The sequence below is a fragment of the Streptomyces sp. NPDC041135 genome (assembly GCF_055592085.1).
This window is the reverse complement of the sequence record NZ_JBVIYZ010000007.1, coordinates 1-115,343: the sequence shown is the minus strand read 5'-3', so window position 1 is coordinate 115,343 and position 115,343 is coordinate 1. Positions and strand designations below refer to the sequence as shown.

General features: G+C 72.5%; 88 protein-coding genes and 4 pseudogenes (1 of these 92 running past the window's edge). 46 read left to right on the top strand and 46 right to left on the bottom strand.

Translation table 11 applies throughout. From position 1 onward, the window contains the following. Together ACZ6CZ_RS18470 and ACZ6CZ_RS18465 are read right to left on the bottom strand one after the other, a co-directional pair. Window positions 1–935 carry the 5' portion of a carbohydrate ABC transporter permease gene (locus tag ACZ6CZ_RS18470; protein WP_469021912.1) on the bottom strand. Its footprint begins 19 nt before the window's first position, so the window shows 935 of its 954 coding nt (coding positions 1–935); the start codon lies at window positions 933–935; its stop codon lies beyond the left edge, outside the window. Then, entirely contained in the window at window positions 932–2,254 is a 1,323-nt protein-coding gene (locus tag ACZ6CZ_RS18465; protein ID WP_469021910.1) for an ABC transporter substrate-binding protein, read from the bottom strand. The genes ACZ6CZ_RS18470 and ACZ6CZ_RS18465 overlap by 4 nt, the downstream gene beginning before the upstream one ends. 283 nt (window positions 2,255–2,537) lie before the next feature. On the opposite strand from ACZ6CZ_RS18465, the gene yicI reads away from it, so the two are divergent. Continuing rightward, window positions 2,538–4,808: an alpha-xylosidase gene (gene yicI / locus ACZ6CZ_RS18460; protein ID WP_469021907.1), complete on the top strand. Its 2,271-nt coding sequence runs from the start codon at window positions 2,538–2,540 to the stop codon at window positions 4,806–4,808. A 69-nt stretch (window positions 4,809–4,877) separates the two neighbouring features. Here yicI and ACZ6CZ_RS18455 read toward each other — a convergent pair whose 3' ends face one another. Then, window positions 4,878–5,168, bottom strand: coding sequence for a hypothetical protein (locus ACZ6CZ_RS18455; protein ID WP_469021905.1), 291 nt, complete (start codon window positions 5,166–5,168; stop codon window positions 4,878–4,880). A gap of 250 nt (window positions 5,169–5,418) precedes the next feature. On the opposite strand from ACZ6CZ_RS18455, the gene ACZ6CZ_RS18450 reads away from it, so the two are divergent. Next, window positions 5,419–6,357: an ADP-ribosylglycohydrolase family protein gene (locus ACZ6CZ_RS18450; RefSeq protein WP_469021902.1), complete on the top strand. Its 939-nt coding sequence runs from the start codon at window positions 5,419–5,421 to the stop codon at window positions 6,355–6,357. Further along, window positions 6,354–7,043, top strand: coding sequence for a 4'-phosphopantetheinyl transferase family protein (locus tag ACZ6CZ_RS18445; RefSeq protein WP_469021900.1), 690 nt, complete (start codon window positions 6,354–6,356; stop codon window positions 7,041–7,043). The genes ACZ6CZ_RS18450 and ACZ6CZ_RS18445 overlap by 4 nt, the downstream gene beginning before the upstream one ends. On the opposite strand, the gene ACZ6CZ_RS18440 is transcribed toward ACZ6CZ_RS18445, so the two are convergent. The 9 genes from ACZ6CZ_RS18440 to fabG all read right to left on the bottom strand — a co-directional run bounded on the left by ACZ6CZ_RS18440 (window position 6,997) and on the right by fabG (window position 16,171). Continuing rightward, window positions 6,997–8,361 carry an FAD-dependent oxidoreductase gene (locus ACZ6CZ_RS18440; protein ID WP_469021897.1) on the bottom strand — a complete coding sequence of 455 codons (1,365 nt, stop codon included), beginning with the start codon at window positions 8,359–8,361 and terminating at the stop codon, window positions 6,997–6,999. The two genes, ACZ6CZ_RS18445 and ACZ6CZ_RS18440, sit on opposite strands and share 47 nt — an antisense overlap. Next, a complete protein-coding gene (locus ACZ6CZ_RS18435; RefSeq protein ID WP_469021894.1) occupies window positions 8,351–9,325 on the bottom strand; it encodes an alpha/beta hydrolase family protein in 975 nt (324 codons plus the stop codon). The genes ACZ6CZ_RS18440 and ACZ6CZ_RS18435 overlap by 11 nt, the downstream gene beginning before the upstream one ends. A 58-nt stretch (window positions 9,326–9,383) precedes the next feature. Beyond that, window positions 9,384–10,889 carry a coproporphyrinogen-III oxidase family protein gene (locus tag ACZ6CZ_RS18430; protein WP_469021891.1) on the bottom strand — a complete coding sequence of 502 codons (1,506 nt, stop codon included), beginning with the start codon at window positions 10,887–10,889 and terminating at the stop codon, window positions 9,384–9,386. Next, window positions 10,886–11,863 (bottom strand): beta-ketoacyl-ACP synthase III, encoded by a 978-nt coding sequence (locus tag ACZ6CZ_RS18425; RefSeq protein WP_469021889.1) that lies wholly within the window; start codon window positions 11,861–11,863, stop codon window positions 10,886–10,888. Before ACZ6CZ_RS18425 ends, ACZ6CZ_RS18430 begins: the two co-directional genes overlap by 4 nt. Next, entirely contained in the window at window positions 11,860–12,894 is a 1,035-nt protein-coding gene (locus tag ACZ6CZ_RS18420; RefSeq protein WP_469021886.1) for a ScbA/BarX family gamma-butyrolactone biosynthesis protein, read from the bottom strand. Before ACZ6CZ_RS18420 ends, ACZ6CZ_RS18425 begins: the two co-directional genes overlap by 4 nt. A 6-nt stretch (window positions 12,895–12,900) precedes the next feature. Then, entirely contained in the window at window positions 12,901–13,761 is an 861-nt protein-coding gene (locus ACZ6CZ_RS18415; protein WP_469021882.1) for an SDR family oxidoreductase, read from the bottom strand. Then, on the bottom strand, window positions 13,758–14,981 hold the full coding sequence (locus tag ACZ6CZ_RS18410; protein WP_469021879.1) for a beta-ketoacyl-[acyl-carrier-protein] synthase family protein: 1,224 nt from the start codon (window positions 14,979–14,981) through the stop codon (window positions 13,758–13,760). Before ACZ6CZ_RS18410 ends, ACZ6CZ_RS18415 begins: the two co-directional genes overlap by 4 nt. Beyond that, window positions 14,981–15,235, bottom strand: coding sequence for an acyl carrier protein (locus ACZ6CZ_RS18405; RefSeq protein WP_469021875.1), 255 nt, complete (start codon window positions 15,233–15,235; stop codon window positions 14,981–14,983). Before ACZ6CZ_RS18405 ends, ACZ6CZ_RS18410 begins: the two co-directional genes overlap by 1 nt. A gap of 192 nt (window positions 15,236–15,427) precedes the next feature. Then, a complete protein-coding gene (gene fabG, locus ACZ6CZ_RS18400; RefSeq protein WP_469021872.1) occupies window positions 15,428–16,171 on the bottom strand; it encodes a 3-oxoacyl-ACP reductase FabG in 744 nt (247 codons plus the stop codon). 204 nt (window positions 16,172–16,375) lie between these two features. On the opposite strand from fabG, the gene ACZ6CZ_RS18395 reads away from it, so the two are divergent. Further along, complete coding sequence (locus ACZ6CZ_RS18395; protein ID WP_469021869.1) at window positions 16,376–17,218, top strand: enoyl-CoA hydratase/isomerase family protein; 843 nt, start codon at window positions 16,376–16,378, stop codon at window positions 17,216–17,218. Between the two features lie 122 nt (window positions 17,219–17,340). Here ACZ6CZ_RS18395 and ACZ6CZ_RS18390 read toward each other — a convergent pair whose 3' ends face one another. The 4 genes from ACZ6CZ_RS18390 to ACZ6CZ_RS18375 form a co-directional block, all read right to left on the bottom strand. Beyond that, complete coding sequence (locus ACZ6CZ_RS18390) at window positions 17,341–18,513, bottom strand: spore photoproduct lyase family protein (protein WP_469021867.1); 1,173 nt, start codon at window positions 18,511–18,513, stop codon at window positions 17,341–17,343. 145 nt (window positions 18,514–18,658) lie between these two features. Then, complete coding sequence (locus ACZ6CZ_RS18385) at window positions 18,659–20,269, bottom strand: sodium:solute symporter family transporter (protein ID WP_469021864.1); 1,611 nt, start codon at window positions 20,267–20,269, stop codon at window positions 18,659–18,661. Between the two features lie 248 nt (window positions 20,270–20,517). Then, window positions 20,518–20,739, bottom strand: a complete 222-nt coding sequence (locus tag ACZ6CZ_RS18380; RefSeq protein WP_469021862.1) for a hypothetical protein — start codon at window positions 20,737–20,739, stop codon at window positions 20,518–20,520. A 191-nt stretch (window positions 20,740–20,930) separates the two neighbouring features. After that, window positions 20,931–22,460, bottom strand: a complete 1,530-nt coding sequence (locus ACZ6CZ_RS18375; RefSeq protein ID WP_469021859.1) for an alpha/beta hydrolase domain-containing protein — start codon at window positions 22,458–22,460, stop codon at window positions 20,931–20,933. Window positions 22,461–22,617: 157 nt separating this feature from the next. On the opposite strand from ACZ6CZ_RS18375, the gene ACZ6CZ_RS18370 reads away from it, so the two are divergent. After that, on the top strand, window positions 22,618–23,532 hold the full coding sequence (locus ACZ6CZ_RS18370; protein WP_469021857.1) for a GNAT family N-acetyltransferase: 915 nt from the start codon (window positions 22,618–22,620) through the stop codon (window positions 23,530–23,532). 226 nt (window positions 23,533–23,758) lie between these two features. Then, on the top strand, window positions 23,759–24,001 hold the full coding sequence (locus ACZ6CZ_RS18365) for a DUF5133 domain-containing protein (protein ID WP_469021854.1): 243 nt from the start codon (window positions 23,759–23,761) through the stop codon (window positions 23,999–24,001). 29 nt (window positions 24,002–24,030) lie between these two features. On the opposite strand, the gene ACZ6CZ_RS18360 is transcribed toward ACZ6CZ_RS18365, so the two are convergent. Next, a complete protein-coding gene (locus ACZ6CZ_RS18360) occupies window positions 24,031–25,038 on the bottom strand; it encodes a helix-turn-helix domain-containing protein (RefSeq protein ID WP_469021851.1) in 1,008 nt (335 codons plus the stop codon). A gap of 137 nt (window positions 25,039–25,175) precedes the next feature. Then, window positions 25,176–28,910, bottom strand: coding sequence for a S8 family serine peptidase (locus ACZ6CZ_RS18355; protein ID WP_469021849.1), 3,735 nt, complete (start codon window positions 28,908–28,910; stop codon window positions 25,176–25,178). Between the two features lie 621 nt (window positions 28,911–29,531). Here ACZ6CZ_RS18355 and ACZ6CZ_RS18350 point away from each other — a divergent pair. Both ACZ6CZ_RS18350 and ACZ6CZ_RS18345 read left to right on the top strand, forming a co-directional pair. Next, window positions 29,532–31,661: a cellulose binding domain-containing protein gene (locus ACZ6CZ_RS18350; RefSeq protein ID WP_469021847.1), complete on the top strand. Its 2,130-nt coding sequence runs from the start codon at window positions 29,532–29,534 to the stop codon at window positions 31,659–31,661. A gap of 216 nt (window positions 31,662–31,877) precedes the next feature. Continuing rightward, window positions 31,878–32,375 (top strand): hemerythrin domain-containing protein, encoded by a 498-nt coding sequence (locus tag ACZ6CZ_RS18345; RefSeq protein WP_469021844.1) that lies wholly within the window; start codon window positions 31,878–31,880, stop codon window positions 32,373–32,375. A 24-nt stretch (window positions 32,376–32,399) separates the two neighbouring features. Here the strand turns inward: ACZ6CZ_RS18345 and ACZ6CZ_RS18340 are convergent, their stop codons facing one another. Together ACZ6CZ_RS18340 and ACZ6CZ_RS18335 are read right to left on the bottom strand one after the other, a co-directional pair. Beyond that, complete coding sequence (locus ACZ6CZ_RS18340; protein ID WP_469021842.1) at window positions 32,400–32,600, bottom strand: type II toxin-antitoxin system VapB family antitoxin; 201 nt, start codon at window positions 32,598–32,600, stop codon at window positions 32,400–32,402. 127 nt (window positions 32,601–32,727) lie between these two features. Further along, window positions 32,728–33,417 (bottom strand): class I SAM-dependent methyltransferase, encoded by a 690-nt coding sequence (locus ACZ6CZ_RS18335; RefSeq protein ID WP_469021839.1) that lies wholly within the window; start codon window positions 33,415–33,417, stop codon window positions 32,728–32,730. A 182-nt stretch (window positions 33,418–33,599) separates the two neighbouring features. On the opposite strand from ACZ6CZ_RS18335, the gene ACZ6CZ_RS18330 reads away from it, so the two are divergent. Continuing rightward, complete coding sequence (locus ACZ6CZ_RS18330) at window positions 33,600–34,373, top strand: NAD(P)-dependent oxidoreductase (protein ID WP_469021836.1); 774 nt, start codon at window positions 33,600–33,602, stop codon at window positions 34,371–34,373. A gap of 41 nt (window positions 34,374–34,414) precedes the next feature. Here ACZ6CZ_RS18330 and sigJ read toward each other — a convergent pair whose 3' ends face one another. Continuing rightward, complete coding sequence (gene sigJ / locus ACZ6CZ_RS18325) at window positions 34,415–35,449, bottom strand: RNA polymerase sigma factor SigJ (protein ID WP_469021834.1); 1,035 nt, start codon at window positions 35,447–35,449, stop codon at window positions 34,415–34,417. Window positions 35,450–35,723: 274 nt separating this feature from the next. Here sigJ and ACZ6CZ_RS18320 point away from each other — a divergent pair, with 274 nt between their 5' ends. Next, a complete protein-coding gene (locus ACZ6CZ_RS18320) occupies window positions 35,724–37,796 on the top strand; it encodes a SpoIIE family protein phosphatase (RefSeq protein WP_469021831.1) in 2,073 nt (690 codons plus the stop codon). A gap of 97 nt (window positions 37,797–37,893) precedes the next feature. Here ACZ6CZ_RS18320 and ACZ6CZ_RS18315 read toward each other — a convergent pair whose 3' ends face one another. Then, window positions 37,894–38,097 carry a cold-shock protein gene (locus tag ACZ6CZ_RS18315; RefSeq protein ID WP_469021829.1) on the bottom strand — a complete coding sequence of 68 codons (204 nt, stop codon included), beginning with the start codon at window positions 38,095–38,097 and terminating at the stop codon, window positions 37,894–37,896. A 520-nt stretch (window positions 38,098–38,617) separates the two neighbouring features. Between ACZ6CZ_RS18315 and ACZ6CZ_RS18310 the strand changes: the two genes are divergently transcribed. The 9 genes from ACZ6CZ_RS18310 to ACZ6CZ_RS18270 all read left to right on the top strand — a co-directional run bounded on the left by ACZ6CZ_RS18310 (window position 38,618) and on the right by ACZ6CZ_RS18270 (window position 48,264). After that, the gene (locus ACZ6CZ_RS18310; protein ID WP_469022603.1) at window positions 38,618–39,313 is read left to right on the top strand and encodes a GAF and ANTAR domain-containing protein; all 696 of its coding nucleotides are present in this window, start codon (window positions 38,618–38,620) and stop codon (window positions 39,311–39,313) included. A gap of 230 nt (window positions 39,314–39,543) precedes the next feature. Then, complete coding sequence (locus tag ACZ6CZ_RS18305) at window positions 39,544–40,743, top strand: hypothetical protein (RefSeq protein ID WP_469021827.1); 1,200 nt, start codon at window positions 39,544–39,546, stop codon at window positions 40,741–40,743. Window positions 40,744–40,753: 10 nt separating this feature from the next. Then, on the top strand, window positions 40,754–41,344 hold the full coding sequence (locus ACZ6CZ_RS18300; RefSeq protein ID WP_469021824.1) for a hemerythrin domain-containing protein: 591 nt from the start codon (window positions 40,754–40,756) through the stop codon (window positions 41,342–41,344). A gap of 229 nt (window positions 41,345–41,573) precedes the next feature. After that, a complete protein-coding gene (locus ACZ6CZ_RS18295; protein ID WP_469021822.1) occupies window positions 41,574–44,066 on the top strand; it encodes a molybdopterin oxidoreductase family protein in 2,493 nt (830 codons plus the stop codon). Further along, the gene (locus tag ACZ6CZ_RS18290; protein ID WP_469021819.1) at window positions 44,063–44,554 is read left to right on the top strand and encodes a hypothetical protein; all 492 of its coding nucleotides are present in this window, start codon (window positions 44,063–44,065) and stop codon (window positions 44,552–44,554) included. The genes ACZ6CZ_RS18295 and ACZ6CZ_RS18290 overlap by 4 nt, the downstream gene beginning before the upstream one ends. Before the next feature lie 67 nt (window positions 44,555–44,621). Next, window positions 44,622–45,191, top strand: a complete 570-nt coding sequence (locus ACZ6CZ_RS18285; RefSeq protein ID WP_469021817.1) for a DUF488 domain-containing protein — start codon at window positions 44,622–44,624, stop codon at window positions 45,189–45,191. 175 nt (window positions 45,192–45,366) lie between these two features. Next, a complete protein-coding gene (locus ACZ6CZ_RS18280; RefSeq protein ID WP_469021813.1) occupies window positions 45,367–46,992 on the top strand; it encodes a COG1361 family protein in 1,626 nt (541 codons plus the stop codon). Between the two features lie 139 nt (window positions 46,993–47,131). After that, entirely contained in the window at window positions 47,132–47,377 is a 246-nt protein-coding gene (locus ACZ6CZ_RS18275; RefSeq protein ID WP_469021811.1) for a DUF5133 domain-containing protein, read from the top strand. Window positions 47,378–47,487: 110 nt separating this feature from the next. Further along, window positions 47,488–48,264, top strand: a complete 777-nt coding sequence (locus ACZ6CZ_RS18270; protein WP_469021808.1) for a LamG domain-containing protein — start codon at window positions 47,488–47,490, stop codon at window positions 48,262–48,264. Between the two features lie 45 nt (window positions 48,265–48,309). Here the strand turns inward: ACZ6CZ_RS18270 and ACZ6CZ_RS18265 are convergent, their stop codons facing one another. Together ACZ6CZ_RS18265 and galE are read right to left on the bottom strand one after the other, a co-directional pair. Then, window positions 48,310–48,663 carry a VOC family protein gene (locus tag ACZ6CZ_RS18265; RefSeq protein ID WP_469021806.1) on the bottom strand — a complete coding sequence of 118 codons (354 nt, stop codon included), beginning with the start codon at window positions 48,661–48,663 and terminating at the stop codon, window positions 48,310–48,312. Window positions 48,664–48,719: 56 nt separating this feature from the next. Further along, the gene (gene galE, locus ACZ6CZ_RS18260; RefSeq protein ID WP_469021803.1) at window positions 48,720–49,715 is read right to left on the bottom strand and encodes a UDP-glucose 4-epimerase GalE; all 996 of its coding nucleotides are present in this window, start codon (window positions 49,713–49,715) and stop codon (window positions 48,720–48,722) included. A gap of 199 nt (window positions 49,716–49,914) precedes the next feature. Between galE and ACZ6CZ_RS18255 the strand changes: the two genes are divergently transcribed. Beyond that, window positions 49,915–50,670: a hypothetical protein gene (locus tag ACZ6CZ_RS18255; protein ID WP_469021800.1), complete on the top strand. Its 756-nt coding sequence runs from the start codon at window positions 49,915–49,917 to the stop codon at window positions 50,668–50,670. A 47-nt stretch (window positions 50,671–50,717) separates the two neighbouring features. Here the strand turns inward: ACZ6CZ_RS18255 and ACZ6CZ_RS18250 are convergent, their stop codons facing one another. After that, window positions 50,718–52,043, bottom strand: a complete 1,326-nt coding sequence (locus ACZ6CZ_RS18250) for a lanthionine synthetase LanC family protein (RefSeq protein WP_469021797.1) — start codon at window positions 52,041–52,043, stop codon at window positions 50,718–50,720. 87 nt (window positions 52,044–52,130) lie between these two features. Continuing rightward, window positions 52,131–53,930: a 2-isopropylmalate synthase gene (gene leuA, locus ACZ6CZ_RS18245; protein ID WP_469021795.1), complete on the bottom strand. Its 1,800-nt coding sequence runs from the start codon at window positions 53,928–53,930 to the stop codon at window positions 52,131–52,133. 179 nt (window positions 53,931–54,109) lie between these two features. Between leuA and ACZ6CZ_RS18240 the strand changes: the two genes are divergently transcribed. Next, window positions 54,110–54,799 (top strand): FadR/GntR family transcriptional regulator, encoded by a 690-nt coding sequence (locus ACZ6CZ_RS18240; protein ID WP_469021792.1) that lies wholly within the window; start codon window positions 54,110–54,112, stop codon window positions 54,797–54,799. Between the two features lie 40 nt (window positions 54,800–54,839). On the opposite strand, the gene ACZ6CZ_RS18235 is transcribed toward ACZ6CZ_RS18240, so the two are convergent. The 6 genes from ACZ6CZ_RS18235 to ACZ6CZ_RS18210 all read right to left on the bottom strand — a co-directional run bounded on the left by ACZ6CZ_RS18235 (window position 54,840) and on the right by ACZ6CZ_RS18210 (window position 65,815). Continuing rightward, window positions 54,840–56,591 (bottom strand): PP2C family protein-serine/threonine phosphatase, encoded by a 1,752-nt coding sequence (locus tag ACZ6CZ_RS18235; RefSeq protein ID WP_469021787.1) that lies wholly within the window; start codon window positions 56,589–56,591, stop codon window positions 54,840–54,842. A gap of 460 nt (window positions 56,592–57,051) precedes the next feature. Then, a complete protein-coding gene (locus tag ACZ6CZ_RS18230; RefSeq protein ID WP_469021784.1) occupies window positions 57,052–58,896 on the bottom strand; it encodes a thiamine pyrophosphate-requiring protein in 1,845 nt (614 codons plus the stop codon). A gap of 241 nt (window positions 58,897–59,137) precedes the next feature. After that, a complete protein-coding gene (locus ACZ6CZ_RS18225; protein ID WP_469021781.1) occupies window positions 59,138–59,899 on the bottom strand; it encodes a phytanoyl-CoA dioxygenase family protein in 762 nt (253 codons plus the stop codon). A gap of 310 nt (window positions 59,900–60,209) precedes the next feature. Next, a complete protein-coding gene (locus ACZ6CZ_RS18220) occupies window positions 60,210–61,760 on the bottom strand; it encodes an FG-GAP-like repeat-containing protein (RefSeq protein ID WP_469021778.1) in 1,551 nt (516 codons plus the stop codon). Further along, the gene (locus tag ACZ6CZ_RS18215; protein WP_469021775.1) at window positions 61,757–63,193 is read right to left on the bottom strand and encodes a hypothetical protein; all 1,437 of its coding nucleotides are present in this window, start codon (window positions 63,191–63,193) and stop codon (window positions 61,757–61,759) included. Before ACZ6CZ_RS18215 ends, ACZ6CZ_RS18220 begins: the two co-directional genes overlap by 4 nt. A gap of 204 nt (window positions 63,194–63,397) precedes the next feature. Then, window positions 63,398–65,815 carry a glycoside hydrolase family 9 protein gene (locus tag ACZ6CZ_RS18210; protein WP_469021772.1) on the bottom strand — a complete coding sequence of 806 codons (2,418 nt, stop codon included), beginning with the start codon at window positions 65,813–65,815 and terminating at the stop codon, window positions 63,398–63,400. Window positions 65,816–66,343: 528 nt separating this feature from the next. Between ACZ6CZ_RS18210 and ACZ6CZ_RS18205 the strand changes: the two genes are divergently transcribed. Then, window positions 66,344–66,649 (top strand): hypothetical protein, encoded by a 306-nt coding sequence (locus ACZ6CZ_RS18205; protein WP_469021770.1) that lies wholly within the window; start codon window positions 66,344–66,346, stop codon window positions 66,647–66,649. Window positions 66,650–66,770: 121 nt separating this feature from the next. Here the strand turns inward: ACZ6CZ_RS18205 and ACZ6CZ_RS18200 are convergent. Next, window positions 66,771–66,896: pseudogene (locus ACZ6CZ_RS18200) on the bottom strand (VOC family protein); the annotation flags it as partial. A 389-nt stretch (window positions 66,897–67,285) separates the two neighbouring features. Between ACZ6CZ_RS18200 and ACZ6CZ_RS18195 the strand changes: the two are divergent. The 4 genes and pseudogenes from ACZ6CZ_RS18195 to ACZ6CZ_RS18180 all read left to right on the top strand — a co-directional run. Continuing rightward, window positions 67,286–67,975, top strand: coding sequence for a glycoside hydrolase family 11 protein (locus ACZ6CZ_RS18195; protein WP_469022601.1), 690 nt, complete (start codon window positions 67,286–67,288; stop codon window positions 67,973–67,975). Window positions 67,976–68,008: 33 nt separating this feature from the next. Further along, a pseudogene (locus ACZ6CZ_RS18190) lies at window positions 68,009–68,662 on the top strand (polysaccharide deacetylase family protein); the annotation flags it as partial. 100 nt (window positions 68,663–68,762) lie between these two features. Next, entirely contained in the window at window positions 68,763–69,128 is a 366-nt protein-coding gene (locus tag ACZ6CZ_RS18185; RefSeq protein WP_469021767.1) for a nuclear transport factor 2 family protein, read from the top strand. 15 nt (window positions 69,129–69,143) lie between these two features. Next, window positions 69,144–69,272: pseudogene (locus ACZ6CZ_RS18180) on the top strand (sensor histidine kinase); the annotation flags it as partial. 87 nt (window positions 69,273–69,359) lie between these two features. On the opposite strand, the gene ACZ6CZ_RS18175 reads toward ACZ6CZ_RS18180, so the two are convergent. Then, window positions 69,360–69,845: a hypothetical protein gene (locus ACZ6CZ_RS18175; protein WP_469022600.1), complete on the bottom strand. Its 486-nt coding sequence runs from the start codon at window positions 69,843–69,845 to the stop codon at window positions 69,360–69,362. Window positions 69,846–69,956: 111 nt separating this feature from the next. Then, window positions 69,957–71,156: a PP2C family protein-serine/threonine phosphatase gene (locus ACZ6CZ_RS18170; RefSeq protein ID WP_469021766.1), complete on the bottom strand. Its 1,200-nt coding sequence runs from the start codon at window positions 71,154–71,156 to the stop codon at window positions 69,957–69,959. A gap of 307 nt (window positions 71,157–71,463) precedes the next feature. On the opposite strand from ACZ6CZ_RS18170, the gene ACZ6CZ_RS18165 reads away from it, so the two are divergent. Together ACZ6CZ_RS18165 and ACZ6CZ_RS18160 are read left to right on the top strand one after the other, a co-directional pair. Further along, window positions 71,464–72,159, top strand: a complete 696-nt coding sequence (locus ACZ6CZ_RS18165; RefSeq protein ID WP_469021763.1) for an alpha/beta fold hydrolase — start codon at window positions 71,464–71,466, stop codon at window positions 72,157–72,159. 65 nt (window positions 72,160–72,224) lie between these two features. After that, on the top strand, window positions 72,225–72,749 hold the full coding sequence (locus tag ACZ6CZ_RS18160; protein WP_469021761.1) for a 2'-5' RNA ligase family protein: 525 nt from the start codon (window positions 72,225–72,227) through the stop codon (window positions 72,747–72,749). A 259-nt stretch (window positions 72,750–73,008) separates the two neighbouring features. Here ACZ6CZ_RS18160 and ACZ6CZ_RS18155 read toward each other — a convergent pair whose 3' ends face one another. From ACZ6CZ_RS18155 to ACZ6CZ_RS18140, 4 genes are read right to left on the bottom strand one after another with little or no spacing between them, the layout of a single operon-like run. After that, window positions 73,009–75,414 carry a beta-xylosidase/alpha-l-arabinosidase gene (locus tag ACZ6CZ_RS18155; protein WP_469021758.1) on the bottom strand — a complete coding sequence of 802 codons (2,406 nt, stop codon included), beginning with the start codon at window positions 75,412–75,414 and terminating at the stop codon, window positions 73,009–73,011. Beyond that, window positions 75,411–76,229, bottom strand: coding sequence for a carbohydrate ABC transporter permease (locus tag ACZ6CZ_RS18150; protein ID WP_469021754.1), 819 nt, complete (start codon window positions 76,227–76,229; stop codon window positions 75,411–75,413). The genes ACZ6CZ_RS18155 and ACZ6CZ_RS18150 overlap by 4 nt, the downstream gene beginning before the upstream one ends. Next, window positions 76,226–77,182: a carbohydrate ABC transporter permease gene (locus ACZ6CZ_RS18145; RefSeq protein ID WP_469021752.1), complete on the bottom strand. Its 957-nt coding sequence runs from the start codon at window positions 77,180–77,182 to the stop codon at window positions 76,226–76,228. The genes ACZ6CZ_RS18150 and ACZ6CZ_RS18145 overlap by 4 nt, the downstream gene beginning before the upstream one ends. A gap of 7 nt (window positions 77,183–77,189) precedes the next feature. After that, window positions 77,190–78,488, bottom strand: coding sequence for an ABC transporter substrate-binding protein (locus tag ACZ6CZ_RS18140; protein WP_469021750.1), 1,299 nt, complete (start codon window positions 78,486–78,488; stop codon window positions 77,190–77,192). 136 nt (window positions 78,489–78,624) lie between these two features. On the opposite strand from ACZ6CZ_RS18140, the gene ACZ6CZ_RS18135 reads away from it, so the two are divergent. After that, on the top strand, window positions 78,625–79,659 hold the full coding sequence (locus ACZ6CZ_RS18135) for a LacI family DNA-binding transcriptional regulator (protein ID WP_469021747.1): 1,035 nt from the start codon (window positions 78,625–78,627) through the stop codon (window positions 79,657–79,659). 88 nt (window positions 79,660–79,747) lie between these two features. Here the strand turns inward: ACZ6CZ_RS18135 and ACZ6CZ_RS18130 are convergent, their stop codons facing one another. Continuing rightward, window positions 79,748–80,641 (bottom strand): hypothetical protein, encoded by an 894-nt coding sequence (locus ACZ6CZ_RS18130; protein WP_469021743.1) that lies wholly within the window; start codon window positions 80,639–80,641, stop codon window positions 79,748–79,750. A 172-nt stretch (window positions 80,642–80,813) separates the two neighbouring features. Between ACZ6CZ_RS18130 and ACZ6CZ_RS18125 the strand changes: the two genes are divergently transcribed. Continuing rightward, on the top strand, window positions 80,814–82,283 hold the full coding sequence (locus tag ACZ6CZ_RS18125) for an FG-GAP-like repeat-containing protein (protein WP_469021741.1): 1,470 nt from the start codon (window positions 80,814–80,816) through the stop codon (window positions 82,281–82,283). Window positions 82,284–82,606: 323 nt separating this feature from the next. Here the strand turns inward: ACZ6CZ_RS18125 and ACZ6CZ_RS18120 are convergent, their stop codons facing one another. Then, window positions 82,607–83,455, bottom strand: coding sequence for an alpha/beta fold hydrolase (locus ACZ6CZ_RS18120; RefSeq protein ID WP_469021739.1), 849 nt, complete (start codon window positions 83,453–83,455; stop codon window positions 82,607–82,609). 170 nt (window positions 83,456–83,625) lie between these two features. On the opposite strand from ACZ6CZ_RS18120, the gene ACZ6CZ_RS18115 reads away from it, so the two are divergent. Continuing rightward, entirely contained in the window at window positions 83,626–84,225 is a 600-nt protein-coding gene (locus ACZ6CZ_RS18115) for a TetR/AcrR family transcriptional regulator (RefSeq protein WP_469021736.1), read from the top strand. Between the two features lie 365 nt (window positions 84,226–84,590). Then, entirely contained in the window at window positions 84,591–84,989 is a 399-nt protein-coding gene (locus ACZ6CZ_RS18110; RefSeq protein WP_469021732.1) for a peptidase inhibitor family I36 protein, read from the top strand. A gap of 23 nt (window positions 84,990–85,012) precedes the next feature. Here the strand turns inward: ACZ6CZ_RS18110 and ACZ6CZ_RS18105 are convergent, their stop codons facing one another. Further along, a complete protein-coding gene (locus ACZ6CZ_RS18105; RefSeq protein ID WP_469021730.1) occupies window positions 85,013–85,252 on the bottom strand; it encodes a hypothetical protein in 240 nt (79 codons plus the stop codon). Window positions 85,253–86,108: 856 nt separating this feature from the next. On the opposite strand from ACZ6CZ_RS18105, the gene ACZ6CZ_RS18100 reads away from it, so the two are divergent. From ACZ6CZ_RS18100 to ACZ6CZ_RS18085, 4 genes are all read left to right on the top strand, one after another. Continuing rightward, on the top strand, window positions 86,109–86,312 hold the full coding sequence (locus ACZ6CZ_RS18100) for a cold-shock protein (protein ID WP_121745217.1): 204 nt from the start codon (window positions 86,109–86,111) through the stop codon (window positions 86,310–86,312). A 361-nt stretch (window positions 86,313–86,673) separates the two neighbouring features. Beyond that, window positions 86,674–88,167, top strand: coding sequence for a DEAD/DEAH box helicase (locus ACZ6CZ_RS18095; RefSeq protein ID WP_469021727.1), 1,494 nt, complete (start codon window positions 86,674–86,676; stop codon window positions 88,165–88,167). 78 nt (window positions 88,168–88,245) lie between these two features. Beyond that, complete coding sequence (locus ACZ6CZ_RS18090; RefSeq protein WP_469021724.1) at window positions 88,246–88,650, top strand: CBS domain-containing protein; 405 nt, start codon at window positions 88,246–88,248, stop codon at window positions 88,648–88,650. Between the two features lie 66 nt (window positions 88,651–88,716). Further along, entirely contained in the window at window positions 88,717–89,025 is a 309-nt protein-coding gene (locus ACZ6CZ_RS18085) for an SCO5918 family protein (protein ID WP_469021722.1), read from the top strand. A gap of 91 nt (window positions 89,026–89,116) precedes the next feature. Here the strand turns inward: ACZ6CZ_RS18085 and ACZ6CZ_RS18080 are convergent. Then, window positions 89,117–89,341, bottom strand: a pseudogene (locus ACZ6CZ_RS18080) (LD-carboxypeptidase); the annotation flags it as partial. 1,373 nt (window positions 89,342–90,714) lie between these two features. Here ACZ6CZ_RS18080 and ACZ6CZ_RS18075 point away from each other — a divergent pair. The 3 genes from ACZ6CZ_RS18075 (at window position 90,715) to ACZ6CZ_RS18065 (ending at window position 95,314) form a co-directional block, all read left to right on the top strand. Further along, on the top strand, window positions 90,715–94,071 hold the full coding sequence (locus tag ACZ6CZ_RS18075; protein ID WP_469021719.1) for a glycoside hydrolase family 3 C-terminal domain-containing protein: 3,357 nt from the start codon (window positions 90,715–90,717) through the stop codon (window positions 94,069–94,071). Between the two features lie 109 nt (window positions 94,072–94,180). Next, window positions 94,181–94,435: a hypothetical protein gene (locus ACZ6CZ_RS18070; RefSeq protein ID WP_469021717.1), complete on the top strand. Its 255-nt coding sequence runs from the start codon at window positions 94,181–94,183 to the stop codon at window positions 94,433–94,435. Between the two features lie 207 nt (window positions 94,436–94,642). Continuing rightward, window positions 94,643–95,314, top strand: coding sequence for a lytic polysaccharide monooxygenase auxiliary activity family 9 protein (locus tag ACZ6CZ_RS18065; protein WP_469021714.1), 672 nt, complete (start codon window positions 94,643–94,645; stop codon window positions 95,312–95,314). Window positions 95,315–95,466: 152 nt separating this feature from the next. Here the strand turns inward: ACZ6CZ_RS18065 and ACZ6CZ_RS18060 are convergent, their stop codons facing one another. After that, complete coding sequence (locus ACZ6CZ_RS18060; RefSeq protein ID WP_469021712.1) at window positions 95,467–95,691, bottom strand: hypothetical protein; 225 nt, start codon at window positions 95,689–95,691, stop codon at window positions 95,467–95,469. Window positions 95,692–96,613: 922 nt separating this feature from the next. Here ACZ6CZ_RS18060 and ACZ6CZ_RS18055 point away from each other — a divergent pair. Further along, window positions 96,614–97,609, top strand: coding sequence for a LuxR C-terminal-related transcriptional regulator (locus ACZ6CZ_RS18055; RefSeq protein ID WP_469021709.1), 996 nt, complete (start codon window positions 96,614–96,616; stop codon window positions 97,607–97,609). 93 nt (window positions 97,610–97,702) lie between these two features. On the opposite strand, the gene ACZ6CZ_RS18050 is transcribed toward ACZ6CZ_RS18055, so the two are convergent. Beyond that, window positions 97,703–106,567, bottom strand: coding sequence for a non-ribosomal peptide synthetase (locus ACZ6CZ_RS18050; RefSeq protein ID WP_469021706.1), 8,865 nt, complete (start codon window positions 106,565–106,567; stop codon window positions 97,703–97,705). Window positions 106,568–106,982: 415 nt separating this feature from the next. Between ACZ6CZ_RS18050 and ACZ6CZ_RS18045 the strand changes: the two genes are divergently transcribed. From ACZ6CZ_RS18045 to sbnB, 6 genes are all read left to right on the top strand, one after another. Next, a complete protein-coding gene (locus tag ACZ6CZ_RS18045) occupies window positions 106,983–107,453 on the top strand; it encodes a cobalamin B12-binding domain-containing protein (RefSeq protein WP_469021701.1) in 471 nt (156 codons plus the stop codon). Next, on the top strand, window positions 107,440–108,744 hold the full coding sequence (locus tag ACZ6CZ_RS18040) for a methylaspartate mutase (RefSeq protein WP_469021698.1): 1,305 nt from the start codon (window positions 107,440–107,442) through the stop codon (window positions 108,742–108,744). The genes ACZ6CZ_RS18045 and ACZ6CZ_RS18040 overlap by 14 nt, the downstream gene beginning before the upstream one ends. A 69-nt stretch (window positions 108,745–108,813) precedes the next feature. Then, window positions 108,814–109,827, top strand: coding sequence for an asparagine synthetase A (locus ACZ6CZ_RS18035; RefSeq protein WP_469021695.1), 1,014 nt, complete (start codon window positions 108,814–108,816; stop codon window positions 109,825–109,827). Next, window positions 109,824–111,050 carry a glutamate synthase-related protein gene (locus ACZ6CZ_RS18030; protein ID WP_469021692.1) on the top strand — a complete coding sequence of 409 codons (1,227 nt, stop codon included), beginning with the start codon at window positions 109,824–109,826 and terminating at the stop codon, window positions 111,048–111,050. The genes ACZ6CZ_RS18035 and ACZ6CZ_RS18030 overlap by 4 nt, the downstream gene beginning before the upstream one ends. After that, complete coding sequence (gene sbnA / locus ACZ6CZ_RS18025) at window positions 111,047–111,994, top strand: 2,3-diaminopropionate biosynthesis protein SbnA (protein WP_469021690.1); 948 nt, start codon at window positions 111,047–111,049, stop codon at window positions 111,992–111,994. The genes ACZ6CZ_RS18030 and sbnA overlap by 4 nt, the downstream gene beginning before the upstream one ends. A gap of 38 nt (window positions 111,995–112,032) precedes the next feature. Further along, window positions 112,033–113,040, top strand: coding sequence for a 2,3-diaminopropionate biosynthesis protein SbnB (gene sbnB, locus ACZ6CZ_RS18020; RefSeq protein WP_469021687.1), 1,008 nt, complete (start codon window positions 112,033–112,035; stop codon window positions 113,038–113,040). A gap of 861 nt (window positions 113,041–113,901) precedes the next feature. On the opposite strand, the gene ACZ6CZ_RS18015 is transcribed toward sbnB, so the two are convergent. Further along, the coding region (locus ACZ6CZ_RS18015; protein WP_469021685.1) for an alpha/beta fold hydrolase at window positions 113,902–115,343 on the bottom strand (1,442 nt) is incomplete at its 5' end.

The following is a 115,343-nucleotide window of genomic DNA, read 5'->3' as shown; positions in this document are numbered from 1 at the left end:
TTGGCCCGCAGGTAGAACACCGCGAACACCGCGGAGACGAGGATGAGTACGTTGCCGACGACCGCGCCCGCGCCGAAGTCGAGCTGTACGAAGGACTTCTGGTAGGTCAGCGTGCCCAGGGTCTGGGTGGCGTCGGCCGGGCCGCCGTCGGTGAGCGCGAGGATCAGGTCGAGGATCTTCACCGTGGACATGAAGCCCAGGACCAGGACGACGGTGATCACCGGCTTGAGCACCGGCAGGACGACGGAGCGCAGGGTCCGCCACGCGGAGGCGCCGTCCAGGGCGGCGGCCTCGTACAGCTCCCCGGGGATCTCCCGCAGGCCGCCGTGGAGGATGACCATGTTGAACGGGACGCCGATCCAGATGTTGACCAGGATCACCGACAGCAGGGCCATGCCGGGGCTGGTCAGCCACGGGGTGTGACCGCCGAGACCGAGGGTGTCCAGGAACGCGTTCAGCACGCCCGTGTCCTGGTCGAGGATGCGCCGCCACACGATGCCGGACACCACCATGGGCACCAGCCAGGGCAGCAGGAGCAACGACCGCAGGACGCCGCCCAGGGGGAACCTGCGGCTGAAGAACACGGCGAGCGCGAGACCGAGGCAGAACTGGCCGAGCAGCGAGGCGGCGGTGAAGACGAGGGTGTGCCACAGCGCCTCGCCGAACAGCGGGTCGCGCAGGACGTCCGACCAGTTGGCGGCGCCGTCGAAGGGGGCCTCGCCGGTGAAGAAGGTCCTCGGCGTGTAGCGCTGGAAGCTCATCACGACGTTGCGGACCAGCGGGTAGCCGAAGAACAGCAGCATGAAGGCGACCGCGGGGGCGACGAACCCCCACTGCGCGAGGCGGCGCCGCAGGCGCGGCCGGCCCGGACCCGGGGCGTTCGGCGTTCGGGGCGCACCGGTGGGCGGCGCTGCGGTGACGGTGGACGTGGTCATGTGCCGGTACCTCGGTTCCCGCTCGTGGCCCGCTGCTGGGCGCGTCTCAGGGCGGACTCGCTGGATTCGCCGGTCAGCGCGGACTGGAAGGCGCTTTGCAGGGCGAGCGACACGCTCGGCCACCCGGCGCCCAGCTCGGCCGTGCGGGAGCGGGCCGTGGCCACCTGGTCGGCGAGGGCGTCCAGTTCGGGCACCCGCTCGCGCCACGCCGCGGCGGCCTTCTCGTCGGCCGGCACCATCCAGCTGTTGAGCGCGTAGGTCAGCTGCTCCTTCTCGCCGGCCAGGCAGGCGACGATCCGCCCGGCCGTCCTCTCCCGGGCCTCGTCCCCGGTGTCCGGGACCGTGAGCACGGCGCCGCCGAGGGGGCCGACGGACTTGTCCCCGGCCCTGGGCACCGGGATGCGCGCGATGCCCCAGTGCAGCGACTTCTTGGTGTTCAGCGTCTCCACCTGCCACGGCCCGTTGATCATCATCGCGGCGTTGCCCGCCATGAACTGGTCGTTGACGTCCGCCTGCGTCCAGCTGACCGTCGACTTCGACAGCGAGTCGTCGTCCAGCAGGGACTTCCAGAAGTCCAGGGCCTCGACGACCCGTTGCCCGTCGAGCCGCTTCTCGTCGCCGCCGTTGGACCACATGAACGGCGTGAACTGGAAGACCCCGTCCTCGGCGCCGCCCGCGCTGAGCGCCAGGCCGTACCGGTCGCCGCGGGTCAGCTCCTTCGCCGTCGCGCGCAGCTCGGCCCAGGTGGCCGGGACCTTCAGGCCCGCCCCGGCGAGGACGTCCTTGTCGTAGAACAGCGCGAGCGTGTTCACCGAGCGGGCCGCGCCGTAGTACGTCCCCCGGTAGGAGCCGAAGTCGACGATGCCCCGGGGGACGTGGGCGGTGCTCAGGCCCAGCGTCCTGAGGTCGGTCAGCCCGCCGGCCTCGGCGAACGTGGGCATCTCGGAGGCGTCGAACTGGACGATGTCGGGCAGTGACTTCGAGGACGCCATGCGCAGCGCCTTGGTCATCACCTGGGCGGCCGGGACGCTCTGCTGCTCGACGGTGACGCCCAGCCGTGCGCCGCAGCGGGCCATCGCCTGGGCGTCCCACCGGTGGTAGGACTCGTCGGTCGAGGAGTTCAGCACGGTGTAGACGCCGGCGTCGCGCTGCTGACCGCAGCCGGTCAGGGCCGCCCCGGCGACCAGGACGCAGACGGCGGCCAGCGGTGCGGCGGTCCCGCGGGGGCGTGCGCTGCCCGCGGCGGCCGGGACCCGGCCCACGGTCCGCAGGCCGGAGGTGAACGTGTCTAAGAACGACGTGTTGAAGCGCTTCGACATCCGGCGGCCCTTGCTGTCATGTCGCCCGGCGGCGATGCCGGACGGTTTGTTCGCTGGGATGACTATTACGTCAACCCCCGGCACCGCGCCAGACCCCTGCACGTTTTCGCACCAGCGCCGCCCGACGTCACACACTGTGTTCGTCCAACCATTTGTGCAGCTCAGACACGTTTTACGGAGAGCGGGAGGCGTCTCAGCCGTCGGTGCGCTGTGTACGATCCCTTCGCCGGGTGGCAGTCTCAGCAGTCTCCCGACGTACAGTCCCGCTCCCCCGAGGAAGACCATGAAGTTCACCAACGGGTTCTGGCGCATCCGCGACGGTGTCCAGGTGGCGTACGCCACCGAGACCAGCGACGTGCGTGTCCAATCGAAGCGCTTCACCGCGTTCGCGGCCGTGCAGCAGGTGACGCGCAGGGGCGACACGCTCAACGCGCCGCTGCTCACCGTCGACTGCTTCTCACCGGCCGAGGGCGTCATCGGTGTCCGGGTCACCCATCACGCCGGCCGACGCAGGCCGGGCCCCGACTTCGCGCTCGCGGCCGACCCCGGCGGTGCGGGCGAGGTCCGGCGGGACGGCGCCGTCACCGAGCTGACCAGCGGCCCGCTGACCCTGCGCCTGGACGCGGCCGCCCCTTGGTCGCTGACCTTCCACGACGCCGACGGGCGGGAGCTGACCCGGGCCGGCCGCAAGGGCACCGCCTTCGCCACCACCGCCGACGGCGCCCACCACGTCCTCGCGCAGCTGGCGCTGGGGGTCGGCGAGCAGATCTACGGCCTCGGCGAGCGCTTCACACCCTTCGTCAAGAACGGGCAGACCGTCGACATCTGGCAGGCCGACGGCGGCACCAGCAGCGAACAGGCGTACAAGAACATCCCGTTCTACCTGTCCTCACGCGGCTACGGCGTCTTCGTCAACCACCCCGGCGCGGTCTCCTTCGAGGTCGGCTCGGAATCGGTGGGGCAGGTGCAGTTCAGCGTCGAGGACCAGGCGATGGAGTACTACGTCGTCGCCGGGCCCACCCCCAAGGACGTCCTCTCCCGGTACACCGCCCTCACCGGCCGCCCGGCCCTGCCGCCCGCCTGGTCCTTCGGCCTGTGGCTGACCACGTCGTTCACCACGGACTACGACGAGGCGACGGTGATGTCCTTCGTCGACGGCATGGCCGAGCGCGGCATCCCGCTGTCCGTCTTCCACTTCGACTGCTTCTGGATGCGCGAGTACCAGTGGTGCGACTTCGAGTGGGACCCCGAGGTCTTCCCCGATCCCGACGGGATGCTCGCCCGGCTGAAGGCCAAGGGGCTGAAGGTCAGCGCCTGGATCAACCCGTACATCGCGCAGAAGTCCCCGCTGTTCGAGGAGGCCGCCGCGCTCGGGCACCTCGTGCGGCGTCCGGACGGTGACCTGTGGCAGTGGGACCTGTGGCAGGCCGGCATGGGACTGGTCGACTTCACCAGCCCCGACGCCCGCGCGTGGTTCCAGGCGAAGCTGAAGCCCCTGCTCGACCAGGGCGTGGACTGCTTCAAGACGGACTTCGGCGAGCGCGTCCCGACCGACGTCGTCTGGCACGACGGCTCCGATCCGCAGCGGATGCACAACTACTACACCCACCTGTACAACCGGACCGTCTTCGAACTGCTCGAGAAGGAGCGCGGGGCGGGGGAGGCCGTGCTCTTCGCCCGCTCGGCGACCGCGGGCGGCCAGCAGTACCCCGTGCACTGGGGCGGCGACTGCTGGGCGTCCTTCGAGGCCATGGCCGAGTCGCTGCGCGGTGGGCTGTCCCTGTCGCTGAGCGGTTTCGGGTTCTGGAGCCACGACATCGGGGGCTTCGAGGGCACGCCCGACCCGGCGGTCTTCAAGCGCTGGCTGGCGTTCGGCCTGCTGTCCTCCCACAGCCGTCTGCACGGCTCGCAGTCCTACCGGGTGCCGTGGGCGTTCGGCGAGGAAGCCGTCGACGTCGCCCGGCGCTTCACCCTGCTCAAGCACCGCCTCATGCCCTACCTCTACGGCGCCGCCGCCGAGGCCCACCGCACCGGCGTGCCGGTGATGCGGCCCATGGTCCTGGAGTTCCCGCAGGACCCGGCCTGCCGCCCGCTCGACCGGCAGTACATGCTCGGCGCCGACCTCCTGATCGCCCCGGTGTTCAGCGAGGACGGCGAGGTGGAGGTCTACCTCCCCGAGGGAACCTGGACCCACCTGCTCAGCGGCGAACGGGTCACCGGCCCGGCGTGGCGCACCGAGCGGCACGGCTACGACAGTCTCCCGCTCTACGTCCGCGAGGGCGCCGTCCTGCCACTGGCCTCGGACGACGGGCGGCCCGACGGCGACTGGCTGGACAACCCCACGCTCCTCGTCCACCCGCCGGCCTCGGCCGACTACACCCGGCGGGTCACCGTGCCCGGCCTGACCGGGGCTCCGGCGGCCGTGTTCCGGGTGCGGCGCGCGGGCGGCCTCCTGCACGTCGGCACCGACGACACCGACCGGCCCTTCACCGTACGCGTCGCCGGTGGCCCGGGCGCCGAGGGAACGGGCGAGGTGACCGTCACGCTGCGGTGACCGATCCGCGCGGGGCGCCGGTGGCGCGACCCACACCGGGTGCCGGGCGGGCGGCGCACGCCGTACGGCTCACCGGGCCGAGGAAGGCAGCGCGGCCAGCTGGTCCTTGACCCACGGGTCGTACACGGCCAGTCGCCGCTGGGCCACGGAGGGGTAGAAGGTGGCCAGCTGGTCGGCGATCCACGCGTCGGCGGGCTGCCGGGCGGCGTAGCCGGTGGTCACCGCGGTGCGGTGGACCGGGTGCTGCGCCGCAGCGCCCTGCGCGGCGGCCGCCGTCGCACTGCCGCCACCGCCGAGCACCGCACCTGCGGCCACCGCCGCACACGCGCCCGCCATGGCCGTCCGTCGCGTCAACCTCATGATCTTTCCTCCTCCTCGATCGTCCCACTCAGGTCAGGAACGGAACATTGCGTGACAAGGTCCGTATCTCGGTGCAAGAGCACCAGATCGGCGCGCCTACCCACTCACACTCCCCGCACACCCCGGCGTTCCGGGAGGGTCGGCCGCCGGGCGGGTCCAGGGGTCAGAAATCGAGGCCTCCGGAGAGCAGGGGCAGACGGCGGTCGTCCGGCGAGCCACTCCCCGTCCACGGCCCGGTAGCCTCCGCGGGATGAAGCGTGCGGAGCGTGCGGACAGGGTCGTCGCCACGGTCGTCGGCTCGGCGGTGGGTGATGCGCTGGGGGGACCGTTCGAGTTCGGTCCGGCCGGGGCGTTCTCGGCCCGGTTCCCGGCACCGGGATGTGGCGGCGAGATGTGTGGCGGCGGCGGTTGGGAGCCGGGTGAGGCCACGGACGACACCCAGATGGCCGTGCTGGTCGGCGAGTCCCTGCTGGAGCGGGGCGGGCTGGACCTGCCGGACATCTTCGCCCGTTTCCAGCAGTGGGCGGCAGGCGACCCCAAGGACATCGGCCTGCAGACCGAGGACGTGCTGACGAACGGAGAGCCGTGGGACCGGGCCGCGGCGCTGCACTTCCAGGTGAACCGGCGAGCGGCCGGCAACGGCGCGTTGATGCGGGCCTCGACATCCGCGGTCCGCTTCGCACGGGCCGGCCGGTCGGCCACGATGGAGGCCGGACGGCGCATCGCCGCCCTCACCCACGGAGACCGCGCGGCCTGGGAAGGCACCGCCGTATTCCATGAACTCGTCCGCCTGGCCCTGGCGGGCGCCGACCCTTTCGCCGCCCTTCCCGAGGTGCTGGACCTCGTCCATCCCGATCACCGCCGGCGGTATGCCACGGTCCTCGCGGCCGACTGGCATCCCGACCAGGCGACCGAGTTCAACGGTGCGGTCTGGCCCTGTCTGGGGTCGGCGGTGTGGGCCGTGCGCGGGACGACCGGTTTCGAGGACGCTCTGCGCGCCGCGGTGGACGTCGGCGGGGACACGGACACCGTCGCCGCCGTCGCCGGAGGGCTCGCGGGTGCGATTCATGGGCTGGACGCTGTTCCAGCCCGCTGGATCGAGCCCTTGCACGTTCCCCTGCCGGGGTTCGGCGGACGGGTGTTGGGGCCGGCCGAGCTGATCGGGCTTGCGCGGCGGCTGGGGGCGTGACGGTGACGGGGGACGGCAGTGGGGTGCTGGTGGAGGTGTGGGTGGGGGTTCTGGGCGCGTCACCCGGGGTGCCGCGACGCGCGGCGGAGAAGCGGGAGGTGCGGGAGCTGACCCGGGGATGGGTGCGGCGGGTGGTGGCCGGGCGGCTCGGGCTGCCGGACGCCCAGGTGCGGTGGGAGCGCGGGCGGTCGGGGAAGCCGCGCCTCGCGGACGACCCGGGGCTGGAGGTGAGTTACAGCCACTCCGGCGGTGCCGTGGCGCTCGCGCTGAGTACCGGGGCGCCGGTGGGCGTGGACGTGGAACGTGTCGTCGTACGGCCGCACGGTGACGGGCTCGCCGAGGACTGTCTGGCGCCGCTGGAGCTGGAGGAGTGGCGGCGGGCCGGCGGGGCGGAGGCGGCGGCCGGGGTGTTCACGCAAGCGTGGGCCCGCAAGGAGGCGGTGCTGAAGGCGTGGGGGCGGGGCTTTCCCGGCTCGCTGGCCGAGGTGGTCACCACGTCGGGTGCGGGCGGCCGGGTGGCCGTGCGCGCGCTGCCCGCCGCGCTGCACCCGGTCGCCCTGTGGACCGTACGTGATCTGCCCGCGCCCCCGGGCTTCCGGGCGGCGGTGGCCTGCCGCGCCCCCGGCGCCCGGGTCCGAGTCAGGCGGGTGGACGCGCGGGCCCTTGCGGAACCGAGCGGGCGGTGAGTGCGGCGAGCAGGGCGTCCGTCCGCTCGTAGGCGCCCCGGAAGCACGCCTCGATGGAGGCTCCCCGGACGTAGTCCCCGGTCACGGCCAGGCCGTCCAGCGCGGCCGCCGCCGCGTCGATGCCCGCCAGGGTCCGCGAGTGGAACCGGGAGTACGCGCACAGACCGTGCTCCCAGCGGGCGCGGACCAGGCCGGTGCGCCGCACCCTGCCGAGGTCGAGGTGGGCGCCGAGTTCCTTCTCGGCGAGAGCGATCAGGTACTCCTCGTCGTCGGGCAGGCCGCGTGCCGCACGGCCGCTGAAGGTGTACCGCACGACATGCCGGTCCGTGACCCCGTAGGCCCCGGCGTTGCTCAGCGCGCTGTCCGGCGGGAAGGTCAGCGCCCTGACCCGTTCGTCGAACACCGGCCGGTCGTAGGCGGCGATGACGACCGAGACGGGGAAGTACCGCACCGCGCGCAGTCGTTCGGCCAGCCCGGCGTGGTGCGGGGCGGCCAGGTCCGCGGCCGCCGGTGCGGGCAGCGCGAGCACCACCGCGTCGGCGCCCTCCTCGAAGCTCTCCTCGGCGTCCGTGCCCGCGCCAGTCGTGGCGAGGAGGCCCGTGACCCGGCCGTCGGAAACGGACAGGCCGGTGACACGGGTGCCGCCGTGGACCTCCACCGCGTCCGAGAAGGCGGTCAGCAGCGGGGTGTAGCCGCCGGGCAGCTGGTCGAAACTGTCCAGCAGCATCCCCAGGTTGGTGCCGAAGTTCCCCAGGTGCGCCTCGTCGGGTTCGGCCCCGTTCATCCGGACGAGGGCGGGGCGGATCAGCCGGTCGCGCAGCCCCTTGCCGAAGTAGGCGGCGAGCGACGGGTCGCCCGTGCGGGCCGCGAGCCGGTCGAAGTCGGGCCCGGCGCAGAAGGCGTTGGCGCGCGCACGCCGGACGTAGTGGGCCAGGCGCAGGATGCGCGCCAGGTCGCGGGGCGGGATGTCGCGCAGCAGGCCGTACAGGCTGGCCGCCCTGCTGGTGCTGTCCACGGTGCGTACCCGGCCGTTCTCCACCCGGGAGGAGTTGATGCCGAAGTGCTCGAAGGCCGACTCCGGTACGCCGTGCGCCGCGGCGAACTCCCGGAACAGGCCGTACTTCCGGCCGATGTTCTTGCCGCCGAGCGTCACCTCGCGGGAGCCGAGCGGCGCCGCCGCGCAGCGGCCGCCGAGTACCGGCCGCTCGTCGAACAGGACCGGCCGGGCACCGGCGCGGTACAGGTTCCAGGCGGCGGCGATGCCCGACCAGCCGCCGCCCACCACGGCCACGCGGGGCCCGGAACGCTCAGATCCCATCGGGTTCGCTCCTCCTGCCGTCGCCGGCCGGACCGCCGTGCCCCGAGGAGGAGCCCGGCGCGGCCGTCTTCAGGGCCCACTGCGCCAGATGGGCGCACAGGGCGGTGTTGTGGCGGACCCAGCGGAAGTGGTCGATGTGCTTTCCGCCCGCCGCCTCGGTGGCGTAGTGCCAGCGGTCGACGGCGCACCGGGGCACCTTGGAGAGCAGGTGTTCCCGGGAGCCGGGCGGGGCCAGGGTGTCGTTGTCGACGCCGATCGCGAGCAGCGGCAGGGCCAGGTCGCCGAGCGCCCGCTCGTAGTCGACGCCGCTGCCCTCGGGCCGGTAGTCACCGGTGCGTCCCTGTCTGGCCCAGTCCCGCATGACACCGGCGGCCTCGGTGCCGCCGAACCCCAGCCTGCGGCCGGGCCAGTACCCGAGCACCGTGGCCAGCCCGGCGAACACCTGGCTGGCCAGCAGGTTGCGCAGGGCCCGGGCCGCCCCGAACCCCCGGTACCACACCGACCCGGCGGCGACGAGGACCAGCGCGTCGACGTCCCGCGGATGCGCCGCCGCGTACAGCAGCGCCAGCTGGCCGCCGAGGCTGTGCCCGACCAGCACCAGGGGCACACCGGGGAACGCCGCCCGCACCGCCGTGAGCACCGCGGGCAGATCCTCCTCCAGCATCTCCCGGTAGCCGAACCGGACGCCGCGCACCACGGCCGGGGTGGCCTCGCCGTGCCCCCGGTGGTCGACCGTCACCACGGTCAGCCCCTCGCGGTGCAGCGCCCGGACGACCGGCAGGTAGAAGCGCGCGGCGGCGCCCATCGCGGGCAGCACCACCGCCACCGGCGCGCCCGGGTCGGCGTGGCGCAGCACGCGGGCCACCAGGGTGACGCCGGGGGCGGGTTCCACCCGGGCCAGGACGGGCAGCGGCGGTGGTGCGGGGCGCCGCCCGGCGTCGGGGGCGGGAGTCGGGCCGTTCATCGGTTCACACCTCTCGGGCGCACACGGGTGGCGGGACGGCGGGCGGTGCGGGCCGGGGCTACTTCATCAGCCTCGGGTACTCCGCGTCGTGCTCCTTGATGTAGACGGTCTCCGGTGTGACGTCGAAGCGGTTGGCGTTGTCGAAGTCCTGGCGTGTCTCGGTGAGGTGGTTCATCAGCACCTCGCCCTTGGTGTTGAGGGTGTGGCGCAGGTAGTCGGTCTGGAGGTTGCCGTGCCAGATGACGCCGAGCTTGTTGACGGTGAACCGGTCGCCCTCGTCCTCGATGACGCCCGCGGCCAGGTGCCCGTCGAGCACGGCCCGCACCCGTTCGAAGGCGGCCTCGTCGACCCGGGCGGCGTGGTCGGCCAGGAGTTCCTTGTCGAGGGACTTGTAGCGGGGGAACATCACCATGACCCGGTCGAGGATGCCCTCGTAGCCGATCGACTGGAGCGTCTCCGTGGAGGCGCCCTGTTCGTCGACGTTGCGCTGCCAGTCGTCGACCTTCTCGGGGTTGATGGACACCATGTCGCGGACGTTGCCGCGCGCCGCGCAGCCCACGCCGATGATGTCCTGCCGGGCGCAGTGCGCCGTCTGGTACTGGGAGCGCTGCGGGCTCTTCGACCAGGTCTCGGCGATGGTGTTGTGGTAGCCGGCCGCGCTGAGCGTGTCGTACAGGTGCTCGCGCATGGCCAGCAACTGCCAGGGGCTGCCCGGCTGTTCGACCCGGCCGTCCATGATCAGCTTGTGCAGCGGCCGGTACGGCAGGTAGATCGTGGTGAAGAGGTCGATCTCGCTGGGGTCGTAGCAGGAGAGCAGTTCGGACAGCTCGTCCTGGAAGCCCTCCAGGGTCTGGCCCGGCAGGTCGTACATCATGTCGACGCACGTCTCCGCGGTGTAGTTCAGGTCGCGCATGCGGTCGAAGACGGCGTCCACGTCCTCGCGGGTGTCCAGGCGGCCGATCTTGCGGTGGATCTTCTCGTTCAGGGTCTCGATGCCGAACGTGATCCGGTTCCAGCCGTGGTCCTTGAGCACGTCGAGGAGCCCGGGGCGGCGCAGGGTGCGGGGTTCGCCGGTGAAGCTCTTCTCGATCGAGTCGAAGTTCGGCACGACCTTGCGGAGGTGCTCGCTCAGCCGCTCCACGGCGGTGGTGGGCAGGGTCGAGGGGCTGCCGCCGCCGATGTAGACGCCGGTGAACTCGCGCGCCTGCACGTACGGCTGGCGCATGTACCAGTCGATCTCCTTGATGAGGTAGTCGGTGTACTTCTCCAGGCGCTCGGAGTCCTGCTTGGGGTAGTGGAACCGGTTGAAGTTGCAGTAGTGGCAGAACGACTTGCAGTACGGAACATGGATGTACATCATGATCCGGTCGTTCAGGTTGCCGCCCGGGTCCTGGAGGCTGCGGATGTTCTCGACGACCTTCTCGCGGGGCACCTGGTGCCAGTCCATCGTCGCGAAGTTCGGCATGATGTAGTGCGAGACGGTCATGACGCCGTCGAACGGCACGGGCCGCGAGGGGTTGTCCCCCAGATAGAACGGCTCTGTCGGCTTGCCCACCTGTGTCACGATTCCTCCTTGTGGTGTGCTCGGTTGCCCTGCACCGGCTTGAAGCGGACGACACCGGCGCCCCAGACGAAGCCGGCGCCGAATGCCGCCATCACGATCCGGTCCCCGGGGCCCAGCCGCCCGGCCTCCTGGGCCTGCCGCAGGGCGACGGGGATGGAGGCCGACGACGTGTTGCCGACCTTGTCCACGCTGATCTCGACGCGGTCCCCGGGCACGCCGAGTTCGGCGGCGACCGCCCGCAGGATGCGCGCGTTGGCCTGGTGCCCGATGAACAGGGCGATGTCCGCCAGTCGGAGCCCGCGGGCGCCGAGGACCTTGCGGGTCTGCTCCGCCATGTTCGCCACGGCGAACTCGTACACCTCGCGGCCGCTCATCCGCAGTACGCGCTCCTCGTTGTCGGCGTACAGCAGTTCGGTGTGGACGCCGTCGGAGCCGAGCAGGAAGCACGGCCGTTCGGCGTCCCCGGAACGGTCCGGGGTGACCACGACCGCGCCCGCCGCGTCGCCGAACAGCACCGCGGTGGAGCGGTCCGTGACGTCGGTGATCCGGGACAGGGCCTCCGCCGCGCAGACCAGGACGCAGCGCGCCCGGCCGCTCTCGATGAGCGCGCAGGCGTGGTCGAGCGCGTACAGGAATCCGGCGCACGCGGCGTTGAGGTCCACCGCGGGCGGCCCGGGCGCGCCGAGACGGGCGGCGAGCCGGGGGGCGAGGCCGGGGGTGATCCGGTCCGGGGTGATGGTGGACACCAGGACGTGGTCCACCTCGCGGGCGCCGCGTCCGCTGTCCTCCAGGGCCTGCCGGCAGGCGCGCAACGCGAGGTCAGCCAGGGATTCGCCGGGAGCCAGCCAGTGCCGGGTGCGGATGCCGGTACGTTTGACGATCCACGCGTCCGACGTGCCGAGCGGTGCGAAGTGACCGTTGGCGATTACGGTGGCGGGCAGTGCGGCGCCGACGCCGCTGATCGCCGCGCTCACGGGGCGCTCACGATTCCCCGGTCCGTCACCCGGGCGACCGCGACCTCCAGCAGCGCGACCGGCCGGCCGCACTGCTCCACCACGGCCTCGACCGTCCCGGCGGAGGTGGGCCGGGCCCTGCACCGCACCGGGTCCGTGTGCTCGGCGAACTCCTTGAACGCGGCCCGGCAGGAGGTGGCCACGAGTTCGGTCGCCGGCACGGAGCAGGCCCGGGAGCGGGCCGCGAGGGCGAGCTGGCGGCCGGCCTCCATCAGCAGCATGCCCGGCAGGTGGTCCAGCGGGTGGTCGAAGAAGACCGGGTCCCCGGGATCACAGACCAGCCGCGCCACGGTCTCGTCGCCCTCCTGGCGGATGTCCGCGAGGACGACGTTGCGCGGGTCGGTCCTGCCCACCGCGGCGGGGGCCGACCGGGCCGGAGCGCTCACCGCCGTCCGGCCGGGGCGCGCGGGCCGCGTCCGCAGTTCGGTGTAGGTCTCCGGAGCCAGGAAGCGCAGCGTCCCGGAGAACCGGGCGGCCTCCCGCTCGGCCACCCGGCACACCGCGGTGCCCCGCAGGGTGCGTACCGACCCGTCGCGCCGCCGGTGCAGTCGGTCCACGTGCAGCTCCACCCCGAGGTCCACGGGGGCGGCGCCGACGCGGAGGTGCTCCGGGGCGGTCAGCTCGATCGCGAGGTCGCTGAGGACGAACGGGGAGTCCAGCGGCACGCCGAGCAGTTCGTGCGCCATGGCCTCGACGGTCTGCCGGGCCGCCTCGCCCACCAGCAGCAGGTCGTAGTAGGGGGCACAGGTGTCGTTGAAGTACCGGTGCAGGCGTGGGAGTTGGGCCGAGCCCAGCAGCCTGCCGCCGACTTCGGCCACGCCGGTGGTGAGCACCTGTTCGACGGCGCGCTTGTGCACGAGCCGCCGGGGCACGGTCCGCTCACCGGGCAGCGCGGCACGGGCACCGGGCGGGAACTGGATGCCGCCGCGATCCGTGGGGCGGGCGCCGGGAGGAGGGGAGTGCGCGGCTCCGGGGACTGCGGGCGCGGTCATCTCGGCTCAACTCCTCTGCGCGGCGGCGGTGACGGTGGTGGCGGTGGTGGTGGTGAGGTTCGTGCGCACGGGCGCCCCGGACAGGCCCATCCCGGCATGGCGCATCCCGCCGTCCGCGTGGAGCACCTCGCCGGTGATGCCCCGCGCGAGCGTGGACAGCAGGAACAGCACGGGGCCCGCCACCACCTCGGCCGCCGCGGTGGAGCTGTCCCAGCCCAGCGGAGCCTCGCGGCGCCACCGCTCGTCGAGCGCGGCGAACGTGGACACCCCGCGGCCCGACACGGTCTCGACCGGACCGGTCGCCACCAGGTTCACCCTGATCCGCTGCGGGCCCAGGTAGAGGGCGAGGTAGCGGCAGACCGACTCCAGGGCGGCCTTGGCCACGCCCATCCAGTCGTAGCCGGGCCAGGCCAGCGTGCCGTCGAAGTCGAGGCCCACGACGCTGCCGCCGTCCGGGCCCCGCCCGAGCAGCGGGGCGAGCGCGGTGGTCAGCGCGTGCAGGGAGAGCGCGCTGGTGCGCAGGGCGCGTTCGGCGCTGTCCGGCGGAGTGGTGAGGAACGATCCGCCGATCGCGTCCGCCGGGGCGCCGGCGATGGCGTGGACGGCGCCGTCCAGGCGGGGCCACCGCCGCGCCACCGACTCGCCGAGCGCGAGGAAGTCGTCGGGCCGGCCGGCGTCCAGGGCCAGCACCTCGGCCGGCTCCGGCAGGTCGGCGGCGGCCAGCTCGGTGATCCGGCGGGTGCGGCCGTAACCGGTCAGCAGCACCTCGGCACCGGCGAGTTGCAGCGCCCTGGCGATGTGCCAGGCGAGGGAGTCACTGGTGAGCACGCCGGTCACGAGGTAGCGCCGGCCGGACAGGGTGATCATGTGGCGGCTCCGTCCGGCGCGCCGCGCAGGACCAGCGCCGCGTTGTGTCCGCCGAACCCGAACGAGGTGGACAGCGCGGCCGGCCTGCCCCGTCCGCCCCGGTCCAGGGGGCGTGCCGCGGTCAGATGGGTCAGCGGGCCGAGGGCGGGGTCGGGCGTGGTCAGCCCCACGGTCGGCGGCGCCTGCCGGTGCCGTAGCGCGAGGACCGTGGCGACCGCCTCGACCGCCCCCGCGGCGCCGAGGAGATGCCCGATCGACGACTTCGTGGAGGACAGCGGGATCCCCTCCAGCGCCGGGCCGAGACTGCGCCGCAGGGCGACGACCTCCGCCTGGTCGTTCAGTACGGTGCCCGTGCCGTGCGCGTTGATGTAGTCGAGGCCGTCCGCGGCGAGCCGGGCGTCGGCCAGCGCCAGCGACACCGCGCGGGCGGCGCTGACCCCTTCGGGGTCGGGCGCGGTGAGGTGGTAGGCGTCGCTGCTGGCCCCGTAACCGGCGAGTTCGGCGAGCACCGTCGCTCCCCGGGCGCGGGCGCCGTCCGCGCTCTCGAGCACGAGGATGCCCGCGCCCTCTCCCAGCAGGAATCCGTCGCGGTCGCGGTCGAAGGGGACCGAGGCGCCGCTGGGCGAGAGGGCGCCGGCGTTCAGGAAGGCGGCCCGCACGATCGCCGAGGTCGCGGCCTCCGCGCCGCCCGCCACCACGGCGTCCGCCTCACCGGAGCGGATCAGCCGCAGTCCCGCGCCGATGGCCTGCGCCCCGGCGGAACAGGCCGAGATCACACAGTGGCTCTCTCCGCCCAGGCCGTGCCGCAGCGCGATCTGGGCGGCGGCCGCGTTCGCCATCATCATCGGCACCATGAGCGGGGAGACGGCTTCCGGACCCTCCTTGTCCAGCACCACCTGCTGGCCCTCGAAGGTCTCCAGACCGCCCACCCCGGAACCCACGACGCAGGCCACCCGCTCCGGGGCGTAGGGCGGCCGGTCCGCCCAGCCCGCCTGGGCGAGTGCCTCGGCCGCGGCCACCAGCGCGAACTGGGAGAACCGGTCGGTCCTGCGGGCCTCCCGGCGGCTGAGGACGGCGGTGGGGTCGAAGCCGGTGCAGCGGCCCTCACCGCCGGTCAGGGCGCTCTCGCCCGCCACCGCCCGTTCGTGGAGCGGGGCGGCGCCGGCGCCCAGCGCGGTGACCGCGCCGACTCCGGTGACGACGACACCGCGGTGCGCCATCACAGCCCCGCGGTGGCGTACATGACGTCGAGGGCCTCGCCCACCGTCTTGACGTCGTCCATGTCCTTGGGGCGGACGTGGATGCCGTACGTCTTCTTCACGGCCTGACCCAGTTCCACCAGGTCGAGGGAGTCGATCTCCAGGTCCTCGAAGGTGGCGTCCGGGGTGATCGCGTCCGGTTCGGCGCCGAAGTCGGCGAGCGCCTCGGTGACGAACGCGTTGAGGGACTCACGGGTGGCTGGCGTGGTGGGCACGGTGAACTCTCCGATCATGTGGATGTCGGCGGGAATGCGGCAGGGCCGCGGCAGGAATGCGGCAGAGGCACTCGGCGAGGGGAGGAGTGGGGTGGGGGGAGGAAGGGAGGAGCGTCCGGCAGACGCACGGGGACACCGCGGCCGGGTGGCGCCCGGCGGAGGCGGACGGTCCGGACCGGTAACCCGACGGGTTCAGTCCGTGGGCAGCTGCGGAACGAACGCCGCGGCGGAGAGGCCTCCGTCGACGGTGATCGTGGTGCCGGTGAGGTAACCCGCCTCCGGTGAGGCGAGGAAGCGGACGCAGGAGGCGATCTCCCGCGGGCGGGCGGCCCGGCGGGCGGGTATGGCGGTGCGTGCCGAGCGTCTCAGGAACTCGACGTCGGCCACGAGTTCAGTCTCGACCAGGCCGGGCGCGACCGTGTTGACGGTGATGCCGCGCCGGGCGACCTCCACGGCGACCGACCGCGTGAGCCCTTCCAGCCCGGCCTTGGCGGCGGCGTAGTTGGCGACGCCGGGCAGCGATCTGCTGCCGAGCACCGATCCGATGTTGACGATCCGGCCGAAGCGCGATCGGGACATGGCGGGCAGGGCGCGGTGCGTGGTGCGGTAGACCGCGCTGAGGTTGGTGTCCAGCACCGCGTGCCAGTCGGACGGTTCCAGCGCCACGAAGACCTGGTCGGAGCGGATGCCGGCGTTGTTGACGAGGATCAGGACGCGGCCGTACGCCTCCTCCGCGGTGCGGAAGAGCGCCTCCACGTCGTCGGCGACGGTGACGTCGGCGCGGCAGGCGAGGGCCGTTCCCCCGGCCCGCTCGATCTCGGACACGGTCTGCTTCGCGGCGGTCTCGTCCTGGCGGAATCCGACGACCACGGGACGTCCGGTGGCGGCGAGTTCCAGGGCGACAGCGGCGCCGATACCACGTGAGGCGCCCGTCACCAGGGCGCAACCTTCGGGTGATAAGTGCGAGTGCTCTGTGGCAGTCTGCGACATGCCGGCCCCCGGGTGGAAGTGCGCGTTCTCGACAGTGCGTGGAGCAAGTCTCGACTCGTGCTGGCCCGATCGTAGAGTGCCCACGGTCAAAAGTCACCGGGGACCCGTCCACTTGTCAGAACCTCCGGCCCCTCCCTACCCTCGCCTGCCATGGCAGACAGCCCGGAGTGGAACGCCGCAGGCGGAGGGCCGGCCACCGCCCGGTCCGTCGAGGTGACGACGCGGGACGGGATCGCCGTACTGACCCTGAACCGACCCGACGACGGCAACGCGATGAACACCGCGCTGCTGGAGGAACTGGCCGCCGTCGCACAGGACATGGCGCGGGACACCGCGCTGCGCGGCGTCCTGCTCACCGGAGCCGGCAAGGCGTTCTCGCGCGGTGGCGACATCCGTGAGTACCATCGGGCGCTGTCGGAGGACTCCTTCGACGCCGCGGCCTACGGCGACCGGCTCACCGGCCTGCTCAAGCAGACCGTCCTGACGATCCGCGCGATTCCCTGCCCGGTGCTGGCCGCGGTCAACGGCCAGGCGGCCGGGGCGGGTTTCGCCCTCGCCCTCGCCTGCGACCTGCGACTGGCGTCCCGGCGCGCGTCGTTCCATTTCGCCTACGGAGCCATCGGCGCGTCCACCGACGCCGGCATGGCCTGGTTCCTGCCCCGCGCGGTGGGATACGCCCGCGCACTCGAACTGCTCCTGGAACAACCGGTGATACGGGCACCGCAGGCCCAGCGGGAGGGACTGGTCAGCGCGGTGGTGGAGCCGGGCGAGCTGGTGGAGGAGGGGCTGCGCCGGCTGCGCGAGCTGGCCCAGGGCGCGCCGCACGCCGTCCGCAGCGCCAAGCACCTGCTGGACCGCAGCCTGTCCATGCCGCTCGCCGAACACCTCGACCTGGAGCGCGCCGACTTCGCCGCGGCGGTCGCCTCCCGCGACATGCGCCACGGCATCACGTCGCTCCTGGCGGGGGAGTGGCCAGAGTTCCGCGGCGAGTGACCTGCCGCCCCCACCCGCGGTGGCGCGGGCGGCCTGGCATCGATCGTTGCCATGAGGCGGCTGGGGTGGCCCGCGTCCTGCCGGTCGGCCGGGAGCGGGTCTCAGATGCCGACGCGTTGCGGTCAGAAGGCGTAGCGGATCGTCAGCCAGGGTGCGTGCGCGGTGACGAGATCGCGCAGTTCCTGGACGGCCGCCGCCTTGACGCCGTTGCGGTAGCGCACGTTCAGGGCGCCGTTCTGCGAGCGTTTGGCCTGCTGCAGGTCGGGCTGCCACAGCACGTCCTCGGCGCGCGGGTGCCAGTTCAGGTTGACCTGGTGCAGTTCCTGGTTGTGCGTGAGCATGATGACCTCGGCCGCCGCCTGCTCCTTGACCCGCCGGGGCAGTACGTCGTCCAGGTGCCGCAGCAGGTCCGCCCAGGCCTGCTGCCAGCCGGGTCGCAGGACGACGGGGGAGAGGTTGAAGTGCACCTCGTACCCGGCGTCCACGAAGTCGGCGGCCGCCGCGATGCGCGCGGGCACCGGAGTGGTGCGCACGTCCAGCAGCCGGGAGTCCTCCGGCGGCATCACCGAGAAGCGGACGCGGGTCCTGCCCCGCGGCTCGAGCGAGAGCAGGTCCGGGTTGACGAACTTGGTGGCGAACGACGCCTTCGCGGACGGCCACAGGGTGAAGGCCCGCACGAGGTCGGCGGTGTTGTCGCTGATCAGCGCGTCCACCGAGCAGTCGCCGTTCTCGCCGATGTCGTAGACCCACGCGTGCGGGTCGCACTGGTTGGGCTCGGTCTTCGGGCCGAGGCGCGCGATGTGCCGCCCGAGGTGGGCGAGCAGGGCGTCGATGTTGGTGAACACCGTGATCGGGTTGGCGTAGCCCTTGCGGCGCGGGACGTAGCAGTACGCGCAGGCCATGGCGCAGCCGTTCGACGGTCCCGGAGCGATCCAGTCGGCGGACCTGCCGTTGGGCCGGGTGGTCATGGTCTTGCGTTCACCGAGGACCAGCGTCTCCGTCTTGACCCTGACCCAGCGCTCGGCGTTGCCCTCGTTCCCGTGCAGCCCCGGAATGCGCCAGTGACCGGGCACCTCGGTGATGCGGGCGTGCGGGAAGCGGGCGATGATCTCCCGGCCGCGCGGAGAGGCGGCCGCCGCGGGCTCCGCGTAGATCTCCCGCACCGCCAGCATGCGGCGGGCGGCCGCGGAGTCCCGGAACGCGGATGCGGCCGGCGCGCCGGAGGGCCCCGGGGACGAGGTCCGCGAGGGAGAGGGCTGGAGGTCGCCGAATCCGAACAGCGCTTCTTGTTCCATGGACCGTCCCGCCGTGTGCTGTGTCGCCGCCGTGCTGCCGTGCTGCCGTGCTGGCGTGCCGCCGTGCTGTGGGTGCCTGCGTGGGGGCACTTCCACAGTAACCGGACACGCGGGGCGGGGGAGGGGAGCCTCCGTACCGGGCGGCTCAGGGGCGACCTGCCGTGTCGGGGCTGCGCGCGGCACGGTACGCGGTGCCGTCCCGCGGGCGCCGGGGCCGGTTCGGGGCGCCGGGGCGGGTGCGGCCGGCGAGGCCGAGCAGGAAGCCGGCCGGGATGGTGATCAGCCCCGGGGTCTGCAGCGGGAACCAGTGGAAGTCGCGGTCGGGGAAGAGCGCGATCGGGGTGCCCGAGACGGCGGGGGAGCCCGCCAGGAGCAGCGCGATCAGCGGCAGCGTCCCGTACACCGTCCAGCGCGTCCCGGTGGCGGTGTGACCCGGCAGGAACAGCGCGTACAGCAGGACCGGGGCCAGCACCGAGGCGGCGACGGTGAACGACAGCGAGATCAGCGTCAGCCTGCCGCGGTCCTGGACGATCACCGCCAGGACGACGACGGCGGCCCCGACCAGGACGATGCCCGCCCTCGCGCGGCGGATCTCGCCGCCCGGCGAGCGGTGCGCGCTCCCGGGGACCGGCCGTCCGCCGAAGTCCCGCACCAGGCTGGAGGCGGCTGCCAGGGTGATGCCCGCGACGGCCGCGAGGGTGGTCACGAAGACGGCGCAGGCGACGACGGCGAAGACCATGCTGTGCCGGGCGCCCCCGGCGGCCGGGTCGAGCGCGCCCGTCACCATCAGCAGCGCGGTGGCTCCCCCCGGGTCGGCGGCCCGCACCGCGTCCCGGCCCACCAGGGCGCAGGCGCCGAGTCCGGCCACCACGACCCCGGCGCAGACCACCGCGACGGGCCCCACGGCCCAGCCGGCGGCGCGGCGTGCGGTCCGGGCGTCGCGCAGCGGGTGCAGCCGCATGGTGAGGTGCGGCAGGCAGGCGGCGCCGAGCAGCAGCGTCGCCTCGAAGCTGATCAGGTCCAGACGCCCGGCGACGGAGTGACCGAAGTGCAGCCCGGGCCGGGCGTAGTCGGCGCCGGCCGCGGAGTTGTCCCGGGCCGCGCGGAACAGGGCCGCGGGCGACCATCCGTACCGGTGCAGGACCAGTCCGGCCAGGAGCAGTACGGCACTGAGCACGACACCGACCTTCAGGACCTGTACGTAGCCGACGCCGCGCATCCCGCCGAACGCGGCGTAGCAGACCATGAGCGCCCCGCCGGCGACGGTGCAGCCGGTGAGCGCGCCGTCGGGCAGGCCGAACATGGCCGTCATCAGGTGGCCCGCGGTGGACAGCTGCACCAGCAGCAGCGGGGCGAGGACCACCAGGGTGGCGACGCCGAGGGCCCGGCGCACGGAGCGGTCGCCGAGCCGGTCGGCGAAGAAGTCCCCCAGGGTGAACACGCCGCCGCGGCGCAGCGGTCCGGCCAGCAGCCGCATGACCAGCCAGAGCGAGACGACGGTGGCGCAGGCGAAGAGGATGCCGTCGGTGCCGTCCAGGGCGACCGAGCCCGTGGTGCTGAGCAGGGTGGCCGCGGAGATGTAGTCGCCGGCGATGGCGAGTCCGCTGCCGACCGGGCCGAAGGCGGCGCTGCCGCCGGCGTAGAAGTGCTCGGGGTCGTCCAGGTCGGCCGCCGCGAGCCCGCACATCAGCAGGGACACCGCGACGAAGACGAGGAAGACCACGACGGCGAAGGACTGACCGTCACCGGCGCTCATGAGCGGCACCCCGGTGCCGTCCTGGCGTGCGGACCGGTCACCGCGTCCGGGACCGGCGGTGGGAAGGGAGGGGCTGCGGAAGACATGCCGGTCATGCCATCAGCCGGCCGGTGCCCCGTACAGCGGGTGGGGCGCGCGGGCGGCGGCGGCACAGCGGGCCCGGGACGGCGGTGTGCGGGGGCACAGGCCCGCCCCGGTCCGCGCCGTCCCGGGCGGGCGCCCGCCCGGCGTCCCGGGCCGGGCCCGGGTCAGAACAGCTCGTCCTGCTCCACGGGTGCGCTCCGGCGGGCGGCGCGCCGGGCCGGGTGCCGGGCGGGTGTCTCCTTGCCGAAGAGCGGGACCGTGCCGTACTCGTCGGGTTCGGCCGGCACGGTCGCCGGTCCGGTCCCCACGTTCAGCCGCAGCGGCGCCTCCCGGTCGAAGTCCGCCGGCGTCATCGCCGTCCAGTCACAGTCCTGACGTTCACTCATCGGCGCTCCTCCACCCTCGGACGTCCTCCTACCCGTGCCCCTCGCCCACCACGCCCGGGCATGATCGGAAAGGGTACGGGCCGACCCCGCCGGCAGCGCCGGGCAGGCGCCGTACCGCCGCCCCGGCGAGGAGACCCCGGGGCGGCGGCGAGTACGCGGGCCCGGCGCGGCGCGCTGCCGCCCCGGGGCGATCAGCCGCCGATGTCCGACCGCTGCGCGGCGTCGACGATCGCCGTCGCGTCCTCCGGCAGGAGGTGTCCGGCGGTCACGGACGCCTGCGCGGCCGCCCGCACCTTGCTCACGTACGCCTCGTGCGTCGGGTACAGCCTGCTGAGCACGGGTTCCGCGCGGGGCGGGAACGCCGGGTCGGACGGGTCGGCCGCGTCGTGCCGGTCCCACGGGTCGGCGTCGCCGTTCCACGGGTCCCTGGCGCCGTAGAGACCGCAGAAGACCCCGCTGCCGCTGGTGTCCCGCGCACCGGTGAGCGTCCGGGTGGGCACCGCCACGTCGGGGAGCCGGATGCCGCCGGTGGCGAGACCGGTGGCCGGGTCGCGCAGGTCGGCGTTCAGCTGCGCCCCGCTCGCGGGCCGGGGCCCGCCCCGCGCCCAGTCCGCCAGGTGGTTCAGGGCCGCGTTCATCGCGTAGTGACCAGGGCCGTCGTTGTAGGGGGCCGAGCCGGCGGCGCAGTCGGGCTGGGGCGCGGCGGCGCCCGCCGACTTGACCACCGTCGGCTGACCGAGGTCGTACGCCCACTGGTCGCCGTGGGCGGTGCCGGCCACCTCCCAGTGCACCAGGCGGTCCGTGTCCGGCTGCCGCGCCGCTGACGCCCCCGGCACGTCCGTCTCCGTGAGCACCACGAACGTGGGCACCGACAGGTCGGTACGGATCCGCGACGGGTACGGCATCAGGAGGATGTCGCCCAGGTCACCGCTGATGGGCGCGGCGACGGCGCTGTTGCTGTGCACCAGGAAGCCGTCGTAGACGCCCGCGACCGGCTGTACGGCGTCGGCGTACGTCGTCATCAGCCCCGCCGACTGCGACTCGCCGTCGGCGAGCAGCGTCCTGACGGTGAGGCCGCCGAGCGGATCGGGACCGTCGGGAGTGCGCAACGCCTGTCCCGCCTGGCTGAAGATGTCGTAGGCGAAGGCGTCACCGGGGTGGACCAGGCTGCCGTAGCGGGCCGGGTCCCAGCCCTTCAGCCCCTTGATCTCGCCGAGGCCGCCGTTGACACCGACCGCCTGGGCCGAGACGCCGACCCAGGCGTACCCCTCGCGCAGCAGCTCGTCGCGCTCGAACCAGTAGTCCGGGGAGAGCTCGATCTGCCCACTGACGTTCAGCCACTCCACGACGACCGTACCGTTGAACTTCGCCGGGTCGGCGGGCCGGCGCACCAGCAGGCGGCTCTTGTACGCGGCACGGCCGGACGCGCGGACGTTCCACCGCCCGTCCGGGCCCCACAGCCCGGACTTGGCGTACGAGGTGGCGGTGCCCGAGATGAAGTACTCGCTCTCGGTGTAACCGAACGAGCCGAGGTCCTCGGCCGCGGCGAGGAACGGGAAGCCGTGGCTGCCGGCGGGCGGGACACTGACGACGGGGTTGGCGGCCGCGGCCCTGGCGGGGGCGGCCTGGGCGGGTGACGTGCCCAGGAGCGTGGTGAGCAGGACCGCTCCCAGCGCGGTGGCGGTGACCCACCGCCGGGGTAACCGGACGGGGAAGTGCACGGGTTGCCTCCGTGAACGATGGTGTCGGACGGGTCGGGGACGCAGTCTGGTCCCCGTCCGCCGGCCGGCCACCGGTGAATCGACCGGTGGTGACGGGCGGCCCCCCCCCGCGACCGCCCGGACCGGACGCGGTCAACTCGCGCCCTAGGCTGACCCCGTGACGGACTTCATCATCTCGGGTGACACCACGCACTGGCAGCGGGACTTCGAGCGGCGGCTGTACGACTCGTACACGAGGGCCGGGCTCGGTCCGGCCGCGGTGGAGCGCAGACTCGACACCGTGCGCGCGGACATGGGCGACTGGACCGTCGCCGAGATCACGCACGCCGGGACCCGCGTGGGACACGTCGCCGTGGTCGTGGCCGGAGACGGCGATACCCGCGAGGGCCGGATCGGGGATCTCCACGTCGACGCGCGCCACGCCGGCCAGGGGCACGAACGGGCGGCCCGGGACTGGGCCGAGGAGTGGTGCGCCGCGCAGGGCGCCCGCCGCATCGGGGTACGGCTCACCGGGCCCGCCGGCGACCTGTTCGCCGACTACCGCGTCCACGGCCAGGTCAGGATGCGGTCGCTCACCTCTCCACCCGACCTCGGCGACGCCGTCACCGCACGGCCGATGACACCGCAGGAGTATCCCGGCTGGCTCGCCGCCGAGAAGGCGGGCTACGTCGCCGGCATCGTCCGCTCCGGCGCCCTCGGCCCCGAGGACGCCGTACGCAAGTCCGACCGCGACTTCGCCGAGCTGATACCCGAGGGCCTGGCGACGCCCGGCAACACGTTCCTGGTGCTGGAGGCGGACGGCGAGCGGATCGGCTCGGGCTGGCTGAAGCACGGGTACCTCCCCGGAGTCACCTACGGCTACTCGCTGCACGTCCACGAGGAGCACCGCGGCAAGGGGTACGGGCGGGCCGCGATGCCGGCCGGTGAACGGGCCGCCCTCGCGGCCGGTGACTCGGCGCTGATGTTCACCGTGTGGGGCGGCAACGAGGTGGCCATGAACCTGTACACCGGCGCCGGTTACCAGGTCCTGGAGGAGAGCCGCTCCCTTCCTCTTCCCCGCTCCGCCGCCTGAGGAACGGCACGCCGCCGCCGCGCTCGCGGACTCCGCTCCGCTCCGTTTCCCGGCCATCGGCGGGGCCGGGGCGGCGCCCGCCGGTGTAGACGCCGCGAAGCGGGGCATCCGTACGCTGCCCAGCACTGCTCGGCGTCGCACCGAGGTCCTCGAGGGCCGCGTGCGCCCTGTAGGCCCCAGCAGGCTCGGCGAGCCGCGAGCCGTGGGACCGAGGAGAGAGACCGCCATGCTGCTTCCAGCCGAGAAGGAACTGCGTGCCGCACTGGCGCGGTTCGCTCAGGTCCGCATCGAGCACGAGCTGCGCCCCACCGGTCGCACGAGCCGGGCCCTGGAGGACGTCACCCGCGAGCTGTGCGCGCTGACCGGAGCGACGTCCGCCGAGCGAGCCCTGGGCGCGGCGGACACGCTGCTGGAGCGCTACCGCGCCGCGCGGCAGGGCACGCCCGAGGAGAAGCCGCTGGCCGCGTAGGGACCGGGCCCCGCGGCCGGCCGGCGCCGTCAGGCCCGCCTGGGTACCGGGGGCTCCGCCCAGCCGTGCCGCACCGCATGGCCGCCGAGCTGCATCCGGGTGCGGACCCCGGCGAGGTCCATGAGGTGGCGCAGACGCCGGTGCAGGGTGCGCGGTGAGAGGCCGAGCTGGGTCGCGGCCGTCGGATCGGTCACGCCGGCCAGCAGCAGGGCGAGAATTTTGCGGTCGAGGTCGGTCGGGCCCTGCGCCCCCGGCTCCACGACGGGCTCGGCGTCCTCACCGGTCCCCGACAGCTCCAGCGGGTGGGCGGTGCGCCACACCGTCTCGAACAGCGCGTCCATCGCGTCCAGCAGACCACTGCGGTGCAGCAGCACCGCACCGGGCTCTCCGGCCGGTGTGGTCGCGAGGGGCACGAGGCCCAGGTCGGCGTCCGCCAGCACGAGCTTCATGGGCAGCTGGTCGGCGACCCGCAGCCGCACGCCGTTGCGCAGCGAGTCGGTCGCGTCGCGGACGATGCCCGGCTCCGCCAGCACGGCCCGGTCCAGCACCGCCCGGAAACGCACACCGCGGCCGATGGCCATGGGTTCGGCCGTGTTCTCCTCGGGCGGCAGGGCGACGAACGGCGCGGTGATGAAGGCGCGGACCTCGGCACGGGCCGCCTGCTGCACCTGGAGGTAGCGGTGGCGGATGGCGTCGGCGCCCGTGACGACCTCGATCAGATCGACGATGCTGCTCCCGGTCATGGCCGCCCGGTGTTCCTCGGCGAAGGTCACCAGGGCGTGTTCGGCGGCGCGCAACCCGTCCCTGCGCTGGCTGATGAGAGCGCCCAGCGCCATGGCCGGCGGCGCGGCGGTGAACCGCTCGCCGGCCGACCTGATCACCAGTCCCCACCCGACCAGCCGGGACAGGACGTCCGCGGTTCGCGCCTGCGACAGGCCGAGCAGCTCCGACAGCAGCGCCGTGGTGGAGTCCGGCCGTCCGAGCAACGCCCGGTAGACGCGCTCGTCCTCGGCGTCGAGGCCCAGAACATCCAACATCGGCGACCGACTCCCCTCCGCTTGCCGCAGCGGTGAGAGTATGCGCCATGGCCGCGGAGTGCGGAAAATCCCTGGTGCGGGCGGGTGCGAAGGGACGGGCCCCGGGGCGTTGCCGCCCCGGGGCCCGACGTTTCGGTTCATCGCAGGCCGTACGCCCGGACGATGTCGTTGCTGACGCCGAAGCCGCGGTCGGTCCGGGCGCTCGCGCGGATCGAGAGGAAGCCGCCCCGCTTCGTCGCCGTGCGGAACGAACCCGTCCAGGACCGCTCCCCGTGCCTGCTCAGGGGCACCTTCCGCCAGGTGGCGCCGTCGTCGTAGGAGACGTCCAGCTTCACCGCGCCGACCTTGCCCGGCACGGTCCCGCCGTCCATCGACACCGGCTCCAGCACGATCCGCTGGGTCGAGCCGGCCTTGATGTCACCATGCAGGTCGGTGGCCAGCCGGTAGTTCAGGTTGAGCACCGAGAACGGCCGGAAGTCGTCCGCGTCGACGGTGTCGGACATGAACGTCCACTCGGTGTGCGTGCGGGTCGACAGCCGGAAGACGTCACCGGGGCGCCGCACGTCCAGGACGGCGCGGTAGGGCAGGTTGCCCGCCGGCACCTCCTGCCACTGCATGTCCCCGCTCTGCGGGTTGTCGTAGATCCGCCGGTCGCCCTGGAAGACCTGGAGGTGGGACGGTGTCTCACCCCAGGGCAGGTAGCCGCCGAGCCGCATGGTGTCGCTGGCCGAGGCCCACGCCTGCACGTTCCAGGTCAGGTAGTTCTGCCAGCGGGAGTTGTACACGCCGAAGGACTCGCCCTGGCCGGGCCGCGTCGCCGGGGCGAACCAGTCCAGGCGGGTGGTGCTGCCCTTGGCGTAGGTGTTGTCACCGGAGACCATCGTCCACGGCAGGGCTCCGTCGACGCCTTGTGCGTGGAACTCCCGCCAGTCCTGGCCGGGGGTCACCCACTCCGTTCGCGTACCCGGGTGCCACTCGGCCTCGGGGAGGTTGAACGAGGGGCTGAGGGTGAAGTCGGACCGGTAGCCTTCCGCCGACGTGCCGCCCGCGGCCGCGTAGTAGCGGGCGTCGATGCGGGCGAGGTCCCGCTTGTCCGGCCGGTAGACCAGCGGCCGGTCCGGCACCTGGCCGGGGTACTCCCGGGTCAGGTCGTAGACGAACGGCGTGTACTCGGTGCGGCGCACGGTCAGCTTGAGGCGGCCGGTCCTGGCGAGCGCGATCAGGGTGCGGCCGGCGTCGCGGTGCACGGAGGCCACCGGGAGGGCGGCCTCACCGACGTACTCCAGCAGCGCGCCCGGGGCGTCGTTGACCACGATCAGCGACTTGGCGCCGGCCGCGGCGGCGGCCTCCGCGCGCTCCTGCGGCGAGACCGCGTCGGTGCGGTCGACGACGACGACCTTGCCCTTGGCCTTGATCCCGGCGTACGCCGCCGCCGAGCCGTCACCGGCGTAGACGGCGCCCAGCGTGTCCGTCCCGGTGGCCAGGTCGCCGCCGGCCTGCGTCAGCGCCTCGAAGCGCCGGCGGCCGCCCGGCGTGCTCACCTCCAGTTGCGGTTCGCCCTTGCGCCAGCGGGTGGTCAGCAGGAACTCGCCCTGGCGCATCGGCTTCGTCGGCGCCACGTAGACGTCGTCGTACGTCGGCGGCAGCACGTAGGCGCTGCGGTAGTCCGTGTACGGGTCCATGCCCTTGTAGTGGACGTTGAAGTCGACCTTGCGCTGGCGGTCCTCGGTGCGCTGCGGTGCCTCGGTGCGCAGCAGCCGCGCCCTGCTCGCGTCCAGCACCACGGTCGCGGGGCCGTCCTTGAGCACGGTCTCCGGGTCCACCAGCACGGCCAGGCCCGAGCGGTCGGGCTTCTCACCGGAGACGTCGAGGTACCCGGCGACGGTGTACAGGCCCGGCGCCATGCGCATGGTGGTCGAGCCGTCGACGTACACGGACCACGGCAGGGTGTCCCCGGCCAGGTTGACGCCGACCCAGCCGGCGGCGGGAGCGCCGTCGCGGCCGACGAGCTTGATGTTCAGGTCGTAGCGCTCCTCCTCCTTGAGCAGCGCCACGGACGTGCGGGTGACCGCCTTGCCGGTGGCCGCGTCGGTGGCCGTGACGTAGCCGGTGTGCCGGCCCGCCGAGGCGGCTTGCGGGTCACCGGTCACCGGGACGGCGGCGGTGCCGCCGGCCGGGACGGTCACCTTGGCGGCCCCCAGCGAGAACGGGCCGTCGTCGCCGCTCAGCGCGAGGTTCAGCGTGAGATCGGCGGGACCGGTGTTGGTGAGGGTCAGGTCCTTCGTGACGGCGACGTCGCCCGGGTCGTGCGGCCAGGTGTAGTTGCCGAAGAACAGGGACCCGGTGGCGCGGACCCCGGTGCGCACGGCGGCGGCCACGTCGACCCTGCCGGTGCCGACCTCGTACGGCGAGTACGCCTCGTCCAGGCCCTTCGCGGTGCTCATCAGCTGTTCCTTGAGCTGCGCGCCGGTCCAGTCCGGGTGCTGCTGGGCCAGGATCGCCGCCGCGCCGACCACGTGCGGGGTGGCCATCGACGTGCCGCTGAGGGTGCGGTAGTAACCCTCGCCGCCGTCCGTCATCTTCTGCGAACGGGCCGCCGTGATGTCCACGCCGGGCGCCGCGATGTCCGGCTTCATGCCGCCGGACGAGGCCAGCGGGCCGGTGCTGGAGAACGACGCGAGCTGGTCCTGCTTGTCCGTGGCGGCCACGGTCAGCGCCGAGGCGGCCGCGCCCGGGGCGGAGATGCTCTCCGGCCCCGCGTTGCCGGCGGCGATGACGAACAGGGTGCCGTACTGCTTGGAGAGCGCGTCGACCATCTGCGACATCGGGTCGCTGCCGTCCGTCGGGTAGGAGTCGCCGAGGCTCATGTTGACGACGTCCGCGCCCGTCTCGGCGGCCCACTGCATGCCGGCCATGACCCACGAGTCCTGGCCCGATCCCTCCGCCCCGCCGAGCACCTTGCCGACGTACAGGTCGGCGCCCGGGGCGACGCCCTTGTAGTCGCCTCCTGAGGCGGCGCCGGAACCGACGATGGTGCCGGCGACGTGCGTGCCGTGCCCGTTGACGTCGGTCACGTCCTCACCCGGCACGAAGCTCGTCGTGCCGTCGATGAGGCCCTTGAAGTCGGGGTGGTCGGCGTCGATGCCCGTGTCCAGCACCGCCACCTTGACGCCCTTGCCGGTATAGCCGGCCGCCCACGCCTCGGGCGCGCCGATCAGCGGCACGCTCTCCTTGAGGTCGGCCTTCACCCGGCCGTCGAGCCACAGCTTCGCCACGCCCTCGCCCAGCTTCGCGCTGCCCCGCGGCGCGACGGCGGACCAGAACGTGCGGGCCCGCCGCTTCTCGGTGCTGAGCACCGCGCCGTGGATGCCCGTGAGCGTGCGGGTCAGTCTGCTGCCGCGGGGCGCGGTCGGCGCGATGGCCGCACGGGACGTCGAGCGGGCGTACGTGGCGATCAGGGGCACGGTCGCGGACTTCGCGTCGTCGTAGCCCATCTCGACCAGATCCGTGACGTCGAACAGCCGCCGGTCCAGCTTGCCGGCACCGAGGAGCGGCGCCGCCTCGTCCGGTATGACGAACAGATCGCCGTTGATCTGCTGCATCTTCACCCCGCCGACGGCGCTGTCCGGCCGGTCGACGTCGGCGGTCTGCCTGCCGTCGGCCATCGTGGTCACCCGGACGACGTCACCGGTGACCAGGGTGACCGTATGAGTGGCCGAGGCCTTCGCGGGAACGGCGGGCCGGTGCGGGGTGGCATGGGCGGGCGCTTGCGAGATCGCGAGCCCCGACGCCAGCAGCGGTCCCGCGGTGAGGGCCGCGAACAACTGCCGGCGTCTGCGCCGGAAGGCGGAGGACTGAGAGGGGAAGGACATGCCCCGGGTCTACCGGCCGGTTCACGCCGCCGTGAAGAGCTGATCATGGCAAGTCCTCGCCATGGCGGTGACTTGCCATCCGCGCGGTGTGCGAATCCGGGCGAAGCGGCTCATCCGGAGAGCGGGTCCCGCCCGTCCGGGCCGGGAGGCCGGAGGCCGCCCGGCCGTCGGACAGCGGGTCCCGCCCGTCCGGGCCGGGAGGCCGGAGGCCGCCCGGCCGTCGGACAGCGGGCCGTGTGCACCGGTGATGTCCGGTGCGTTGACAGAACATCACGCCCCTCCCATCATGGGAGCGCTCCCACAGTCGAGTTCCGGCCGCCGCCCCACACGGGCACGACCGCAGACGACCCGCACGGCATCGCACCGCCGCACCGCACCCGCCGCATCACAGGGCATCGCGCACCGCACAGGCACCGCACGCACTTCGCACCGCTGCACCGCACGGCACGCCCCCGCACTTCCCGCACCCCCTGCACCGCACCGCATTGCACCGCACCCATGCTCCGTTCCCGTGCCACCGGCGTGGAACGTCCTGCTGCCGCGCCGGCACTCCGCCGCCGGCGGCACGGTCCGGCACCCGCTGCCCCCACCCGTGCCGCCGGCCCCCGAGGGAGGACCCGCATGCCCCCACTGCTCGGACCCGGCCGGCCGGCCGGCACCGGAGGGCCCCGCGCTCTTGCGCGCGGCGCCGCCGTCCTGGCCGCCGCGCTCGCGCTGCTGTCGCCGCTGGCCGCTGCCGCGCCCGCGGCGGCGCGGACGGCCGCCGCCGCGGACGCGACCGTCCAGGTCAACACCCAGGCGGCGCTGGGCCGGCTGTCCACCACCGCCCACGGCGTCAACGCCGCCATCTGGGACTCGCACATGAACGACCCCGAGGTCGCCACCCTGATGAAGGCGGCCGGCGTCGGCGCGATGCGCTACCCCGGCGGCTCGTACGCGGACATCTACCACTGGCAGACGCACTCGGCACCCGGCGGGTACGTCGCCCCCGGCACCGGCTTCGACTCCTTCATGGGCACCGTCCGGGCCACCGGCGCACAGCCCATCCTCATCGCCAACTACGGCTCCGGCACGCCCGAGGAGGCGGCCGGCTGGGTCCGGTACGCGAACGTCACCAAGAACTACGGCGCCAAGTACTGGGAGATCGGCAACGAGATCTACGGCAACGGCCACTACGGCAGTGGCTGGGAGCAGGACGACCACGCGGACAAGAGCCCGCAGGAGTACGCCCGTCAGGTCCGTGCCTACGCCACGGCCATGAAGGCGGTCGACCCGACGATCAAGATCGGCGCGGTGCTCACCACGCCGGGTCAGTGGCCGGACGGCGTGGCCGGCCAGGGCGACCCGGGCGACTGGAACCACACCGTGCTGTCCCAGGTGACCGATGTCATCGACTTCGTGAGCGTCCACTGGTACGCGGGCGGCGCGGACACCAGCGTCCAGGACGCCATGGCCAAGGTGGCCGGCCTGCCCGGTGAACTGCGGGAGGTGCGCGCCCAGCTCGACCGGTACGCGGGCGCCGACTCACCGCGCATCGGCATGGCCCTCACCGAGATCAACACCAACACCGGCGGCGCCCGCCTCACCGCCCGCCCCAACGGCCTGTTCGCCGCGGACGCGTTGATGACGGCCTCGGAGAACGGCGTGTTCACCGTCGACTGGTGGAACACCCACAACGGCGCGGGCCGGATCACCACCGTCGGCGGCGAGACCGACTACGGCGACATGGGGATGCTCTCCAGCGGCGCGTGCACCGACGACGTGTGCGAACCGGCCCCGAACACACCGTTCCACCCCTACTACGGCATGAAGATGACCAGCGAACTGGGCACCGCCGGTGACACCATGGTCGCCACCGCGTCCTCCGCGCAGGAGGTCTCGGCCCATGCCGTGCTGCGCCGCGACGGGCGACTGAGCGTCCTGCTCATCAACAAGAACCCGGACGCCGCGCGGACCGTGGACCTCGACTACGCGGGCTTCACCCCGTCCGGCACCGCACCCGAGGTCAGCCGCTACGCACCCGGCGACACCGACGTCACGAAGGTCACCGGCTCGGACGCGTCCACGTCGCAGGTCACGGTGGCGCCGTACGGGATGCTCACCGTCACCCTCGCGCCGCGAGCCGGCACCGGGCCCGGGGCCTCGGCCGCGGGGACCCCCGGCACGCCGAAGCTGGGCGCGGTGACCGACACCACGGCGCGCCTGTCCTGGCAGGGCGCGGCGGGCGCCGCCCGCTACCTGGTCCAGGAGCGCGACGGCGCCCACACCCACGTGATCGGTGAGAGCACCGGCACGACCGTGACCCTGCAGAACCTGCCCCCGGGCAGCACCCACACGGTCAACGTGCTGGCGGCCGACGCGTCGGGACGGCTCTCGGCCGCGTCCGATCCGCTGACCTTCACCACCGGCACCCCGGCGGACGCCACCTGCGCGGTCACCTACCACCTGGACACGAGCTGGGGCAACGGCTTCGTGGCCACGGTGACCGTGCGCAACCTCGCGTCCACCCCGATCACCGGCTGGACCGTGGACTGGGACTGGCCGGGCGACGGCCAGTCCGTGTCCTCGGGCTGGAACGCCACGTTCCACCAGACCGGCCGGCACGTGCGGGTGACCGCCCCCGACGGCGCGGGACCGCTGGCCCCGGACGGCGGATCGACGGCCTCCTTCGGATTCGTCGGCGCCAATGACGGACCCAACCCGCAGCCGGCGGCCGTCCGCCTCAACGGGACGGTCTGCTCGCTCGGCTGAGAACGCCCGGCGACCGGCCGGAGCCGCCGAGGGGACCCGGGGGAGCACGGCGCCCGGGTCCCCGCGCGCGCTCCGGCGCCGACGAGCCACCGGCCGGCCGCCGCGAGGCGCTCCCGCACCGAACGGGTGACGTCGGTGAAGGCGTACGTCTGGCCTGCGGGGACCGGGGTATCCGCGACACCGGAACACCGTCACCCCAGAGCCGAGGAGGCCCCCGTGCCGTCCACCGACGTCGTCGAACTGATCCTGCAGGACCACCGCCGCATGGAAGACCTCTTCCGGACCATGCGCAACGCCGAGGCCGACCGCGCCGCCGCTCTCCAGGAGTTCTCGGCCCTGCTCATCGCCCACGCCTCCGCCGAGGAGGACGAGGTCTACCCGGCGCTGCGGCGCTACAAGAACGTCGACGACGACGACGTCGACCACAGCACCCACGAGCACCAGGAGGCCAACAAGGCGCTGCTCGCCCTGCTCGAGGTGGAGGACACCGCCTCCGAGGAGTGGGACGAGAAGCTGGAGGAACTCGTCACGGCGGTCAACCACCATGCGGACGAGGAGGAGCGGACCCTGCTCAACGACGCGCGGGAGAACGTCGCCGACGACCGCCGTGCCCAGCTCGGCACCGCGTTTCGCGACGCCCGCGCCACGTACCTGGAGAAGGACTGCGGCAGCGCCGAGTACGTACGCGAACTGGTCGCCGCCCACAGCGAGTGACCGCGGCCGTTCCTGCGGCTCGGGTCAGCCCTGCGGGTCCCGCGGCGCGGCGTCGATCTCGCGCAGACCCTGGTCCCTGCGTTCCGTGCGGGTCTCGGTGCGGTGGCCACGGGCGATGTAGTCCCGCACGACCGCCTCGACGGCGTCCTGGGGCGAGCCGATACCGGCCAGCACCATCACTTCCACCACGAGATCGGCGTCGAGACTGATATTGACCTTGGCCACCACTGCCCCCCATCGCGTGACATCGGCACTGTAACCGCTCGCGATCCGCGCGGACAGCGTCCCGTTGCCCTCCGCGCACGGGGGAGTCACCGGCCGGCCCGCCGGTGCGGGCCGGCCGGGCGCGGTCTCAGCGCAGCCGGCGTGCGCGCAGCACGATGTCGTCGGTGTGGTGGGCGCCGGCGCCGCCGTCGGGCGCCACGCGTGGCCGCTGCTCGTCGACCTCCACCACCCAGTCGTCGTCGAGCAGTGCGGCGACCATCGCCGGCCAGACGTAGTCGGCCGGGTCGAAGCCGTTGTGGTCGTGGCGGGTGTCCATGCCCGCGTGGTGGACGAGCAGCAGCACACCGCCGGGCGCGACGGCCGCGAGCAGCGCCCGCTCGGCCGCGGCGTCCGGGGTGCGCAGCAGGGCCGGGTACTGCGCGGAGACCAGGTCGAAGGAGGCCGGCGGGAGTGCTGCCTCGGTCAGCGTGGCGTGCACCCAGCGGACGGCGACGCCGGCGTCCCGGGCGTGCCCGGCCGCCCGCTCCAGTGCCACGCCCGAGACCTCCAGTGCGGTCACGTCCCACCCGCCGCGCGCGAGCCAGACGGCGTCCGCGCCCTCGCCGCAGCCGACGTCGAGCACCCGTCCCGGCGTGAGCCCGGCGACCTCGGCCACGAGCGCGCCGTTGGGCCGGCCGCTCCACAACCGGTGCTGGTCGGCGTACCGGCTGTCCCACTCCGCCCGCACCGCGGGATCGCCGACATATCCGTCGGCAGGGGGAGGGGCCGGAGACGCGGTCGTCTCGGTCGTGCGATGTGCTGTGTGTTCTTCGGTCACCGGCCCACCGTCACCCGGCACGCAGGGGCAACGCCATTCTTTTTGCGGGTCCGGCAAAACGACGGCCGCACCGGCGATGTCACACCCGGCGGCGCGCGTCCCTCTTGGACGGCGACGGGCCCGGGCGGACCGGGGTGCACTCAGCGCTCGGCGCGGTGGGCCCGTGAGAGGGGAAGAGCGCTGTGAAGATCGTCGTGTTCGGGGCCAACGGCCCTACCGGTCGGCAGGTCTGTGCCCGGGCGCTGGCCGCGGGGCACCTCGTCACCGCCGTCACCCGGCGGCCCGAGGCCTTCCCGCCCGGCGGTGCCGGACTGCGCGTCGTCGGAGGGGACGTGCACGACTCCGCCGAGGTCGACGCCGCCGTGGCGGGCCAGGACGGGGTGATCTCGACCCTCGGGGTGCCGTTCGGCCGGCGGCCCGTCACCGTGTACAGCGCGGGCGCCACCCACATCACGCGGGCCATGGCGCGGCACGGGGTCACCCGTCTGGTCTGCGTCACCTCCACCACCGTCAGCGGGCAGGAGTCACCGGACGACGGCTTCTTCTTCCGGAAGGTGCTCGAACCCTCCATCGCGCGCTTCGTCGGACGGACCGTCTACGAGGACATGCGCCGCTCGGAGGACGTCGTGCGGGGCAGCGGCGCCGACTGGACGATCGTCCGGCCGGCCGGCCTCTTCGACGCCGCCGCGGTCAGTGACTACCGGATGACGGCCGGACCGCGCCTGCCCGGGCGCTTCACATCCCGTGCGGACCTGGCCGACGCGCTGCTGCGCCAGGTGGCCGACGACCGCGACGCACGGGCGGTGGTCGAGGTGCGCACCCTGGAGGGCGTTCCCCGCCTCATCGACATCCTGCGCAGGGAGGCGTTCGGCGGCCGCGGGCGGACAGACCCCGGCGCCGCGGACAGCGGCGCCGACGGGGAGCGCGCCGCGAGGGCCGACGGAGCACCGGTCTGAGCCTCTCCGAGCCTCTCGGACCGGGACAGCCGACGCGCCCGTCAGCCGGCCTCTGCCTCGGAAGCGACCTCAGCAGCCTCCGGAGTTCTCGAAGCTTCCGGAGGCTCCGGAGGTCCCGGAACTCGCGGCGCTTGCGCGGGCTCCGAAGCCTCCGCGGGCTCCGGTGGGACGTGGGCCAGCTTCTCCGGGTTGGTGACGGCGTAGATGCCCGACACCTGGTTCTCCTCGGGGCTGAGGTCGAGCACCATGACGGCGAAGGGCGCGTCGCCGGCGAAGAGCAGCGCGGAGGGATCGCCGTTGACGGTGCGGTAGCGCACGTCGATGTGGTCCGGCCGGTGCGAGGTGGACCCGGTGATCAGGCGGGCGACCTTGTCCCGGCCGCGCACCGGACGCAGGGCCGCCTGCCGCACCTTGCCGCCGCCGTCGGTCCACATGGTCACGTCCGGCGCCAGGATCTCCATGAGGTCGTCGAGGTCGCCTCCGAGCGCGGCGGCGAGGAACCGCTCGGTCACCTGCTGCCGCACCCGCGGATCGGCCCGGTAGCGGGGGCGGCGGGCCTGGACGTGCTCGCGGGCGCGCCGGGCGAGCTGCCGTACGGCGGACGGGGTGCGGTCGAGGATCTCCGCGATCTCGGTGTGCCGGTAGCCGAACACCTCGTGCAGGACGAACACCGTGCGCTCCAGCGGCGTGAGGGTCTCCAGGACGACCAGCATCGCCATCGACACCGCTTCCGCCCGCAGGACCGGCTCGGCGGCGTCCGGCGCCTCGACGGCGTCGGCCGCCTCGCCGACCAGGGGCTCGGGCAGCCACGGCCCCACGTAGGTCTCCCGCCGGCGCCTGATGGCCGCCTGCCGGGCGAGGGCGGCGTTCACGGCGATCCGTACCAGGTACGCCCGCGGATTGACGACCTCCTCCGCCTGCGTGTCCCGGCTGCGGGCCGCCCACGACAGCCAGGTGTCCTGGAGGACGTCCTCGGTGTCGGCCACGCTCCCGAGCAGGTTGTAGACGATGGAGAACAGCAGCTCACGGTGTTCGGCGAACACTGTCGTCGCGCTGTCGTGCGGACGGTCGGACATCGGCAGGACCTCTCTTCCCGGAAACTCCCACCCGAGAGGCTCGACGGCACCGGAAGTGTGACATCCGGGCATTGCGCCCGCGCCGCGCCCTCGCGCCGGGCGGGGGACAAACGGGCGGGCGCGGCCCCGCCGCGGCGCGCTGTTGTGGCCGCATGCGGCTTCGTGCCGCATCGTAGAGACGTCCGCCGACCGCGCAGGGGCCGCTCCACCTGCTGGGTCCGGCGGGCCGGATGCCGCGCCGGCGAGGTCGACAGGGCTGAAGGGGCGAGTGGTGATGAGCCAGGAGGAAGGGCGTCCGGGCGAGGCGGAGCCTCCGGAGGGCGCGATCTCCGGTCCGAGTGGGCTGATGGATCTCCTGGGTGTCGCCGCCGTCCTCCTGGAGGCCGACGGCCGGATCGACATGTGGAGTCCGCAGGCCGAGCACCTGTTCGGGTACGCCCGGGACGAGGCGGTCGGGCAGATGGCGGCGCCGCTGCTGCTGCACGAGCGGAACCGGGACGCGGCGATCAAACTGTTCGGCGAGCTGATGCAGACCGGTCGCGGCTGGGCGGGTTCGTTCCCCGTCCGGCACCGGGACGGCACCACCCGGATGATCGAATTCCGCAACATGCGGCTGACGGACAACGTCGGTGATCACTACGCCCTCGGCCTCGCCACCGACCTGTCCACCCTGCGGCAGGTGGAGCACCAGGTGGCCCTGTCCACCTGGCTGGTCGCCCAGGCGCCGATCGGGCTGTCCGTCCTGGACGCCGACCTGCGGTACCTGGCCGTCAACCCGGCCCTGGCCGCCATGCACGGCGTGCCGGAGGGCGACCACATCGGCCGGGCCTTCCGCGACATCCTGCCGGGCCAGCCGTTCCTGGACGCGGAGGTCCTGATGCGGCAGGTCCTGGCGTCCGGTGACCCCGTGGTGGAACAGCAGCTGGTGGGACGCACCGCCGCCGACCCGCAGCACGAGCACGCCTGGGCGGTGTCGTTCTACCGGCTGGAGGACCACCACGGCCACGTGCTCGGCATCGCCAACGTCGTGGTGGACGTCACCGACCGCTACCTGGCGGCCCAGAAGGCCGACCGGGCCCAGCGCCGGCTGCGCATCATGGCCACCGGGTCGGCCCGGATCGGCACCACCCTGGAGGTGGAGCGGACCGCGCAGGAACTGGCCGAGGCCCTCGTCCCCGACCTGGCGGACCTGGTCGTCGTGGACGTCCTCGACTCCGTCCTGCGCACGGGCCGCGTCGAGAGCGCCGAGGGATCGGCGCAGTTCCGCGCGCTGGCCGTGAAGAGCGCCTACCTCACCGAAGGGGTCCAGGCGATCGTCTCACCGGGCCGTCTGGTCACGTACCCGGCCGACCATCCCGCCGCGCACGGCATCCGCATGCGCCGTCCCGTCCTCCTCACCCGCGTCGAGGGCGGCGACCTCACCCGGATCGCCGCCGAACCGGAGGTGGCCCGCCTCCTCGGCCGAGCCGGGGTCCACACCGGCATGACGGTCCCGCTCGTCGCCCACGAGAAACTGATCGGCCTGATGAGCCTGGCCCGCGCCCGCAACCCGCTGCCGTTCGACGACGACGACCTCACCCTCGCCTGCGAACTGGCCTCGTCGGCGGCCCTGAGCATCGACAACGCCGTCCTGCACCAGCACATCCGCAGCGCCGCCGAGACCCTCCAGCGCAGTCTGCTCCCGCACCTGCCGGCGCACCATCCCGGCCTGGAGATTGCCGCCCGCTACCGGCCCGCCCAGGCGTTCAGCCAGGTCGGCGGTGACTGGTACGACGTCATCGCCCTGGAGCACGACCGCACCGCCCTGACGGTCGGCGACGTGATGGGCAGCGGTATCCCGGCCGCGGCCACGATGGGACGCCTGCGCACCGCCACCGCGACCCTGGCCGACCTGGGCCTGGAACCGGCCCGGATCCTCACCCACCTGGACAAGATCACGCTCGGTCTCGACCCCTACATCGCCACGCTCGTGTACGCGGTCTACGACCCGCACCACGCCCGGCTGCACCTCGCCTCGGCCGGTCATCTGCCTCCCGTGCTGATGCGGCCCGGCAGCCCGCCACGCCTCCTCGACCTGCCCACCGGCACCCCGCTGGGCGTCGGCGGCGTCCCGTTCGAGGCGACCGACGTACGCCTGGAGCCCGGCGACCAGCTGGTCCTGTACACCGACGGCCTGGTGGAAACCCGCAATGAGCCCATCGACAAACGTCTGGAGGACCTCCTGCGCCTCCTGACGCTGCCGGACGACTCACCCGAGCAGACCTGCGACCGGCTCCTGCAACAGCTGCGGCACCCCGCCGGTCACGACGACGTCGCCCTCCTCATCGCCCGCGTACATCCCCTGTGACGGCTGCCCGGCAGCCCGCGGGCCCGGGCGACGCGCGGGCAACGTGAAGAGGCGGCTGCCCGTAAGGGAGCCGCCTCGCCGGTCTCACGCCGTCCGGTCAGCCGCGGACGATGTTCTGGGCCTGCGGCCCCTTCTGGCCCTGCCCGATGTCGAAGGTCACGTGCTCTCCTTCGGTGAGCTCGCGGTAACCACTGCCCTGGATCTCGGAGTAGTGCGCGAAGACGTCCGGGCCGCCCTCGTCCTGGGAGATGAAGCCGAAGCCCTTCTCTGCGTTGAACCACTTCACGGTGCCGCTGGCCATCAGTCGATCCTTCGTTCATTGCGCGGGAACGACCCTGTCGCCGGGCCGCTCCGGCCCCTGAGCAACAGGAGCCACACACGTTCTACCCCGACAGACCGCGCTCATACCCGCACGTGAGTGAGGGTTTCGGGCCGAAGCGAACACGGTGGGTGACGGCCCGCGTGCGGTGGTGTGCACCCGGGCGGCCACGAGGCGGCCGCGCCCCGCACTGGTGGGCCCGGCGGTGTGTGAGCGGCGAGAAGCTGGCGACCCGGCGAGTGGGTTGGGACAACAGCCCTTGGTCCCTTCGCCGCCCCGGCGGCGGAGGGACCTGAGCCGCCGCCCCGCGCGCGATGCGCCCCCACCCGGCAGCGAACTCTCCGCCGCCCCCGTGGCTCCCCGGTGACCCGGCCCGCCACGCGCTGCCGGAAGGCAGAGCGAGTCCTGATCGACAGCGGGTATCCGTACGAGCGAGCCAAGCCCCGAACCGTGGGAGGTGCCAAGGGTGGACCGGCTCCATGGCGACCAGCGCACACCCGACATGATCGACTGGCTGCTGGAAACCGCCTCCGTACGCGAGTTCCTGCAACACCTGGTCGATGAGGCCGTCGGCCGTTCGCGCGCGGACGGCTGCGGCGTGACGGTGCAGCGGCACGGGCGGCCGCTGACGGTGGTCAGTACCGGCGGAGTGGCGGAGAAACTGGACGAGAAGCAGTACGGCCAGGACGACGGCCCCTGCCTCCAGGCGCTGCGAACCGGCCACATCGTGCACGTGCCGGACACCCTGCGGGAGTCCCGGTTCGGCTCCTACCCGGCCTTCGCGGCGGACCTGGGCATCCGCTCCTCGCTGTCCCTGCCGATCCCCGTCCGCACGCACACCGCCGGCGCCCTGAACTTCTACGCCCCGGACCCGGACGCCTTCTCCGAGGACGACCGGCACCGGCTGGCCTCGTTCGCCGCGCAGGCCGGCGGCGGCATCGCCCTGGCGCAGCGCCTGGCCGACACGGACGACTTCGTGAGCGACCTGCAGACCGCCCTGGCCTCCCGCAGCGTCATAGACCAGGCCATCGGCAGCGTCATGCAGCAGTACCGGTGCACCGAGCAGGAGGCCTTCGACCTGCTGCGCCGGTTGTCCCAGCAGACCAACCTCAAGCTCCGTGACGTCTGCGCGCGCCTGCTCACCGACCTCGCCGGCCGGCCCCCCGCGCCGCGGCCACCGCTGCGACCGCAGCCCTGATCCGCGGGCGGGCGGCCGGGAGCCGCGGGCGAGCGGCCGGCGCGGTCGTCCACCGTCGCGACCCGCCGTCCTGCGCTGGCCTGGACGGGTGAGATTAGGTGCCGGGTGGCAGCAGGTGGCCGGAAACGGTTCCTACGGCACCCAGCATGGCCGAGTACCTCCCGGCGCCTGGTGCTTGCCGCGCCGGGAGGGGTACTCCCACCGCCCCCAGGCCCGTCGAGGAGGAACACGTGACCTTCAACCCGCTGGAGCAACGCGGCATCCCGCTGGACCGCCAGCTGCGCAACTGGCGTGAGCTGAACGTCCAGCCGATCGACCCCGACCGCTGTGACCCCTACACCAGGTGTCGGATCATCACGATGAACGGCATCGAGGTGGAGGCGATCCTCTTCAGCCACCAGCTCGCCCGCAACACCGTCGACCCGGAGGTGAAGCGCCAGCTCGCCCGGACCCGGTACATCGAGGCGCAGCAGCAGAAGGTCGTCAACTGGCTGCTGCCCGGAGTCTCGTCGGTGCTCGAGACGACGATCGCCTACGAGCAGGTCGCGGTGGACCTGACGGCGTGGGTCGCGCGGATGGAGCCCGACCCGTACCTGACGCAGGCGTACCAGTTCGGTGTGCTGGAGGACTTCGACCACCTGTACCGGTACGCCAACCTGTACGAGATGATCGAGCACCGCAAGGCCGAGTCGATCGTGGACAACCTCACCGAGGTGATGCCGGGCCGGCCCACCAAGTACCACCACCGCAACCCGGTCGACAACGTGCGGGACCCGTACGACAAGGACACCGTCAACCCGCTCTCGCGGCTGCACGCGCTGACGATCATGTCGGCCGAGCAGCAGACGATGAACTTCTACATGAACACCGGCCCCACCTACATGGAGCCCATCGCCCGCCAGCTCTACCAGGAGATCGGGCTCATCGAGGAGGAGCACGTCACCCACTACGAGTCCCTCGTGGACCCCGGTGAGACGTGGTGGGAGCAGCTCGTCAACCACGAGTACAACGAGTGCTACCTGTACTACTCCTTCATGGAGCAGGAGAGCGACCCCCGGATCAAGTCGATCTGGGAGCTGCACCTGAACATGGAGCTGGAGCACCTGCACACCGCCTGTGACCTCATGCGCCGCCACGACGGCCGTGACCCCCAGGAGATCCTCGCGCCCGAGCTGCCCAACGTGCTCACCTTCGAGCCGAACAAGCAGTACCTGCGCGAACTGCTGGACACCCAGATGGACCTGACCACGCTGGGCGCGGGCTACGTGCGGGACCAGCACGAGCGGTTCGAGAAGATGCAGGAGCAGATCCACGGCGGCGAGGAGCCGCCGAGCGAGCGGGTCATGGCCGAGCACGACCAGATGTTCGGCCGCGAGTACCGGGTGCAGTCCGAGGGCGAGCACCCCGACCCCGCGATGCGCGAGAAGTGAGGGGGCGGACATGCCAGAGCTGAAGACCCCGCAGGCCGGCGACGACCACGCCCCGGACATCGACGTCGTCGGCCTGCTGATGCGTCAGCACGGTGACATCCGCAACCTTTTCGACGAGGTCGAGGGGTGCCAGGGCGAGCAACGCCGGGACGCCTTCCACCGGCTCGTACGGCTGCTGGCCGTGCACGAGACCGCGGAGGAGGAGATCGTCCACCCGTTCGTCCGGCGGGCGGTGTCGGGCGGCGCCCAGATCGTGGACGACCGGCTCGCCGAGGAGAAGGCCGCCAAGGAGGCCCTCGCGGCGCTGGACGACATGGACACCGACGACCCGAAGTTCCTCGCCATGCTGATGCAGCTGCGCACGGACGTGCAGGAGCACGCCCGGGCCGAGGAACGCTACGAGTTCAGCCACATCCGCCGCAGCACCGATGTGACCAGCCTCGCGACCATGGCCAAGGCCGTGAAGGCCGCCGAGGCCATGGCCCCGACCCGGCCGCACCCCGGGGTGCAGTCGGCCACGGCCAACGTGGCCCTGGGACCGGTGGCCGCGCTCATGGACCGCACCAAGGACGCCGTCCGCAAGGCCATGGGCAACAACTGAGCCGGTACGGGCCCACTGCCTGCCCGCCGGGTCACCGGCCCCCGACCGTTTCCCCGCCGCACGCGGGAACGGTGTCCGGGGCCTGGGGCTTGGGGGAGGAGTCAGGGGCTCGAACAGGCACCGCCCGCTGTCCTCCCGGCCCGGTCGGTCGCGGGCGTCGCCGCTGACCACTCCACGCATGCGTCGCCGGGTGCGACCGGGAAAAATGGGGATCGGACAGGAGGCCGACATGGACGCTTCGGTGGACCGGATCGCGCAGCCCTGGGGCAGCCGAACCCCCTACGGCCGCCACGACCCGTGGCCGACCCGTGTGGACACCTTCTTGGAGGACGGTGTCGAGGCGGACATGGTGCAGCACTGGGTGCAGGCGGCGTCGATCCTGCATTCGGACGGCGACGCCATGGACATCGCCGTACGGGACGGGCGCATAGTGGGCGTGCGGGGCCGCGCGGTCGACCGGGTCAACCATGGACGGCTCGGGCCGAAGGACCTCTTCGGCTGGCAGGCCAACGCCTCCCCGGACCGGCTGACCCGGCCGCTGGTCCGGCAGGACGGCCGGCTGGTGGAGTGCGACTGGGACACCGCTATGCGACGGGTCGTGGACCGCTCGCGGCACCTGCTCGACGAGCGCGGCCCCGGATCGATCGGCTTCTACACCTCCGGTCAGCTGTTCCTGGAGGAGTACTACACGCTCGCGGTGCTGGCCCGGGCGGGCATCGGCACCAACCACGTCGATGGCAACACCCGGCTGTGCACCGCCACCGCCGCCGAGGCACTGAAGGAGTCGTTCGGCTGCGACGGGCAGCCCGGCTGTTTCGACGACATCGACCACGCCGACGTCATCGCTCTCTTCGGACACAACCTGGCCGAGACCCAGCCCGTGCAGTGGATGCGCGTCCTCGACCGGCTGGACGGCGCCGAACCGCCGCGGCTGCTGTGCGTCGATCCCCGCCCCACGCCGGTGGCCCGCAGGTCGGCCGTGCACCTGGCCCCGCGTATCGGCACCAACGTGGCCCTGCTCAACGCGCTCCTGCACGAGATCATCCGTACCGACCGGGTCGACCACGACTACCTCGCGGCCCACACCGTCGGCTTCGAGGAACTCGCCTCCCGGGTGGAGCCCTGCACGCCGCGGTGGGCGGCGGACATCTGCGACGTACCGGCCACCCGGATCGAGGAGGCCGCCGACCTGCTCGGCGGCGCCGACCGGCTGCTGTCCACCGTGCTGCAGGGCATCTACCAGTCCCACCAGGCCACCGCGGCCGCCGTACAGATCAACAACCTGCACCTGATCCGTGGCATGCTCGGTCGGCCGGGCGCCGGCATCCTGCAGATGAACGGCCAGCCCACGGCCCAGAACACCCGGGAATGCGGCGCCAACGGTGACCTGCCGGGCTTCCGCAACTGGGAGAACGCCGCTCACATCGCCGATCTGGCGAAGGTGTGGAACGTGGAGCCGAAGACCATCCCGCACCACGGTCCGTCCACCCACGCGATGCAGATCTTCCGCTACGCCGAGCAGGGCTCCGTCCGCATGCTCTGGATCAGCGGCACCAACCCCGCCGTCTCCCTGCCCGAACTGTCCCGCATCCGCTCCATCCTCGCCCGGGACGAGCTGTTCGTCGTCGTGCAGGACCTCTTCCTCACCGAGACCGCCCGGCTCGCGGACGTCGTGCTGCCCGCCGCCACCTGGGGCGAGAAGACGGGCACGTTCACCAACGCCGACCGCACGGTGCACCTGACCCAGAAGGCCGTCGGCCCGCCCGGCGAGAGCAGGTCCGATCTGGACATCTTCCTGGACTACGCGGCCCGCATGGACTTCCGCGACAAGGACGGCGGCCCCCTGATCACCTGGCACGACCCGGAGTCCGCGTTCGAGGCGTGGAAGCGGTGCAGCGCGGGACGGCCGTGCGACTACACCGGCATCAGCTACGACAAGCTGCGCGGCGCCAGCGGCATCCAGTGGCCCTGCACCGAACAGGCCCCGGACGGCACACAACGCCTCTACACCGACGGCATCAGCTGGGCCCACCCGGACGTCTGCGAGACCTACGGCAGGGACCTGGTCACCGGTGCGTCCGAGGGCGTGGTGGAGTACCGCTCGCTCAACCCCGACGGAAAGGCCATGATCAAGGCGGCGGGCTACCTGACGCCGCACGAGGCACCCAGCGAGACGTACCCGTTCCAGCTGACCACCGGGCGTACCCTCTACCACTTCCACACCCGCACCAAGACCGCGCGGGCGCCCCAGCTGAACAAGGCCGCCCCCGACGTCTGGGTGGAGGTGTCCGCGCCCGACACCACCAGGCTCGGGCTGGGCGAGGGCGACCTGGTGGAGGTGAGCACACCGCGCGGCGCCCTGCGCGGCCGGCTGCGGGTCACCGACATCCGCCCGGGGCTGCTGTTCGTCCCCTTCCACTACGGCTACTGGGACACCGAGGGCGGACACGGTCCCGACGGCGGCACACCGGGCCGCGCCGCCAACGAGACGACCGTCACCGACTGGGACCCGGTCTCCAAACAACCGGTGTTCAAGACCTGCGCCGCGGCCCTGCGCCGGGTGGAGCCCGGCGCCGGCCGCACCGCCCCTGCCCCGACCACCACCGCGTCGGCGCCCGCCCGCCCGGACGCGGTACCGGCCACCACCGGCGGCCCCGCCGCCCTCGTCACCCAGTCGGCCGGCGCCCACGGGGGCGCCGGCGCAGAGGACGGTGCCTCGTGAACGGCGTCGACCTGGTCCTGCGCGCCCTCCACCACGGCGAACAGCACCTGGCCCAGGAACTGGTGACCGTGGGGGAGCGCCACCGCACCGACCACGAGATCCGCCACGTCACCACCGACCTCGCCCAGTGGTCACGACGGCACGTCCAGCGCCTGACCGACATCGGTGACGCCCGCGGCCTGAGCCTCGGCGGCCTCTCCGGGCAGCGGTCCCCGGGCATCCTGTCGGCACTGAGGGAGAAGGCGGCCGAGACGTTCGGGCACCGCCCCGAGTCCGGACTGCTCCTCCTGCGCGACCTCAGGGACCTGCACCTCGCCGCCACGCAGAACTCCCTGTACTGGGAGATGACCGCCCAGGCCGCGCAGGCCTCCAGGGACGACGACCTCCTTGCCCTGGCCTCGGAGTGCCACCCGCGGACACTGCGGCAGATGCGCTGGACCAACGCCATGATCAAAGTCCTCTCGCCCCAGGTCCTGACGAGCCTGTGATGCCTGGGCGACCTACCCGGATGCCGGGGCGACCTGCCGGTCCGCGGCGACGGCGGAGGAGCCGGCCATGACCGCGACGCTGATCACCTTCGGCCACGGCACCGCCGGCCGGGAACGCATCACCGAGCTGCTGCGCGGCGCCGACGTCCGCGCCGTCGTCGACGTACGCATCGCTCCGGGCAGCCGCCGCGATCCGGACCTGGCCAGACAGCGCCTCGGCGCCTGGATGCCCGAACAGGGGCTCGCCTACCGGTGGGAGCCCGCACTGGGCGGCTACCGCAAACCGCCTCCGGACAGCCCCGACGTCGTCTGGCGCAACCTGTCCTTCCGCGGCTACGCCGCCCACACCAGGACCCCCGACTTCCTCACCGCCATGGAACGGCTGCTGAGCGACGCGGCCACCGCCCTGACCACGGTGATGTGCAGCGAAGCCGTCTGGTGGCGCTGCCACCGCCGCCTGATCGCCGACTTCGCCGTGGTCGCACGCGGCGCGCGGGTGCACCACCTGATGCATGACGGACGGCTGCACCCGCACACCCCGACGCCGGGCCTGCGGCTGCGCGACGACGGCCTGCTCGTCTACGACGACCTCCCCGCCTCCGACCCGCCCGGGGAGGCGTCCACGCCGTCCCTCTGAGCCGTCCGCCCTGAGCCGTCCCCCTCGCGGTCGTGGACTGTGCCGGCACGGCAACCTTTCCCGCCGCTCGTGAGTCACACGCTGCGCACCACTCGTTGGACGACCCGTCCCGACGACGTACGCCCCGCGTGTCCCTTCACGCCCCGCGTGTCCCTTCGAACCGAGAGAGAAACCGATGTCGCACCGCCCGCGGCCTCGCGGCACGATGCTGGCCGCCACCACAGCGGCCCTCATATGCACCGCGCTCACCGCCACCCCTGCCCTGGCCGCATCACCCACGCTGCGCGTGGTCGTCGTCAGCGACGACGTCTCGCTGCCTCTGCCGGGAGACAGCGAAGACGAGGCCCAGATCAGCTGGGGCCTGGAGAAGGACGGCAGCGGCACGGCGCGCGACGTCGAGATCGTGGTCGACCTCGGCGGCGTCGCCGGCTTCGCCACCACGAGCCTCGACTGCCCCCACGACGGCGCCGTCTACACCTGCGACCGCGGGGACATCGACTCCCCGGACAACTCCGGTGGCCTGGTCCCGCTGCGCGCCGCCTCCGGGGCGAAGGCGGGCGACAGCGGCACCGTCACCATCTCCGGCCACTCCTCGACCGGGGAGGTCACCGGCACCACCGTCAAGGTGACCGCGGGCCGCCTCGAACTCCAGGTCTCCACCGCGCCCGCCGTGTCCGGCGCCGTGCCGGGCAGCACCCTGAACCAGCAGGTCACCATCGCCAACACCGGCAGCGCCACCGCGGACGGCGTCACCCTGAGCCTGCTCGCCACACCGGGCCTCGACCTCGGTGACGCCTTCACCAACTGCGCCTACGCACCCGTCGACCGCCGGTCCGACTTCTGGACCCGACAGGCCGTCTGCCACATCGACACCCCCGTCGAGCCCGGCCGCACCTACCGCCTGAACACGCCCTTCGGCGTGGTCGTCGGGCACGACGCGCTGAACGAGGTCCTCCACTACGAGGTGGCCGCCGGCGGCCGGGGCGGCCACGGCAGCGGAACGCCTGGCCAGGGCTCCCCGTTGACCCTGGTGCCGTCCGACTCCCGGCCGTCCGGCTCGGGCCCGACGGCTGATCGCAGGATCACGGCCGCCAACACCGCCGATCTCGCCGCGTTCGGTGACAGCGCGCAGGGCAAGCCCGGCGACCGGGTCACCGTGGTCGCCCAGTTGAAGGACCAGGGCCCGGCCTGGGTCGGCTATCCCAACAGCGACGACCAGATCGCGCTCATGGTGGACATCCCCAAGGGCACCGAGGCGGTCAAGGTGCCCGACGCCTGCCTGCCGTTCGGCATCGACGGTCCCACGGAACCCGCCCTGGGCAAGCCGAAGTACATCTGTGCCGTCTACCCCGATCTGGTTCTGCCCGGCGAGACGCACAACTTCCCGTTCGAGCTGAAGATCGCGGAGGACGCCGCGGACACCCACGGCACCGTGCGGGCCACCAGCATCTACGGTGACGACAAGCTCGCCTTCGACCCCGACCACGGCAATGACACCGCCGACCTCACGGTGGACGTCACCGGGTCCACCGGCCAGGACGGCGGCACCGGCGACGGGACGACCGGCACCGGGAGCACCGGCGGTACCGGCACCTCCGGCACCACCGGCAACGACCCCGCCCCCCAGTCCGTGGGCGGCAGCAGTACGGGAACGACCGGAACCACCGCGGGAGGCGGCGCGCTCGCTTCGACCGGCAGCGACGGCACCCTGTGGCTGGCCGGCACAGCGATCACCGCGCTCGTCGCCGGCGCCGCGCTCACCGTCACCGCCCGCCGCCGCACCGGCGCCCGACTCTCCTGACGTTCACGGGAACCAGGGATGCATACGGTGATCCGCCGGGGGCAGACGCCTTTCCGGAGAGAGTCGCTGTGGCACCCCTGGCGGGTGCGCGGGTGTCGCGGTCCGGGTGCCGGTCCGCCCTGTGAGAGAGGATGTCGCTGTGCTGCTGCCTGCGGAGAAGGAACTGCGTGCGGTGCTGGCCCGCTTCGCCGAAGCCCGCTTCCAGCACGACCTGCAGCCCAGTGGTCACTCCAGCCGGGAGCTGGAAGACACCTCCTACACGCTCTGTGTGATGACCGGCACCCAGTCGGTGGACCAGGCCCTCGCCGCCGCCGACCTCCTCCTGGAGCAGCTGCGGGCGGGGCGCCCTACGGCGACCAAGGCAGGCCAGATCCTGGCCGCCTGAGCCGTCGAAGGCCCGGTATGCTCATCGGCTGATTCACTCGTCCGGGTCGTCGTTGCCCTGATTTCGCCGGCAATCGCATGCCGGAGTCGTCCGCTGAGCAGCATTCGCCCATGGGAAGTGCCGCATTCGACGGGGAGCCGTCGGCAGAAGCGCGTCGGTCGCCGTCGGAGGTCGTCTTCACGGCGGACTTCGCGTCCACCCGGCAATGGGTGGCGGGCCGTTCGTGGGCGTATCCGAACGGCGGACCGGTCAACCCGGGCGACAACAAGCTGGATCACCTGACGGCGGATCCCGCCTACAGCCGCTCGGGCACCTTCCGCGCCACCCTCCGCAAGGACGGCCGGTGGGACACCGGCCTCCTCACCACGGAGGGGAGTGAGGAGGCCTTCACCGTCCGCGCGGGGGACGTGCTCGAGGCACGGGTCAGACTGCCGTACGAGGCGGGAGCCTGGCCCGCCATCTGGACCTGGCGCGACGGCGACCAGGAGATCGACGTCTTCGAGTACCACCCGGACAACCCCGACCTCCTGGAGCTGACCAACCACGTCCGCAGCGGCAACTTCTACTACCGGGACCCCGCTGTCCGCCCGGGCGCCTGGGTCGACCTGCGCGTGGAGTTCGGCGCGCGGTCGGTGGTCTGGTGGGTGAACGGCAACCGGGTGTTCGCCGACCGCCAGGGCGTGGGACGTGACTGGCACGCCTACCTCATCGTCAACCTGTCGGTCTGCGCGGGCCGTTACCACCCGCCACCCGCCCCCCGCGTCAGGGAGATGTCCTACGAGGTCCAGCACCTCGTCGTACGCCGACCGGCCCCCCTGGCGGAAGCACCGCCCGACGAGTCCGAGGCGGTGGCCGAGAGCGCGGTGCCCGAGACCGACGGGGTGTGAGCCGACACCGCCCGGCATGCACCGTTCGTCACGGACGGGGTCGGATCACGCCGGCTGCCACAGTTCGATCCGGTTGCCCTCGGGGTCGGTGACCCAGCCGAAGCGGCCCACACCCTCCATGTCCTGTGTCTCCCCGGCCACGTCGGCACCCTTGGCGCGCAGTTGCGCGAGCATCGCGTCCAGGTCGCGTACCCGGAAGTTGAGCATGGTCCGCTGGGCGGGGGACCCGAAGTAGTCGGTGCCGGACTCGAAGGTCGCGAACACCGTGGGCCCGGTCTCCTGCCGCCACAGGCCGTTGTCATCGGCGTCCAGGCCCAGGCAGTCGCGGTACCAGGCGCTCAGCGCCGCCGGGTCGGCGGCCCGCATGAAGTACCCACCGATTCCACGTACACGTTCCATCCCGCCATCCTGCCAGGACGCCGCCGTGCCGGGGCGGTGATCGGGTGGAGAGGCGGTCAGTCCTTCAGCAGCGCGTCGCGCACCGGCAGCCAGTCCAGGGCGGACCGGATGCCGTCCTCCAGGGAGAGCTTCGGCGTCCATCCCAGCAGTTCCGCCGCCCGGTCGCTCTTGGTGTAGCCGCCGGCGACGTCACCGGGGCGCGGATCGGCGTCGACGGTCACCAGGGGCGTGCCGACGACGTTGCCGAAGGCGGCGCACAGCTCCCGGACCGTGGTGCCGGAGCCGGTGCCCAGGTTGATCGCGACCGAGCGCCTCGGCGCGGCCAGGACGGTGTCGAAACGCTCGATCGCCGCGAGGTGCGCCGCGGCGAGATCCCAGACGTGCACGTAGTCCCGGATGCCCGTGCCGTCGCGGGTCGGGTAGTCCGTCCCCGTGATCGGGAACGGGCGGCCCTCCCGATGGGCGTCGATGAGCACGCCCAGGGCATGACTGGGCCGCCTGACCTGGAGCCCGGTACGCAGGCGCGGATCGGCCCCGATCGGGTTGAAGTACCGCAGCGACAGCACGCGCGGCCCCGTCACGGCGATGTCGGCGAACATCTCCTCGCACACGGCCTTGGTCCGCGCGTACGGGCTCTGCGGCGCCAGCGGCGAGTCCTCGTCGACGGGCGAGCCGTCCTCGGCCCGGTAGACGGAGGCCGAGCTGCTGAAGATGATCCTGTCGCAGCCGTTGCGGTGCAGATGGCTGACGAAGGCCAGGCTCTTGGCGACGTTCGCGTCGTAGTAGCCGATCGGGTCGGCGACCGACTCGGGCACGACGATCAGCGCCGCACAGTGCACCACGGCGGTGATGTCCGGGTGCTCCGCGAAGATCCGGTCGACCACCGCGCCATCCGCGATGTCACCTTCGTAGAACGTACGGCCCTCGGTGAATTCGCGGCGGCCCCGGACGAGGCTGTCGAGGATCACGGGGCTGACGCCCGCGTCCAGGCACGCCGAGGCGACGGTGCTGCCGATGTAACCGGCTCCTCCGGCGATGAGGACCTTCACCACGATGGTGTTCTCCTGGCTCCGTTCGCGGCCCCAGCGGGCGACCGGCGGCAAGGCTAACGGAGAACTCCGGCGGCGACGGACAGCGAACCCCGATCGAGGGACAGCGGACCCCGATCGAGGGACAGGGGCCGGGATAGGCTCGGAGCGGGTTGCGAACGTGCGGGCGCGCGAAGGTGATGGGGGCGGTGCCGTGGATGCGGTGACCTTATTGTCGGCGATGGTGGCGCTGGGGGGTGCGGCGGCGACGGCAGTGCTCGGCTACTGGACGCAGCGGCGCCTGCGGCGCATCGAGCAGCGGAACCTGATGGACTCCTACGGAGCCTCGCTGGCCTGGGCCGCGTACGACCTCCAGTCCAGGCTGTACAACATCGTGAGCGGCATCAACACCGATCTCTCGCCCGGACCCGGCCGCGGCTTCATGACCTACATGCTCCAGCACGGCTCCCGCGACGAGCAGGCGTACGTACGGCGCAGCACCGCGTTCGTGCTCGCCGAATACCTGGGATGGGTGGAGATCCTGCGGCGCGACATCCAGTTCCTGGACCTCGGGCGGTCACGGAGCAACCAGCAGGTCATGACGATCATCTCGTCCATCGGCAAAGCCCTCAACCACACGTCGTCGGGCGGCCGCGACGTGCTGCGCCTCTGGCGTGCCGAGCAACGGGCCGTCGGGGAACTCATGGTGCACCCCGGGGGAGAACCCGGTCGCCGCCGGTGCCTGGGGTACGCCGAGTTCTGCGACCGGCTCGACCATGACGACGCCTTTCGGCGCTGGTTCGCCCCCCTTCTCGACGCCGTCGACCGGCTCGCCGAGGACCCGGAGGCGGCCGTGCCCCGTCTGACGGAAGTACAGCAGGGACTGATCGAGCTGATCGACGTGCTGGACCCGCGGGCCGAGTGGTTCCCGCACTTCCGTGCGAAGGTCGACCCGACGAGTCCCGAACCGTCCGGCTGAATCCCACGTGTCGCGCTCACCGGCCCGGCGGATGGAGGACCACGACGTCACGCGAGCGTGGTGCGCAGGTGGGCCGGTACCGCCCACCACTGGTCCGGGCGGTCCACCACCGCGGCGCCGGGCCCGGTCTCGACGTACCGGGCGAGACGCAGGAGGTAGGCCGCGATGCCTGCCGCGCCCTGCATCCACGCCGTCCCCGGTGGCAGCAGTGGTGCTTCCGCACGGTGTTCGAGGAAACGCCAGCGGGCGCCCGACCCGTCTCTGATCGCCCGCTCCACCAGTGCGTCGCCCATCCTGAGCGCTCCCCGCACCAGGGTGTCCGCCCGTGCGGCGCTCCCGCAGTCCTGCGCCGCGTCCAGCAGCACGTCTCCGACGCCCGCCGTCCCGCAGCAGCGTCCGTCGTTGTCCCAGAAGCCGGGGCGGAGGCGTTGGGGCAGTCCCGAGGTGAGGATCGAGGTCAGGCAGCGCTGCCGCAGTTCGTCGACCGCGATGCCTGCCACCTGGCTGACGCCCGCGTGCGCGAGCGCGGCGAACATCAGCGAGGTGCCCGCCGGGCCGTGGCACCAGGTGTACGTCACCGGTTCCACCTCCCGGGTCGACGGCGGAATCGTGTGCGGGACGACGAAACCGCCGTCGTCCAGGGAACCCACCGACACGACGTGCCGGGCCCCCTCCACGGCGGCCTGGACGAAGTCGTCCCGGTCCAGTGCCACGCCTGCCACGGCCAGCGCCGCGGCGACTCCGGCCGTACCGTGCGAGTAGTTCGGAGCCCGCCAGGACGTGCCCGCCGCCATGCCCCAGTCCAGGCCCGCCGGCGTCCGGTCGGCCACCCGCAGCAGGGCCTCGCCGCCGGTGGTCGCGATCCGGTGGGAGACCTCGCTCTCCGCCCAGACCGCCGTCATCACCACGCCCGCGGCTCCCAGGACCACGTCGTTCAACGGGGCGTCGGAATCCGGTTCCACCTCGAGGGTGGTCTTCCAGCCCTGCGGAGTCGCCAGGTCGGCCAGGCGCCGCAGCGCGGTCAGTTCCGCACCGGGGGCGAGGAGCCTCAGTGCGGTGGCGTCGCCGGCGAGACCGTCGTACAACGACGGCTCCGTCCGCCTGCCGGCCTGGTCCGACAGCCGGCGCACGATACCCGCCGCCAGGGACTGTTCCCGCTCGTCCAGCTGCCGGTAGCGGGCGAGTTCGGCCAGCACCGGAGCCAGTCCCGCGATCCCCGCGTACAGCGAGTCGCGGTCCTTCGCGGGTACCGGCTCCGGGCCGTCCGCCACCACCGTCTCCGGCAGCCACGGGCCCTCGTCGTCACGCACCTGATCCCGTACCCACGTCCACGCGGCCTCGCCGAGGTCCCGGTACACATCGCTCCTCACCATCCGGCCCACGCTACAGCCCAGGACGCCGGTCACGGGCCCGGCCGCCTCAGCGGACGTACGGCCGGGGCGCGGGCACCGGTGGCGTGGTCAGGAGGCCGTCGGCGCGCAGCGGTTCACGGCGGCCATGACCGCGTGGACGGACGCGGTCAGGACGGAGGTGTCCCAGCCCGCGCCCCAGCGGGTCACGCCGTTCACCCGGCACCGCGCGTAGGCCACGGCGGGACTGCCCGGCCCGGCGGCGGTGGCGTGCTCGGCGTAGTCGAGGATGTCGGCGGTGATGCCCACGGTGCGCAGGGCGTCGGCGAGGGCGGACAGCGGTCCGTTGCCGGTGCCGTGGCAGGAGTGCTCCTGCCCGCCGGTACGCAGCACGCAGCCGAACCGGTGCTCGCCGGGGACGGGTTCCGTGGCGCTCCAGGCGGCCAGGGTGACGGGGCCGTCCAGCGCCGGGGCGATGTAGGTGGTGCGGAACAGCTCCCACAGCTCCTTGTGGCCCAGTTCCCGGCCGGTGGAGTCGGTGACCCGCTGCACCGCACCGGAGAAGTCCGGGCGCATCGGCCGGGGCAGGTCCAGCCCGTGGTGGGTGTGCAGCAGGTGGGCGATGCCACCCTTGCCGGACTGGGAGTTGATGCGGATGACCTCTTCGTAGGTACGGCCGATGTCCTGCGGGTCGATGGGCAGGTACGGCACCGACCACGGCGCCTCCCCGGCGGCCATGCCCTGCTCGGCGGCCTGCCTGGCGTGCTGCGCCATGCCCTTGGCGATGGCGTCCTGGTGGGTGCCGGAGAACGCGGTGTGCACGAGGTCGCCGCCGTAGGGGTGCCGGGGGTGGACCGGCAGGCGGTTGCAGTGCTCCACCACCTCGCGCACCGCGTCGATGTCGGAGAAGTCGACCATCGGGTTCACGCCCTGTGCGTACAGGTTGAGGGCCAGGGTCACCAGGTCGACGTTGCCGGTGCGCTCGCCGTTGCCGAACAGGCAGCCCTCCACGCGCTGCGCCCCGGCCAGCACGGCGAGTTCGGCGCAGGCCACCCCGGTGCCGCGGTCGTTGTGCGGGTGGACGGAGAGGATCACGCAGTCGCGGCGCGCGAGGTGGCGGTCCATGTACTCGATCTGGTCCGCGTACACGTTGGGCGTGGCGATCTCCACGGTCGCGGGCAGGTTGTGGATCACCGGCCGGTCGGGGCTCGCCTCCCACAGTTCGGTCACGCTGTCGCACACCTCCAGCACGAAGTCCGGCTCGGTGAGGTTGAAGACCTCCGGGGAGAACTCGAACCGGATGTCGGCGCCCGGCTGTCGCCCGGCGGCGCGCATCAGGTGGCCGGCGGCGTCCAGGATCAGTCGGTGCACCTCGGCGCGGGAGCGGCCCAGGACCACGGTCCGCCAGGTGGGCGCCGTCGCGGTGTAGAGGTGCACGAGGGTGCGGGGCAGGCCCTCGACGGAGGCGACGGTCCGGTCGATCAGGTCCTGGCGGGCCGCGGTGAACACCGAGACGGTCACGTCGTCGGGGACGGCGCCGCTGGTGGCCAGGTGCCGTACGAAGTCGAAGTCGGTCTGGCTGGCGGACGGGTAGCCGACCTCGATCTCCTTGAAGCCCATGGTGACCAGGAGGTCGAACATCCGGCGCTTGCGTGCGGTGTCCATCGGCTCGGCCAGCGCCTGGTTGCCGTCGCGCAGGTCGACCGGCACCCAGAGCGGGGCGCGTTCGATCCGGCGCGAGGGCCAGGTGCGGTCGGTCAGGGGCAGCTCGACCCGCTGGTGCGCGGGCCGGTAGCGGTGGTGCGGCATGGCGCTCGGACGCTGGGGGTTCCAGCGCGGTGCGCCCGCCGGGATGTCACCGGCAGGACTGCGCAGGGTGGGAAATGCCGTGCTGCGAGTGGGAGTTGCCATGGCGTGCGGGACTTCCTTCGGTCGGCCATCGGGTGACCGGCTCAGCCCGGAACCCCGCTGCGGGGTGCCGGTCGCGTCAGGCCCCGCAGCGGCAGCCGAGAAGAAGGAGCTCGTGCGCCAGCATGCCGGGTACAGTAGCGACAACTCAGCTCCTCAGACAACCTGAGAGGTTCACCGGCATGTCACTAGGCGCCCTGCGGCCGTCCCCCCTCGTCGAGCAGGCCACCGATCTGCTGCGCGAGCAGATCGCCGGCGGCGAGTGGGCCGTGGGAACGAAACTCCCCGGCGAGACCGCACTCGCCAAGTCCCTCGGCGTGGGACGCTCCACCGTCCGCGAGGCCCTGCGCGCGCTGGCCGGTGCGGGACTGGTGCAGGCGCGCCAGGGTTCCGGTGTCTTCGTCATCGCGACCACGCCCAGGGAGGACTGGTCCACCCGGCTGCGCAGGGCGGCCATCACGGACGTCTACGAGGTGCGGATGCTCATCGAGGTCGAGGCCGCGCAGCTGGCCGCGCGGCGCCGGACCGAGGAGGACGTCACCGCCCTGCGCGAAGCCCTGGCCGGACGCCGTAGCGCCGCGAACGCCGGCGACGCCGAGTTCGTCGAGGCCGACATCGACCTGCACCGGGCGGTGGTCGACGCGGCCCACAACCCGGTGCTCACCGGGCTGTTCACCGAGTTTCTGCCGGTACTGCAACGACGGCTGCTCGATCTGGTCGAGCTGCTCGGCCTGCGCGCCGACGATCCCGGCCACGGCTACGCGGGCCACGCCGACCTGGTGGACGCCGTCGTGCGGGGGGACGCCGAGGGGGCCGGAGAGGCGCTGCGCGACGAACTCCAGCGGACCCTCACCCTGCTCCACTCCCTCTGACCTCGCCATCCCCGGCGGGGCGGGCGCGGACGGGCGCGGCCTATGCCGTCGGTGCGGACGTGTCCTCGACAGCAGGCGTGCGCAGCGCGAGCACCGCCACGTCGTCGTCGTTGTCGCGGGGACGGACCCGGTCCAGCAGCAGCTCGCAGAAGGAGTCCAGCGGCCGGTGGGCCAGGGCGGCCGCGTGCCGGCGCAGCTTGTCCAGGCCGAGGTCGAGAGAGCGGCGGGGGGTCTCGATCAGGCCGTCGGTGTAGAGCAGCAGCGTGGCCCGGGGCGGCAGGGCGAGAACGGCGTCGGGGCGTGGCCCGGTGACTCCCGTGCCGAGCAGTATCCCGTGGCCGTCGGTGAGGTAGCGGGCCTGGCCTTCGTGGGTGACCAGCAGCGGAGGCGGATGGCCGGCGTTGGTCCAGCGCAGCCGCCACACCTGGTCGTCACCGAGTGCGATCCTGGCCAGGATCATGGTGGCCATGGGCACCTCGGCTATGTGCCGGATCGCCTCGTCGAGCTGCGCGACCACCGCGCTGGGGTCGGCCGTCGACCGGGACCACGCGAAGGCACGCAGCATGTTGCGGACCTGCGCCATACCGGCGGCGGCGTCCAGGTCGTGCCCGACGACGTCACCGATCGCGAGGGCGTGGGCGGAGTCGGCCAGGGCGAAGGCGTCGTACCAGTCACCGCCGACGAAGGAGGCGTGCGGCGCGGGCACGTAGCGCGCCGTCATCTCCAGCCCGGGCACGGTGGGCAGCTGGGGCAGCAGATGGCGCTGCATCGTCTCGGCGACCTTGCGCTGACGCTGGTAGAGGCGGGCGTTGTCCAATGCCAGGCCCGCGCGCCGGGTGACGTCCTCGAGCAGCGGCAGATCGGCGGGGGTGAAGGCGCCGGGGCACTGTGAACGGCCGAGGGTCAGGGCGCCCAGCACGTCCCGCAGGCCCCGGATGGGCGCGATGATCGCGGAGTGCATACCCGTCTCGGTGAACAGGCGCCGCTGCTCCACCGCGATGCCCGAGTCGGGCGGCCCCTGGTAGGTGGCGGGCCCGGCCAGGGAGGAGGCGGCACCCCGCAGCGCCCGCGACAGCGGCATCGGCGACTCCTCCGGCACGGGCGGCATGGGCCCCTGGAGGTCCTCGCGCTGGACCAGGATGCCGTCCTTGTGCTCGGTCACCAGAGCACGCCGTACCTCGTCCCGCTCGGTGAGCAGGTCGACCACCGCCCAGTCCGCGAGCCGGGGCACGGTCAGGGCCGCCAGCCGGTGCAGTGCCTCGTCGACGTCCAGGGTGGAGGTGAGCTGCGTGGTCGTCTCCGCCAGCAGGGCCAGGCGGTCCAGTTCGCTCAGCGGCTCGGGAGCGGCGCCGGGATCGTGCCCCGGCCCGTCGTGCTCCGGCTCGTACAGCAGCACCAGCGCGCCCTCCTCCGCCGCGTCGGGCGAGCAGGCGGCGACCAGCCAGGACAGCTGCACGAGCGTGCCGTCGCCGCGGGCGAACCAGCCGTCGTCGCCGCGATCGGTGTGGCCCGCCAGCAGCGCCTTCCTCAGCTGACAGCGGGTGCGCGGCATGAGGTGCCCGTGGCTGTCCCGGTGCAGGAGGTCGTGCAGGTCCTGCCCGATCAGTCCCGCGGAGTCCCTGACCAGCGACGTCCGGGCCGCGCGGTTGACCGCGACGATCCGTCCGTCGCCGTCGACCATGAGAGCGGCGGCCTTCACGTTCTCCAGCGTGCCGCTGAGCACGGCACCGGGCCGTCCCTGGCGGCGCCCGGGCACCGAGGGACTGCCCGTGCCGGTGTCGGCGGTGTTCATGTTCCTCCTCGGCGCGGAATGCAGACCGACCCGGGTACCCGGGATGGCCGCAAGCATGCCCCGGACCGGTCTGCGACACCTACAGCCCAGGGTGAATGCCCCGTATGCGCCGAACGCCCGTCTCGGTTCGTGCCCGCGGCGCCAGGGCTGCACGGTGTTCAGCTGCCGTACGCCGGTCGAGCAGGCCGGCACCGGGCGTACCCCGCTGCACCTGGCGGAGGTGCTCGCGGCCGGACTCAAGGGCCAGGCAACCGTGCCGGAGCGGCCCACGGCCCCCGGGACACGCGCCCTGTCCCCGTTGGGCGCCGCCGGCGCGGCCGTGCTGCCCGCGGGATCGAGGGTGCCGTGGAACAGAATGTCTTCGACGCGGGCGTGGTCGTGGAACCACGCGACATGCCGGGTGTCGGGCACGGCGGCGGTGGGCAGGTCGTAGCCGTACTCGTCGGCCGCGACGTCGGGGTCACCGGTTCCCTTCAGTGCTGTCGTGGGGGCCGGCGCCGGGGCGGTCGGCCCGGTGCCGGCTGCCCGGCAGCATCTCCTGGATCTTCGCCTTCAGTCCCTGCTTCACCATGGAGCCGCGGTCGCTGTCGCCGTGCAGGATCGCCGAGGCGGCGGCCTCGATCTGGTCGAGCGAGGCGTGCGGCGGGATCGGGGGTACGGCGGGGTCGGTGCGGAAGTCGATGACGAAGGGCCGGTCGGCGGCGAGCGCCCGGTCCCAGGCGGCCTCCACCTGCGCGGGCTTCTCCACCCGTACCCCGTCCAGGCCGATGCTCCGGGCGATGTCGGCGTAGGGCAGGTCCGGGATGGCCTGCGACTCCTCGAACTGCGGGGCGCCGGACATCGCCCGCATCTCCCAGGTCACCTGGTTGAGGTCGCGGTTGTTCAGGACGGCCACGATCAGCCGCGGGTCGGACCACTCGTGGTGGTACTTGGCGGCGGTGACCAGCTCCATCATGCCGTTCATCTGCATGGCGCCGTCCCCGACCAGGGCGATCGCGGGCCGGTCGGGGTGGGCGAACTTCGCGCCGATGGCGTAGGGCACGCCGGGCCCCATCGTGGCCAGGGTGCCGGACAGCGAGCCGCGCATCCGGCCGCGCAGGCGCAGGTGGCGGGCGTACCAGTTGGTGGCGGAGCCGGAGTCGGCGGTGATGATGGCGTCCTCGGGCAGCTTGCCGTCCAGGGCGTGCACCACGTACTCGGGATTCACCGGATCGGCGTCCACCGCCGCCCGGCGCTGCATGACCTCCCACCAGCGGGAGACGTTCTGCTCGATCCCTTCGCGCCACGTCCGGTCCTCCTTGCGGCGCAGGAGCGGCAGCAGCCGCCGCAACGTCTCCCGGGAATCACCGACGACATTCACCTCGAAGGGGTAACGCAGACCGATCATGTGCGGGTCGATGTCGATCTGCACCGCCCTGGCCTGGTCCAGCTCCGGCATGAACTGCGTGTACGGGAAGCTGGAGCCGATCATCAGCAGGGTGTCGCACCCCTGCATCAGCTCGTAGGAGGGCCGCGTGCCCAGCAGGCCGATGGAGCCGGTCACGTACGGCAGGTCGTCCGGCAGCACGTCCTTGCCGAGCAGCGCCTTGGCCACCCCGGCACCGAGCACGTCCGCCAGCTGCTCCACCTCGGCGCGGGCGCCCCGCGCGCCCTGCCCGATGAGCACGGCGACCTTCTCGCCGGCGTTCAGCACGTCGGCGGCCCGCTGGACGTCCTCGTCGGCCGGCACCGGCGCGGACCGTCCGAGCCCGAGGCTGGAGGGCACCATCTTGAAGGCGTGCGTGGGCGGGCTGTAGTCCAGCTCCTGCACGTCGGCGGGCAGGATGATCGCGGTGACGGTGCGCTCGGCGTACGCGGTCCGGAACGCCCGGTCGATCAGGTTCGGCAGCTGCTCGGGCACCATCGCCGTCTCGCAGAACTCCGAGGCGACGTCCTTGTACAGGCTCTGCAGATCCACTTCCTGCTGGTAGGAGCCGCCCATGGCGCTGCGGTTGGTCTGCCCGACCAGCGCCACCACCGGCACGTGGTCCAGTTTGGCGTCGTACAGCCCGTTGAGCAGGTGGATCGCCCCCGGCCCGGAGGTGGCCGCGCAGACGCCCACCTTCCCGGAGAACTTGGCGTAGCCCACCGCCTGGAAGGCGGCCATCTCCTCGTGCCGCGCCTGCACGAACTTCGGGTCGTTCTCCGCCCGTCCCCATGCCGCCAGCAGACCGTTGATGCCGTCACCCGCGTAGGCGAAGACATGGCTCACGTCCCAGTCGCGCAGCCGTTGGAGGATGTAGTCGGACACCTTCGTGCTCGCCATGGGCGCTCCGTTCCCGATCACTCACTGCCTGTCATGGGTAGCCGGTGGTGTTTCGGGGAAACCTCGCGCTGATGCGTTGGGGTGGGCGTGAAGCCGACGCCGACACCTCCGGTGGGGCCCAGCCCATGGCGTCGGTGTCGTCGAAGTGCAGCACGAGCGAACGGCGCGACGCCGGGCCCTGCTCGCCGTAGGCGCGCGACCGGTCCTGACCTCGCTGGAACCCGTCCTGGACCTGCTCCGCTCAGGGACGGCGCAGGCCGGCCAGGACGGCTCGTTCGACGGGTGACGGGGCCGGGCCGTCCAGGTCGAGCGGGCCCGTGGGCTCCAGCGGCGGCTGGGCGAGGAACCGCGGCGCGGTGCCGCGATGTCGCTGTGCGGCGTGGATGAGGAACGGGTGGCAGAGGAACACGTCCCCCGCGTCCCCGACGGCGGCCACCTCCCGGCGGTCCGCCGACGCCGGGACCGCCCGCGCGCACAGCGGGAACCACGCCTCGCCCTCCTCGCCCGCGGCGGCGAGCAGCGGCGGCACGTCCAGGTGTGAGCCCACCCGGATGCGGGTCGGCGCGTCCTGGGGGCCGACGTCGGTGAACAGGAACAGCATCAGCAGCGCACGTCCGCGCGAGCGCAGGTTCACCCGGTACTCGCCCGTCTCCGTGGTCCAGCCGGCGTCCAGGTGCCAGCCGTCGTCACCGGGGTCCCTCTCGCTCGGGAAACGGAGCGGGAACGTGCCGAGCCCGAGCGGGGCGCGCCAGCGGTCCACGCCCACCAACTGGTCGTAGGCCTCGTGCAGCACAGGTATGTTGGCCGCCTGGCGGAAGGCCTCGGTCGCGATGCCCCCGATCCGCACGACCGGCTCGGTCCAGCTCGCGGGGTCGTCGCGGGAGCAGCCGCTCGCCTCCCACACCTGCTCACGGCACTCCTCCGCCGTGCCCCTCGGGACGGCCCCCGGGACACGGACGAAACCGTCCGCGACGAACGACTCGATCTCGGCGTCGGTCAGCATCGGCAATCCCCACGAGGCTCGGTCCGGCGGTCACCCCGGGCAGCCTCGCCGAGCGGCGCGGCCGACGGCAACTCCATTACCGCGACGGCCTCCGCTGCCTGCCCTCCGACGCGACGACCGATCCGGCGGCTCACCGAGGTACAAAGGTCCGTAAAGGCTGGATCACGCCCTGCTGCCCCCGTCGGAGCTGCTGCCCGTCCGGGGCCCGATCACCGAACAGCTGAGGAACTCGCTCTGTCAGCGCCCGCCGACCGCCCCGGCCGCGTGCGCTGACGATGGGTCCGGGCAGCACACGCGGCCGGCGGGCGGATCAGGTGGTGGACCGTGCGCCGGGAAGCTCCGCGCCGAAGTCGATCTCCGAGTAGCGCCTCTTGAGGCCGGCGCCGGTTCCGCTGATCGTGGCCGATCCGCCGGTGACCGGCCCCGAGGCGGCGCCCCGGGCCGTCCACAGCAGGCCGTCCGCGTTCTCGCCGGGAACGCCGACCACCAGCTCGGCCCTGCCGTCCTTCGTGACGTCGACCAGGTGAACCGCCGAGGCGAACTGGTCGTCCCTCTCGGCGCTGCCGGGGACACCGCCGGTGTTCTGCGACCAGGCCGCCGCACCGGTCGTGGTGAGACCCCCGGCCGAACCGCGCAGCAGGGTCGCCTGCCCCGCGTTCGGGGCGGATCCGATGCCCTCCCCGGGCGCGCCGACCAGGACGTCGGCGTACTTGTCGCCGTTGGTGTCACCGACGCTGAGCGACATCCCGAACTCGTCGCCGTTCTCGCCGGTACCGGGAACACCCGCGGTGTCCTGGGTGATGACCTGCGGCTTCTGGCCGGGCGTGATGCCCTGGGCGCTGCCGTAGAGGACCTGGACCTCGCCCCCGCGGCGGGCCGGGGTGGAGCCGCCGGTCAGGGACGCGTCGTAGGGGACTCCGGTGACCAGGTCGCCGAACCCGTCGCCGTTGATGTCACCGATGCGCCCGGACAGGCCGTCGGCGAGGGGCAGTTCGGTGTACGTGCCGTTGTCCGTCTCGGCGTAGACCGGTCCGCTCACGTCTCCGTCGGTGGGGCCGGGCAGCCAGAAGCGCTCGGCCCGTCCGTCGCCGTCGACGTCTCCCATGACGACTCCGCGGTTGGTGCCGAGCGCGTTGACGAAGTCCCGGCGCACCGGGGCCCCGGTGCGGGTGAACGGCCCCGTGTAGGTGGTGGCGCCGCAGTCACCCGTGACCGCGACGTCGGCAGCTCCGTCACCGGTGACGTCTCCCACCGCGAGCCCGGCGGCGAAGCGGCAGCCCTCGTCCAGACCGGTCGGCGGTGCGACGGACGCGCCGCCCTTGAGGCCGGACGAGCCGCCCCACACCACGGTGAGCGAGCCGACGCCGTACATGGTGCCGGCGGACTCGTCCGGAGTCCCGACGATCAGGTCGGCGTAACCGTCACGGTCCAGGTCCGCGGAGGCGACCGCGGTGCCGAACCGGTCGTACTCCTCCGCCGTACCGGGGATGCCGGACGTGGCCTGGGTGATGACCGTGCGGTGGGAGGCCGACACCCCGTTCGCCGAGCCGTACAGCACGACGACCGCGCCCGCGGAGTCGACCGTGCCGTTGGCGGCTCCGGGTGCGCCGACGGCGAGGTCACGGTAGCCGTCACCGTTGAAGTCGTCCTGTACGGCGGCGGTGTTGGCACCGCGGTAGGGCGTGGCGGCCGCCGCGGGAACGGCCGGCAGGACGACGGCGGCCAATGTGGCGGCCATGCTGACGGTGATGGCGGACGCCAGGAAGCGCGGGGCGGCAGAGCTGGGGGTGCGCACACGGGTGCGGGAGGACATGACGACTCCGGTGTCGGCGGACGGCGGGACGGGGCGGGGGCTGGTCACGGGCCGGTCACCAGGTTTCCGAAGTGGGCCGCACCGGCGGGGCCGAGCCCCGCGCCGCCGGTGCTGACCGAGACGGAACCGGCCGCGGTGACGGACGAGGACGAGCCGCGCAGCGACCACAGGGCACCCGCCCCGCCGTTCTCACCGGGGGCGCCGATGACGAGGTCCGCGTAACCGTCCTTGTCGCTGTCGACGACCCGCAGGGCCGCGCCGAAGGCGTCGCCCGTCTCCGACCCGCCCGGCACTCCCGCGCTGTTCTGCGTCCAGGTACGGGCGTGCGCGGCGTCGAGCTGCCCCGTGGTGCCGCGTACGACGGTGACGGCGCCGCCGCCGTCGTTCTCGCCCGGTGCGCCGATCACCAGGTCGGCGCGGCCGTCCTTGTCGGTGTCGCCGATCGCCACGGAGGCGCCGAAGCGGTCCTTCGCCTCCCCGGAACCGGCCACGCCGGGGGTGTCCTGCGTGATGGTCTGGACGCGGCTGGGGGAGCCTGTGCTTCCGGCGTCGAAATAGATGGTGACCTGGCCGCCGAGCGAGGTGCCCGGACTCTGCGACGGGTCTTCCGGGTTGCCGATGACCAGGTCCGGGGAGCCGTTGCCGTTCAGGTCGCCCACGGCGGAGGTGGTCCCGGCCGGCAGTTCGGCGCCGTCGAAACCGGCCGGGTCGGCGAAGTACGCGCGCGGGTCGTCACCGTTCCCGTCGTAGCCCCAGCCTCCGTCCGACGCGCCCCGGCCGTGCACGATCAGGCGGTCGTCGTCGGAGTTGGGCACGTCGACCGGCGTCAGGGCGACGATGCCGTGACCGGGATTGACGTCGTAGCCGTTGCCTGAGGTGCCCGTCTGGTCGGACAGGTCGGCGGGCACGAACGTGACCTCCGCGTCGTTGGCGCCGACGCCGATCGACAGCTTGCCGTCGTTGACGGGGTTGAGGCCGTTGTAGGTCCCCACCGACAGGGTCCGCCCGTACGCGTCGTGCGAGTACGGCCACGGGTCGTCGACCGACTTCCCCTTCGTCAGGCCGGAAGCGGTGCCGTAGACCACCGTGACCGAGCCACCGCCGTCGTCCCCGTCCACGTCCTCGCCCGGGGAGCCCACGACCAGGTCGCTGTACCCGTCGCGGTTGAGGTCGTACACGGCGACCGCCGCGCCGAAGCGGTCACCGGACTCCGCCGCTCCCGGCACGCCGGGGGAGTTCTGCGTCAGCACGGTGCGTCTGGAGGGGTCGACGCCGTGCGCGGTGCCGTACAGCACGACGACGGCACCGGCCTTGGCGTGACCGGCGACCGTGGCGTCCGGAGCGGACACGACGACGTCGCGGTAACCGTCCTTGTTCACATCGCCCGGCGTGCCGACGGCGGCCTCGGCGCTCGCCATGACCCAGGGCGTGAGACCGGAGGCGAGCAGTGTTGCGGACATCAGCAGGGTGCGTTTACGCACGGGCTCCTCCAGGGAGGGGGATGCGACACGAAGGGCGGTACCGACCTGCTCGGAAGCAGCACCTGACAGAGCATGGTCAGGCTCGGCGCACGCAAGACTCCTGGAGGTGCGGGAGGGTTGTACGGGACGCGGGAGAATTTCCCGCGCCTGATTGCCGGTCCGCGCCGTCGGGCGCGGACCGGCAACAGCCTGCCCGGGCGTCGCTCAGCCGCAGCGGACGCCGTTGAGGGTGAACTCGGTGGGGGAGGCGCCGGGCGTGCCGGAGCCCTGGAATCCGAAGGACGTCGATCCGCCCGCGGCGATCGTCTTGTTGTGCCCGGCGTCGGTGGCGCTGACGGCCGCGCCGGACTGGGTGACGGTCGCGTTCCAGGCGCTGGTCACCTTCTCGGACCCGGCGAAGCTCCAGCCGAGGTGCCAGCCGTTCACCGCGGTGGTGCCGGTGTTGCGGACGGTGACGTCGGCGGTGAAGCCGTTGCTCCAGGAGGAACTGACCTTGTAGGTGATGGCGCAGGCGGTCCCCGGTGTGGGCGTCGGCGTAGGTGTCGGAGTGGGTGTGGGCGTAGGTGTCGGTTTCGGAGTGGGTGTGGGCGTAGGTGTGGGAGTGGGCGTGGGGGTGGGGTCGGTGCCGTCCGGCAGCGCGCCCCACTGCCGTGTGCCGCCGTCCAGCAGCACCAGGTTCGGTGCGTCCACCGGGGTGGCGCCCGGGGTGGTGGGCAGACCCCGCAGGGACCAGTCGTTGGAGGGGTCCCAGGCGCCCGAGGAGGCGATGCGGAACTGGACTTCCTTGCGGTAGGCCGACTGCCCGGCCGGCGCGATCACCGTGTTCGAGCAGTCGACGCTCACGTAGTACACGTCGCCCGCGTACTGCGTCGGCCCGCCGGCCGTGCCGCACTGGTTGTAGTTGGTGGTCACCTTGATGTCCGCGGGTGAGACACCCGGTTCCAGCGTGAAGTAGTACCGCAGGGACGCCTTCGTCAGGGAGCGCGCCGGCCAGGCCGACTTGTTCACCAGGTACGCCTTGATCTCGGTGAAGTTGGCGCCCGAGGCGTTCACCGAGGCCTGCGCCAGCACCTCCGGGCCGTCCGGCTTCTCGACCGGCGGGAACGAGGCGAGCGGGGCACCGCCGTACTCGGCGTAGAGGCGGGCGAGCGCGCCGCTGAACGCCGCGTTGTAGTCGGTGGCGACCTCGTTGTTGACGTAGTTCTGCCGGTCGTCGGTGTAGCTGTCGTCGGCCGCGCTGGGTCCGCCGACGAGGGCTCCGTACAGGGTGTGGCGGCTCTCGGCGGGGCTGGTGATCTGGTCGGTCCACGAACCGTGCGACGTGCGGTGGTGCGGTTTGGTGGGCGGGTTGTCGCCGAAGCCGACGACGTAACTCGCCTTGCGCGGGTTGTCACCGAGCGCGTAGTCGATCTGGCGCACCGCGAAGTCGTGGTAACGCGCCTTGCGGGTCAGGTCGCCGGTCAGCCAGTCGCTGTAGGAGAGCGCGGCGAAGGCGGTGTTGGCCGCGTACCGCAGCGAACCCCACGAGTCCAGCACGGCCTCACCGCCGGGGGAGTAGCGCACCTTGGCGCCGTTCACCCCCGAAGTCCAATAGTCCAGCCAGCGGTTGGCGTCGTCGATGTACTTCTGCTTGCCGGTGAGCTTGGCGAGCAGGACGTAGGAGCCGTAGGAGGTGTCGTCCCAGGAGAGCGTCCACCGGTAGGAGCGGGTGGTGGTCTGCGGCTCGGTGGACAGGCCGTCGTAGTACGTCTCCGCCTTGGCGAGGTAGGCGGCGTCACCGGTGGCCTTGTAGAGCCAGACGGCACCCCACACCAGCTCGTCCTGGTAGCCGCTCCAGGAGTTGTAGTAGGACTGCGCGTCGGTGATGCAGTCGCTGTACTTGCCGCGGTAGGTGTCGGCGAACGTGTACAGCTGCTTGGCGTGGGTGAGCAGCTTCGCCGCGTACGCCGGGTCGTCGTCGGTGAACAGCATCGAGGAGGCGGCCATCGCGGCGGCGGTCTGCCCGGCGAGGTCGGTGCCGGGGCAGGAGGCGTCGATCCGGTACGCGGGGCGGGCCATCGGCATCACCTCCGCCGGGCCCCACCACTTGTGGTCGTCGGCGCCGTTGCCGACCTGCCCGTAGAGCACGTTGGCGGAGGGGTGCGCCTTGACGAAGTAGTCGTTGACGAAGCGGAGGTTGTCCTTGAGGTACTTCACCTGCCCGGAGGCGCTGTACGCGGCCTTCTGCTCGATGCCGCCCCAGGCCAGCACGGTCGCGCTGTACGCCATCGGCAGGCCGAACTTCACGTGGTCGCCGGCGTCGTACCAGCCGCCGGTCAGGTCCAGGCCGACGTCCTTGCCGTCGTCCAGCCCCGAGTCACCGCGCCAGGACACCCGGTTGCCGGTGGGCAGGTGACCGGAGCGCTGGGCCTCGTAGAAGAAGAGCGACTTCTGCAGCGCCTCGCCGTAGGCGAAGGCCGGTGCGGCCTGGGCCGGGGTCGCGGTGAGCGGGGTGAGTGCGGCCGCGAGCAGCGCGGCCACCCCGGCGAGGGCGCCACCCCAGCGGGAGCGGCGGGGGCCACCGGGCGGAGAGGGGCGGGGCAGGGGCGTGCGGGACGGGCGCGTGAAGGCAGGCAGGCGCAACGGATCGTCCTTCCGTGGGGCGCGCGGCGCACGGCCTGCGGCCTGCCGGATGGGCGGGCGGCACGCCGGAGTCGGCGGGGCGGGCGGGGTACCGGTGAGGTGCTGGGGAGGTGCGCGGCTCGTGCGGGGGCGGGGCGTTGCGGTGCGGTGGTGCCGTGCGGTGGTGCCGTGCGTGGGGCGTCCGTACGCCGCCGTGGGAGCGCTTCCACGGACAGGCTTATGAAGCCAGCACCGGCCCGCCCTGTCAACGGTCGTGAAGGGAATGGCCCGGGGAGCCGGCGGTGCGAGCCGGACTCGATCCGGGGTGCCCCGGCGCGCGAGCCGCCCTCGGCACCGACACAGGAGAAGCACGCCGAGCGGCGTCCGCCGGGCCCCGTCTGCCCCGACCTCAACTTGTCGTGCCCATTCTCTGATTCGTTGTTTAACTCGGCTTGCGAGGGCACTCGTGGGAGCGCGAACGTCGATCTTGGCGTTCTTCTCACCCGCGGAGTGCAGCAGACGCTCCCATGTCCGGATAGGTGTCTTTCGATGAGCGCTGTGAACCCCGTCAGCAACACAGGCCACCACTCGGGCACCGACGCGGTGACGTCCCGGCCGCGCCGCCTCTCCACCGAGACGAAGGCCGCCTTCAAGACCACCGAATTCTTCGCCTACGTCGCCGCGGTCGTCGCGGTGCTGATCGCCTCCATGGTGGTCGGAGACGACGAGGGGCACGCCGACTACTTCCGCGCCGACAGGGCCTGGCTGTACATCGTGGTGCTCACCGTCGGTTACATGATCAGCCGCGGCCTGGCCAAGTCCGGCAGCCGCGACCCCTACGACGAGTCCCGCTGACCACTCGTCACGCAGAGCGCGTCGCGACGCGCATGCCGGTTGCCGTCGGGCGCCCGGCCGGAGGGTCTCACGACCTGCCGGCCGGGCGCCCGATCTGCGTCATGCCATCCTGCCGTCAGGCGGGGCCGAGGACACAGAACTCGTTGCCCTCCGGGTCGGCCGGAACTCGCCACGGAAAGTCACCCCGGCCTGCGTCCGCAGGCGTCATACCGAGGTTCCCCGGCCGGGCGGCCTGCGCCGCTTGATGCTCACTGTCGAGACGACGTCAAGCTCCCTACGGGCCGGTGTCTGGCGAGTCCCGAATCGTAGGCAATGCCCGGTCGGTCGAGGTGTCGAAAGTTTCGGCTTGCCGGGCGACCGACTTCGGGTTACGCAAAGGCGCGTCAGCCTCCCGCCCGACGCTTGCTTGTGCTCTGAACTGGCCTTGCGTACGCGCCTACTAGCCATCTCGAAACATTCGATGCCTGGCCTGGGAATTAGGTCACCAAGTTTCGATGAGGTTTCGGAAACATAGTCATTGACCGTTATTCGGCGGCGGGAGCATACTCGCCAGCGATCGGCCGCTTCCCCAGCGGAAGCCCTCGTCCGACCCGTCCGACCCCCCACCAGCCCTCAGCAGGAGGAAGACGCATGGACATGAACAGCCCGCTCGCCCACCCGATGAGCCGTAGGGGCTTCATCGGCCGCGCCGGTGCCCTGGCACTGGCCACGTCCGCCTCCGGTCTGCTGCTGCCCGGCACGGCCCGGGCCGCGACGACCATCACCACCAACCAGACCGGCATCAACAACGGCTTCTACTACTCCTTCTGGACCGACGGCGGCGGGTCGGTCTCCATGACCCTGGGTTCCGGCGGCAACTACAGCACCTCGTGGCGCAACTGCGGGAACTTCGTCGCGGGCAAGGGCTGGAGCAACGGCGGGCGCCGGAACGTGACGTACTCGGGCAGCTTCAGCCCGTCCGGCAACGGCTACCTGTCGTTGTACGGGTGGACGTCCAACCCGCTCGTCGAGTACTACATCGTCGACAACTGGGGCACCTACCGGCCCACCGGAACGTACAAGGGCACCGTCAGCACCGACGGCGGCACGTACGACATCTACCAGACGACGCGGTACAACGCCCCCTCCGTGGAAGGCACCAAGACCTTCAACCAGTACTGGAGCGTCCGGCAGTCCAAGCGCACGGGCGGCACCATCACCACCGGCAACCACTTCGACGCCTGGGCCCGCTACGGGATGCAACTGGGCAGCTTCAACTACTACATGATCCTCGCCACCGAGGGATACCAGAGCAGCGGCAGCTCGAACATCACGCTGAACGGCTGAACGGCCGTGCGAACGCCAACACGCCTTCTGACCATGGGACTCGCCGTCGCCGCGACGGCCGTGGCCGGGACCGTCGCGTCCACCGTCCACGCCACCCCGGCGCGCGCCGCCACCTGCAACGGGTACGTCGGACTCACCTTCGACGACGGCCCGTCCAACGGCAACACACCGGCCCTGCTCAACGCGCTCAGGCAGTACGGGCTGCGGGCCACGATGTTCAACGAGGGCCAGTACGCCGCCGCCTACCCCGCCCAGGTACGGGCCCAGGTGAACGCCGGCATGTGGGTCGGCAACCACAGTTACACCCACCCGCACCTCACCCAGCAGAGCCAGGCCACGATCGACTCCGAGATCTCCCGGACGCAGCAGGCCGTCTCCGGCGCGGGCGGCGGCACGCCGAAGCTGTTCCGCCCGCCGTACGGCGAGACCAACGCGACGGTGCGCTCCGTCGAGGCCAAGTACGGCCTGACGGAGGTCATCTGGGACGTCGACTCGCAGGACTGGAACGGCGCGAGCACCGACGCGATCGTGCAGGCCGCCGGCCGGCTCACCAACGGCCAGATCATCCTCATGCACGAGTGGCCCGCCAACACCCTCGCCGCCATCCCCCGCATCGCGCAGACACTGGCGAGCAAGGGCCTGTGCGCCGGCCGCATCTCCCCGCAGACGGGCCGCGCAGTTGCCCCCTGACGGGATTGCGACCAGGCGGAGCGGGCCGGCCTCTCCTGAACCTGGGGGTGCCGGGGCCAGAGACGGGGCCACCGCGTTCTGTCCGTAGAGTTCCCGCATGACGGATGCGAGTGAGCAGGCCGTGCGAGCGGCCATCGACGGGGAGATGCGGCTCCTCGACCCCGAGGTGCGGGCGTCGCCGGAGCGTGTCCTTGAGCTTCTCGATCCCGAGTTCACCGAGATCGGGGCTTCCGGACGCCGGTGGGACATCGGGTCGATCCTCACGGTGACGAGCGGCGGCTCGGTGTCCCCGGAGTCTCCGGTCGAGGTCAGCGAGATGTCCGGAGTCGTTCTCGCTCCGGGGATCGTTCACCTGACGTACTTCGCGGACAACCAGGGTCGTCGGGTATGGCGCAGCTCGTTGTGGCGCTTGACCGAGACGGGCTGGCGGATGTACTTCCACCAGGGCACTCCGACGGCTTGAGCAGTGCCATGCTCCCGGCCCACCGCCACGCGGTACGGCGGGCGGGGGCTGTGGCTGGTGCATCAGATGTGCGGCCTCGTCGAGATCCGTTCCGCCCCCGATGAGGGCACCACGATCCGCCTGCACACGGAACTGCCCGACTGACCCGCCATCGTCCGACTGACCGTACTGCCCGGCCGACCGCCCCCGGCCGGCCCGGCATGCGCGTGAGCGGGTGAGCACCGCGGCCGGTCACCGATCGGCCGCGGCCCGCCGCGTGACCTCGCAGTGAGCAATCTCCGCCACGTGCCCCGAACTGGCGACCGGCACCCGGACGGTCGCCTTGCCCTTGGCGGACACCGGCACCTGATCGGAGGTGTCGACCAGGGTGCGGCCGCCCGCGTCCTTGAAACTGATCTTCACGGTGAACGTGCCGTCGCGTCCGTTCGGGTTCCTGACCTCGACGGTGGCGTACGGGTCGTCCGTGCTCGCGCAGTGCACGAGCACGGCGGTGCCGTCCCTGAGCGGCTTGGCGGCAGCGCTGGAGGAGGACGCCGTGGGGGTGGAACGGCGGGTGGGCCGGGAGCGGTACGTACCGCCGCCACTTCCGCCGGTACTCGATGTCGACGAGCTGTCGTGATCCTGGCTGGAGCTGCTGCACCCGCCCCCGCCACCGCTGTGATGGCCACGGTCCCCGTGACCACGGGCCGAGAACCCGGTCAGGGCCAGCACGACCATCGCCGACACCGCTGTGAATCTGAGCCTACGCCCCCGCATGTACATGCCGCCCACCCTACGCACAGCCGTCGCACCCGCTCCCGGCAGGGCAGCCGCATGCCTCGGCGGTTTTCACCCCGCCGAGGCGTCCGGGCCGTGCCATTCGCAGAACAGGACGGTCGCGTCGTCGTGGAGCCGCCCGCGGTGGTAGTCCATGACGGCGTGCATCAGCCGGCGCAGCGTCTCGTCGACGGGCAGGTTGTCGGCGTGGTGGCGGATGATGAACTCGGTGAACCGCTCCACGCCGAACTCCCGGCCGTCGCCGTCCCGGGCCTCGGTGATGCCGTCGGTGAACAGCAGCAGCCGGTCGCCGGGCTCCAGCTGCTCGGTGGACTGCTTGATCGGCAGGTTGAACCCGCTGCCCATCGGTCCGGCCGGCGGGCAGCGCAGGGTGCTGGCCCAGCGGCCGCCGCGGATGAGTACCGGCAGCATGTGGCCGCGGTTGACCCAGCTGAACGTGCCGGTGTCCAGTTCCAGGTCCCCGAGGATGCCGGTGGCGTAGCGGCTGTGGCCGAACTGCCTGACGAGGGTGTCCTCGATGGCCTCGCTGGCATCCGGGAGGGTCGCACCGGCGCGGCGGTGGCTGCGGCAGGTGGCCATCGCCAGCGCGGCGGTCAGGCCGGCCGAGGTGTCGTGGCCCATCGCGTCGAAGACCGCCAGGTGCAGGACGTCACCGGCGAGCGCGTACTCGTAGGCGTCGCCGGCCACGTCGTAGGCCGGTTCCATGAAGGCGCTGACGGTGGCCCGCCGGTCGGAGAAGGTCCGCGGCGGCATCATGGTCCACTGCAGTTCGGCCGGGACGCCCATCGGCCGGGTGCGGGTCAGCCGGGCGTGGGAGTCGCTGTTGGCCCGCTTGGACACCAGCAGCAGACCCGCCATCGACGCCAGCGCCCGCATCACCTCCTCGTCGGGCCTGCCGCGGTCACCGGGGCCGGCCGTGACGTGCAGGACGCCCAGACGTTCGGCGCCGTCCAGCACCGGCATCCAGCACCCGCCGCCACGCGCGGGCGAGGTGGCCCCGATGACCTGGAAGGCGCGGCCCGGCAACGTGCCCTCGATCCGGTACTGCTCGCCGCCTCCGCCCGCGTCGAGACCGACCCCGGTGACCTCGCGCAGCACCTCTTCCTGGAGATCCGCCACGAACAGCCGGGCCCCGCCCGCACCCGCCGCCACCGCCGCGGCGTCGAGCAGCCGGGGCAACTGCTCGAACGGCGCCGTATGACTGGCCTCCAGCAGCCCGGTCAACGCCCGCGCCAGACCGTCCGCCGTCATCTCCACCGCCGCAGCCCGGAACTCGTGCCGCCCGCATCCGACTGTTCCGCCATGATCAATCCCCTACCAGTGCAAGACCACCCGGGACCCGCAGATCGACAGGCACACGACACCGGGGTCCCCAGGCATGAAGCCGGGCGGAACGACAGCAGCGAGACCGTTCCACCCCGAGCCGTGCACAGGGCGGTCGGGCGACGATCCCCACAAGACTCTCACCTCAGTGCGGGCCTCAACAATCCGCCCCCTCCGCACTGTGGCGAGGACCGGCGGGGCGATTACCGGATCGCCGCTTCGTTAGGGTGTGGCCATGGCGAACTACGTGCTGGTGGCGGGGGCGCGGCTCGGATCGTGGGCGTGGGACGACGTGGTGCCGCGGCTGCGCGCGGCCGGCCACGGCGTCCACCCGCTGACCCTGTCCGGCCTCGCCGAGCGGCAGGGCGTGCCGGCCGGGCAGCAGACCCACGTCCAGGACATCGTCGACGAGGTCGAGCGCCAGGATCTGCGCGACGTCATCCTGGTCGGTCACAGCTACTCGGGCATCCCGGTCGGTCAGGCCGCCGGACGGATCGGTGACCGCTTGGCGGGCGTGGTCTACGTCGACTCCAGTGTCCCCGCCGACGGCGAACCGTTCGTCTCCGCCTGGCCGGACGGCGGGGAGACGATGCGGGCATCGATCGCCGAGAACGGGGGATACTGGCCGGTCGCGGCCGCGGCCCACTTCGAGGGGCATGGTCTCACCGCGGAGCAGATCGCACGGATCGTGGGCGGCTCGACGCCCCACCCGGGCGCGACGCTGACCGAGCCCGCGATCGTGGACAAGCCGCTTCGTGACCTGCCGACGACGTACATCAAGTGCACGCTCGGCGATCCCGAGCCGAGCGACGACGTCGCCGAGCTGCTCACCAGCGAGCACTGGCGGCTGATCGAGATGGCCACCGGCCACTGGCCGATGTTCTCCCAGCCGCGCGAACTGGCACAGATCCTCCTCACCACGGCCGGCTGACCGCGGCGAGCGCGCTGCGGGTGGCGGGTGGCGGGACTGTGCACGGCCGCCAGTAGGCTACCGGGGTGCGTACGGTCGAGCTTCTGTTGGACGAGGCGGCGGAGCTGGCGGTCCGGGAGGCCTGGCGGCGACTTGCGGACGCGGGGCTGCCCAGTCAGGCGCGTCACCGCTCACCGACCAACAGCCCGCACCTCACCCTCGCCGCCTGCCCGGAGCTGACCGCCCCGATCCGCTGGGAACTCGCCGAGGTGGCAGCCGCCCTGCCGCTACCGGTGCGGTTCACCGGCCTGGTCCGCTTCGAGCGGCCCACGTCGGTGCTGGCCTGGGCGCTGGACCTGGACTCCGCGCTGGCCGACCTGCACCGCAGGGTGTGGGAGGCGGTGGCCTCGGACAGCCCGCCCGAGACCCTCAACCCGTTGCACGAACCCGGGCGCTGGAGCCCCCACATCACCCTCGGCCGCACACGGCGGGCCGGTGCCTTCACCGACCGGCGGGTGCCTGAGCTGCTGCCGGCGCCGCCGCTGTCCGTCCGGCTCACGACCCTGCGCAGTTACGACACCCGGAGTGGCGCGCTGGAGGTCCTGGAATGAGGGCAGAACGCACGTGGTGGACGACTTCGGCGGAGCGGCTGTGAATGCCCACCCGGCGAAGCCACCCGCAGGGGGCGTGGGGCTGTTCGCCGCCGTTGTTCCCGTTCGTGGCGCGGTGTCCAGGCCGTGTCCCGAGATGCAGACCTGTCGTGGCGGCGTGACGAGAGCCGCCGCGTGAGGCTGTCAACGCCGACCGGGCTCACCGACGTCGGTGAGCCCGGTCTCGCTCGCGTCCCGGGGACGCCCCCGCCGCGCGGTGTCAGGCGGCGGTCCGGGTCTCCGGTCGGGTCAGCCGGGCTGCCTCCTGGTCGAAGTGGGCGTGGAAGCGCCGGGTGTGGTCCACGGGGCGTGCCGGGCCGGTCAGGGTGACCGTCGCCGTCAGGCGGACGTCGGCGCTGGAGGCCGCCAGGCGCAGGTGCAGTTCGCCCGGTTCGACGACCCGTCGTCCGTCGCGGCCGGTGAAGGACGCGAGGTCGGCCGGCACGGTCACCCGCAGCCGCCGGGCCTCGCCCGGGGCCAGCGGGACCCGGGCGTAGCCGACGAGACGCTGCACCGGCTGGACGACGGAGGCGACCGGGTCGTGCAGATACAGCTGGACGACTTCGGTGCCGTGCCGCTCACTCGTGTTGCGCACCGTGAAGGTGAGGGAGAACTCGCCGTCGGTCTCCGCCTCCTGCCGCTCGACCACCAGGTCGTCCCAGTGGAACGACGAGTAGGACAGGCCGTGCCCGAACGCGAAGGCCGCGCTGGGATCGATGTCCGAGACGTCGCTGGCCTGGGCGAGCCGGGCGCCGAGGTACGTGTCGGACCGGGCGCCGGAGCCGCGCGGCACGCTGACGGGCAGTCGTCCGGAGGGGTTCGTCCGGCCGCTCAGCACGCCGGCGATGGCGGTGGTTCCCTCGACGCCGGGGAAGAAGGACTGCACGATCGCGGCGGCCTCGGCCGTGGCGCGCCCGAGGGCGTAGGGCCTGCCCGTGAGCAGCACCGTCACCACCGGCACTCCGGTGCCGAGCAGGGCGTCGAGCAGCTGCTGCTGGGCGCCCGGCAGGGCCAGCGACTCCGCGTCGCAGCCCTCCCCGCTGGTGCCGCGGCCGAAGAGGCCGGCCCGGTCTCCCAGCGCCGCGATCACGACGTCGGCCCCGCGTGCGGTGTGGACGGCTTCGGCGATACCGGCGGTGGCGCCGTCGTCGACACCGGTGCCGCGTACGACGGTGATCTCCGCGTCCGGGAACTCGCGCAGGAGGGCGTCGTGCAGCGTGGGCAGGTCGATCCCCGTCGGTGTCTGCGGGTGGTGCACACCGACGTGCTGGGGGAAGGAGTAGCAGCCGAGTACGGCCGTGGGCTCGGTGCCGTTGGGGCCGATGAGGGCGATGCGGCGCGGCCGGGCCAGTGGGAGGGTGCCGTCGTTGTGCAGCAGGACGACGGCTTCCTCGGCGACGGTGCGGGCCAGGTCCCGGTTGGCGGGCGAGTCCAGGTCGATCGTGCCGCGCAGGGACTCCGGGTCGTCCAGGTCGGCTCCGGCCAGCGCGGCGGGAACGAGGTCGTGATCGGCGTCGAGCAGGCCGAGCCCGACCTTCTGGGTGAGCACCCGGCGCAGGGCGCGGTCGATGAGCGACTCCGGTATCCGGCCGGCCGCGACGGCCTCGGCGAGGGGAGCGCCGAACGTCTTGACGGTGGGCAGTTCCACGTCGACGCCGGCCCGCAGGGCCGCGGCCGCGGCCTCCGTCCAGTCCGCCGCGATGCCGTGCAGGGTCTTGAGGAACGCGATGCCGAAGTAGTCGGCGACGACCGTGCCGGCGAAGCCCCAGGTGTCGCGGAGCAGTCCGGTGAGGAGGTCCTCGTCGGCCGCCGAGGGTATGCCGTCGGTGTCGGTGTAGGCGTGCATGACGGAGTCCGCTCCGCCCTCGATCACGGCCATCTCGAAGGGCGGCAGGAGCACGTCGGCCCGCTCGCGGGGACCCATGCCGACGGGCGCGAGGTTGCGGGCGGCCCGCGAGGCGGAGTAACCCGCGAAGTGCTTGAGGGTGGCCACGATGCCGGTCGACTGCAGGCCCTGCACGTAGGCGGTGCCGATGCTGCCGACGAGGTAGGGGTCTTCTCCGATGGTCTCCTCGACGCGGCCCCAGCGTGCGTCGCGTACCACGTCCAGGACGGGCGCGAGGCCCTGGTGGACGCCGACGGAACGCATGTCGCGGCCGATCGCGGCGGCCATCCGGCGGATCAGGCCGGGGTCGAAGGTGGCGCCCCAGGACAGAGGAACGGGGTAGGCGGTGGCACCCCAGGTGGCGAACCCCGCCAGGCACTCCTCGTGGGCCAGGGCCGGGATGCCGAAGCGGTTCGCCGAGGCGATCCGGACCTGGCTGCGCAGCAGGGAGAGCGCGCCGAGCGCGGGGTCGACGGGCACGGTGCCGAACGGCCGGGTCAGCTGTCCCAGACCGGCCGGCAGGAGGGCGTCGAGATCGACCGCCTCCTCCAGGTCGTGCTGGTGCGGGGCGACTTCGCCGCCCTCGTCGGACGCGCCGACCCACACGCCGTACAGCTGAGCAATCTTCTCCTCCAGGGTCATCGCGTCGATCAGCGCCGACACGCGGGTCGCGACGTCCTGGGCGGGGTCGTTCCAGATGGGGGCTTCGGGGGTGGTCTCTGCGGCCACGTTGGCGGTCACTTTCCTCCCACGCCCATCAGGCCCTGGACGAGGGCCTTGCGGGCGAACAGGTAGACGAGCAGGACGGGCACCATGGACAGCGTCACAGCGCCCAGCAGACCGGGGATGTCGACGCCGTGCTCGGTCTGGAAGTTGTACAGACCCAAGGTGATCACCTTGGTCGAGTCGGACTGGGTCAGGACGAGCGGGAACAGGAAGCCGTTCCACGCCTGGAGCGCGGAGAAGACCACGATCGTGGACAGTCCGCCGCGCGAGAGCGGCACCACGAGCTGGAGGAACATCCGCCGCGGCGTCGCCCCGTCCATCGTCATGGCCTCGAACAGCTCCGGGGAGATGTCGCGCATCGCCCCGCTGAGGATGAGCGTCGACATCGGCAGGCAGAAGGCGGCGGTGGGCAGGATGACACCGAGGAGGTTGTCGTACAGGCCCGCCTCGCTGATCAGGTAGAACATCGGGACGATGACGGCCTGGGCGGGGATCGCCAGCCCCAGCAGGAACAGCCGGAAGATCTGCGAGGCGACCCGGCCGCGGCTGCGGATGATCGCGTACGCCAGGGGCGGTACGAGCAGCAGCACCACGCCGACGACGCAGACGGTGACGATGATGGTGTTCAGGAAGTACTGGCCGAAGCCCGAGTCGAAGGCGCCGGTGTAGTTGTCCAGGGTGAAGTCGTGCGGGAAGGACAGCGGGGCGTTCCTCGTGTAGTCCTGCCGGGAGCGCAGCGTCGCCGCCAGCATCACGTACAGCGGCAGACCCACCAGGACCAGCCAGACGATCGAACCGGCGCCGGCCAGGTAGTTGGGGCGTGGCTTCACGAGACACCCTCCATGGAACTGCGCATCTTGTCGTAGCCGGAGACGCGGACGACGATCAGCGAAATGATCGTGGCCGCGACGACCAGACAGAGCGCGATGGCCGAACCGGCGCCGAAGTCGAAGCCCTTGAAGGCCTTCTGGTACATGTAGTAGGCGCTGATCGTCGTGTCGGTGCCCGGCCCGCCCTGGGTCAGGATGAGCACCGTCTCGAAGGTGGTGAGCCCACCGACGATCATCAGGATCATCGAGGTGATCACCGAGTTGCGCAGCTGCGGCAGGGTGATGTGGAAGAACTGGCGGTAGCGTCCCGCCCCGTCGATCGCGGCCGCCTGGTACAGCACGTGCGGGACGGCGCGGGCGGCGCCCTGGTAGATCAGCGTGTGGAACGGTGTGAACTGCCAGGTGCTGACGAACGCGAGCACCCCGATGGCCGAGGCCTGCTCACCGAACAGGTTGCCGTCCCCGAACAGCCAGGTCATCCGCGCGGGCAGACCGAAGTTCGGGTCCAGCAGCGCCCGCCAGAGCACCGACACGGCGGTGGAGGACAGCAGCAGCGGGACGAAGTAGATCGCCGACAGCACGGCCCGGTTGCGCTGCTCCCCGGCCGCCCACACGCCGAGCACGATGCTCAGCGGCGTCTGGATGGCCACGCCCAGGGCGGTGAGCAGCAGGGTGAGCCAGACACTCTTGAGCATCACCGGGTCGTCGATGATGCGGTTCCAGTTCTCCATCCCGACGAACCGCGGTGAGCCCAGGCCGTTCCAGCTCATGAAGGACAGCACCGCCACCATGATCAGCGGAGCGATGGCGAACAGGGCGAAGAACACGGTGGCCGGGAGCGCCCAGAGGACACTCGGGCGCGTGCCGTGGGCGATGTAGGGCCCTCCCGCCCGCGTCCGGGTCCTCTTGGAGGCCGCGGCCGCGGGTGGAGCGTCGGTCGTCTGTGTGGTCATGAGCGGCTCACTCGGTCGGCAGGGCCTGCATGGCCTTGATGAAGCCGTCCGCGTCGAGCTGCCCGTCGAGGAACTGCTGAACGGCCTGGTGGATGGGCGTGATCGCTGACGGCGGGTAGGCCTGGTCCCACGACAGCTGGAACGACTTCGCCTTGGCCACGAGGCCGTACTGGAAGCGCGAGTACGTGGGGCTGGCCGAGGTGCCGAGGAACTTCGGGGTGTTGGTGGTCGTGGGCAGGTTGCCGATGGAGAGCTGCGCCTTCACGAACTCGTCCGAGTACATGAGCTTGAGGAACTTGGCGACGGCCTCGGGGTGCTTGGTCTTCTTCAGCACCGAGTAGAAGTTGTTGGTGTTGCCGACCACGTCGGACGGGTCGCCCTTGCCGCCGCTGATGGTCGGGAAGGTGGTGTAGCCGAGGCCCTTGGCGGCGAAGTCCTTCGCGTCCTTCTGCTGCTGCGCGTAGTACCACGAGCCCATCAGCTCGAAGCCGGCCTTGCCGGAGGCCACCAGCGCCGGCGAGGCGCCGTTGGTGTACTTCACCGAGTCGTAGTTCTTACCGAAGGCCCCGGCATCGGCCAGTTCCTTGAGCTGGGCGAGCGCCTTCTTGCTGTCCGCGCTGGCCCACGCGTCCTTGTCCCCGCCGAGCGCCTTCTTGAACAGCTCCGGTCCGGCGACGCGGTCGTAGATGTACTCGAACCACATCAGCGTCGGCCACTGGTCGCCCCCGCCGAGGGCGATCGGGGTGACGCCCTTGGCCTTCAGCTGCTTGACCGCGTCCAGCAGCTGCTCCCACGTCCTGGGCGGCTGCACGCCCGCGTCGTCGAGCACCTTCTTGTTGTTGAACAGCAGCACCGGCTGGGTGCCGCGCATGGGTATGCCGTAGGGCTTGCCGTCGATGACGGCGCTGTTGAAGACGGCGGGCAGGAACTTGTCGTCCAGGCCCGGGTCCTTCTTGATCATGTCGTCCAGCGGCATCAGCAACCCTGCCTTGACGAACGGCTGGATGCTGCCGCCGCCCCAGTTGAAGAAGACGTCGGGCGCCTGCGCGGTGTTGATGATCGTCTGCAGCTTCTGCTGGTAGTCCGCACCGGGGATGGTGTCGAGGACGACCTTGACGTCCGACGTCTTGTTGAAGCTGGCGACGATCTGCTTCTCGACCTTGTTGCTCGCGTCCCCGTAGACCAGCACGTGGATCTTGCCGTCGTCCGAGCCGCCCGCGCCACTGCCGTTGCCGCAAGCCGCGAGACCCGCCGTGAGGGTGAGGCTCGTGGCGCAGACGAGCACTCGGGACATCCGTGTACGCATGCTCAACCCCTTCGAGAGGTTCGAAAGTTTCGCCGGTATCTCCGAAAGTTCTGCGGCGAGACATTAGAGGCAAGGTGAACTACGGGTCAACGGTGTTGCGCGCACGCGTCCAAACCGTTACCGCGCGCCATGACCTATGCTGCGCCCCATGCAGGTAGAGAACGAGGTGGATGGCCGAGTCACCCTGTCGACGGTGGCCAGGGAAGCCGGTGTCTCCCTTTCGACAGTTTCGAAAGTGCTCAACGGTCGTTCGGATGTCGCTCCCGCCACCCGGGCCCGGATCGAGCAGCTCCTAAAGGCCCACGGCTACCGCCGACGGTCGCAGGGGCCCTTGCCGGCCCCGCTCATCGAAATCGTCTTCCACGAACTGGAGAGCGTCTGGGCGATGGAACTCATCCGGGGCGTGGAACACGTCGCCCGGCAGAACAACGCGACCGTCGCGCTCACGGAGAGCGGGACACGGCAGGCCCCCGGACCCGAGTGGATCGAAGGGGTGCTGCGCCGCCGTCCGCTGGGGGTGCTCCTGGTCTTCTCGATCCTGCCGCCGGACGTCAAGCGACAACTGGCCTCACGGGCCATCCCGTTCGTCCTCGTGGACCCGGCCGGCGATCCCGACCCCGACGTCCCGTCCGTCGGTTCCGCCAACTGGGCGGGCGGCCTGGCCGCCACACGCCACCTCACCGACCAGGGGCACACCCGCGTCGCCGTCATCACCGGCCCCGAGGAGGTGATGTGTTCCCGGGCCCGCCTGGACGGATTCCGCTCGGCGATGGCCATGGCCGGCCTCGACGTCGAGCCGCGCATGGTGCGCTTCGGTGACTTCCACGTCCGCAGCGGCTTCGAGCACGCCATGGACCTGCTGCGGAAGCCCCACCGGCCGACGGCGATCTTCGCCGGCAGCGACCTCCAGGCGCTGGGCGTCCTGGAGGCCGCACGCGTCCTGGGCCTGAGCGTGCCCGAGGACCTGTCGGTCGTGGGGTACGACGACGTGCCGCTGGCGCAGTGGTCGAGCCCGCCGCTGACCACCGTCCACCAGCCGCTGCAGCACATGGCCGAGGAGGCGGCCCGGATGCTGCTGCGGCCCGCGGGCGCCAAGAAGACCGCCACGCGCATGGAACTGGCCACACACCTGGTGATCCGCCAGAGCACGGCGCCGCCCGCGGCGGGTTGAGAACCACCCGATCGCGCAGTGCCGGCGGGTACGGAGCACTACCGGATGTGAGCGTTACCGGGACGTGGGCGCCACCGGAATGTGAGCACTACCGGGAGGTGCCGGCGAACGCCGTTCGGGCGAACCAGGTTCGTGCCTCGTCGTGGGACAGGACGCGGGTCAGCTCTGCCGTTCCCGGGAGATGGGGGAAGAACCGGTCGGCGTTCCAACTGCGCTGGTACAGCGGCTCGTCGAGCACGAGCAGGCGGTGCCCCTCGACCAGCGGGATGTCCTCGGGCAGCCCTTCGTTCCAGATCCGCTCGCCGTCCGGGGCGAGGAGTTCGAAGGCCCCGGTCGCGACGGCCGCGGACCGTTCACGGGCGGGCTCGGGAGCCGTGGCGAGACGGACGCTCTCGGCCGAGGGAGCCGTGCCGGGCAGGTGACCGCCGCCGACGAGGACGTGGGCGAGCAGTGTGTGCAATTGGAAGTTGTCCCCGATGCCGCCGATGCGCACCTCGAACCCGCGCCCGGTGGGCCGGTGCAGCACCAGCAGGGGCTCGTCGTCCAGGACCGCCAGGGCGTGGGCCAGGCACTTGAGGTCGTGCCGCTCCAGAGCCGCCAGGTCGCGGCAGGCCGCGCGGAGCGAGGACGCGTGCCGGCGGCGCACCTCCGCGCTGCGGCACAGGACGGCCAGCGCGGGCGGCTGCCACTGCTCGGCCGAGCACCAGGCCAGCGCCAACCGCGTCGCCTCGTGCCCGGCACCGCCCAGGCGAGCCAACAGGACGCCGTCGATGATCTCCTCGTCGGGCGGGAACGCGGGGATCAGCGCCGCCAACCGGGGGCCCGCCGGGACGCGTTCGGCGTCCGTGGCCCGTTGCAGGCTGTTGAGCGCGGCGGTGAAGGCGCGTTCGGTACGAGCACCGTCGCGAGCCCCGACGGCCTGCTCCAGCTCGGATATGGCAGCGCCGAGGTCCACGGGCTTCGGCTTCCTCTTGAAGATCACCGGCACACCCTAGGCGGTGTCCGGGACGGTGGTATCCGAGGCCCCGGTGGGTCTTCCGATCGCGGTCCCGCCGGAACCGGTACCGCTCCCCGTACCTCTCCCTCCCCGTACAACCCTTCAGGCTCACCAGAGGTCGTCTCTGAGGCCGCACGCAGTCCCTGGAGAGGAATTCATGTCCCCGACCCCATCCCCGTCCTCGCACAAGCGCTCCCGGCGTCCCGTCGTCCTGGGCGCCACCGCGGTCGCGGCCGCGCTGGCCGGCGGCCTGCTCGTCACCCTTCCCGGCGGCGCGAGTGCCGCCACGTCCGGCCTCGCCGACGACTTCAACGGTGACGGCTACCGCGATCTGGCCACCGGCGCCCCGGGCGCCGTCGCGGGCGGGAAGGCGAAGGCGGGCGCCGTGGTCGTCACCTACGGTTCGCCGAGCGGGATCAGCGCCGCGCACCACAAGACCACCTCGCAGGACTCCGCCGGCGTGCCGGGCGGTTCGGAGACCGACGACCGCTTCGGCACCGAACTCGCCCACGGCGACCTCGACCACGACGGCTACGGCGACCTCGTCGTGGGTACACCGCTCGAGGACGTCGACGGCGACGTGGACGGCGGTTCGGTCACGATCCTGTGGGGCAGCTCGTCCGGCCTGTCGGGCGGTACGACGATCAGCGACCCGAACGCGTCGGGCCACGACCGGTTCGGCCAGTCCCTCGCCGTCGGCGACTTCACCGGTGACGGGAAGGCCGATCTGGCGGTCGGCTCCACCGGCAAGGACGTGTGGATCTTCAAGGGCGGCTTCACCAGGTCCGGCGGCGCGGCCGGGAAGCTGCGCTTCGACGCGCGGATCGAGTCCGGCGCCTACCCCAGGGGCGCCGTCCAACTGGCCGCCGGGAACTTCGACGACGACGGCGCGGACGACCTGGTGGTGGGGTCCTCCGCGGGCAACTTCGTCTACCGGGGCGCCCCCACCGGGCCCACCCTGCAGACCGAGGCGGGCCAGGGGTACGCGGGCGCACTCACCGTGGCCGACTTCGACCGCGACGGGCACGACGACCTGGCCGTCGGCACCGACTTCGTCGACGTCATGGACCAGACCGCGAAGGGCGGTTACGTCACCGTGTTCTACGGCGGCGCGGCGGGCGTCGACACCGCGCGCAACGCCGTCTTCAGCCAGGACACCGCCGGCGTGCCGGGAGCGGACGAGTCCGACGACTCCTTCGGCGGCGCGCTCGCCGCGGGCGACGTGAACGGTGACCGCTACCCGGACCTCGCGATCGGCGCCGACTTCGAGAGCATCGGCTCGGCGGACCAGGCGGGCAGCGTCTGGGTGCTGCGCGGCGGCGCCTCCGGCCTGACGGCGACCGGCGCCCAGTCCTTCAACCAGGACAGCACGGGCGTCCCCGGCGCCAATGAGTCGTCGGACCTGTTCGGCGGCGCCGTCCACCTCGCCGACCACAACAAGGACGGCCGCGCCGAGCTGTCGGTGGGCGCGGGCGGCGAGAACAGCGACGACGGCGCCGTGTGGGTCCTGCGCGGCTCCACCGCCGGCGTCACGACCACCGGCGCGGTGAACTTCGGCGCGTCGTCCGTGGGCATCGGCAAGTCCGGGGACGACCCCATGTTCGGCGACACCATGTCGGGCTCCTGAGGGGATAGCCAGGCGGCCGGTCAGGGCCGGGCACACGAGGCGCCGGCCGGCCGGCGCGGGCGCACGCGGCGCGGAAGCGCCACGGCGGGGGCCGCCGGCGGCCCCCGCCATGGCGCACCGGTCACCTGTGCGGCCGGTGGGTCAGCTCGGCAGGTCGCCGGTGCAGCGGTAGATGGTGCCGGCGGAGTTGACGCCCCACACGTTCGTCCTCGAGCCCACGCCGATCCGCACCAGTGCGCCGGAGGCCGGGCGGAGCGGGTGCAGGCAGACGACCGAGGCGAGGACGGCCCGCCGTAGCCACCGACTCGGTCGCGAGGTCCCGCTCAGTGCCCTCCGGGCAGCGGATGTTCCTTGACGAAACGGCGTAGCTCCGCGGTGAGGGCGGCCGGGTTGTCGAACTGGACCAGGGTGCGGGCGTCGGGTATCTCCACGTAACGCGCGTTGGGCAGCAACTCCGCGAGACGGCGCCCCGTCGCGGGCGGCATCATGCGGTCCTCGGCGCCCCAGGCGACCAGCGCCGGCCGGGTGAAGGAAGGCAGGTTCGCGGCGGCCTTCGTGTAGCAGTCCGGGTCCGCGGCCCGGCAGAACTTGGCGAGGTCACGCCGGATGGCCCGGCTGCGCAGCAGCGGGCCGTACCAGCGGGTGATCAGCTCCTTCGGGAGCCGCTTCTTCGCCATCCCGCCGAGTGACGTCTGCATGCGGGCCAGGGCCGGGAAGCGGAAGGACTGGAGAAGCAGGAAGAGGCCGCCGGGAATCCTGCTGGCTCGGTCGAGCGTCCTTCCCTGGACACCCGGGGGGTAATTGTCCAGCGCCTCGCAGGAGGTGAGGACGAGCCGGGCGATACGGTCGTCGCGTACGCCGACGAGGAGTTGCGCTGTTCCGGTGTCGTTCTGGACGAGGGTGACGTCCTTCAGATCCAGGCGGTCCATGAACTCGGCCAGCAGCGCCGCGATGCCGTGCGCGGACAGGTCCGCGTCGGGCCGCATCGGACGCCGGTGGCTGCCGATCGGCAGTACGGGGACCAGTACGCGGAAGTCGGTCCGCAGGTCGAAGACCACCTCGGCCCAGACCGACCCGTCGAAACCGAGGCCGTGGACGAGGACCATCGCGGGGCCGTCACCGCCCGTGTCCTCGTAGTCGATGGTTCCTGCGCTCAGCTCGATCTCGGGCATGGCATAGCCTCCGGCTCGGTCGCACAGCCACTTGATAGATCGTTCTAGTGAGAGGATGGACGATGACTGAAGGCGACAGACGCAGACCGCAGATTCGACAACGCACCCGGCGCAACCGACAACGCACCCGGCACCGCAACCGACAACGGCCGCCCTCCGGAGGCTCCACCGTGAGCGACAGCAGGAACACCAGCCCACGAGACACCAGGCAGCGCATCGTCACCGCCGGCACCGAGCTGTTCCGGCGCAGTGGCTACACCGGAACGGGCATGAAGCAGATCGCTGAGACCGCCGAGGCGCCGTTCGGTTCGATCTACCACTTCTTCCCAGGCGGAAAGGCGCAGTTGGGCGAGGAGGTGATCCGCACATCGGGGGCCGTCTATCTCGGCCTCGTGGCGGCGGACCTGGAACCGAACGAGGACAGGGCCGCGGCAACCGGCGACTTCTTCACCGCCGCGGCGACCACCCTGAGCGAACTCGACTTCGCCGACCCCTGCCCGATCGCCACCGTCGCACTGGAGGTGGCCAGCACCGACGAGCGGCTGCGCATCGCCACGTCAGAGGTCTTCGACAGCTGGATCGAGGGCCTCGCCGCCTACTACGCCGCAGGTGGCATCCCGCAGCCGACCGCGCGTGAGACGGCGAGTTCGGTGATCGCCCTGCTCGAAGGAGCCTTCATGCTCGGCCGAGCCGCGCGCAGCACCGCCCCCGTACTCGCGGCGGGCCGCGCGGCCGCAGCGATCGTACGGGCGGCGCTGTCCGGCGAATGACTGCCGAGGCTCGACCGGGCCGGGCTGACACCTATGGGGACTTGGAGCGCCACCACGGTTGCGCGGCAGGACGGAGAAGCACTGCACAGGAGATTTCGCAGCACACCGTCGCCTGTGCGGGCGACGCCCGCCATGTCCCCGGCACGGCGACCGTCATGGTCGAGTTCCTCGGCTGACCGGTCCGGGCACCGTGCCCGACCCCGTCGGAAAGTGTGAGGCTCATGCCCAAATAAAACTACTTGTCATACTGCGGTGTTCTTCACGACATGCGTGGACAATGTCCTGATTCCGTATGTCGCTCCCCGCGCGCGGCTGATCTAGTAGGCAGGGAGTGATCCACGAGTTCCCGACCGAAGGATTCTGTGATGGCGCTGCGCCGCTCACTTCTCACCCTCACCGCCACGGCGGGCCTGGCCATGTCCGCCGCGCTCACCGCCCCGGCCGCGTCGGCGGTACCCGTCACCCAGGCGGCCCCGAGGACCGCCGCCGCGTACCAGGACTGCCCGGTCGGCTGGTTCTGCGTGTGGCAGGACGCCGGCGGATGGGGCCGGATGGCTCGCTTCCAGCTGGGCTCCGACGACCTCCGGGACTTCAACCTCAACGACCAGATCTCCTCGGTGTGGAACCGGACCGGCAAAACGTTCTGTACGTGGTTGAACATCAACCGCGACGGCGCCACGTGGCCGGTGGGGAACTGGCGGGGCGACACTTCGCAGTACAACCGGAACGACAACATCAGCTCCCTGTGGGTGGGCGCCTGCTGATCTCCGGCACTCGCGAACGCCGGTCACGCTGAGGTCCGGTGGGCGACCTCGCCGCCGACCATGACGAGGTCGCTCACGGTTCCGGGGACGGCCGCCGGGTCGATGGTGAGGACGTCACGGGAGAGGATGACCAGCGAACGCTGGAGAAGGCCGGCGTCGCGGCTGCCCGGTCCCTGCGCCGGGTGGATCGAGCCGGAGGGCTTCGACTGCTCCGTCCTGTCCGACGGCCGGATGCCCCACACCCAGGCCCTCGACCAGCCCACCGGGGACACCCCGACTGCGGCACGCTGCCGTTCGGCGTGCCCGGTAAGGACTCCCCGGACGGCCTGCCCCTATGTTCGTGCGGGCGCGCAAGGAAGGACGGCCGCGCTCCCGACTGGTGGCCGCGCTGTTCCATCCCCGGGGCACCACCGGCGCCGACTTGGACGAGTTCGCTGAGGCCGGATGCCGCTCGCGCCAGGCGGCGATCCGGACGGCCGCCTCCGCCCGCGAGCCGCCTCCGGCCGGTTGCACGCACTCCTCGTCCGAGCCCGGCCGGACGTGGTTGTGCGCGAGCACGAAGCCCGGCAGGACCCGCCGCCCGCCCGCGTCCATCACCTCGGTCCCGGAACCGATCCGGCCGTCGGCGTCCGCCTCGGAGCACCGGAGTCGTCCTCGGGCTGCGCGGAGCCACCCGGGAAGGCGCCGTACACACCGCGCGACGCGCCGTCCGCAACGCCCTGCGTCCCGTGGAGTGACGTCAGGCTTCGTGGCGACCGGGTGAGCGGCGGCCTCTCGCGGACGAGGGGGACACCCCGCCGAAGCCGGGGAATCCGCGGGCCGGCACGCTCCGGGCGCCATTTTATCTGTATCCGCGACATGAGAGTTTTACGGAACGCGCGGGCACTTTCCCTGTCGCAACGAACGGAGCCGGAATTATGAACACGCACGGGCCGCCGGGACGTGCTACTGTCGTTCCTAGTTGCAGGTGTGGTTCCCGAATGTGAAGTTCTTCCCGGTCGGCTTTTGCGCCACCGGAAGAGGTTTTTGACACCGGTTTTTTCTCCGGCGGGGTGATCATCGCAGCGACAGGGCGTCCGTACAGTGCGGATGCCGACTCACTGCCCCGAGGAGACAAAAATGGCCAGTGGCACCGTGAAGTGGTTCAACGCGGAAAAGGGTTTCGGCTTCATCGAGCAGGACGGTGGCGGCGCTGACGTGTTCGCCCACTACTCGAACATCGCCGCCCAGGGCTTCCGCGAGCTGCTCGAAGGCCAGAAGGTGAACTTCGACATCGCGCAGGGCCAGAAGGGCCCGACGGCCGAGAACATCGTCCTCGCCTGACGCTGACGCGTACTTCGTAGCTGGGGCCCGCATCCTTCGGGGTGCGGGCCCCAGCCGCGTCCGCGTCCACATCCGCGTCCCGCAGGTCGGTCGTCCCGCAGTGGTATCGCCTGCCGGACGACCTGCGAGCGATACGCGGGCACGGCAGGAACGGCACGCGCGGATCGAAGCGCACGGATCGCAACGCATGCATTCACACGCACGGATGCAAGCGAACGAATTCAAGCGCACAGATTCCGCTTCGGCCGGCCCACTGCCGCATTCTTTCAGCCCCGTTCCATTCGGCCTGTTCTCGCGATTCTCCGTGCTGCTCCCTGCTGCGGAAATTCCTTGGAATGCGCCGCATCGAGGAAGGTTCCGCATGAACCGCACACGCACGAACGACCGCTCCACCGCCACCAGGAACAGCGGCTTCACAGCCGGAAGGAACGGCAGCCGGTTCGGCACATCGTCCCCGGGCCGCTCGGGCGGGCCGTTCCGCACCGGCGCTCCCGGCCGCCGCCCCGCCCCGGTCCAGGGTGAATTCGCCCTGCCGAAGACGATCACCCCGGCGCTGCCCGCCGCGGCTGGCTTCGCCGATCTCGACATGCCCGCGGAGCTGCTGGCCGCGCTCCGCGCGGAGGGCGTGACCGTGCCGTTCCCGATCCAGGCCGCGACGCTGCCCAACTCCCTCGCCGGCCGTGACGTCCTCGGCAGGGGGCGCACCGGTTCCGGCAAGACCCTCGCCTTCGGCCTCGCCCTGCTCGCCCGTACGGCGGGGCAGCGCGCCGAGGCCCGGCAGCCGCTCGGGCTGATCCTCGTACCGACGCGGGAGCTGGCGCAGCAGGTCACCGACGCGCTCACGCCCTACGCCCGCTCGGTGAAGCTGCGCCTGGCCACGGTGGTGGGCGGGATGTCGATCGGCAGGCAGGCCGCAGCGCTGCGCGGCGGCGCCGAGATCGTCGTCGCCACCCCCGGACGTCTCAGGGACCTCATCGAACGCGGGGACTGCCGGCTGGACCGGGTGTCCGTCACCGTCCTCGACGAGGCCGACCAGATGGCCGACATGGGCTTCATGCCGCAGGTCACCGCCCTGCTCGACCAGGTACGCCCGCAAGGCCAGCGCATGCTGTTCTCGGCCACGCTCGACCGCAACGTCGATCTGCTCGTGCGCCGTTACCTGAGTGACCCGGTCGTGCACTCCGTCGATCCCTCGGCCGGCGCGGTCACGACGATGGAGCACCACGTCCTCCACGTCCACGGCAGCGACAAGCACGCGGCCACCACGGAGATCGCCGCGCGCGACGGGCGCGTGCTGATGTTCCTGGACACCAAGCACGCCGTCGACCGCCTCACCGAGCACCTGCTGAGCAGCGGGGTGCGGGCCGCCGCCCTGCACGGGGGCAAGTCACAGCCCCAGCGCACCCGCACGCTGACGCAGTTCAAGACCGGGCACGTCAGCGTGCTGGTGGCGACGAACGTCGCGGCGCGCGGCATCCACGTCGACAGCCTCGACCTGGTCGTCAACGTCGACCCGCCGACCGACCACAAGGACTACCTCCACCGCGGCGGCAGGACCGCCCGCGCCGGAGAGTCCGGCAGCGTCGTCACCCTGGTCACCCCGAGCCAGCGCCGGGCCATGACACGGCTCATGGCGACGGCCGGCATCGTCCCGCAGACCACTCAGGTCCGTGCCGGCGAAGAGGCCCTGCACCGGATCACCGGCGCCCAGGCCCCCTCCGGCATCCCGGTCGTCATCACCGCACCCGTGGTCGAACGCCCCAAGCGCGCCGCGACCTCACGCGGTCGGCGCCGCCCCGCCTCGGCCACCCGGCGCACGACCGCCCGGCGCCCCGTCACCGACGCGGCGGCCTGAAACCACCGCCTGATCACGACGCGGCAGCCCGGAACCGTCCCGGCCGGGACGCCGACCCATCTCTGCAGGAGGCACCTCTTGACGCCGACCCAGACACATCTCCGCTCGACGAGCATCGACACGGGGGCGCACAGCACGGTGGCCGACGTCATGGACACGACCGGGCCCCAGGTCTGGGACGACATGACCGTCGAGGTGGCGCTGTCCGTCATGGCCGCCGCCCGCACGGGTCACCTCGTCGTCTGCGACGAGGACGGTCAGCACACCGACCTGTTCACGCACGCCCGGCTGACCGCCGTGCGGAACAGCTCCGGATACACCGACCGGGTCCGCCTGCGCGACATCGCCGACGACCGGGGGCCGTCCGTCCCGTCACCGACCAGGGTGACGGACACCGAGCACACGAGTCGCCGACGGCTCCCGGCCCTGCTCGTGGCCGAGACGGTCGGCCATGCCCCGGACGTGCTCGCCCTCGCCGGCTGAACGACCCGACCGAACCGCTCCCCTCCCTCCGCTCCCCTCCCTCCGCTCTTCTCCCTGTGAGGCACCATGCGTTGTGTCATCGCCCGCTTCCCGTTCGAACTCACCAGGAGCGGCGTGCTGGAATCGATGAAGGGCGTCAAGCCCGAGCCGGTCACCGGCGATTCCGTGATCATCGGACGCCGCCACTACCCGGCCAAGCAGGTCGGCCAGGTCATCACCCGCCAGGACCGGCGCGATTTCAGCGGCGGTGAGGTCATCCGGGCCATGACCCAGCTCGGCTTCACCTGCCGCACCGCCGCCCCGGCCGCGCCCCCGGTGACCGCCGACCCGCTCCAGCGGGCCTCCGCGCTGCTGGGCTCCCCGCTGCCCAACTGACCGGCGGGACGCGGAAGCCGGGGAGCCGGAGGAGCCGGAGGAGCCGGAGGAGCCGGAGGAGCCGGAGGCAGCGTCGCTGTACAGAGCCGGTTCAGTAGGTGACCGTGATCCGGCGCGCGGGACCGTCGACCCGGATGCGTCCCCCGACAGGGATGACGAGCTGGGGATCCGGGTGGCCGAGGTCGACGTCGAACACCACCATCGCGTCCGGCGCGTACTGCCGGAAGGCGCGCAGGACGGCGTTCCGCTGCTGTCGGCGGTAGAGCGCCTTCTCCTGGGCGTCGAGCGGTTCCTCGAACAACCAGCTTCGGGCCCTACGCGGGCAGCTTCGGCGTCTTCCTGGCGGGCCTTGCGTTCATCAGGCTCAGGACCGCCGCGCGGCCGCCGGCCGGTGAGACCGGGAGCGGCGCGGCCCAGGCAGCCGACCGGCGCTCCGGCTTCGGGGTCGGCGCCGCGGCTTCGGGGTCGGCGCCGCGTTCCTGTGGCGCACGCCGGTGCTGCGGGCGCTCACCGTGCTGCTGACCGTCACCACCTTCCTCAGCCTCGGCATGACCGACGTGCTGATCCAACGGTGCCCGGCAGGAAGAACGCGTAGTGGGCTACGTCATCGCGCCGGCCGGAGCCGGCACCTGCGTGGCCGCCACCGCTACCGCACGGCTGCGCCACGCCTCGGGTTTCGGCCCCTGCTGGCTCGGCGCGATGAGTCCGTGCTCGGTATCGGTGCTGGTGCCGGGCGGCACCAGGCGTGTGCCGGTGGCGGCCGCGACAATCCGCCCGTACTCCTTCGGTATGGCCCTGGCGGGCTTCTGCTCGATGTCCCCGCGGCAACAGGTGACGCCGGACCATCTGCTCGGCCGGGTCAGCTCCGCGTTCTGGACCGTCCACGGCAGCCTCACGCCCCTGGGTGCCGCTCTGGTCGGCCGGCTGGGCACGCGCGGGCCGCTGACCGCAGTGGCCGTCGTACTCACGGCCGTCGTCGTGGCCGCCGCCTTCACTCCTGTTCGGCAGCGCCACCCCGAGCGGACCCCCGGTACGGCCGCTGCGGCCGGGGCCCGTCGGCGTACGGGCGCCGCGACCGGAGACCCACGGGGACGACGCCGAGACGCGGCGATGACGACCGGTCGGCTGTACGTCCAAGTCCCGCGCCGATGCCTCCAGTACGGGTCGGCGCAGCCCGAGGCAGGACAGCCGGCGCGGGGCGCCGCAGGGCGCCGGTCCTCCGCCGGAGCGGCCATCGGTCACCCGCCGCGAACGTCGTATGCGCCCCAGCCATGCGCCCGACGGATCTGCCACGCCAGTAAGTTCACGCCGTGAGAAAAGTCGGTGCGATTCCTTGACACCACGTCACGCATCCACGAGTCTCGTCTGCGCGGAGAGCGCTCTCCTCTGGCTTCACACGTCATGTCGCACCTTGTTCTGCCCGTCACTTGTACGTCGTTCTGCCCGTCGCGCGGGGTCATGATCGCAACCGTCGCACCGGCGTGCCTGCCGTCGGGCACCCCCCTCCCCACTCAAGCCCGCGCCCGGCCGGCCCAGCGGTCCGGCCCGGGCCCCGGTGACCCGGTGACCGCTCAGGACGCCGCGTCGCCAGAAACGGAGCGCGCACGCATGAACGCACCGCCCAGCCCCGGCAGATGGCTCCGGTCCCACCGGCGCCGCGTGCGGCAGCGCCGCCACACCGTTCGGGTCGTGCTGACCGCGGTGGCCCTGGTCGTGTCGAGCGGCGTCGCCGTCAGCGGACAGGCGGCCGCCGCCGACCAGCCGTGGATGAACACCGCCCAGGCCCCGCAGGACCGCGCCGACGAGCTGCTGGCCGCGATGACCCAGGCCGAGAAGCTGGCCATGATGCACGGCGGCCAGGGCTGCGGCTACGCCGGCTGCGTCGACGCCAACTCCCGCCTCGGCATACCCGCGTTGCGCCTGCAGGACGGGCCGGTCGGCGCGGGGGACGGGTTCACCGGCGTCACGCAGCTGCCGGCGCCGGTCGCGGGCGCGGCGAGCTGGGACACCGCGCTGATGCAGCAGTACGGCCAGGTGCTGGGCTCCGAGCAGTGGGGCAAGGGCACCAACGTGGTGCTCGCCCCGACCATCAACATCGTCCGGGACCCGCAGTGGGGGAGGGCGTTCGAGTCCTTCGGTGAGGACCCCTACCTCGCCGGTCAGATGGGTGCCGCCGACATCCGGGGCATCCAGAGCCAGGGGCCGATGGCTCAGGTCAAGCACTACGCGGTCTACAACCAGGAGACCAACCGCAACAACATCACCGACAACGCGATCGTCTCCGACCGCACCGAGCGGGAGATCTACCTGCCGGCGTTCGAGACCTCGGTAAAGCAGGGCGGCGCCGATTCGGCCATGTGCTCCTACTCGGCTGTGAACGGTGCTTTCGCCTGCGAGAACGGACAACTGCAGAACAAGGTGCTCAAGGGGGACATGGGGTTCACGGGGTTCATCACCTCCGACTGGGGAGCCACCCACTCCACCGTCGCGTCGGCGAACAACGGCCTCGACATGGAGATGCCCGGCAGTGACTACTACGGCTCGGCGCTGACCACCGCGGTCACCAACGGCCAGGTGTCCCAGGCGACGATCGACGACCACGTCCGCCGCATCCTGACCTCCATGTTCAAGGCGGGCCTCTTCGACCACGCGCAGTCCGGCACCGCGAACGCGGTCGTGACCAGCGCCGCTCACAACGCCACCGCGAAGCTCGTCGCGCAGGAGGGGTCGGTGCTGCTGAAGAACACCGGCAAGGTCCTGCCGATCGGCACCGCCACCGACTCGATCGCCGTGATCGGCAGCGACGCCGGCAGCAACGCGATGACCCAGGGCGGCGGCAGCGCAGCCGTGAACGCCCCCTATCTGGTCACGCCCTACCAGGGCATCAAGGACCGGGCCGGCAGCGGCGCGCACGTCACCTACGCGCAGGGCAGCACCTCCGCCGACGGGGCGCTCCCGCCGGTGGACAGCTCCTACCTGACGCCGAGTTCCGGCACGGGAGCCGGCCTCACCGCGTCGTACTACAACAACACCGGACTGACCGGCACCCCGGTGGTGACCCGCAACGAGCCCACCGTCGACACCGTGTGGGGTGGCGCGTCACCGGCCCCGGGAGTCAACGCCACCAACTGGTCGGCCAAGTGGACCGGCACCCTGAAGCCGCCGGTCACCGGCACCTACCAGCTCTCGCTGACCAGCGACGACGGCTCCCGCGTCTACGTCAACGGGCAGCAGGTCATCAACAACTGGTACAACCAGGGCAGCACCACCCGCACCGGGAGCGTGACGCTGACCGCCGGGCAGCCCGTCAGCATCGAGGTCGACTACTACAACGCGGCCGGGGCCAGCAACGCGACGCTCGGCTGGACCGTACCCGGCCAGACCCCCCACGACCAGGCGGTCGCCGCGGCACGGGCGGCCAAGCTCGCCGTCGTGTTCGTCTCCAACGCCGAGTCCGAGGGCAGCGACCTCAACGGCATCAACCTGTCGGCCGCGCAGAACACCCTAGTCACCGACGTGGCCGCGGCCAACCCCAACACGGTCGTCGTCGTCAACAGCGGCTCGGCCGTCACCATGCCCTGGGCCGATGCGGTCAAGGGCGTGGTCGAGGCGTGGTACCCCGGCCAGGAGGACGGCAACGCCATCGCGTCACTGCTGTTCGGCGACACGAACTTCAGCGGCAAGCTCCCCGTGACGTTCCCGGCCGCCCTGTCCCAGGGACCGACCACCTCGCCCGCCCAGTGGCCCGGCCAGAACGGGAAGGTGCAGTACTCCGAGGGACTCAAGGTCGGCTACCGCTGGTACGACAGCCAGAACATCGCGCCGTTGTTCCCGTTCGGCTTCGGACTGTCGTACACCACCTTCGACTACGCCAACCTGACGGTCGGCGCGCCGGACGCGAACGGCGACGTCGCGGTCGGCTTCGACGTCACCAACAGCGGCTCCCGGGCCGGGGCCGAGGTCCCGCAGGTGTACGTGGGCCAGCCCGGCGCGACCGGTGAACCGCCCAAGAACCTGCGCGGTTTCACCCGGATCACCCTCGACCCGGGACAGACCCGGCACGTCGCCCTCACCCTGGACGCGCGCAGCTTCCAGTACTGGGACAACGGCTGGACCACCGCCGCCGGCACCCACACCGTCTACGTCGGCTCCTCGTCGCGGGACATCCGGCTCACCGGCACCACCACGGTCGCCGGCGGCACGGGCGGTGGCACGCAGACGCCCCTGCCCCGCACGGGCTGGACGGTGACCGCGTCGGCGACCGGCGGCGGCGACGTCCCGGCGAACATGCTCGACGGCAGCACCACCACCCGCTGGAGCACCGGCACGCCGATGGCGAACGGACAGTCCTTCACCCTCGACATGGGCGCGGCCAAGAGCATCGACCGGGTGGTCATGGACTCGGCGGGCAGCACGGGCGACTACGCCCGCGGGTACCAGGTGTTCACCTCCACCGACGGTACGAACTTCGGCAGCGCGGTGGCCACCGGCACGGGCACGGCCGCCCAGGTGACGGCGACCTTCCCGTCCACGACGGCCCGTTACGTCAAGGTCGTCCAGACCGGCACCTCCACCAGCTGGTGGTCGATCGCCGAGCTGAACGTCTTCACCGACGGCGGTACCGGCACCGGTGGAACGGGCGGCAGCGGCACGGTACTGCCCCGCACGGGCTGGACGGTGACCGCGTCGGCGACCGGCGGCGGCGACGTCCCGGCCAACCTGCTCGACGGCAGCACCACCACCCGCTGGAGCACCGGCACCCCGATGACCGGCGGCGAGTCGTTCACCCTCGACCTGGGCTCGGCGAAGACCTTCTCCAAGCTCGCCATGGACTCGGCGGGCAGCACGGGCGACTACGCACGCGGGTACCAGGTGTTCACCTCCACCGACGGTACGAACTTCGGCAGCGCGGTGGCCACCGGCACCGGGACCGCCGCCCAGGTGACGGCGACCTTCCCGTCCACGACGGCCCGTTACGTCAAGGTCGTCCAGACCGGCACCTCCAGCAGCTGGTGGTCGATAGCGGAGGTCAACCTCTACACCTGACCCCACATCCCCCCGCTGCCCCCTGCGGACCTGGCAGGGGGCAGCGGTGCCGGTTCGGCGGACTCGGGCGTCGCAGGGGGCCCTCCGTCCACCCTTTGCCGAGGAGGTGATGGGCCGGCTGAGTTCACCGGCGGGCCTGCGGCGCTGCCCGGAACCGGTCAGCGCCGGCCGCCGTATGCTGCCCAGCTACCTGTGCGGCTCCACCGACGCCCTGGAACCAGGCACCCCGGTCCGCGGAACCGTCGACCGATTCACCTCACCGGGCCACCTCTACCTGCTCGCCGACAGCCTGGACCAGCTGGAGCACGACTACCGGCAGGTCCGCGGACTCGAACTCGAGAGCTTGTACGCGGGCGACGCCTAATCCTGGTTCGGCACCTGGGCAGTGCGTGAAGGCCCGCGGATGCGGCGGCCGATCCCACTGTGCGGTCGGCGCCTTCCGCTTTGGCGCAAACACGCGTTGCCTCGCCGGTTCGGGCCACGCAGCCTGGAAGGCGGAAGCGCGCGGGAGCGCTCCCATTGCCATGAGACACCCCCACGGAGAAACATCCCCCCACGAAAGAGGCAGATCATGCATTGTCATGCGCATGCTTATCGCGTGCGGAGCCGCCTGACCCTCGTCCTCGGCACCCTCGTAGCGGTGCTGTTCAGCCTGATCACGTGCGCGGGAACGGCCTCCGCCCACGGCTCGGTCGTCGACCCCGCCTCACGCAACTACGGCTGCTGGCTGCGCTGGGGCAACGACTTCCAGAACCCGGCCATGGCCCAGCAGGACCCCATGTGCTGGCAGGCCTGGCAGGCCAACCCGAATGCCATGTGGAACTGGAACGGCCTCTACCGCAACGGCTCCGCCGGCAACTTCCAGGCCGTCGTCCCCAACGGCCAGCTGTGCAGCGGCGGCCACACCGAGAGCGGCCGCTACAACGCGCTCGACGCCGTCGGCCCGTGGAAGACGACGGACATCGCCGCCAACTTCACCGTCAAGCTGTACGACCAGGCCAGCCACGGCGCGGACTACTTCCTCGTCTACGTCACCCGGCAGGGGTTCGACCCCACCACCCAGCCGCTGACCTGGAACGACCTGCAGCTGGTCACCCGCACCGGCAAGTACGCGCCCAGCCAGAACTACTCGATCCCGGTGACCACGTCCGGCTACAGCGGCCGCCACGTCGTCTACACGATCTGGCAGGCGTCGCACATGGACCAGACGTACTTCCTGTGCAGTGACGTGAACTTCAGCTGACCGGCCGGCACGGCCACCCGGACGCGCCCCCCCCTCCCGGCGGGCCCGCGTCCCCTGTGTCCGGGGCGTCCGGCTGGAGCGTTTCGTGGGTCAGGTGACGGTCCGGTCCCGCAGTTGCCGGGCGATCCCGGCCACACCGAGCGCTCCGGGGTTCAGTGCGGGGCCGACACCGAGGTGTCGATCGAGGACAGGGTGATGACGAGTCCGCTGGTGAGGACCATGCCGGCGAGGACGCGGGCCCGGGCGCAGGCACGGTTGCGGCCCGAGAGGGTGATTCCGCCGGCGGCGTCCGTCTCGTCGGCCGGCCGGGCGGGGATCTCGGTGCTGTCGACGGCGGCGGTGGAGGCGGAGGCGGAGGTGCGGCGGGACTCGGTCATGTTGAAGATCCTCTTGGTCTGTGGGCGAGCGTGCGGGAGGGAGAACGCGGGCGGGGCCGACGGGGGCCGCGCGGTGACTGTCAGCGTGCGAAGGTCCGGGCGGTACAGGGGAGTTCGGGGGTTCGCGGCGGCGGGAGGAGGACGCCGGCGCGGAGCGGGTCGGGGCCGGTACCGGCCTGGGGGAGTGCGGCGGCCCGCCGGGCGGGGGCCGGTGGGTTCGTGCTCCGGGGAGTCGCGGGTGCGGCTGATTCGGTCACGGGAACAACGTCACACAGAACGCGGGACGCGTGCATGGGGAGTGTCCCCCATATTTTTCCGGCGGCCCCCGTCCGGTGCCCCCGCCTGAGGGGTGAGGGGGTGTGGAGGGCGGGGGAGCGCGAGGGCCGGCCCGTCGCGACGGATGCGGTTGCGGGTGAGGAAACCGCAGGTGGGGAGCGTTCGGGTGGTCCGGTGCGGGGTGGGCTGCCGGGTGGCCGGCGGGGGTGCGGGGCGGGTGGTGGGCCCGCTCAGGTATATGGGGGCATGCTCGTCGGGACATGGGGAACGGGCGGGCCCCGCGCGCCTCCGCGCCCCCCGCGGGCGCGTCGATCGCGGGGGACGCGCGCCCGCCGATGAGGACCCCGCCGTCTGACCGCTCCGGTGAGGGTGGCCCCTCCGCGCCGCCGACCGGGGTGCCGGGCGCGGGCGCCGCCCGTGGGGTGCCCGCACCGCGCCCCGAACGGCGTGCACGCCGTGGGAACTTGGGGGGTCCGCCCGCATCCGCCCTCGCGGCGGCTCCCGTCTACTGGGGTTCAGGCCGGCGGATCGACCGGGTGACGCCCGCAGGTGCCGTTCCGTGCGGTGAGCGCCGCCGGCCCGATTTCGACCCGTGTCCCACACAGCCAACAGGTGCGGCAGGACAAGACATACAGGAGTGCTCGACATGCGGACCTCTCTGGGTATCGACTCCGTTGCGCGGAGTGTGTACATCGCGATGGTCGACCGGCCCGGCGCGACGGTGGCCGAGCTGGCCCGGCAACTGGAGGAGACCGAGGAAACGGTGCGGGACGGGATGGAGCGGCTGTCCGCCCTGCTGCTCGTCGTTCCCGGGGACACCGCCAGCGGCTGGCGGCCGGTCGACCCGGAGGTCGGCCTGGCGGCGATGCTCGCCCGGCAGCAGGAGGAACTCGCCCGGCACCGGCTCCAGGTGGAGGGCAGCCGGCTGGAGGTGACGCAGCTGCTGTCGGAGCGCGGCCGCGGCGGGCGGGGAGGCGTGCCGGGCGTGCAGTGGCTGGCCGGCGCGGACACCGTGTGGCAGCACGTCGCCTCCCTCGCCGAGGAGTGCGCGACCGAGTGGCTGACCGTGGGACCGAACGAGCGGCTGGACGGACGGGCCGTCGAGGCCGGCCGGCCGGTGGACGACATCCTGCGGCGGCGTGGCACGCCGGTGCGCGCCATCGTGCTGGAGAGCGTCCGCAACGACCCCGGGGCGACGCAACGGCTCTGCCGGTACGGGGAGTACGGCGGCGACGTGCGCACCCTGCCGTCGCTGCCGGTGTGGATGATGCTCTGCGACCGTACGCACGCCGTCGTGCCGGTCACCAGCGGGCGCAGCGTGGTCGGTGCGATGGCGTGCAGCGTCGAGTCGGTCACGGAGGCCTTCGCGACCCTGTTCGCCCGGCTGTGGAAGGAGGCCCTGCCGCTGGCGGAGGCGCGCCCGCGCACCCGCGGCAACCTCTCCCTGCAGGAGCAGCACGTGCTGCGGCTGTGGGCGCAGGGGCTCACGGACGCGGCCGCGGCCCGCCGTATGGACGTCTCCCTGCGCACGGTGCGCCGGCTCTCCGAGAAGCTGACCGACCGCTTCGGCGCCCAGAGCCGGTTTCAGCTCGGTGCCCTCGCGCTCGCCAGCGGCGGTATCCGTGCGGAGGACGTGGCCTGAACCGGGCCGCACCCCGGCCGGGACGTCGCACGGTGAAGGGGCCGGACCTCGGTGACGAGGTCCGGCCCCTTCAGCGCGTGGCACCGGGACGGGTCACCCGGCCGGTGCGAACTGCGCCGTGATCGCCGCCATCATCAGGTCGGAGATGCCCTGGGCGAGCTGCGCGGGGGTGGGGGAGTCGAACACGGTCCGCACCGGCACGTCGACGCGCAGCGCCTTCCGCAGCCGCGAGGCCACCTGCGTGGCGAGCAGCGAATGCCCGCCCAGCTGGAAGAAGTTGTCGTGGACGCCGATGCGGTCGATGCCCAGCAGCTCCTGCCACACGGTGGTGATGGCCCGCTCTACGGCGTTGCGCGGCGCCGTGTAGGCCGTCCCCAGGTCGGGCCGCTCGTGGTCCGGCACCGGCAGGGCCTTGCGGTCCACCTTGCCGTTGGCGGTCAGCGGCAGCCGCTCCAGGGCGACGAACGCGGCGGGGATCATGTAGTCGGGCAGGAACCGCCGCAGGTGCGCGTGGAGTTCGCCGGTGCTCGGCGCCTGCGCGCCGGTGGTCACGAGATACGCCACGAGCCGCTTGTCGCCGGGCGTGTCCTCCCGGACGATCACACTGACCTCGCCGATGCCCGGGTGGGCCAGCAGGGTCGCCTCGATCTCGCCCAGCTCGATGCGGTTGCCGCGGATCTTCACCTGGTTGTCGATGCGCCGCAGGAACTCCAGCTGCCCGTCCGCCCGCCACCGCACCAGGTCGCCGGTGCGGTAGACCCGGGTGCGCACGCCCTCGGCCTCGTAGGCGGTGAACTTCTCCTCCGTCAGATCCGTCCTTCCCCGGTAACCGCGGGCCACCGGCACACCTCCGACGAGGAGTTCGCCGGGCACCCCGACCGGCACCGGCCGGTCGTGCTGGTCCACCACGAACGCCAGGACGTTGTCGACGGGCCGGCCGATCGGGGGCACGGCGTCACCGGGTTCGACCACCGTCGAGGTGACGATGACCGTGGTCTCCGTGGGCCCGTAGTTGTTGACCACGCGGAACGGCAGCCGGGCCGCCGGTGGCATCCGCAGCCGGTCACCGCCGGTCAGCACGTAGTCGAGGGTGCTCTCCGCCGGCCACTCGAGGGCCACCAGCGCCTCCAGCATCGGCGTGGACAGGAACGTGGCGTGCACCTGCTGCTCGCACAGCCAGTCCCGCAGCGAGGGCGGGCTCAGCCGGACGGTCTCGGTGGTGATGCAGCAGGTCGCGCCGCGGGTCAGGCCGAGCCACAGCTCCCAGGCCGCCGCGTCGAAGCCGATCCCGGCCAGCAGCGCGATCCGCTGCCCGGGCTCCAGCCCGTACTCCTTCGCCGTCCAGTGCACCAGGCCGACCAGGCTGCGGTGCTCGACCTGGACGCCCTTGGGGCGTCCGGTGGAACCGCTGGTGTAGATCAGATAGGCCAGGTGGTGGGACTCGGCGGCCGGCTGGGGATCGGTGTCCGGCTCGTCCTTCAGTTCCGCGCCGTCCTCGTCGAGCAGCAGCAGCGGTACGTCCGAGGGCAGCCGGCCGGTGTGCGCCGAGCCGGTGAGGACGACCGGCGTCGCGGTGTCCCGCACCATGTACGCCAGCCGCTCCACCGGGTACTCCGGGTCCAGCGGCACGTACGGCGCCCCCGCCTTCAGCACGCCCAGCACCGCCGTCACGAGGTCGGCGCCGCGCTCCAGGCACACCGCCACCGGCATGTCCGGGCGCACTCCGTACCGGGTGCGCAGGTGGTGGGCGATCCGGTTGGCGCGCGCGTTCAGCTCGCCGTAGGTGAGCGTGCCCTGCGGTCCTTCGACGGCCACCGTGTCCGGCTGCCGGGCCGCCCGCTCCTCGAACAGGCCGTGCAGGGTGGCGGTGTCCGGGAACGCGGTCGCGGTGTCGTTCCACTCGACCACGGTCCGCCGCCGCTCCTGCGGAGTGAGCAGGCACAGTTCGGACAGCCGCGCCGCGGGCTCGCGGGAGACCGTCTCCAGCAGCGTGCCGAGGTGCCCGGCCAGGCGGGTGACCGTGTCCCGCTCGAAGAGGTCCGTCCGGTACTCCAGGGTGCCGCTCAGACGGCCGTCCGGGTCCTCGGACATCATCAGGCTCAAGTCGAACTTGGCGTCCGGCACGGTGACCGTGAACGGCTCCACCTCCAGCCCCGGCAGGCTCCAGCCGTGCTCGTCCGGCGTGTTCTGCAGGACGAACATCGTCTCGAACAGGGGAGTGCGGGACGGGTCGCGGTCGGGGGCGAGTTCCTCGACGAGGCGTTCGAAGGGGAGGTCCTGGTGGTCGTAGGCGCCGAGGGCGGTGTCCTTGACGCGGTCGAGGAGTTCGGTGAAGGCGGGGTCGCCGGAGAGGTCGGTGCGCATGACGAGGGTGTTGACGAAGAAGCCGATCAGGTCCTCGGTCTCGGCGCGGTTGCGACCGGCGATCGGGCTGCCGACGCTCACGTCGTCCTGCCGGGCGTACTTGGCCAGCAGCACCTGGAAGGCGGCCAGCAGCACCATGTACAGGCTCGCCCCGCTGCTCCTGGCAGTGGAGCGCAGTGCGGCGGCCACGGCCGCGGGCACCTCGAAGGTGACGGTGCCGCCGCCTCCGGGCGGTCCCGCCGGACGGCGGTGGTCGGTCGGCAGCTCCAGCGGTTCGGTCCCGGCGAGCCGCTCCCGCCAGTACGCCAACTGTTCCTCCAGCACGTCGCCGGTGAGCCGCTGCCGCTGCCACACGGAGAAGTCCGCGTACTGCACCGGCAGGTGCGCGCGTTCACCATGGGCGCCGGTCGTCGCCGCCCGGTAGCCCTCGCGCACTTCCCGTGCCATGACCGGCTGCGACCAGCCGTCGCAGGCGATGTGATGGACCGTCAGGAGCAGTTGTGCCTCCTCGTCGGCCAGCCGCACCAGGTGGGCGCGCAGCAGCGGTCCGGCGGCCAGGTCGAAGGGGCGGGCGGCCTCCTCGCGGGCGAGGCACCGCGCCGCCTCCTGCCGCTCCCGCGCGTCGCCGATGTGCCGCAGGTCGTGCACGGTCGCGCGTACCGGCGCCGGCGGGTCGACGACCTGGGCCGGTTCGCCGCCCTCGTCGGTGACGAACCGGGTCCGCAGGATCTCGTGCCGTTCCAGCATCCCGGTCAGCGCCGCGTCGAGGGCCCCGGTGTCCAGCGGACCACGGATGCGCAGCGCGAAGGGGACGACGTACTCGGCGCGCCCGGGCTCCAGTTGGTCGAGGAACCACAGCCGCTGCTGGGCGAAGCTCAGCGGCAGCGGGCCGCCGGTGCGGTCCACGGGCACGATCGGGTCCGCGCCCGCCGTCCCGGCCGCCGTCAGCTCATCCACCGCGGCGGCCAGCCCGGCGACGGTGGGTGCCGCGAACAGGCTGCGCACCGGCACCTCCACACCCAGCGCGTCGCGCAGCCGTGACGTCACCTGCGTGGCGAGCAGTGAATGCCCGCCCAGCTCGAAGAAGTTGTCGTCGACGCCGGTGACCTCGGTGCCCAGCACCTCCGACCAGGCCGCCGCGACGACGCGTTCGGCCTCGGTGCGGGGAGCCGGACCGCCGGCCGCGGACGCCTGCGGTGCGGGCGCGGGCAGCGCACGGCGGTCCACCTTGCCGTTGGGCGTCAGCGGCAGCCTCTCCAGCGTGACGAACGCGGACGGCACCATGAAGTCGGGCAGTTCGCGCCGCAGCCGCCCACGCAGATCCTCGCCGCGCACCGTCCGCTCCGGTGCCGGAACGACGTACGCCACCAGCCGCTTGTCGCCGGGGGCGTCCTCGCGGACGACGACGGTGGCGGCTGCGATGTCGGGACCGGCCAGCAGCACCGCCTCGATCTCACCGGGCTCGATACGGTGTCCGCGCAGCTTCACCTGGTCGTCCAGCCGCCCCAGGAACTCCAGCTGCCCGTCGGCCAGCCACCGCACCCGGTCCCCGGTGCGGTAGACGCGGCGCGGGGTGCCGTCGACGTCGGCGGTCACGAACCGCTCCGCCGTCTGGCCCGGCTGCCCCCGGTAACCGCGCGCCAGACCGGCGCCGGCGACCAGGAGTTCGCCCGGCACCCCGGTCGGCACCGGCCGGCCGTGCCGGTCCACGACGTACACGAGGGTGCCGGGCACCGGGCGGCCGATCGGCGGCACGGCCGTGCCGGGGACGACCTCGGCCGAGGTCGTCACCACCGTCGACTCGGTGGGCCCGTAGTTGTTCACGACGCGGAACGGCAGTCGCAGCCCGGCCGGCATCCGCAGCGCGTCACCACCGGTCAGCACGTACTCCAGCGAGGTCGGCTCCGACCAGTCGAGGGCCGCCAGCGCCTCCAGCATCGGCGTCGAGACGAAGGTGCCGGTGACCTGCCGCTCGGCCAGCCACCGCTGCAGCAGCGCCGGTGTCAGCCGCACCGTGTCGTCGGGCACGCACACGGTGGCACCCGTCGCCAGCGCGGGCCACAGCTCCCACGCGGCCGCGTCGAACCCGACCCCGGCCAGCAGCGCCACCCGCCGCCCCGGGGCCGCGCCGAAGGTGCCGGCGGTCCAGCTGACCAGGCCGGCCAGGCTGCGGTGCTCGATCTCGACGCCCTTGGGGCGGCCGGTGGAGCCGCTCGTGTAGATCACGTACGCCAGGTCACCGGGGCCGGCCAGGGGCTCCGGGTCGTGCGCCGGCAGGTCCGCGAGGGACGGCCAGTCACGGTCGGTGAGGAACCGGCCGGGCTCCTCGGGCAGCCGCGCGGCCCGCGCGCTGTCGGTGACGACGAGGGCGGCCCCGGCGTCCGACAGCAGGTAGGCGAGCCGGTCGGCCGGGTGCTCCGGGTCCAGCGGCACGTAGGCGGCGCCGGACTTGAGGACCGCCAGGAGCGCGGTGACCGACTCGGGGCCGCGCTCCAGGCACACGGCGACCGCGCCGCCGGGACCCGCCCCGAGGGAACGCAGGTGCCGCGCCAGCCGGTTGGCACGCGCGTTCAGCTCCCGGTAGGTCAGTTCCCCGCCCGGCGACAGCACCGCCACCGTGTCCGGCCGCAGGGCGGCGCACTCCTCGACGAGCCGGTGGACGGTCGTGCCCCTCCCGCCCGCGACGTCCGCCGGGGACGCCGCCCCGCTCCACTCGGCGAGGACCCGGTGCCGCTCGGCGCCGGTCAGCAGCTCCAGCTCGGACAGCCTGCGCTCCGGGCCGGTGACGGCCGCGTCCAGCAGGGTGGTGAAGTGCCCGGCCAGCCGCTCGGCCGTGCCGGGTGCGAACAGGTCGAGGGCGAACACCAGCTCGCCGTCGAGGGAGCCGTCGGGCCGCTCGGTGAGGAACAGCGTCAGATCGAACTTGGCCTCCGCCGCGCGGACCGTGAACGGCTCCACCGCCGCCCCCGCCAGCCGCCACGCGTGGCTGTCCGGGGTGTTCTGCAGGACGAACATGCTCTGGAACAGCGGGGTGCGGGACAGGTCGCGCTCGGGAGCCAGCTCCTCCACGAGGCGTTCGAAGGGCAGGTCCTGGTGGTCGTAGGCGCCGAGGGCGGTGTCCTTGACGCGGTCGAGGAGTTCGGTGAAGGTCGGGTCGCCGGAGAGGTCGGTGCGCATGACGAGGGTGTTGACGAAGAAGCCGATCAGGTCCTCGGTCTCGGCGCGGTTGCGGCCGGCGATCGGGCTGCCGACCGCGATGTCCTCCTGGCCGCTGTACTTCGCCATCAGCAGCTGGAACACCGCCAGCAGCGACATGAACAGGCTCGCGCCCTGCCCGGCCGCCAGCCGCCGGGCCGCGTCGGCCACCTCGGCGGGCACGCGGAACGGCACCGTTCCGCCCCGGCCCGTCCGCTCGGCCGGACGGCGGTGGTCGGCCGGCAGCTCCAGCGGCTGCACCCCGGCCAGCCGCTCCCGCCAGTACGCCGACTGCCCCGCCAGCGCCGGACCGTCCAGGGCCGTGCGCTGCCACGTCGCGAAGTCCGCGTACTGCAGGGACAAGGGGGCCAGGGTGTCCGGGCGGCCGGTCACCGCCGCGTCGTACAGCTCGCCCAGCTCACGCGCCAGGATGCCCTCCGACCAGCCGTCGGAGACGATGTGGTGCAGGGCGAGCAGCAGCAGCCACTCCGCGTCGGCCACGCGCACCGCCACCGCGCGCAGCAGCGGCCCGGTGGCCAGGTCGAAGGGCCGTCCCGCCGCCTCGCGCAGGATCTCCCGCGCGGCGCCCGCGCCCAGGTCTCGGGCGTCGTGGACGTCCACCGCCACCTCGCGCGCGGCGTCGACGACCTGGTACGGGCGTCCGGTGCCGTCGGCGACGTACCGGGTCCGCAGGATCTCGTGCCGGGCGACCAGGGCGCTCAGCGCGGCACCGAAGGCGTCCGGCGCGAAGTCCCCCTCGACCCGCAGCCCCACCGGAATGACGTACTCGGCGCTGCCCGGCGCCAACTGGTCCAGGAACCAAAGGCGTTGCTGGGCGAACGACAGCGGCAGCACGCCTGCGGACCGGTCGGCCCGCACCATCGCCGCGGAGCTGCCCGCCCCCAGTGCGTCCACGGCCGCGCCCAGCAGCGCCGGTGTCCGCGCCTCGAACAGCGTGCGGTGCGGCACGTCGACGCCGAGGTCCCGGCGCAGCCGCGAGGCGACCCGGGCGGCCAGCAGGGAGTGCCCGCCCAGCTCGAAGAAGTCGTCGTCCGCGCCGACCGTGTCGACGCCCAGCAGCTCGGCCCAGATGCCGGCGACCGCCCGCTCGGTGGGTGTGCGCGGCGCCGTGAACCCGGTGGAGAGGTCCGGGCGGTGGCCCTCGGGCGCGGGCAGCGCCCGGCGGTCCACCTTGCCGTTGGGGGTGAGCGGCAGCCGTTCCAGCACGACGTACCGGGCGGGCACCATGTGCGCGGGCAGGTCCCGCGCCAGCGCCGCGCGCAGCCCGGCCACGTCCGGGTCCGTTGCACCGGCCGGGACCAGGTAGGCCACCAGCCGCTTGTCGCCGGGCACGTCCTCGCGGACCACGACGGTGGCCGCCGCGACGTCCGGCCGGGCCAGCACGGCGTTCTCGATCTCGCCCAGTTCCACCCGGTGCCCGCGCAGCTTGACCTGGTCGTCCATCCGGCCCAGGTAGACCAGGCGCCCGTCCGGCAGCCACTTCACCAGGTCACCGGTGCGGTACACGCGGGCCTCGGGGTCCGCCGAGAAGGGGTGCGGCACGAACCGCTGCGCCGTCAGCTCGGGCCGGCCCAGATAGCCGAGGGCCACGTTGACACCGCCGATGAGCAGCTCACCGGGCACTCCGACCGGCTGGACCTCACCGTGCGCGCCGACCACGTACACCTCGGTGTTGGCGATCGCCCGGCCCATCGGCACGTGATCCGCCGCCGGGTCCACCGACACCGTCCGGCTGACCACGTTGCCGACGGTGGCCTCGGTCGGCCCGTACTCGTTGACGATCGCCGTGCTCCCGGTGCCGTGGGCCAGCACCCGGTGGGCCAGCGCCGGGGTCAGGTCCTCGCCGCCGGCCACCACCGTGGCGATGCCGTGCCGGACGCCGTCCTGCTCCAGCCGGGCCGTCAGCAGCTCCAGGTGCGACGGGGTCGCCTTCAGGAAGCTGATCGGGACACCGGTGGCGACGATGTCCATGGCCGCGTCCCACACACCGCGGCCGGGCTTCGGACGGGGCACGACCAGGCACAGCCCCTGCACCAGCGGCAGGAACAGCGCGGTCACCGTCAGGTCGAACGCCGCCGACGAGCACAGCAGCGAACCGACGCGCGCGCCCGGCGCCGGAGGATAGTTCCGGTCGCACCAGTGCAGGTAGTTGACGACGCCCCGGTGCCCGACGCGCACACCCTTGGGCCGGCCCGTGGAACCCGAGGTGTAGATGACGTACGCCACGTCGTCCGGGCCCGCCGCGGCCGGAGCGCTCCCGGCGCCGGCCGGCCACTCCAGGTCGGCCAGCAGCAGGCCGGTGCCCGGCGCGAACAGGTCCGCGTGCGCGGACTGCGTCACCACCACCGGGGCGGCGCTGTCCTCGACCATGTACCGCAGCCGCTCGGCCGGGTAGGCCGGGTCCAACGGCACATAGGCGGCGCCCGACTTGAGGACCCCGAGCAGGGCGCACACCAGGTCCGGGCCGTGGTCCAGGCACACCGCGACCAGTGCTCCGGGGCCGACGCCCCGCTGCGCCAGGTACCGCGCCAGCCCGTCCGCCCGCTCCTCCAGCTCCCGGTAGGTCAGCCGCTGCTCGCCGTAGGCCAGGGCCACCGCGTCGGGCTGCCGGGCGGCCCGCTCCGCGACCAGCCGGTGCACGGTGTGGGTGTCCGGGAACGCGGCCCGGGGCCCGTTCCACTCGGTCAGGATCCGCTCGCGCTCCTCGCGCGTCAGCATCTCCAGCGCGCTCAGCGGCGCCCGGGGTGTGGCGGCGGCGGAGCGTGCGAGCGTTCCGAGGTGTCCCGCCATCCGCTCGGCCGTGGCCCGTTCCATCAGGTCGGTCCGGTAACCGAGGGCGGCCTTCAGCCCTCCGCCGTCCGCGACGACCTCCAGGGTGACCCGCGCGTCCGGCGGGAACACGGCCGCCTCCCGGCCGGCCGTGCGCCACGCGAACCACGCCACGGCGTCCGTGCCGCCCACCGCGTCCGCCAGTGCCGCGAGCGGCAGCGGACCGCGGCCGGCGGCGTCCGCCACGCCTCGCGCGACGTGCGCCAGGGCATCGGTGAACACCGGGTCACCCGCAGGGCCCCGGACCACGGTCACCGGGCCCGCGTCCTGTCCGCCGGACGCCGGCACCGCCACCGGGACGTCGTCCCGCCCGGCGTGCCGCGCCAGCAGCGTCTGGAACACCGTGAGCAGGACAGCGGGCAGCTCCACGCCCTGGGCGCGGGCCAGTGCGGCCAGCGCGTCGGCCGTCCCGGTGGACACCTCCCACAGCACCCGGTCCGCGGGGGCCGGGCCGGGGCCGTCGTCGAACTGCCGACGGTCCGACGGCAGTTCCAGCGGCTCCAGACCCGCCAGCGCGCGCCGCCACTCCTCCAGCTGGTGATCAGCCACCGTTCACTCCCCATCGTCAGGACATCGTCAGCGGTACAAACAAGCGGTTCGAGCGGTACGAGACACGAGCGGTGCACGGGCGGCACGTGTGCACGGTGCACGGCGAGAGGCGGGGGGCCGGGGCACCGCCGGGCGGGCCGGGACCGCGCCGCCGGCGCATCCGCGGCCGCCGGCACCGAAACGTCCGCGACGCACACGCTAGGACGCGCGGCCGGGCGCCCCCAGTGGGCACAAATGACGACCCGCGGGGTGGTCAGAACTGCCCAGTGTCCCCGGCGATCACGTGCCGCCCACCATGGACGGCGTCACTAGTGGACAGCCCGGACGCCCGCCCCGACGGAGGGCGCTCCCACGGGCATCCGGCCCGATCGCAGCGGTCGCGGCCCCATCACGGTGTCGAGAGGAAGAGCCGGTCGTGTACCCGCATCGCCAGCCCCCGGACAACCCGCACCACGCCGTCCTGACCACCATCCCCTCCGACTCGCACACCTGGAACCTGCTCTTCCTGCAACTGCTGCTGGAGGAACAGGGCTGGGAGGTCACCAATCTCGGTGCGTGCGTCCCGGTCGGCGTCCTGGTCGAGGAGGCAACGGCCCGCATGCCCGGCCTCATCGTCGTGAGCACCGTCAACGGACACGGCGCCGAGGAGGCCCCGGCCCTGGCGCGGGCGGTGCGTGCCGTACCCGCGCTCGCCGAGGTGCCGCTCGTCGTCGGCGGCAAGCTGGACACCTCGGGCACCACGGCCCCGGACGTCCACGCCTCGCTCACCGAAGCGGGCTTCGACGCCGTCCTGACCGGCGCCAACGCCGTACCCGGACTGCTCGCCCTGCTGGACGCCCCGCCCGAGCACCGGCACGGAAGGTCCCACGCCGATGCCGTCCGCTGACCCCGCCCCCGCGGCGCCGTCCACCGCCCCCGCCGGCGGCGCCTTCCACCGCTTCATGGCCGAGGCCGCCCGCACCGGCACCCTCGTCGTACAGCCCCGCATGGGCTTCGCCGACCCCGCCCGGATGCGCACGGGCCTGATCGCCACCCGCGACGCCGACGCCACCACCGTCGGCACCGTCACCCTGGACAGCTTCACCCGCGTCGGCGACTACACCGCCGCCGCCCGCGCCGTCGCCCAGGGCCACCACCTCAACGGCTACCCGCTGGTCAGCATGGACGCCGAGACCACCACCGGCCTCCTCGAGGGCGTCCACGGACCCGGTTTCCCCGTGCAGGTACGGCACGGCTCCGCGCTGCCCGGCCGGATCGTCCAAGCCCTCGTCGCCGCCGGACTCGACGCCACCGAGGGCGGCCCCGTCTCCTACTGCCTGCCCTACGGCCGCACCCCGCTGGCCACCTCGGTCCGGGCGTGGGGCGAGGCGTGCCGCACGCTGGCAGCCCTGCGCGCCGGCGGCAGCGAACCGCACCTGGAGACCTTCGGCGGCTGCATGCTGGGCCAGCTGTGCCCGCCCTCCCTGCTCGTCGCCCTGTCCGTGCTGGAAGGCATGTTCTTCCGCCAGCACGGCCTGCGCAGCGTCTCCCTCAGCTACGCCCAGCAGACCAGCCCCGAACAGGACGAGGAGGCCGTCCACGCACTGCGCGCCCTCGCCGCCGACCACCTCCCGGACACCTCCTGGCACGTGGTCGTCTACGCCTACATGGGCGTCTACCCGGAGACCCGCACCGGTGCGCTCGGGCTCGTCGCGGACGCCGCCCGGCTCGCCGTACGCACCGGCGCCGCCCGGCTCATCGTCAAGACCCCGGCCGAGTCCGCCCGCATCCCCTCCATCGAGGAGAACGTCACCGCGCTGGAGACCGCCGCCCGCGCCGCCCGCGGCGCGCGGCCGGCCGGCCCGCCACCGTCCAGCGGCGTCGAGGCGGAGGCCCGCTCCCTCGTCGAGGCCGTCCTGAACCTGCACGACGACCTCGGCCAGGCCCTGATCCGCGCCTTCGCCCACGGCTACCTCGACATCCCCTACTGCCTGCACCCCGACAACGCGGGCCGCACCCGCAGCGTCATCTCCGACCGGGGCCGGCTCGAGTGGTCCCGCACGGGATCGCTCCCGCTCGGCCGGAGCACCGTCGTACAGCCGTCGAGACGGCTGACCTCGTCCGGACTGCTGCACGCGCTCAACCACATCAGGAACCGCTACGACGACCCCGCCGCCCGCCTCGGCAGGGCGAGTTGACCCCAGTGGCACCCGCCGCCGGCGCCGCTGCGGACCGGTGACGCCCGACCTGACAAGGACAGGACCGACATGACCATCCAGACAGACCTCCCGCCGGCACTCGACACCCCCACACTGCCCTCGCCGCTGGAACACCTGCGCGACCCCCGCACCCGGGCGGCCCTGCGCGTGCAGCAGGCGCTCGTGGCCGGCGCCCGCGCCTTCCTGCGCTCCGACGGCGCCGTGGAGATGGCCCACCCGGTCATCGGCCCCGTCACCGACCCCGGCTCGCGCGGCGCCAAGCAGGTCGACGTCGACTACTACGGCCACCGCTACAAGCTGATGACCAGCGCCATCCTCTACAAGCAGGCATCGCTGCTGGCCTTCGACCGCATCTTCCTCGTCGCGCCCAACGTCCGCCTCGAACCCGTCGAGACCAGCAGCACCCACCGTCACCTCGCCGAGTTCCGGCAGATCGACGTCGAGTACGCGGCCGCCACCCGCGACGGCGCCATGGACGTCGCCGAGCAGCTCGTCCGTCACGCCGTCACCACCGCCGTCGAGGAGTGCGGCGACGACCTCGCCGTCCTCGGCCGCGACCCCGACACCCTGCGCCGCCACGTCGCCCGGCCGTTCGCCCGCGTCCCGCACGGCGAGGTCGTCGACGGCCTGCGCCGCGACGGCTACCCGCAGGCCGCCGGCACCGAGATCGAGTGGCAGGCCGAGGAGCGCATCTCCCGCCAGGCCGACGCCCCGTTCTTCATCGTCGGCTACCCCAAGGGCTCCCGCGGCTTCTACGACAAGGAGAGTCCCGCCGAGCCCGGCACCCTGCTCAACTTCGACCTCATCGCCCCCGAGGGCTGCGGCGAACTGTGCAGCGGCAGCGAACGCGAATTCGACTATGCCACTCTCGTCACCCGGATGCGCGAGACCGGCGAGAACCCCGCCAAGTACGCCTGGTACCTCGACGTCGCCCGCCACGGCATCCCCAGCAGTGCCGGCTTCGGCATCGGCCTGGAGCGCCTGACCCGCTGGGTCACCGGCCTCGACTCCGCCTGGCAGACCACCGCCTTCCCCAAGATCGCGGGGGTCGTGTCGCCGTGAGCCACCTGACCGCACCCGGCCTGCCCGAGGACGCCATCCGCGCCCGGGCCCGCGACGGCGCCGCCGCCGTCTTCCCGCCCCTGGACAGCTACGGCACCACCGTCTTCGGCGCCGTCCCCGAACCCGCGGGCGACGAGATCGACGCGCTGCGCCTGGTACCGCCCGTCTTCATGCCGGGCCGCCTCGCCCGGCTCATCGACCTCGGCCGCGAACCCCTCTACTCCGACGTCCGCCTCGACACCGCCCTCGGCGGCTTCACCGCCCCGCTGCCCGTCTACCTGTCGGCGCTCGGCTCCACCCGCGTCGCCGGCACCAGCCTCGCCCTCAGCCGCCAGGCCGGACGCCTCGGCATCCCCATGGTCATCGGCGAGAACGTCGCCCCCATGAACGGCTTCCGGTCCGGCGCCGACGACCACCGCAAGGGCCTGCTGGAACGCATCCAGGCCTACTGCGAGGAACTCCCCGACGGCGTCGGCGGCATCTGCGTCCAGCAGAGCACCGAGGACGCCGACTCCGAGGTCTGGAACCACGTCTACAGCGACCCCGCCGTGACCGCGCTCCTGGCCTCCGGCCGCCTCGGCTTCGAACTCAAGGTCGGCCAGGGCGCCAAACCCGGCCTCGGCGGACTCACCATGATCAGCGAAGCGGTCGCCGCCGACCTCGCCGGCCAGTACGCCGTCGAACGGCTCGGCCCCGACGCCTCCTCGATCCTGCGCTGCGCGAGCCCCGGCACCTTCACCGACGAGATCTTCCGCCGGCAGATCCAGCTCATGCGCAACAACTACCCGCGCGCCCGCTGCTGGGTGAAGCTCTTCCCCGGCCGCGACGTCGGCCACGCCGCCACCGTCGCCTGGGACGCCGGCGCCGACGCCGTGGCCGTCGACGGCGCCGAGGGCGGCACCGGCTGGGCCCCGACCGGCTTCCTCGGCCACGTCGGACTGCCTCTCGCCGAAGCCCTGCGCCGCGTCGACCCCGGTGACCGCGCGCTCCTCGCCAGCGGACGCGTCTGGGACGGCATCCGCGCCGTGAAGCTGCTCGCCCTCGGCGCCCGCGCCGTCGGCCTCGGCCGCGCCGCCCTGATCGCCGCCGACGAGGACCCCGAGCACGGACTCGAACGCCTGCTGGACGCGATGGCACTGGAACTGCGCATGGCCGTCAGCTCGCTGGGCCGCTACGCGGCGGAGGAGACCGGCCCCGAGGATCTCTGGGAGCCCCGCTCATGATCTACGAGCACACCTACGAGCTGGTCACCGACGACCTCTTCGTCCTGCTGCCCCGGCTGGTGCCCGGCTCGGACGTCTTCCTGAAGATCGAGGGCCTCAACCCGGCCGGCTCCGTCAAGCTCAAGACCGCGCTGAGCCTCATCGAGGACGCCGAGCACCGCGGCGTCCTCACCCCGGGCGCCCGCGTCATCGAGTCCTCGTCCGGCAACCTCGGCATCGCCCTCAGCTCCGTCTGCGCCACCAAGGGCTACCGCTTCACCTGCGTCGTCGACCCGAACACCAACGCCACCAGCATCGACCACATGCGCGCCCTGGGCGCCGAGGTCGTCGTCGTCGACACCGTCGACGCCAACGGCGGCTTCCTCCAGTCCCGCATCGCCCACATCCGGCGCCACATCGAAGCCGACCCCACCGTGGTCTGGCTCAACCAGTACGCCAACCCCGCCAACCCCCGCGCCCACTACGAGCAGACCGCACGCACCCTGCTCAAGGAGACCCAGCACATCGACTACGCGTTCATCGGCGTCGGCTCCACCGGCACCTTCGTCGGCTGCGCGCAGTACCTGCGGGAGTTCTCGCCGCACACCCGGATCGTCGCCGTCGACGCCCTCGGTTCCATCATCCTCGGCGACGCACCCGGCCCGCGGCGCATCCCCGGCCTGGGCGCCAGCCGCATCCCCGAACTGTTCGAACCCGGCCTCGCCGACGACGTGGTCCTGGTCGCCGAGGAGGACGCCATACGCGAATGCCGGCAGTTCGCCCGCACCCACGGCCTGCTCGTCGGCGGCTCCACCGGCTCCGTCCTCGCCGCCGTCCGCCGCCGGGCCGACACCGTACCGGCCGGCTCCCGCATCGCCGCGATCTCCCCCGACCTCGGCGAGCGCTACCTCGGCACGGTCTACAACGACGACTGGGTGGCACGGAACTTCGGCGTCCCCGCCTGACCCCGCCCGCCCCGCCCGCCCCAGAAAGGCACACACCGATGTCGACCTTCCACGTGATCGACGGCTCCGTCGCCCAGGACGTCATCCGCTCCGCGCCGTCGGACGTCCTGGACATCGTGCGGGACACCTACCTCCAGCACAGCCGCGGCGCCACCGTGAACCCCAACAGCCACTTCCTGCGCTTCCCGGACGACCCCGGCGCACGGATCATCGCCCTGCCCGCCCACATCGGCGGGGACACGCCGGTCTCCGGCATCAAGTGGATCGCCAGCTACCCGCAGAACGTACGCCACAACCAGCCGCGCGCCTCCGCCGTCCTCCTGCTCAACGACGCGGAGACGGGCTACCCGTTCGCCTGCCTGGAGGCCTCCGGCATCAGCGCCGCCCGCACCGCGGCCTCCGCGGCACTCGCCGTGGAGACCCTCGCCGACACCGACAGCCCCAAGACCGTCCTCTTCGTCGGCGCCGGCATCATCGGCCGTACCGTCTCCGACTTCCTGGCGGCCCGCGACCTCAAGGTCCGCGAGTGCCTGGTCCACGACCACATCGACACCTACGCCGACACCTTCGCCGCCTACGCCGCCGACACCCACGGCTGGCAGACCCGGACCGTCGCACAGGTGGACGCCGGCCTCGCCACCGCCGACCTCGTCGTCCTCGCCACCACCGCGCCGGCCCCGTGGCTGACGGACGGCCAGACCCTGCTGCCGGACCAGCTCATCCTCAACCTCTCCCTGCGCGACATCCACCCCACCGTCATGATCAAGTGCCACAACGTGCTCGACGACATCGACCACTGCCTCACCGCGCAGACCTCACCCCACCTGACGGAGACGGAGTACGGCACACGCGACTTCATCAACGGCACGCTGGCCGACATCCTGCGCGGCGACGTGACCCTCGACCGCGACCGCCCCACCGTCTTCTCCCCGTTCGGCCTCGGCGTCCTCGACCTGGCCGTCGGCCACCACATCTACCGGACCGCCCTGCGCACCGGCCGCGCCACCGAGGTACCGGGCTTCTTCCCCGAGCTGAAGCGCTGGTGAGCCGGGCGGCACCGGCCGCATCCCCCGACGCCCCGGCCTCGCGCTCCCACCGACCACATCGGCGGGACCACGAGACCGGGGCGTCGCCGTGTGCACGGCCGGCCGGCACGCGCGCGGATACCGGCGCCGTTACGTCGCCGACAGAGGGCGCCTCGAGTGGACTCCTGGCGACGGGCGGGAACTAAATTGACGGAAGCCGTCGACGTCCTCACCGATGCCGCGGCTCTTTTCGAGGAGGTAGGCGACAGTCTGGGCGGAGCCAGGGTACTGGGCGTCTTGGGTCCCATCCAGATCAAGCTGGGCGGAGCCGAGCAGGCCGTCGGCTACTTGACCGAGGTCCTCGCTCACTGGAGGGAGCTGGGCGACCGCCACGCGGAGAGCGTCACGCGGGACACCCTCGGACTGGCCCTGGTCGGCGCGCGGCGACCGCCGCGCTGCGGCCTCCACCCTGAATGTCCTCGGCCACGCCCTCGCCGAAGAAGGCAGATTCGACGAGGCTGCCGACGTCGGTACCCAGGACGCGGCGCTCTGCCGGGAGCTGGGCGACCGCCACGGCGAAGCCATCGCGTGGAAGAACGTCGGGTTGATCCTTTGTCAGGTACGCAGGTTCGACGAGGCCGTCGAGGCTCTTTCCACCGCTGCTGCCATCTTTCGAGAGACCGGCGATCGGCGTCGCGAAGCCGACGTACGAGCCCAGGCAACACGGGCCCGCGCCTCGGGCAGGCGGCACGACTGACGGCCGTCCCCGACCCCAGTCCCTGAGCATCACTCTGATCACGGAAACCGCCTGCGCACAGCAGGACCAGGGGCCCGCCACGTGTCCGTGGCGGGCCCCTCGTCGGTTGCCGGGACGATCCTCGCTCAGGCCGGCAGCAGCTCCCGTACCCGGTCGGCGCGGGCAGCCGCGGTCTCCCGCAGCGCGCGGGCCACGAGGTCCAGCTGCTCCTCTCCCTTGACCATCTCCATGTGACGCCCCGGCATCGCCCGCAGGCTCAGACCCGCCGGGTACAGTCCACGCCAGTGGGCCGTGTACCGCGCCTCCGGCACCTCGTCGCCGCTGCCGTCGCGCACCGTGTCGCTGACGAACAGCGTCGCCCTGGCCGCCGAACGTCCGGGCCGGTAGGCGGCCAGCGAGCGTACCTCGGCCTCCAGCACCGCGTAGGGCAGCCACTCGTCGAGCGTGACCAGGTCCTCGCCGAGGTTCATCTCGGGTGCCAGGCGCCGCAGTTCCCGCTCCGTCACCGCTCGCTCGGGACCACGCTGGTCCTGGCCGCGGCGCCACAGCGCGCTCATCCGGTGGTAGGCCTCGGCGTGCCGCTGGAACCGGTCCCGCTGGTCGTCACCGGTCACCGCCGGCTCCAGCAGGAAGAGACCGGCCACCGCCTCCGGAGCCCGCACACCCATGGCGTGCGCGATGACCGCGCCGGTGGACCATCCGAGGATCGTGCACGGGCCCTCGGGCTGTATCCGCCGCACCTCCTGCCAGTACCGGTCCGCGATCGACTCGAACCCGACGAGCGGCGTCTCGTCCGCGTTCAGCCCCGGTGCCTGGATGCCGTACACGGTGAACGCGCCCGCCAGGCGGCGCGCGAGCGCCCGGTACGGATGGGTACTGCCGCCACCCGGGTGGACGCAGAACAGGACGGGCAGTGCCGGGTCCACCACGGACGACAGGAGCACCACCAGCCCGGCCGAAGCCGCCTGCGGAGCGTCCAGCACGGACGCCAGCTCCGCGACCGTGGGGTGCCGCACGATCTGCTGAAGGGCGACGCCCAGGCCGGCCTCCCGCAGCCGGGAGACGACCCGCACCGCGCTGATGGACTGCCCGCCGAGTTCGAAGAAGTTGTCGTGGATGCCGATGGTGTCGATGCCGAGGATGTCGGACCAGATGGTGGTGATGGCTTCTTCTGTGGTGTTGCGGGGTGCGGTGTAGGTGGCGGTGAGGTCGGGTCGGTCGTGTCCCGGTGCGGGGAGGGCTTTGGTGTCGACCTTGCCGTTGGGGGTGAGGGGCAGCTCCTCCAGCGTGACGTAGGTGGTGGGGACCATGTAGTCGGGGAGTTGCTGGTGGAGGTGGGTGCGGAGGTCGGTGGTGTCGGGGTGGGTTCCGGGGGTGGGGACGAGGTAGGCGACGAGGCGTTTGTCGCCGGGGGTGTCTTCGCGGGCGATGACGGTGGTGGTGTGGATGTGGGGGTGGGTGGTGAGGGCGGTTTCGATTTCGCCGAGTTCGATGCGGTAGCCGCGGAGTTTGATCTGGTTGTCGATGCGTCCGATGAATTCGAGGGTGCCGTCGGGGCGCCATTTGA

Bases quoted from the DNA above. Each gene is read 5' to 3' on its own strand.
- ACZ6CZ_RS18385 (WP_469021864.1), bottom strand. From the start codon at position 20,269: ATGAGCGCCGGTGACGGTCAGTCCTTCGCCGTCGTGGTCTTCCTCGTC.
- ACZ6CZ_RS18225 (WP_469021781.1), bottom strand. From the start codon at position 59,899: ATGCTGACCGACGCCGAGATCGAGTCGTTCGTCGCGGACGGTTTCGTC.
- ACZ6CZ_RS18135 (WP_469021747.1), top strand. From the start codon at position 78,625: ATGCTGCGCCCCATGCAGGTAGAGAACGAGGTGGATGGCCGAGTCACC.
- yicI (WP_469021907.1), top strand. From the start codon at position 2,538: ATGAAGTTCACCAACGGGTTCTGGCGCATCCGCGACGGTGTCCAGGTG.
- ACZ6CZ_RS18065 (WP_469021714.1), top strand. From the start codon at position 94,643: ATGCATTGTCATGCGCATGCTTATCGCGTGCGGAGCCGCCTGACCCTC.
- ACZ6CZ_RS18365 (WP_469021854.1), top strand. From the start codon at position 23,759: ATGCTGCTTCCAGCCGAGAAGGAACTGCGTGCCGCACTGGCGCGGTTC.
- ACZ6CZ_RS18085 (WP_469021722.1), top strand. From the start codon at position 88,717: ATGCGTTGTGTCATCGCCCGCTTCCCGTTCGAACTCACCAGGAGCGGC.
- ACZ6CZ_RS18440 (WP_469021897.1), bottom strand. From the start codon at position 8,361: ATGGGATCTGAGCGTTCCGGGCCCCGCGTGGCCGTGGTGGGCGGCGGC.
- sbnA (WP_469021690.1), top strand. From the start codon at position 111,047: ATGATCTACGAGCACACCTACGAGCTGGTCACCGACGACCTCTTCGTC.
- ACZ6CZ_RS18455 (WP_469021905.1), bottom strand. From the start codon at position 5,168: ATGAGGTTGACGCGACGGACGGCCATGGCGGGCGCGTGTGCGGCGGTG.
- ACZ6CZ_RS18185 (WP_469021767.1), top strand. From the start codon at position 68,763: ATGACGGATGCGAGTGAGCAGGCCGTGCGAGCGGCCATCGACGGGGAG.
- ACZ6CZ_RS18295 (WP_469021822.1), top strand. From the start codon at position 41,574: ATGGACGCTTCGGTGGACCGGATCGCGCAGCCCTGGGGCAGCCGAACC.
- ACZ6CZ_RS18355 (WP_469021849.1), bottom strand. From the start codon at position 28,910: ATGTCCTTCCCCTCTCAGTCCTCCGCCTTCCGGCGCAGACGCCGGCAG.
- ACZ6CZ_RS18035 (WP_469021695.1), top strand. From the start codon at position 108,814: ATGACCATCCAGACAGACCTCCCGCCGGCACTCGACACCCCCACACTG.
- ACZ6CZ_RS18175 (WP_469022600.1), bottom strand. From the start codon at position 69,845: ATGGTCGTGCTGGCCCTGACCGGGTTCTCGGCCCGTGGTCACGGGGAC.
- ACZ6CZ_RS18120 (WP_469021739.1), bottom strand. From the start codon at position 83,455: ATGCCCGAGATCGAGCTGAGCGCAGGAACCATCGACTACGAGGACACG.
- ACZ6CZ_RS18060 (WP_469021712.1), bottom strand. From the start codon at position 95,691: ATGACCGAGTCCCGCCGCACCTCCGCCTCCGCCTCCACCGCCGCCGTC.
- ACZ6CZ_RS18040 (WP_469021698.1), top strand. From the start codon at position 107,440: ATGCCGTCCGCTGACCCCGCCCCCGCGGCGCCGTCCACCGCCCCCGCC.
- ACZ6CZ_RS18145 (WP_469021752.1), bottom strand. From the start codon at position 77,182: ATGACCACACAGACGACCGACGCTCCACCCGCGGCCGCGGCCTCCAAG.
- ACZ6CZ_RS18310 (WP_469022603.1), top strand. From the start codon at position 38,618: ATGATCGACTGGCTGCTGGAAACCGCCTCCGTACGCGAGTTCCTGCAA.
- ACZ6CZ_RS18395 (WP_469021869.1), top strand. From the start codon at position 16,376: ATGGCAGACAGCCCGGAGTGGAACGCCGCAGGCGGAGGGCCGGCCACC.
- ACZ6CZ_RS18320 (WP_469021831.1), top strand. From the start codon at position 35,724: ATGAGCCAGGAGGAAGGGCGTCCGGGCGAGGCGGAGCCTCCGGAGGGC.
- ACZ6CZ_RS18280 (WP_469021813.1), top strand. From the start codon at position 45,367: ATGTCGCACCGCCCGCGGCCTCGCGGCACGATGCTGGCCGCCACCACA.
- ACZ6CZ_RS18100 (WP_121745217.1), top strand. From the start codon at position 86,109: ATGGCCAGTGGCACCGTGAAGTGGTTCAACGCGGAAAAGGGTTTCGGC.
- ACZ6CZ_RS18070 (WP_469021717.1), top strand. From the start codon at position 94,181: ATGGGCCGGCTGAGTTCACCGGCGGGCCTGCGGCGCTGCCCGGAACCG.
- ACZ6CZ_RS18265 (WP_469021806.1), bottom strand. From the start codon at position 48,663: ATGGAACGTGTACGTGGAATCGGTGGGTACTTCATGCGGGCCGCCGAC.
- ACZ6CZ_RS18435 (WP_469021894.1), bottom strand. From the start codon at position 9,325: ATGAACGGCCCGACTCCCGCCCCCGACGCCGGGCGGCGCCCCGCACCA.
- ACZ6CZ_RS18465 (WP_469021910.1), bottom strand. From the start codon at position 2,254: ATGTCGAAGCGCTTCAACACGTCGTTCTTAGACACGTTCACCTCCGGC.
- ACZ6CZ_RS18055 (WP_469021709.1), top strand. From the start codon at position 96,614: ATGCGGACCTCTCTGGGTATCGACTCCGTTGCGCGGAGTGTGTACATC.
- leuA (WP_469021795.1), bottom strand. From the start codon at position 53,930: ATGGCAACTCCCACTCGCAGCACGGCATTTCCCACCCTGCGCAGTCCT.
- ACZ6CZ_RS18230 (WP_469021784.1), bottom strand. From the start codon at position 58,896: ATGGCGAGCACGAAGGTGTCCGACTACATCCTCCAACGGCTGCGCGAC.
- ACZ6CZ_RS18270 (WP_469021808.1), top strand. From the start codon at position 47,488: ATGGGAAGTGCCGCATTCGACGGGGAGCCGTCGGCAGAAGCGCGTCGG.
- ACZ6CZ_RS18140 (WP_469021750.1), bottom strand. From the start codon at position 78,488: ATGCGTACACGGATGTCCCGAGTGCTCGTCTGCGCCACGAGCCTCACC.
- ACZ6CZ_RS18415 (WP_469021882.1), bottom strand. From the start codon at position 13,761: ATGATCACCCTGTCCGGCCGGCGCTACCTCGTGACCGGCGTGCTCACC.
- ACZ6CZ_RS18350 (WP_469021847.1), top strand. From the start codon at position 29,532: ATGCCCCCACTGCTCGGACCCGGCCGGCCGGCCGGCACCGGAGGGCCC.
- sigJ (WP_469021834.1), bottom strand. From the start codon at position 35,449: ATGTCCGACCGTCCGCACGACAGCGCGACGACAGTGTTCGCCGAACAC.
- ACZ6CZ_RS18240 (WP_469021792.1), top strand. From the start codon at position 54,110: ATGTCACTAGGCGCCCTGCGGCCGTCCCCCCTCGTCGAGCAGGCCACC.
- ACZ6CZ_RS18165 (WP_469021763.1), top strand. From the start codon at position 71,464: ATGGCGAACTACGTGCTGGTGGCGGGGGCGCGGCTCGGATCGTGGGCG.
- ACZ6CZ_RS18315 (WP_469021829.1), bottom strand. From the start codon at position 38,097: ATGGCCAGCGGCACCGTGAAGTGGTTCAACGCAGAGAAGGGCTTCGGC.
- ACZ6CZ_RS18360 (WP_469021851.1), bottom strand. From the start codon at position 25,038: ATGTTGGATGTTCTGGGCCTCGACGCCGAGGACGAGCGCGTCTACCGG.
- ACZ6CZ_RS18380 (WP_469021862.1), bottom strand. From the start codon at position 20,739: ATGAGTGAACGTCAGGACTGTGACTGGACGGCGATGACGCCGGCGGAC.
- ACZ6CZ_RS18420 (WP_469021886.1), bottom strand. From the start codon at position 12,894: ATGACCGCGCCCGCAGTCCCCGGAGCCGCGCACTCCCCTCCTCCCGGC.
- ACZ6CZ_RS18110 (WP_469021732.1), top strand. From the start codon at position 84,591: ATGGCGCTGCGCCGCTCACTTCTCACCCTCACCGCCACGGCGGGCCTG.
- ACZ6CZ_RS18250 (WP_469021797.1), bottom strand. From the start codon at position 52,043: ATGGTGAGGAGCGATGTGTACCGGGACCTCGGCGAGGCCGCGTGGACG.
- ACZ6CZ_RS18410 (WP_469021879.1), bottom strand. From the start codon at position 14,981: ATGGCGCACCGCGGTGTCGTCGTCACCGGAGTCGGCGCGGTCACCGCG.
- ACZ6CZ_RS18285 (WP_469021817.1), top strand. From the start codon at position 44,622: ATGACCGCGACGCTGATCACCTTCGGCCACGGCACCGCCGGCCGGGAA.
- ACZ6CZ_RS18195 (WP_469022601.1), top strand. From the start codon at position 67,286: ATGAACAGCCCGCTCGCCCACCCGATGAGCCGTAGGGGCTTCATCGGC.
- ACZ6CZ_RS18125 (WP_469021741.1), top strand. From the start codon at position 80,814: ATGTCCCCGACCCCATCCCCGTCCTCGCACAAGCGCTCCCGGCGTCCC.
- sbnB (WP_469021687.1), top strand. From the start codon at position 112,033: ATGTCGACCTTCCACGTGATCGACGGCTCCGTCGCCCAGGACGTCATC.
- ACZ6CZ_RS18300 (WP_469021824.1), top strand. From the start codon at position 40,754: ATGCCAGAGCTGAAGACCCCGCAGGCCGGCGACGACCACGCCCCGGAC.
- ACZ6CZ_RS18390 (WP_469021867.1), bottom strand. From the start codon at position 18,513: ATGGAACAAGAAGCGCTGTTCGGATTCGGCGACCTCCAGCCCTCTCCC.
- ACZ6CZ_RS18450 (WP_469021902.1), top strand. From the start codon at position 5,419: ATGAAGCGTGCGGAGCGTGCGGACAGGGTCGTCGCCACGGTCGTCGGC.
- ACZ6CZ_RS18095 (WP_469021727.1), top strand. From the start codon at position 86,674: ATGAACCGCACACGCACGAACGACCGCTCCACCGCCACCAGGAACAGC.
- ACZ6CZ_RS18170 (WP_469021766.1), bottom strand. From the start codon at position 71,156: ATGACGGCGGACGGTCTGGCGCGGGCGTTGACCGGGCTGCTGGAGGCC.
- ACZ6CZ_RS18205 (WP_469021770.1), top strand. From the start codon at position 66,344: ATGAGCGCTGTGAACCCCGTCAGCAACACAGGCCACCACTCGGGCACC.
- ACZ6CZ_RS18235 (WP_469021787.1), bottom strand. From the start codon at position 56,591: ATGAACACCGCCGACACCGGCACGGGCAGTCCCTCGGTGCCCGGGCGC.